Origin of the sequence: Candidatus Darwinibacter acetoxidans (genome assembly GCF_041936445.1) — a bacterium.
Taxonomy (GTDB): Bacteria; Bacillota; Limnochordia; order Darwinibacteriales; family Darwinibacteriaceae; genus DTU010.
Window position 1 is genome coordinate 1 of record NZ_JBHGXH010000322.1, and the last position, 92,321, is coordinate 92,321.

A 92,321-nucleotide genomic window follows, 5' to 3' on the forward strand; every position below is an offset into this window, starting at 1 on the left:
CAACCAGGGCCAAGATCTCACCCCTGGCCAGGCTCAAAGAGACATCCCTGAGGGCATTGAGATACTGGGTTGGGGCTGCAAAGCGCCTGATGGGGAAGTACACCGATACATTCTTAAGCTCCAGCAGCTGCTCCCCTGTCATCGGGGCTCCCCTCCTCTGCGTAGAGATGGCAGGCCACCTGATGGTCTGGGGCCACGTGCCTGAGCTTGATGGGCCGAGTGCATCTAGCCATACGCTGCCCGCAGCGCTCGTAAAACAGGCAGCCCGGCTCGGGGTTCAGCAAGCTCGGGGGTTTACCCGGGATGCCCCCGTAATCCTTTCCCTCCCCCAAGAGGGCCGGAAAGGAACTTAAAAGACCCTGGGTGTAGGGGTGATGGGGCCTGGCGTACAGATCCCGCGCCGGGGCCACCTCCGCCAGCCTACCCCCGTACATCACCGCGATCCGATCCGCCACTTCCAGGAGCAGCGAGAGATCATGGGTGATGAAAATGACGGCAAAGCCCAAGCGCCTGCGGAGCTCCTCGATCTTCTCCATAATGGTCCTTTGCACCACAACGTCCAAGGCAGTTGTGGGCTCATCCATAATCACCACCTGGGGCTGCAGGAGCAGAGCCATGGCGATCATCACCCGCTGCCGCATACCCCCCGACAGCTGATGGGGGTAGTCCCTCAGCCGATCCGGAGGGAGATCCACCAGTTCCATCAGCTCCCTTACCCTTTCCCGGGCCGCACGTTTGGGTATACCCCGCCTGTGGGCGAAAATTCCGTCCAGGAGCTGTTCCTCGATGGTGAGCACTGGATTTAAGGCACTCATGGCCGATTGGAAAACCATGGAGATTTTACTCCAGCGGATCCGGCGCAGCTCCTCCTCGGGCAGGTAGGCGAGGTTCTGCCCCTCCAGGATGATCTCCCCGGCGAAGATCTTGCCGCGGCCCTTGAGCAGGTTCATGAGGGCAAAGGCCAGAGTGGATTTGCCGCAGCCGGATTCCCCCGCCAGCCCCAAAAACTCTCCCCGGCGCAGGTTGAAACTGACCCGGTCCACGGCCCGCACCCGGCCCAGCCTGGTCTCATAGCCCGCTTCCAGCTCTTTGACCTGCAAAACAACATCGTTCAAGCGGTTCACCTACCTCTGGCGCAGTTTGGGGTTGGAGATTTCATCGATGGCGAAATTCAAAAGGGCCAGGGCCGTCCCGAGTAAGCCGATGGCCAGGCCCGGGGGCAGGAACCACCACCAGGCACCGTAGAGCAGGGCTGCGCTGTTGCGGGCCCAGTACAGCAAGGTGCCCCAGGAGACCACAGTCAGGTCCCCCAGGCCCAAAAAAGAGAGGGAGGCCTCCCCCAGCACCGCGGCCACGGTGGAGGACAGGAAAGTAGCCATGACCAGCGGGATGATGTTGGGCAGGATCTCCCGGAACACGATGGCCAGGGGGCGTTCCCCCAAGACCTCCGCGGCCTGCACGTATTCCCGCTGGCGCACCGAGAGCACCTGGGCCCGGATCACCCTAGCGCCCCAGGCCCAGCCGGTAAGGGCCAGGACCAGCACGATGGGGAGGATCCCCTCCAGTCTGATGTAGGTGGCGATGACAATGATCAGCACCAGGGTGGGGATGACCAAAAAGACGTTGATCACAAAGGAAACGACCTCGTCCACCCAACCGCCGAAGTAACCAGCGGCAAGCCCCACCGCAACCGAGATGAAACTGGTGAGCAGCCCCGTACTGAGCCCGATAAACAAGCTGGTGCGGGTGCCGTAGATAAACTGGGAGAAAATATCGTGGCTGGTCTGGGTGGTGCCCAGAAGATGCTCCCTGCTGGGGGGAGCCAGCATCTGGAACCGGCGCCCGTCCTCCCCCCGGTTTTGGTGGGGGCCGTAGGGAGCAAGCAGGGGCGCGAGCAGCGCCACCAGCACAAACAGACCCAGGAACACCAAACCGGCCAGAGCCTTCCTGTTGCTGAGGAAGAGGCCGGCGAAATCCCGCATCATTCGGCGCTACCCCCCCTCACCCGGGGATCCAGGGCCAAAATGGCCAGGTCCGCCAGGAAATTGGCCACCAAAACGGCCAGGGAAACAAACAGGAATACGCCCTGGATCAGCGGGTAGTCCCTCTGCTGGGTGGCCTGGTAGAACATGAAGCCCACCCCTGGGTAGGAAAACACCATTTCCGTCATAAGGCTGCCCCCCACAACGAAACCGAGCTGCATGGCAAAGCCGGTGATGGAGGGCAAAACGGCGTTGCGGGCCGCGTAGTGGTACTTGATCCGGGCCGTAGAGAGCCCCTTGGCCTCGGCGGCGGTGATGTAGTCTTCCGCCAGCACGTTGAACATGTTGTTGCGCATGAGCAAAAGCCAATACCCCAGGGAGGTGAGGGCCACGGTGGCCGCGGGAAGAAAGCCATGCTTAACCACGGAACGGACAAACTCCCAGGAAGTCCGGTCCAGGATATTGGGATCCGCCCCGCCTCCCAAAGGAAAAATGGGGTTGCGGAAGGCAAAGAAGTAGACCAAAACCAAGCCCAGCCAGAAAAAGGGAAAGGAGCGGACAAAGAGGAAAACACCTAGAACCGCCGAGGAAAGGGAATGCTCCCTCCTCCAGGCGATCTCCGTCCCGAGAAGAGTGCCCAGGACAAAGCTGATCACAGTGGCCAGACCCACCAGACCCACCGTCCAGGGAACTGACTTCCCCAGCACGGTGAGGACCGGCGCGGGATAGTGGCTCACCGACAAGCCCAGATCTCCCCGGAGCAGGTTGGTGAAGTAGAGCCAAAACTGCTGCAGGAGACTCATGTCGCTCTGTCCCCCGAAGGCGGCCCGGATGGCCGATTCCGCCGCGGGATCGAGATTGCCCAGCTGGTGGATGAGCACCGTGGCCGGATCCCCCGGCATCAGGCGGGGCAGCACGAAGTTGACCACGATGGCGGAGAAAACCGCCAGGAGCAACCAGGTCAATTTGCGCAGGAAGTACTTCATCTGCTGTTCACCTTACCTTGGAGGGGCATCCCCCAGCGGAGCTGGGGGATTGCCCTGTTACTGCACGGGCTGGAGGTTGAGGAAGATAAGCATCTTGCCCATGCCCGCAAAGTGCGGATCTACATAGGGATTCTCCTCATTGGGCCAGCCGGTGAAGTTGCGGGTGCTGTACTGGAACCAGATGGGGTTAAAGAAGAGGGGCACAAAGGGCACGTCCCTCATGAACTCGGTGATCACCGTTCCCATCAGCTGCGCCTGCTCGTTGGGATCGGCGGTGCGCCTAAAGGCCTCCAGGGCCTCATCCACCACCGGGTTTTGGTAGCGCACACCGGAATGGGTGTCCGCGGCCTGCCCGATGGGCGCGTAGTGCCGGGAATGGAGGATGTTGTCAAACTGGAAGAAGGCCGAGGAGCCCGAGGTGGCGTAGCCCATGGACATCTGGTAGTCGCCGTTGATCAAGTTATCCATGAAGGGGGAAGGCCAGGCCAGCTGGACCACCCGGGCCTGGATGCCTACCGCGGCCAGCTGTTCGCTGATCACTTCGCAGGCGATAATCCAGTCGCTCCAGCCGGTGGGCACATAGAGCTCAAAGGAGAGGGGAACTCCGTCCTTTTCCATGATCCCAGAGCTGCCTATGCGATAGCCTTCCTCCCCCAAAAGCGCGACTGCCCCGGCTGGGTCAAACTCCGCGGCAAAGGCCCTGGCCTCCTCGGGCACCCAGGGCAGGAAGGCCTTCTTCACCCCGGAGCGGTCCGCCGGCAGGGCCCCGGAAGCCATGATGGTGGTGATCTCCACCGGATCAATGGCCATGGCCACCGCCCTGCGCACCTTGGGGTTGTTGAAGGGCGCAGCTTCGTTGTTCAAACTCAGGTAGACGATGTTGCCTTCCGGCAGCCAGTAGTGGTTGTGCTCCGGGTCACGGGCCACATAGACCTGGTCGATGTTGGCGATGAAATAGCCGCCCCAGTCCACTTCCCCGTTGATGATCTTCATGGCCGCCTGCTCATTGCCGGTAGCCCCGATATACTGCACCCCGTCGATGTACGGGAGCGGCAATCCATCCTCGCCCATCCGCCAGTAATTGGGGTTGCGGGTGAGGCTGTAGGAGAACTCGGTGAAGCTCCCTTCAACGAACATAAAGGGACCTGTGCCCACGGGATTCTCGTTCCCCGTCCACTCCCCGGGGTTTTCCACGTCCTTCCAGATATGCTCGGGGACGATATACACCTCTGCCACCCTGGTGAGGATGGGGATGTTCACACCGTCGAAGATCAGCTGCAGGGTGTAGTCATCCACCTTGACCACATCCACAAGGCCCTGCTGCCAGATGCCCGCCCGATCCAGGGCGGCGTTCTCCCGGCCCAGGTTAAACGTGAAGAGGACATCATCCGCGCTGAACTTCACTCCATCGTTCCAGTAGACATGGTCGTGGAGATAGAGCGTTAAGGTGGTCAGGTCCTCCGACCACTGGTAGGACTTGGCCAGCCAGGGGATGATCTCCCCGGTGTAGTTGTTGCTCACCAGCAGGGGCTCATAAAAATGCCCCAGGGTGGACTGGAGGGCGGTTGGCGAGAAGGGGTTGAAGTTTTTGACCAGCACACCCTGCCTGCCCTCGGTTATTCTAACGATGCCGCCGCGCCTTACTTCGGCGCTGACCAGGGCAGGTAGGACCAAAACCACCGCCAACAGGATAGACCAAAACACAAACCAGCGTGACTTGCTCATGGTTTACCTCCTCCTGCTGAATTAGCTTTGTTCGGTTTGGCCAGCAACTGTTCCTGCCCCGCTCTCACCTCCTCTGCCCATAATAGCTAGGATGGCACCGCCTCGCGGTGTCCATCGCTTGGTGGATAGCAGATCTTGCCCAAAACCCCGGGCCTGCCCCCGGTTGCTCCCGGCACGTTGTTCGTCCTCCGCTCCAGGGCCGCCTTGGCCAGGAAGGCAAAGGCCACCGCTTCCTTGGCTTTGCCCGGAAGGCCCACCGCCTCATGGGTGAGTACTGGGATGGGGAGAAGATCCTGGAGCATCCCCATGAGCGTGGGGTTGTAGCTGCCCCCTCCCCCCACAATGACCAGCTGGGGAGCGGCGTGGGGAAAAATGAACCGCTCGTACTGCTGGGCGATGCTGTGGGCGGTAAAGGCGGTGACGGTGGCCACCAGATCCTCCCCCGACAGGCCCGAGCTTGCCACCAACTCCCGGGCGAACTCCCTGCCGAAAAGCTCCCGCCCGGTGGTCTTGGGCGGGGCCTGGTGGAAATAGGGGTGGGAAAGAAGGCGCGCTAAAAGCCTTTGGTCCACCCTCCCTCGGGCCGCGATCTGCCCATCCCTGTCGAAGCTCTCTTGACCTTCCGTGATCATCTCCACCACCGCATCGATCACCATGTTCCCGGGGCCGGTGTCAAAACCCAGCACCGGAGCCACAGCACCTTCCTCGAGCACCAAGGTCACATTACCGATCCCCCCGATATTCTGCACAGCAGCGGGGGCCAGGTGGCGGAAGGCGATCTGGTCGAAATAGGGGACCAGGGGCGCCCCCTGTCCCCCTAAAGCAATGTCTGCCGGCCGGAAATCCCCCACGGTGACAACCCCCGTGCGGTTGGCAATCACCGCCGGTTCACCGATCTGCAGTGTAGCCCGGCCGGGAATATGGTAGATGGTCTGGCCGTGGGAACCGATCAAGTCGATCTGATGGAGAGCCATCCCCGCCCGCTCCGCCACCGCGAACACCGCCTGGGCGAAAAGCTCACCCAGCTCCATGTTGGCCCGGCAGATGGCCTCCACATGGGAAGTAGCAGGGTCGCACAGGGAAAGCAGCCAAGCCCGCTGCGCCGGGGTATAGGGCTGCGTCAAAAATTCCACAAGCTCAAAGCGATCATCATCGTAGATACGCACCAAAGCGGCGTCGATTCCATCCAGAGAGGTGCCTGACATCAGGCCCACAGCTAGGCGCGCAGCCATCCTGCTCACCCCCGAAGCTTAAGCTCCAGTAGCAAAGGGATCAAAGGCATCACGCAGGGCATCGCCCATGAAGTTGAAGGCCAAAACGGAGACCACGATGAAAATCCCCGGGATCATCAGCCAGGGCTGCATGCGCATCACATCCATGCTCTGGGCATCCCGCAAAAGCAGCCCCCAGCTGGTCATGGGCTCCTTGATCCCCAGGCCCAAGAAGCTGATGGTGCTCTCCCCCATGATCATACCCGGGAAGGACAAGGTGGCGGTGACCACCAGGTAGCTGACGATGTTGGGCAGGATATGGCGGAAGATGATGCTGCGGTCCCCCGCGCCCAGGGCCCGGGCCGCTTCCACAAACTCCTTTTCCCGCAGGTTCAAAAACTGCCCCCGCACCACCCGGGCCAGGCTGGTCCAGTCCAAAAAGGCCAGGATGGTCACTACGCCAAAATACACTTTCACCGAAGACCAGTTAGGCGGCAGCATCACCGAGAGGGCCAGCCACAGGGGAATCCGGGGAAAGGAGCGCAAAAGCTCGATGAAGCGCTGGATGGCGTTATCCACCCGGCCGCCGTAGTAGCCGGAAATGCTGCCCATGGCTGTGCCGATGAGGAAGCTCAAAAGGATTCCGAACACGCCCACGCTGAGGGTGACCCGCCCGCCGTACAGGGTGCGGGCGAAAAGGTCCCTGCCGAAGCGGTCGGTGCCGAAGAGGAAGAGCTGGCCGCCGGAGTCGGCGTCCACGCCGAACAGATGCAGATCGCACTGGAAGCCTAAGAACTTGTAGCTGTGCCCCCGCACCAAGAAATAAACGGGGTACTTCCTGCTGGTATCCTCCTCCCAGCGCACCTCCAGGGTAATGGGATCCCGGCTCCGCTGCATACCGTACACAAAGGGCCGCAGGCTGAAGCGGCCGTCGGCATCCCGCCAGTGCAGCTTGGTGGGGGGACAGTTGGTGTAGTCCCGTCGCTGGACCAAATAGTCAGTTGGCGCGATGAAGGGAGCAAAGATAACCAAAAGGTAGAGGAAGGCCAGCACGAAAAAGCCCAGCATGCCCAGGCGATGAGCCTTAAAGCGGCGGAGCATCAGCTGTGATTGGGACAGCACTTTCCACTCTTGAGCCATACCCTCTCCCCCCTTCACTCAAATCTGATGCGCGGGTCGGACCAAGCCAGGAGGATATCCGCGATCAGGTTCCCCAGGAGCATCAAAAAGGCAGAAAACATCAAAAAGGTCATCACCAGGTACTGATCCCCGTTGATCAGGGCATCGTAGAAAAAGGGGCCCATGGTGGGTAGATTGAGCACGATGGAGGTGACAATGGTTCCGCTGATCAGCTCCGGCAGCTGCATGCCGAGAAGGGAGATCAAGGGGTTGATGGCGTTGCGCACCGCGTGCTTGTAGATCACCACCCGCTCGCTGAGCCCCTTGGCCCGGGCGGTGACCACATACTGGGCCTGGAGCACATCCAGGAGGTTGGCCCGCATGAGGCGGATCAAACCAGCAGTCCCGCTTAGGCCGATGGCGATCAGGGGGATCCACAGGTGTTTGAGCAAATCGACAAACTTGGCCCAGGTCCAGGGCGCGCCGATGTACTGCTGGGAGAAGAGGCCCCCCACGGCAGTGCCACCCAGGCGCAGGCTCAGGTACATGAGCACCAGGGCCAGGAAGAAGCTGGGTATGCTCACCCCGATAAACCCGATAAAAGTCAGGAAGTAATCCAGGAATGAATACTTGTGGGTTGCAGAATAAATTCCGATGGGAATGGCCACAACCCAGGAAAAGAGCATGGTGGCCCCGGCCACCACCACTGTCCAGCCCAGCCGCTCCCAGATCAGCTCCTGGACAGGGCGCTTGTAGGCAAAGGAGTAACCAAAATCACCCCGGGTGAGGATTCCCTTCACCCAGGTCCAGTACTGCAGCGGCGCGGGCTGGTCCAGCCCCAGACGGGCGCGGATCTGCGCCACCATCTCGGGGGTAACCCGGGGATCGGTTAGGTACTGGGTGGTGAAATCCCCAGGCTGCAGCTTGATCACCGCGAAACAGAGGATGGAAATGAGCACCATCATGGGCACCATGATGGCCAGCCTGCGCAGGATGTAGCGGGCCATAGGATCATCCTTCCAATGACGGGAGTGGGGCCAAAGGCACCGCCTGGGCGGTACCTTTGGCCGGTTTCCTTTTCCAGAAGTTGAGCCGCCTGTTTACTGCTTAATGAACGCCGTGTAATTGGTGCCGATGATCTGGCCGTTTTCCTGGATGAAAACGTTGCCCACAGCGTTGCTCACCGCGGCCAGCTCCATCCCCTTGGCGATGAAGATCACCGGTACCTTGTCGGCGTAGATCTCCTGCCACTCGTCGTAGTAGGCTTTGCGCTGAGCCACATCCATTTCCACTTCGCCTAGTTCAAAGAGGTCAAAGACCCGGCGCTCCCAATCCACCATGTTCTCCAGCACCGGCTGCTGGTTTTCGTCCATGGTGCTGCGGTGCCAGTAGTACAGGGCCCTTCCCGGCTGCCAGATGGCCTTGCGCAGCTGCGGATCGGGCTGGTTACCGAAGGCTTCGATCATCACTTCGAACTCACCGGCACTGCGCCGCTCGCCCACCAGGGCGGAGCTGATCAGCTGGAGGTGGGTGGGGATGCCCAGCTGGTCCCATTCGTTTTTGAGGATCACCGCGATATCGTTGTGGGCCTGGACATTCACCGCCGTGGTTAGGGTCAGCTCAAAGGGCCGGCCGCTGGGCAGCTCCCGGATGCCGTCGCCATCGCGGTCCACAATGCCCAGCTCCTCCAGGAGCTCCTTGGCTTTGTCCAGGTCATAGGGCCGCATGATCTTTTCGATCTCGGGGTTGTAAAACGCCTTGTTGGCCGGCAGGACCGGTACTCCCGGGATGATGGCCAGGGTGTTGTAGACATCCTCGATGATCCGGTGGCGGTCGATGGTGTATTCCATCGCCTGGCGGAACTTGTCGTTGCGGAAGATCTCCCGCTTTTCAGCATCATCCACATCCCAGTTGAAGGACAGGTGCGGCGGGCTGGGGGTGGGGCTCACAGGTGAGCCGGTGAGCACCCGGTAATTGGCGCCAGCCAGCTCTTCCCGCTTCAGGGCCGGGTAGTTCTGTCCGGTGATGGTGATGCGGTGGATCTCCCCCGCCCGGAACTGGGCCAGCATCACTTCGGGATCCTGCACGATCAGATAAACCAAGCGGTCCACATAGGGCAGCTGATTACCCTCGGGGTCCACCCGCCAGCTGTAGGGATTTCGCTTGAGGGTGATCTTCTGATCCACGATGTACTCGCTGAGTACGAAGGGCCCCGTGCCCACGATATCTTCCACAGGTGTATCCGTCGTCCAGGCCTGGTTGATGGTCCCCGGCTCCACCCCCCGGTTCAAGGCGGCGATATAGGGTTCCAGTTTGTGTTTGGGTACCATCAGGGCATGGGAAAGCACCCTGGTGAAGGCGCCGTAGGGCGAAGGCAGGATGGCCTTGACCGTGCGGTCATCCACTTTTTCCCAGAGCACCGGCTGGCCGCCCAGGGTAAAGCGGTCCACGGAGTTCCCCTCCGCATTGGGATTCATCACCACATGCACCATGGTGAAGACCACATCATCCGCGGTGAAGGGCGTTCCATCTGACCAGAGCACATCCCTTAAGTAGAAGGTGACCTGGGTGCCCGTTTCATCCACTTCCCAGCGCTCCGCCAGGGCCGGGATGAGCTCCCCGGTTGCGGGGTTTTCAGCGACTAAGGGATCCAGGATGTTGTAGAGGACCGTGTAGGCGTTGTTGTCAATCACTCCGTAGAAGTTGAAGGAGCGGGGTGCAGCGGACAGGCCCAGCACCAGTTCGCCGCCGTAGGTCCCGATCTCCTCGAAGAGAGCCGGGTCAACCACCGCCGGATTGGGGGGAAGTTGAGCGGCGGCAGGAAGCGCCAAGGCCAACAACAAAAGCAAAACCAGCGCAACTCTCTTCACAGTTATTACCTCCTTGCGATTTGTCTCGGACAGCGCCATTCCTATCAGTTCTTAACGGCAACCACCTCCCCCCAAGGTTTTCAGTCAGGGACAAAACCGTGGGCCGAAGTATCAAGTGAGGCCCGGAATGCTCACCGGCAGCCGGCCCCCGGCCTGGGCCTTGCCCAAGAGCACCTCCGCCACCACATCCCAGACCAAGGGCCTGCTGCCGTAGGCGGCGATGTAGGTGGGCACTTCCGGGAAGGCCTGGAGCTCGTAGGGCGTGCGGGATCCTACCACGATCACCCGCCCGTGCTCAGCCAGCAAAGCCCCAACCAGCCCCACCTGGGCGGGGTTGCGGTGGGCATCGGAGGTGACCACCAGGACCTTCGCCGCCTGCCTGGCCTGGGCCAAAACCGCGGCCAGCTCCTGGTCAGAGCCTGAGCTGCCCACCGCGGCGGCTTGGAGCTTGGCTGAACCCTTTTCCTGCAAGGCCCGGGCCAGGGTGCCCACGCCCAGGAGGACATCCTCCGCCTGGGTGGCGGCCTGCTCCTGGAACTCCACCACCAAGATGGGTTCACCGCCCAGGGGCAGATTGCCCCCATCCCGCACAAGTGTGATGCTCCGGCGGATGGCCTCCCGCATAATCTCCACATGCTCCGGCCCCCCTGGCTTGAGATCCAGCTGCCGGGCCAGGTGCCGCTTAAGCTTCAAAATCCGCTGCAGCGACTGGTCAATGCGTTCTTCGGGGATCCTCCCCTCCCGCACCGCCGCTACCAGGGCCTGCAGGGCCTGGGCCTGGAGATCTTCGCTGTGGCTGATGATGGCCAGATCCGCCCCCGCGGCGATGGCCTGCACCGCGCCTTCCACCGTCCCCACCGTCTGTTTGATGGCTGCCATTTCCATACAGTCGGTGATGATTAAGCCTTCATAGCCCAGCTCCTCCCGGAGCAGGCCCGTGAGTACCCTAGGGGAGAGGCTCGCAGGAAGCTTCTCCCGGGACTCCAGGGCGGGAAAGACCACATGGGCCGCCATAATCCCCGCCACCCCTGCGGCCACCGCAGCCCGGAAGGGCACAAGCTCGATCTCCTCCAGACGCTGCCGGCCGTGGCTTAGGACCGGCAGGTGGTGATGGGGGTCCAAATCCACATCCCCGTGCCCCGGGAAGTGCTTAGCCACCGCGGCCAAGTACCTCTGGTAACCCCGGATGGCGGCAGCCCCCAGGCTAGCCACCAGGTGGGGATCCTCGCCGAAGGAGCGCACACCGATCACCGGGTTGTGGGGGTTGCTGTTCACATCCACCACGGGGGCCAGGTTCATGTTGATCCCCACGGCCCTCAGGTCGCAGGCGGCGGCGGCACAGACCTGTTTGGTAAGTTCAGGGCTGCCCGCGGCGCCCAGGGCCATGGCGCTGGGGGCTACCGCCAGCCCCTGGGTGAGCCGGGCGATGGTACCACCTTCCTGGTCCACCGCGCTGAAAAGCGGCGCCCCGCTGGGAGATCGGCCGGCCAGCTCCTGGAGCTCGGCGTTGAGCTCCGCGAAGCGGCGCAGCTCACCCACGTTGCGGGCGAAATGGATCACGCCTCCCAAGTTGTATTCGCTGATCAGGTTGCGCAGAAAGGGGGTGATTTCCCTTCGGGGATAGCCCACCATGAGCAGCTGTCCCACTTTTGCTTCCAAAGCAAGATCCATCCCTATCTACCTCTGCTCCTTTGCCAGCCTGATGGCTCCGGCCACAAAGCCCTCCGCCGCGGCTAGAAGCTCCTTGGCCCGGGGCAGATCGCAGCCTGCCTCCAGCATGACGATGGCCGCTTTGATACTCCCTTCCGCCTGCTTGAGGGCGTCTTGGGCGGCCCTTTGGTCCACCCCCGCCGCTTCCATCACAATCCGCTCCGCCCGGCGGCGCAGCTTTTCATTGGTGGCCTGCATATCCACCATCAGGTTCTGGTACACCTTCCCCAGGCGGATCATGGTCACGGTGCTTAGAATATTCAAAACCAGCTTCTGGGCGGTCCCCGCCTTCATCCTGGTAGAACCGGCGATCACCTCGGGGCCCACCACCGGGGCGATGACGATCTCCGCCAGTTTGTGCAGGGGAGTATCCCGGTTGCAGGTGAGGCCGATGGTCCCCATACCGATTTCCCGGGCCTTCTCCAGCGCGCCCAGCACATACGGCGTGCGGCCGCTGGCGGTGATTCCCACCAAGACATCCCGGGGCTGGGGGTTTTCCGCCAAAAGGTCTAGGGCCCCCGCCGTCCAGTTATCCTCCGCCTCTTCCACCGGGTGGAACATGGCCCGCTCTCCCCCGGCCATGATCGCTTTAAAGGCATCCTCCCCCACGCCAAAGGTGGGCAGCAGCTCCGCAGCATCCAAAACTCCCACCCGGCCGCTGGTGCCAGAGCCCATGTAAAAGACCCGGCCGCCGCCTTTCAATGCGGCCACCATCACTTCCACCGCCTTGACCATGCTCGGAGTCTCCTCCTCCACCGCCTGCACCGCCCGGCGGTCTTCGGCGCAGATCAGGCTGATCGCCTCCCCGATGGGCAGCTCATCAATGTGCATGGTGGCTTGATTGCGCGTTTCCGTAAGTAAATCTTCCAGCTGCGGATCCTTCACCGTCATCGCTCCTTCGCTCAGCTGTGCTCTTCTGCTTGTTCCAGGTGCTGGACGAAATGGCGGGTCAGATAGTCGGGCATGGTAATGGCAGTGCCCACCACCACCGCCAGAGCTCCCCTGCGCAGGGCCTCCACAGCCTGCTGCGGGGTGCGGTACCTACCCTCCGCCAGGACCGGGATGCCCCTCCGGGCGATCGCGGCCACCAGCTCCAGGTCCGGCCCCTCCTGCTGCGGACTGTGGGGGGTATAACCCGAGAGGGTTGTGGCCACAAGATCTGCCCCCGCGGCCGCGGCGGCCTCCGCCTCTCGTAAAGTGGAGATGTCGGCGATGACCGCAAGGCCCAGTTCCCTCTGGATCCTGGAGATCAGTTCCGGCAGGGGCGTGCAGCTGCCCAGCCGCGGACTTGTGGCCTGTACGGCGATGAGATCAGCCCCCGCCTCCGCCAGCTCCCGGGCCTGCTCGAAAAGGGGCGTGATGTAGGTCTCCTCCCGGTTCGCCCTTTTGTGCAAACCGATAATGGGCAGTTTCACCACCCGTCGCATGGCGGCGATGTTGGCCGCGCCCGCAGCCCTCAGGGCCGCCGCGCCGCCCTGCTCCACCGCCTGGGCCATGGCCGCCAGGATCAGGGGGTGATCCAGGGGCGTACCGGGCCGGGCCTGGCAGGAGACGATCAGCTTGCCCCGGACGATCTCCTTGAACCTTTGGGCATCCACAGGCCTCACCTGCCGCCCCGCCCATCCATGGAGCGCTGGTACACAGTCTGCTGCACCCGTCCGAAGCGGTCTAGGATCTCTTCTTTGCGGCTGGCCGCGATCCCCAGGGCGATCAGGTCCACCACCGCCAGTTGGCAGAGGCGGGAAACCATGGAACCGCTCCTAAAGGGAAGCTCGTTGGAGAGGGCCAAAAGGAAGACATGGGAAGCTAGGGCCAGGCGGGAGCGGGGACTGCCCACAATGCTCACCACCTGGGCACCGTTATCCTTGGCCACCTGCATGGATTCCAGGATATCCATGGTTTCGCCGGAATGGGAAATGCAGAGCACAAGATCCCCTGCCCCTAGACCGTTGGCGAAGAAGATCTGCTCATGGGGATCCACAAAGGACCAGGCCCGCACACCCACCCGCAGCAGCTTCTGCTGGGCATCGTTGGCCACGAGCCCAGAAGCCCCTACGCCAAAGCAGCCCACCCGGGAACTGCGGCCGATCAATTCTACCGCCGCCTCCAGGCGATCCACTTCCAAAAACCTGAGGGTATCCTTGAAAGACTGGATGCAGTCGTGGAAGTACCTGCCGGCCACCGCGGCCAAGCTGTCTTCCGGTTCCAGGGCCTCAAAGAGGTTGCTCTGGCGCTGGGGCAGCTCTGTGGCAATGGCCAGCTTCAGCTCACCGAAACCCTGGAAACCCAAGGCCTTAGCCATCCTGGTGATGGTGGTTTCACTGCAGTTGGCCGCAGCCGCCATCTCCGCGATGGTCATGGTGGTCACCCCCCGGGGATCCGCGAGGATCAGATCCGCCGCGGCCCTTTCCGCGGGGCGTAAGGAACTGCGCAGCATGCGCAGCTTGGCCAGTACCTCCTGGTCCTGAGCGCTGATGGGATAGTGCATGACATCCCTCCGCCTTGTGTTTTTCAAATTCATAGATGCATGCCTTTATGTTTCTAAGATTCAACGGGAGCACAAAAAATCCTCCCGAAAACTTGGGAGGATCTTTACAAATTTAACTTGGTGAGCTGTTCCGCAAGAGGAGGGAAGATCCGGGGATCAACGCCTCCTTCTGCCCGTTCCAGGGCCAAAAGCGCGGCACCAACCGCGGGGGGAAACTTGGGCGGTACAAGCTCAAAGCTCTTCTTGGGGTCTTCCGCGAGGCTTTCCTTTAGGGGCTCCAAAATGAGGCCTTGGGCCCTAAAGACGCCGCCCACAGGTGACCAGGTAATGGTCTTCCCGGGCCAGCGGAGCCTTCTGCCCACCGCCTGCACCAGCAGGGCCAAAGACCGGCCCGCCTCCTGGAAGAGCTCCCGGGCCGCGGCATCTCCCTCCCCGGCCAGCTTAGCGATCTCGGCAGTGATGGCCGCCAGGGCATCCCGGGAAACTTCCCCGGCGTAAAAGTCCCGGGCGAGCTCTTCAGGGCTCCTGCGGAAAAACCGCGTGTACAGGGCGGCTAAGGACCCCTCCGGCTCCCCCGCATCTTGGCTGGCCAAAACCCGCCTTAAGCCGTCCCGGGCGATGCCAAAGCCCCCGCCCTCATCGCCGAAGAGGTAGCCCCAGCCCCCGGCCCGGGCCCTCTGCCGCTTCTCGTTCACCCCCAGGGCGATGGAACCGCTGCCGGCTATGAGCACGATCCCCGGCTGCAGCTGCAGGGCCCCCGCCCAGGCAGCCACCGCGTCCATATCGATCTCCAAAACTTCCGCAGTGAAAAGGTCGGCGCAGACCTCCCGCACCGCCTGTTCCAGCTCGCCACCTGGGACCACGCCGGAGAGGCCCAGAAAGGCACCTTGGAACTTGTACTCCTCTAGCCCCGTCCCCTCCAGGGTGGAGAGCAGCGTCCTGCGCAGCCGGTCCCTGCCCCCGGGCGCCAGCACGAAGTCCACCCGTTCGCCCCGGCCGCGGCCTACGATCTCGCCTTCTTTGGTAATGACCACGCAGCGGGTCCCGCTGCGCCCCCCATCAACACCAAGGTACAGCCCGTTTTCCATCCTTTCACCCCTCCGCCGGACAGCTTGGCAGGTAATCCCCTTCCCGGCGAGAATAATTCAGGGAAACACTGGGAAGGAGCTGTTGATCTATGCCCGATCTTTTGGTCAAACTCTATGAACTCCCTGAGCTGGAGCCCCTCAGGCGCTCCCTGGCGGAGCAGGGCTTCACTCTGCGCCGGGGCATCCCTCCGGAAAGGCACATTGTGCTTGACTGGATCCAAAAGCACTTCAACAACCACTGGGCGGACGAAGCCGCGGTGGCCTTTGCCAACAAGCCCAGCACCATCGTGCTGGTTGTGGACGAAAACACTAAGGGCGTGGCGGGCTTTGCCTGCTACGAGGCCACCTACAAAGCCTTCTTCGGGCCCATCGGCGTGCACCCCGACTACCGGGGCAAAGAGATCGGCCGGGCCCTCACCCTAGCCGCCCTCCACGGCCTGGCTGAGCTGGGCTATGCCTACGGCATCATCGGGGGAGCGGGCCCCGTGGAATTCTACCGCAAAACCGTAGAGGTACTGGAAATTCCAGGCTCGGCTCCGGGGATCTACCGGGGCATGCTGCGCTCGTAAAGGTAAAAGGGCTGGCACCGGCGGCGGAACTCCCCAGCCTCAGCATCCCACTGGGCCAGAAGCTCCGTGAGGGGCCGGCCCTCCTCCACCGCCAGGCGGACCTGATCCGTGCCCGCCAAAAGGTCAAAGAAGCAGGGGCCATCCCCCGCGGGCTTAAGGAAGGTAAACTCCGGATGGAGCTGGGCTGCCGCTTCCACCAAAAGAAGCCCCGTGCGCACCGGGCGAAACGCCCGCCGATCCGTGACATGGATCTGCACCCCCTGGCAGAGCTCCCCCGCGTACTTCGAAGCCGCGGGCACGAAGCTCGTGGGGCGGAAAGCGACCCCCGGCAGTTCCAGCTCATTGAGGCGGACGGCCAAGCGCCGGCCGTCAAGGAAGGGGGCCCCCACCACCTCAAAGGGCAGGGCCGTACCACGGCCCTCGGAGAGATTGGTCCCCTCTAGAAGGCAGGTCCCTGGATAGACCACGGCCGTATCCACCTTGGGAATATTGGGCGAGGGCGGCACCCAGGGAAGGAAAAGCTCATCGCCGAACCGCTCCGGGTCCCAGCCCTCCAGGGGAACCACCGCAAGCCGAGCACCGATCCCCAAGGCGGAGTTGAAATAGCGGGCCAACTCCCCGATGGTCAAACCGTAGCGGATGGGGATGGGCGAGCCCACAAAGGAGCGGAACTGCGCCTCAAGCAGACCGCCCTCAACGAAAACACCGCCCAAGGGATTCGGGCGGTCCAGGACAATGATCTCCCGCGCCAGCTCCGCGGCGGCCTCCAGGGCGTAAAGGAGCGTCTGCACGTAAGTGTAAAACCGGCAGCCCACATCCTGGAGATCGAAGATGAGTACATCCACCCCGTCCAGCATCTCCGGGGTGGGCTTTTTTGTGGAACCGTACAGGCTGTAAACGGGAAGGCCCGTCTGGGCGTCCCGGTGGAAAGCCACCGGCTCACCAGCTTGGATGTGGGCCCCCACTCCGTGCTCCGGCGCGAAGAGCGCGACCAGCTGACCAGCAGCCTGCAGCAGGTCGCTTGTGGTGCGCAACCTCTGATCCACACCGCTGGGGTTGGTGATCAGGCCCAAACGCTTCCGGCCCACATACTTCGCCAAGTTGTTGCAGAACTTTTCTACACCGAGCTGTAAAGCCACTGCCCCTCGTCCCCCGCCGCCTCAGCTTGCCGAAAAGCCTTCCAGCTCTTCTTCCGGCACCCGGCGGATAATCCCAAAGGGCGTCTGCTCCGTGGACTGCCCCAGGGGATTATCCCTGAGCAGCTCCAGCAGCAGGGCCTGATCCACTCCGCTGGAGGCCCCCAGGATGTTCACCCCCAGATCGTTGGCATCGATCACCGCTGCTTCGCAGCCGAGGGCCTCCTTCAGCTGCTCCGCCACCTTCTCCGGGTTTTCCGGAGCCAGCACGATGCAGCGCTGGTAAGGCGGGATCGTCCCCTCCCAGGCGCCATCTACCGAGCGGGCTTTCGTGCCGCAGATCCGGTAAAAGAGGCCACGGATGCCAAAGAGCTTACCCAGTCCCCCGATGAGGGCAGCCACCAAGACCCGCAGCCAGCCCACTTCCCTGATGGTGAGCTCCATGGCCTTGGGGCAGCGCAGATTGGCCCCGTGGGGCGAGTTGTACACGAATTTACTCAAAAGGCGCGCCAGCCAGGAGGGCTTGATTTCATCCACATGGTAGAAGCGTCCCTGGGTGATGGCCACCGCCTTCTCGCTCACCACCACCACATCGGCGGGCTGCAGCAAGCCCCCTATGTACTCCTTGGCCACCTCCGCGATCTCGTCGGTGGCCGAGACCACCTTGGTGCGGACGGGTATGCGCATGTAGATGTTCTCCCCGATCCTCATCTCCAGGCGCTTACCCGGATTAGCCTTCATGACCAAACCTTCCATCACCATTCCCCTCTTCCCGCCTGGCAAAAAACCTCCACAACTCATCTTCCACATGGGCCTTAATGGGCACCTGTTCTCCGCCTGTGCGGATCAGCACGGGATGGCTGCCCGCGGTAATCTTCCCCACCAAAAAGGCCGCAATGCCGGCCTCCGCGAGGCGCTCTACCAGCTCCGCTCCCTTAGGCGCCGCCATGAGCATAGCGCCTGAAGAAAGCAGCGCCAAAGGATCCAGCCCCAGATGCCGGCAGATGCGCCGGGTCAATTCCGGGACAAAGACCTGCTCTTCCCAGATCTCCGCCCCCACCCCCGCGGCCAGGCAGATCTCCCGGGCCGCGCCTAAAAGCCCGCCTTCCGTCACATCGTGCATGGCATGGACGCCGCAGTCCGCAGCCAAAAGCCCCTCGGGCACCACAGACAGCTGCCCGGTAAAGGCTGCGATCTCTTCCGGAGCAACCTCAAAGGGCAGGAGATGCCCGAAATCCCTGGCCAAAATGGCGGTGGCTTCAATGCCCACACCCTTGGTGAGCACCAGATCATCGCCGGGCTTGGCCCCGTGGGAGGTGACATACCTGCCCTTAGGGGCTCTACCGATGGCGGTGATGGACACCACACAGTCCCGCACCCGGCTGGTTACCTCCGTGTGGCCGCCGATCACTTCCACCTCAAGTTTGGCCGCGGTGGCGTGGATATCCTCCATAACCTGGCGGATATACTCTGCCTTGGTGCCCTCGGGCACAAGCAGCACAACTTGGACACCCACGGGGGTGCCGCCGTTGGCCGCCAAGTCGTTACAGGCCACGTGCACCGCGAGTTCCCCTAAACCCTGCACCGCCCCGGTGATGGGGTCGCTGGTGATCAGGCACACTTCTTCGCCGAAATCAATTACTGCACAGTCCTCCCCTAAACCTGCATGGACCAGCACATCATCCCGCTGAAAGCGGATGGCGGAGAGGACCATGCGCTCCAACAACTCACCTGACAGTTTTCCCGCTTTCAAAGGTCCACCTACCATCTCTCTTATGAAGTGCTTAGTCCACCTTCAAAACCCGCAGCATGTTGGTGCTGCCGGCGGTGCCCCCGGCCAACCCGGTGATCACCGTGACGATATCCCCCGAGGAGACCAAACCGCGGCGCTGCGCCTCCGCGATGGACTGCTGCACCAGAGCCTCAACTTCCGGGGGCCGTTTCAGGTGCGCCGCACACACTCCCCAGGTCAGGGCCAGCTGCCTGACCACATGCTCGTTAGGGGATGTGGCGAAGATGACCGCCTTGGGCCGTTTCTGAGAGAGAAAACGTGCCGTGGCTCCCGAGAAGGTGGAGCAGATCATCACCTGCACGCCCAGATCATGGCTCACCTGGCAGGCGGCTAAGGACACCGCTTGAACAATGGAGGTGCGTCCTTCCCCCGCCTTCTCCCGCAGGATAGCTCCGTAGTCCATCACTTCCTCCACCCGACGGGCGATCTTGTCCATGATCTGCACCGCCCTGGCGGGATACTTGCCCACCGCCGTTTCGCCGGAGAGCATCACCGCATCGGTGCCTTCCAAGATGGCATTGGCCACATCCGTCACTTCCGCCCTGGTGGGGGTGGGGTTGCGGACCATGGAATCCAGCATCTGGGTGGCTGTAATCACCGGCACCCCCGCCAGATTGCATTTGCGGATCAGCATCTTCTGAACCAGGGGAACCTCCTCCACCGGGATTTCCACCCCCAGATCGCCCCGGGCCACCATAATGCCATCGGATGCGCCGATGATCTCGTCGATATGGCGCAGACCTTCATTGCTTTCGATTTTGGAGACAATTTGCTGGGTGCCGCCGGCCTCCCGGATCACCCGGCGCACCGCCTCCACATGCTCTGCCCGGCGCACAAAGGAGGCAGCGATGAAGTCCACCCCGTGGCGCACCCCGAAGCGGATGTGCTCCACATCTTCTTTGGTCAGGGGCGGCAGATCCACATCCACACCGGGCAGGGACACTCCCTTGCGGGAGCTGAGCTGCCCGCCGATGATCACCTGGCAGATCACATCGGGTCCTTTAATCTCCTTCACCTTCAGCTCTAAAAGCCCATCGTCTATGTAAATCACTGCACCGGGCCGCAGGTCCCTGTTCAGGTGGGGGTAATCCACATGGACCCGTTGCTCATCGCCCTCACAGGGCTCAACGGTCAATATGTACTCTTCTCCGGAAATGAGTTCAACGGGCCCTTCCTTCAGGTGCCCCAAGCGGATCTTGGGCCCTTGGATGTCCAGCAGCAGGGCCAAGTTCACGCCCAGTTCCTTAGCGGCCTCCCGCAGATTGTGGATGCGCCGCAGGTGCTCGTCCAGGGTACCGTGGGAGAAATTGAGCCTGGCCACATCCATGCCGGCCCTCAAGAGGGCCCGGATCATCTCCGGACTTTCGCTGGCGGGCCCGATGGTACAGACGATCTTCGTTTTGCGCATGGTCAACCTCCTTTTCCCCTAGAGCGACGCCAGCACAGCCGCCAAACGGCGGTAGTCTGGGTTAAGCTGCTTCTCCTGGGCCAGGGCATAGTCCAGGTCAAAAGCTTTGACCACCTGATCCACCTCGCCCACCATCTTGCCGCCCACGCCCCGGAAAATGAGCTCGATGGCATGGTAAGCCAGGCGGCTGGCGAGCAGGCGATCCCGCACCGTGGGGACCCCTCCCCGCTGGATATGGCCGAGGATGGTGATGCGGGTCTCAATGCCCGCCTTTTCTTCGATATACCGGCCGATCTGCATGGCGGGGCTGGTGGTGCCATTGCCGCCGCCGATCCGGCGGACACCTTCCGCCACCACGATGATGTTGTAGGTCTTGCCCGCCTGCGCGGCCTTTTGGATCTGCTGGCACACCTGATCCAGATCGTAGGGAACCTCAGGGATCAGGATCACATCGGCGCCGCAGGCCAGCCCCGAGTAGAGGGCAATATGGCCCGAATGGCGCCCCATCACTTCCACCAGGTACACCCGGTCATGGCTGCTGGCCGTATCCCGGATCTTGTTCACCGCATCCATCACGGTGTTCACGGCTGTATCGAAACCGATGGAATAGTCGGTGCAGGGAATATCGTTATCGATGGTGGCGGGAATGCCAACCACGGTGATACCCTCCTGCTGCAGGCTCAAGGCCCCCCGCAGGGAACCATCGCCGCCGATCACCAAAAGGGAATCGATCTCGTGCCTGCGCAGCATGTCCACGGCCTGGGCGCGCCCTTCAGGCGTTTTGAAGTGTTCAGAGCGGGCGCTTTTTAAAATGGTGCCCCCCCGCTGAATAATGCCGGAGACAGCCCGGCTGTCCATGGGCTCAAGCTCTCCGTTGATCAAACCGTGATAGCCGCGGTAGATGCCCCACGGTTCCAGGTTAAAATGCAGTGCACTGCGCACCGCGGTTCTGATGGCAGCATTCATGCCCGGGGCATCGCCGCCGCTGGTTAGAATTCCTACTCGTTTAGCCAACATACATCCCTCTCACAGCTGAATTTCCAAAGGAGGAAGCGCCTGAATTTCGCCTCAGCCGAAGGAAGCGGCGATGATCTCACTGGCTTCTTCTGCTTCCGATTCTGGTACCAATATTTCTACACTGGCGGAATCCCCCAGATGCGGTGCACCGATGGGACGCAGCATGGTGAGGATTCCGCTGTCCCGCAGCAGCCCCTGCAGCATCTCGGCGATGGGTCGATTGGGGGCGATGTACACCACTTTCCACATGGTCAACGGTCCTCCTTTACTCACTCTGACTCCGCGACACCCAGGTTTGTGAACACCCTTGCTTTCCCCCTTATTTTAATCGCAGAAGTGTGTTCTGTAAACTGGGCTAGGAGAATCTCGCCTTTGTCCAACTTCTCCGTATGGTGAAACTTGGTGCTCGCTCCCCTGGTCAAACCGATCACGGTCACCCCGTCCTCCAGGGCCTGGATCATGATATAAGCATCTGCTGCGCTCACATTCAGCACCTCCCCACACGCTGCAATCTTTCGCATCCGGCAGGCATTCCCCTGCCGCTATGCATTTTCTTTCCACGGATCAAACCAGGTGTACACAATTCCCCCCGCTTGCAGGGACTCGTTGACCCGGCTGGCGCTGCGCACCCAAAACTTGGGGGGCAGCAGGTGGTAAGCTTGACCCACGAGGAGGATGGCGGGCCTGGTGCCCCCCTCTTCCCCCAAGATCCCCTTGATGGTTTCCAGCTGGTGGGGCTGGGGCGTAATGAGCAGAACGGGGCCCAGGGGCAAAAACCACTCCAGGAGGAGCTCGCCCCCTTTGAGCCTGCCAAATAGGGCCGCCCGGCTGCCGGGCTTGAGGGGGCCGCTCACCGGATCCGGCTCGCCCCTAAAGGCCAGGAGCCCTTGGGGCGTATCCAAAACCCCCTGCCAGCTCCGGCCCTGCCGCTTCACCTCAACCACTTCCCCCACCGCCGCCTCCAGCTCTCCCCGGAGTTTGGCAGCCAGGGGCCCAAAGGGGCCGCAGGGATGCCCGCTCACATAGGCGCCTAGAAGCTCCTTTTCCTGCTGCAGGAGCTCCAAAGCGGGCCGGGGGCTGAGCCCCAGTTCCGCCAAGAGCCTACTGCGCTCCCCCAGCTCATCCAGGGCGCCCATGAGCACCAAGGTTTCCAGCAGCTGGGGTTCCAGGCGCACCGCGGCCTTGAACTCCTTCAGGCTGGACCAACGCCGGCGCCGCTCCACAATGACCTGGGCTGCCTGGGGCGGCAGCCTGTTCCCCGCCAGAAGGCCGAGCCTGATGGCTCTACCCTCCAGGGCCGTTTTGGGCTGGGAGTGGAGCACGCTGGGGGGCAGGATCTCCACACCCAAGGATTTGGCCTCCAGGAGGAGAGCTCCCTGGGTTTTGGCCGCCGCCTCCCTGAGGAGCACGGCGTAAAACACCTCCGGATAGTGGGCCTTGAGATAGGCGGCCCGCCAGGCGATCAGGGCGTAGCTCACCGAATGGGCTTTGTTGAAGGCGTAGCCGCTGAACTGGACGATGCTCCCGAACAGCTCCTGCGCGGCCTTGCGGCTCAGGCCCCGGCTTTGGGCTCCCTGGAGGAAGCGCTCCTGCCAGAGGCTGGCCCCCTGGGCATCGCCCTTGGCCAGATCCCGGCGCAGCAGATCCGCCTCGCCCAAGGAGAGCCCCCCCAAGCGGTGGGCAATGGCCATCACCTGTTCCTGGTAGAGGATCAGTCCGTAGGTTTCCCCCAGGATCTCCCTGAGTTCTGGATGGAGGTAGCTCACCTTACCAGGCTCGGCCCGCCTTTGGACAAACTCCCGGAACATACTCAAAGGCCCCGGCCGGCCCAGGGCCAAAAGGGCGACGATATCCCCGAAGGTCTGGGGCTGGAGGCTGCGCAGCAGCTCCTGGAAAAGCTCGCTTTCCAGCTGGAAGATGCCTAAACTCCGGCCGGAGCCCAGAAGCTCAAAGGTCGGGGCATCCTCCAGGGGGAGCCCCTCCAGAGTGAAGTGGGGATCCCGCCTTTGCACTTCCTCTTCCATGCGGCGCAGGAGGGTCAAGGTCCTCAGGCCCAACACATCTACTTTTAAGGCGCCCAGTTCCTCCAGGGCATACATGTCCAGATGGGTCACGGGCAGGGCGCGGTCCCGGTAGACCGCGCTGATCTCCTGGATGGGCCGCTGGCTGATGATCATCCCCGCGGCATGGATGGAGCGCAGCCTCTTCAAATGCTGGATCTCCGAGGCCATGCGGGGGTCATCCCGTCCCAAGATGCGCCGCACCTCCTGGGCCGCGCCCTTGGGTCCAAAGGTTCCGTAGGTGCCGATCTGGGCCACATACTCTTCCCCGAAGCGGCGCGCGGCGTAAGCCAGCACTTCCCCCCGCCGTTCGTAGCAGAAGTCCACATCGATATCGGGTTTGCTCTGGCGCTCGGGATTGAGGAAGCGCTCAAAGACCAGGCCCCAGGCCAGGGGATTCACTTCCGTAATGCCCAGCACATAGGCGGTGAGGCTACCCGCGGCACTTCCCCGGCCTGGGCCCACCGGTATGCCCGCCTCCTTGGCAAAGCGCACCAGATCCGCGACGATGAGAAAATAGTGGGCAAAGCCCAGTCGGCGGATGACCTGAAGCTCGTAATCCAGCCGTGCCTGCACCTCGTCCGTCAGCTCCGGGAAGCGCCGGCGGGCCCCTTCCCAGGCCAGCCTCTCCAGCTCAGCTCCCCCCGTCCCGCCGCTTAAGCTCTGCTCCCGGGGGAGCTCTACTGAGCAGCGCTGGGCAAGCTCCAGGGCGCCGGCGGCCATCTCCGGGGAGCAGCCGGCCTTTTCCAGAAGCTCCGCCCAGGGCAGGAGTGGATAGGGCGGGATGCAGGCATCAACGCCCTTAACCGCGGCCAAAACCCGCAACGTCTCCACGGAAGCGGGCTCGGCGTAGCGCACATCCTGGCAGGGAACAAAGCGGCCCTGGGGAAAGGTGGAAAGAAGGGCGCTGTCCCGCCCCGCTTCCTGCCGCAGGTAGAAATTGGGGCCAAACTCCCCTTCGTACCAGCTGTAGAGGGCTTGGGCTTCAGCGAGCCTTCCCGCGCTGAGCAGGGCGCTGAGCTGCCCCCTGCTTCCCCCTTCCAGCACGGCCAGGCCTTCCTTGAAGAGGGGCAGATCTTCCCTGGGTACCGGCGGCTGGAGGGAAGCCAGGCGCAAGAGGCTGCGGTAGCCGGCGTTATCTAAGGCGAGGAAAACCACCTGTCGGGGCTTCGCGCCGGGTTCATAGGTCACATCCAGCTCCAGGCCAAACAGGGGTTTGATGCCCGCCTGGGCGCAGCAGCGCTGGAATTCCCAGTGCCCGCCGGTTGTGTTGTGGTCGGTCAGGGCCAGGGCGGTGTAGCCCAGCGCGGCTGCCCGCTTGACCAGCTCCTCCACTGTGAGCGTTGATTCCAGCAGGGAATAATCGCTGTGGGTGTAGAGCTGCACTGTCAAAGAGCTCACCCCCTCACCTCAACTCTTCGGTCCCCCCCGGCAAAATCCTGTACTGCGGCGACAAAAAAGGGCCTTACGGCCCTGAGCCCCTATTTGATTACCAGCTCCCGCGGGTTGGTCAGCTGCTCCCGGTAGATATTCGCCCCCAGGCTGCGCAGTTTTTCCTCGAAGAACTCATAACCGCGATCGATAATCTCTGCTCCGTACAGTTCCGTGCGGCCCTGCGCCGCCAGGGCGGCAATGGCCAGCGCTGCGCCGGCCCGCAGATCGGTAACCTCCACAGGCGCCCCGGTCAGCTGCGGTACCCCCCGCACGATGGCCGTGTTCTGCTCTGTTTTGATGTCCGCGCCCATCCTGCGCAGCTCATCCACGTAGCGGAAGCGGTCAAAGATGGTCTCCCGCACTACGCTGGTGCCATCCGCGAGGCACATCGCGGCCACGAAGGGCTGCTGCAAATCGGTGGGGAATCCGGGATAGGGCAGCGTTTCCACATCCACCGCCTTAAGGCGCCTCGGCGCCACCACCCTCAGTTCGGTGCCGCTGCGGGTAACCCGCACCCCCGCCTCTTCCATCTTCACAATGGGCACCCTCAGGTGCTCCGCGACCACATTGCGCAGGACCACATCCCCGCCGGTGATGGCGGTGGCCAGCATGAACGTACCCGCTTCAATGCGGTCCGGGATGATGGAATACTCGATGCCCCTGAGTTTTTCCACGCCTTCGATGCGGATGCTCTCTGTACCCGCGCCCCGGATCTTCGCCCCCATGCCGTTGAGGAAGATGGCCAGATCCACCACCTCCGGCTCCTTGGCCGCGTTTTCCAGCACCGTGGTGCCCTCAGCTAGGGAGGCCGCGATCATGAGGTTGATGGTGGTGCCCACACTGGAGCGGTTGATGTAGATATGGGCGCCTTTAAGTCTTGTGGCTTCCGCCTTCATGTAGCCGTGTTCAATGACCACTTCCGCCCCCAGCTGGGCAAAGCCCTTGATGTGGAAATCCACTGGGCGGGAGCCGATGGCACAGCCCCCCGGCAGGGGCACCTCCGCCTTGCCCAGGCGGGCCAAGAGCAGTCCCGCGCTGTAGAAGGAAGCCCGCATCCTGCGCACCAGTTCGTAGGAGGCCTTATGCTTGCTCAACGTCTCCCCCCGGACATGCAGGCGCCGCTGGTCATCATACCACACCTCCACCCCCAGATCCTGGAGGATCTGGCAGATGGTGTTCACATCGCTCCCCTGGGGGATGTTATCCAAAACACACTCGCCCTCCGTGGCCAGGGCTGCCGCCACCACAATGGCCAGGGCGCTGTTTTTGGCCCCGCTGATATCCACCGACCCGCGGAGGGGCCTACCGCCTTCAATGATCAAAACTGACATGGGAACCCCTCCTTAAGCTAGGTTTTTGAAGTAATCGGCCACGATCTCTTCCAGCAGATCGGTACGTTCCAAATTCTGGATGAGCCTGCGGGCATCGCCGTGGGCAGTTATGTACGATGGGTCGCCCGAGACCAGGTAGCCTACGATCTGGTCCAGGGGTTCATAGCCCTTTTCCTCCAGGGCAGCCCATACTCGCGTTAGAATATCCCGGGTATCCACGGGTTCTTTATCAATGGCTGCAAACATTCTTGTTTGGTCGTCCATCCCAAGTCCTCCCTCTTCTTTTGGTGGGACCGTCTAGAGTATTCGCCAAACCGGCCCCCTCCCTGACCGCCCCGCTATTTGGCAAAGGCGATGTCCGCCACTGCTTCGGCGATGTTGGTGGCATGGTCCGCGACCCGCTCCAGATTGCTCAGGGCATCCAGGAACAGCACGCCGATTTCTGGATTGCATACGCCCATGTTAATGCGCTCGATGTGATTGGCCCGGTAGAGTTTTTCCAGATCGTCCACCACATCGTCTAGGCCAATTATACCCTGGGCCTGCTCGGCATTATCCTGGGAGAGCGCTTCAATCACGCCCCGGTACATCTTCATCACTTCAGAGTAGAGCTGCTGTAGATCCCTTTGGGCAGCTTCGCTGAGCTCCAGATGCTCGCTGACCCTCAGTTCAGCCAGCTCGGAGATGTTGATGGCGTGGTCGCCAATCCTCTCCACATCGTTGACGACGTGCATCAGGTTGACCACGCGCCTTGCTTCCTGCACATCCATGGACTGCTGGTTAGCCTTGGCCAAAAAGCCCGTAATGGCCTTTTCCAAGATATTAACCACTTCTTCCCGCTGCTCGATCTGGCGCAGCAGGGAAAGATCGCCCTGCACAAAGGCGGAAACCGCCTGATCCACCATGCTCGCGGCCAGCTCAGCCATGCGCAGCACTTCCTGCTGCGCGCTCAGGAGGGCACCTGGGGTTCCCACCATGCGCTCATCCAAAAACTGGGGCTTCATCTCGATAACCTCATCTTCACCGGGCACCAGGGAGGTGACCAGCTTGACGAAGTAGCTCAAAAACGGAAAGGCAATCAGGGTGGTGCCCACGTTGAACAAGGTATGGGCGTTGGCCAGCTGCCTGGCCACAGATGCCCCGGTCGCCTGTACCAGGCCCGTAAAGGGACTGCGGAAGATCAGAAACAAAACAGTGCCAAACACGTTGAAAAGCAGATGGCCAATGGCCGCCCGGCGGGCCGCGGTGCCCGCGGTGAGGCCTGCCAAAAGGGCGGTCACGCAGGTCCCGATGTTGGCCCCAACCGCGATGGCCAAACCCGCGGACAGATCCACAATGCCCTGCCAAGCCAGGGCGATGACCAAACCCGTGGTCGCGCTGGAGCTTTGGATGATGGCGGTAAAGACAGCACCTGCCAGGACACCCAGCAGGGGCTTTTGGCCCAGCAGCACCAATAGATCCAAGAAGGGCTGATAGCTCCTGAGGGGATTCACTGCGCTGCTCATGGTGGATAGACCCAAGAGCAGGACCCCAAAGCCTAAAACGCTCTTACCCACATAGCGGGGGAGCTTCCTTTTGGAGAAAAAGTACAAAAAGGCTCCCACCCCGGCAAAGGGGAAGGCCAGGGCATAGATGTCAAAGGAGACGATCTGCGCTGTGATGGTGGTACCGATATTGGCGCCCATGATGGTGCCCAGGGCCTGCCGGAGGTTCATCAGACCGGAGTTGACAAAGCCCACGATCATGACGGTCACTGTGGAGCTGGACTGCAGCACCGCGGTCACCCCAGCTCCGGTCAAAACCGCCGTGAGGGGCCGGGAGGTGAACAGCTCCAGGATGCGCCGCATGCGGGCGCCGGCAGCCTTCTGCAGGCCGTCGGACATGAGCTGCATCCCCAGGAAAAAGATGCCTAAGCCACCGAAGAGGTGAAACACGACCTTTACGCCAGAACCCATAAAAGCACCCCTTATGCGAAGATTAGTACCCTTTACCCGTGAACGCATAGATTAAGTAGAAGTGGAACTTGGGGGGATTATGCTTGAAGGTCTTGCTGTTATCGGATTTCTTTTTGAGCGGCCAAACCACCCACGTTCTTGAACTGGCCAAACAGCTGAAGAGACTGAAGATCGAACCCCAGATCGCCTTTGGAACCATCCATACCAGGTTGTTCTGGAGTGATTACGTTCCCTACCTCCTCCAACACAAGCTGCCCTTCTGCCACGGGCTCAGCCTCGGTGCCCTCACCATCCAGAGCCGCCTCTGGCAGCCGGATTTGATCCACGTCCAGAGCTCCACCCTCTTCCACAGCGCCCAAATACTCGCTTACCGCTTGGGCATCCCCTTCGTCGTCACCTGCCACGGCCTGGGCTTCTCCCAGGCCCGCTTCCGCCGCTACCTCGCGGCAGCCAGCGCCATCATCGCCATCGGGCCTAGAGTGGCTGAGGAACTGCAGGAGTTCAGACAGAAAACCCAGATCATTCCCAACGGCGTTGATACCGAGGTGTTTACCCCTCCCGAGAAGCAGACCGGCCCCCGCCGCGCCCTTTTGTATGTGGGCCGCCTGGAGAAGAAGCGCCTGGAGCCCCTGCGCTACCTGGCGGAGGCAAATTCCCTCCTGGTGGGCACACCCCTGAAGATCATTTCTAACTTCGACCCGCAGATCCCTGGCACCACTTACCTGCCGTGGCAGGTGAACTTAGTGCCCCACCTGCAGAAGTCCGGCATCGTGGCCGCCTGCGGCCGTACGGCCAGGGAAGCCCTGAGCTGCGGCAATGCCGTGCTCCTCATGCAGAGGGCCTACGACGGCGTAATCTCACCGCCTTTGGTGAAGCTGCCTGACTTCGACTTCAGCGGCAATCTGGGGCGCTTTGACCTCGCGGATTTGAAATACGACCTGCATGCCCTGCTGCACCGCCCCCACCGCCTGAAAAAACTGCAGAGTTTCGGAAGGAGCTACGCGGAAAAGCATCTTTCCAGCGCCGACATGGCCGCCAAGACCGCCGCGCTCTACGAGTTGGTGCTGAAAAGCCCCAAAAAAACCCCACCGCCGGGATGGGGCTCGACAACGCAAAGCGGCTGGTAAACCAGTAACCTGATGGCATAGAACTGAAAACAGCCAAAAAGGACACGTTTCAGCTTATTATCTCCGCCACAGCCAGCGATTATCGCTACCTGCTTCTACTCAGCTTGAACCCACGACCATGATAGTGAATTCGCTGACAACTGGAAATGTCCTGCAAAAAAGAAACCATGCCCACAAGCGGCCGCGCAAGCAGCTCCACGGGCCCGGACGCCGCTGCGGCGCCGCACACAAAAAGGACCGCACAGCGCGGTCCTCTCTCTTTTACAGAAAAATGGCTGGGGGACTAGGATTCGAACCTAGACTAGAGGAGTCAGAGTCCTCCGTCCTGCCGTTAGACGATCCCCCAGCGTTCTGCTATACACTATACCACACCACCGGGAAAAGTCAAGGGCCTTTCTACAATTTCCCGCCGCCAACCAGCACATCGCCGTGACCGGCCCGGTGGTTGACCAAGCGCGCAGCGCAAAAAAGGTAATCACTGAGTCGGTTCAAAAAGGGCAGGATCAAGCCGCCCAGGGGATAGTCCGCCTGGTTCAGCCGGCTTATGGCCCGCTCGGCCCGGCGGGCAACGCTGCGGGCGCAGTGCAGCAAGGCCGCCCCCTGCACCCCTCCCGGGAGCAGGAAACCCTGGAGGGGCGGCAGTTCCTGAACCATGGCATCGATGCGCCTTTCCAGCTTTTCTATATCGGCCGGAGTGATCTCCCCCACACCGCCGCTGCGGCCGGGGAAGGCCAAAATGGCACCCACGGTATGCAGTTTTTCCTGCACCCAGGTGAGATCCTGAATCAGATCCCCATCTTCCAGGGCGGTGTGGGCCAGGCCGAGAAAGCTGGAGAGCTCATCTACAGTGCCGTAGGCTTCCACCCTGGGATCGCCCTTGGGCACAGCGGCGCCGGTGCCCAGTTTGGTCTGGCCCCCATCTCCCTGCTTGGTATAGATCCCCATCTTGCACCCCTATTCTTTGATTTCCACCTTCCACTGGATGTCCGCGGTTTTGCCCACCATGCCCGCGACGGAGCAGTACTTGTCCAGCGAGAGGCGGACCGCATCTTCCAGGGGCTTCATGGTCAGGCCTTCACCCTCAAACACAAAGGTCATCTGGACCTTGGTGAAAACCTTCGGGTAATCCTCGGCCCGCTCCCCTTCCAAAATGATCTGGAAATCCCTTACGTTCAAGCGCTTCTTCCGCAAAATCTCCGCCACATCCACACCGGAGCAGCCCCCTAAGGCCATGAGGACCAATTCCATGGGGCTGGGGGCCGTGCCATCGCCGCCGCTTTCGGGGCGGACATCCATCACCACCGCGTGGTTGGAACCGGAAACGCCCACAAAGCCCATCTTGCCGTTCCAGCGCAGTTTCGCCTCAACCATAGGTGTCAACTCCTCTCCTTGAGCATCTTGATGGTCCGCTCGATCCGCTCGAGCACCCTCTCCCGGCCCAACAGGGCCAGCACTTCGTAAATGCCGGGACTGACGTTGGTTCCCGTGACAGCCACCCGCAGGGGCTGCATCAGATCGCCCATTTTCACGCCGAACTTCTCCATACCCTGCTTAAAGAGGGGTTTGAGCTCCTCCTCCTGGAGCTCCTGGGCACCGGCCACCACTTCCGCCAGGTACTGGAGGATCTCCTCCGTCCGGGGTTTTGTGAGGACCTTGGCCACCGCCTCCTGGTTGTACTGGTAATCGTCGGTGAAGAAATAGCGGGCGAGCTCCACCGCTTCCGCTAGAAGTTTCATGCGGGGCTGCAGCTCTTTGAGGATGCGCAGGCAGTAACCCTTAAGCTCGGGAGTTATTTCCCCAGGCACAAAGCCGGCCTTCTGCCAGAAGGGGAGCACTTCTGCAAGAAGCTCCTCCAGGGTAAGCTCGCGGATGTACACTCCGTTCATCCACTCCAGCTTCTGCATATCAAACACGGCTGGGTTTTTGGAGACCTTCTCCAGGCTGAACTTCTCCACAAGTTCAGGGATGGAGAAGATGGTTTGGGCATCATCGTAGCTCCAGCCCAAGAGAGCCAGGTAGTTGACCATGGCCGCGGGCAGATACCCATCCTCCTTGAACTGCATAACCGAAGTGGCACCGTGGCGTTTGCTGAGCAGGGCCCGGTCTGAGCCCAGGATCATGGGAATATGGGCAAACTGCGGCACTGGAAAGCCCAGGGCCTGGTAAATCTGGATCTGCTTGGGGGTGTTGGAGAGGTGATCCTCCCCCCGGATCACATGGGTGATGCCCATCAGGGCATCGTCCACCACCACCGCGAAGTTGTAGGTGGGCATGCCATCTGATTTCACAATGACAAAGTCATCAACCTGCGCTGTGTTATCAAAGCGCACCTTCCCCCGGATCAGGTCATCCACTTCGGTCACACCCTCATCCAGAGCCTTGAAGCGGATGGCGTAGCTGCGTCCCTCCGCTTCGTATTGAGCCCGCTCCTCCGGGGAAAGATGCAGGCAGTGCCGATCGTAGTGGGTGGCTTCGCCCCGCTTGATCTGCTCTTCCCGCCTTTGATCCAGCTCTTCGGGGGTGCAGTAGCATTTATAGGCGCGGCCCTGCTCCATCAACTTCTCCACATACTGCCTGTAAAGATGCAGGCGCTCGCTTTGGAAATAGGGGCCGAAGCTGCCCCCTTTCCTGGGGCCTTCGTCCCAATCCAGGCCCAGGTATTCCAGGGAGTCCAAGATAGCCTGGGTGGCCTCTTCCGTGGAGCGGGCCAGGTCAGTATCCTCGATGCGCAGGACAAATACTCCTCGGTGCTGGCGGGCAAACAGCCAGTTAAATAAGGCGGTCCGTGCTCCGCCCACATGGAGATAACCCGTTGGACTTGGTGCAAAACGCACGCGGACTGTGTTCATCACTACTCCTCCAATGCCTCTTCTATTTCTTCCTCACCAGTTCCCTGGCCAACTCCCGATAGGCTTCAGCTCCGGGCACTGGGTATTTTGCCTCGTAGATCGGCTCCTGCTTGGCCGCGGACTCGGCAAAGCGGATGCTGCGGGCCACCACATGGGGATAGAGGTGGATCTGGGGAAACTCCTGGGCCAAACGGGCCAGGGTTTCCCGGCCGTGCCTGGTGCGGTTGTCAAACAGCGTCGGCAGGATCCCGGCAATCTGCAGCTTGCTGTTGAGGGAACCCTTCACCTTGGCAATCAGACGCAGCAGGGCCCTGGTTCCCCTGATGCTCAAATACTCGCAGGAAACGGGGACAATCACCGCCTCCGCGGCGGCCAGGGCGTTGATGGTCAAAAGCCCCAGGGAAGGCTGGCAGTCGATCAAGATAAAATCATAATCCTCCCTGAGCTCGTTGACAATGCGGGTAATGCGCCGCTCCCGGGCTGGGGCGGTGACCAGCTGAAACTCGGCCAGGGAAAGGTCGATGTTGGCCGGCAGCAGGTCCACGCCGTATTCATTGGTGAGCATGACCTCCCGGGGGGAGGTACTGCGCACCAAACAGTGATAGATAGTCTTCCCCAGCTCTTCTGGTTCAAACCCGGAGTAATAGGTGAGTCCGCCCTGGGGATCGAGATCCATGAGCAGCACCCTCTGCCCCACTTCCGCCAGGGCCACGCCCAGATTGTACGTGGAAGTGGTCTTCCCCACTCCCCCCTTTTGGTTGGCAAGGGCAATGACAGCGGCCACCCATACTCCCTCCCTTAACTTAGAGGTAAGTTCAACAACCTGCGGCGAAACCCTGCCGGCTGTTTTGAACTCTTTGTGAACTGAAAAGGATCTCCGGTCCAGGGCAAGAATAATACGGTGAGAGGAGTGTGGCTATGTACAGCGTCTTTGTAACAAGAAAGCTGCCCGGCCAGGGTCTAGAGCGGCTGCGTGACCTGTGTGAGGTCACCGTCTTTCCGGAAGACCGCAACATGACCAAGGAAGAGCTTCTGGAGATCATCCCCGGGCAGGATGCAGTCATCACCATGCTGGCCAATCCGATCGACTCCGAAGTGATCGGGGCGGGCCAGAAACTCAAGGTAATCGCCAACTACGCCGTGGGCTTTAACAACATCGACCTCGCTGCCGCCACCGCCCGGGGGATTGCCGTGGTGAACACACCGGATGTGCTCACCGCGGCCAGCGCTGACTTCGCCTGGGCACTCCTTTTGGCCACCGCCAGGCGGGTGGTGGAAGGTGATGCCCTGGTGCGGGCGGGGCGCTTCGCCGGTTGGGCCCCGGAACTGCTCCTGGGGGTTGAGGTCCACGGTAAGACCTTAGGCATCGTGGGCGCAGGACGCATCGGCCAAGCGGTGGCCAAAAGGGCCCGGGGCTTTGCCATGCGCATCCTCTATCACAATCGAACGAGGCTCCCGGAGGATGTGGAAAGGGAGCTGGGTCTAGAATATGCTGATTTGGACGCCCTGCTTAAGGAAGCAGATTTCGTCTCCCTGCACTGCCCCCTCACCCCCGAAACCAGGCATCTCATTGGGGAGCGGGAACTTGGGCTCATGAAGCCCACCGCGGTCTTGATCAACACCGCCCGGGGTCCGGTGGTGGATGAAGGGGCCCTGGTCCAGGCGCTGAGGGAGGGGCGGATCTACGGCGCCGGTTTGGACGTGTTTGAAAATGAGCCGGCCCTCCACCCGGGTCTCGCCGAGCTGCCCAATGTGGTTTTAGCCCCCCATATCGCCAGTGCCGGCAGGGAAACCCGTTTGCAGATGGTTGATCTGGTGGTCAGCGATGTGCTGGCCGTCTTAAAGGGCCAACGCCCCCGCAATCTGGTCAATCCAGAAATCTGGAAGAGGGAGGACAGCTATGAGTAAACGGATTTACCGTTCGTCCAGGGACAGAAAAATCGGCGGTGTCTGCGGCGGGATCGCAGAGTATTTCAACATCGATCCCACCATCGTCCGCCTGATCTGGGCTATCCTAGCCATCGTGTATGGAACGGGCATTTTGGCCTACATCGTCGCCTGGATCATCATCCCGGAGGACCCCTACCGTTAGCCGCCAGGCCCCCGGACTTATCCAGCCCTCAATAAGTGGCGAAAGCGACTAGGCTGCACCTAGTCGCTTTCATGCTGGCTCCTCGGGCTGGACTCGAACCAGCAACCCTTCGGTTAACAGCCGAATGCTCTGCCATTGAGCTACCGAGGAACGCTACCCTTACTTTAGCACAGCTTTTTCCCCGTGTCAAGAGGCACACATCCTCCTTTCCACTCATATCCTGGTATGAACCGCAAACGAGGACCTAAAGCCTTTCCGTCCTCGCGGTATTCATGTGTAAAGGAGGATTTACGTTGGAAGACCAAGAAAAGCTCGCCGCTGAGCAGGCGCAAGCTGAAGCCCAGGGCAGCTCCGAGGCGGGGCGCGTCTGCGGACCCAACACCACTCCCTACATCGTCCGCCCTGGGGACAGCATGTTCTCCATTGCCCGTCAGTTCGGAGTGAGCCTCGACGCCTTGATCGCGGCCAATCCCCAGATCCCCGATCCCAGCCAGATCCGCCCCGGACAGATCGTCTGCATCCCGCGGCAGCAGGTGACCTGCCCACCCGGCACCTTCAGCTACACCGTACAGCCAGGGGACACCATGTTCTCCATTGCCCGGAGATTCAACGTCCCCCTAGATGAACTGATTGCGGCTAATCCCCAGATTCCCAACCCTAACCTGATCTTCCCGGGGCAGATCGTCTGCGTGCCGGAGTTTGCCTGCCCGCCCAACACGTTCCCCTACACGGTGCAGCCGGGCGATTCCATGTTCTCCATCGCCCAGAGGTTCGGTGTATCCCTCAATGCCTTGATCGCCGCCAACCCCCAGATCACCAATCCCAACCTGATCTTCCCGGGACAGATCGTCTGCGTGCCCAGAACCGATGGCCGCTGCCCGCCGGGGACCTTCGCCTATACAGTGCAGCCCGGTGACAGCATGTTCCTCATCGCCCAAAGGTTTGGGGTATCCCTCAATGCCTTAATCGCCGCCAATCCCCAGATCACCAATCCCAATTTGATTTTCCCGGGGCAGATCGTCTGCGTACCCATCGTCTCCCAGCCCCCAGGGGGCTGTCCTCCCGGGACCTTTGCCTACACCGTGCGACCTGGGGATACCATGTTCAACATCGCCCGCCGCTTTGGGGTCTCCCTGGATGCCCTGATCAGGGCCAACCCACAGATCCCCAATCCCAACCAGATCCGGCCCGGGCAGATCGTGTGCGTCCCCACCGGCTAAAGGAGTGAAGCCTGCACCTTCTGGCCATACTACCCACAGGAGGTGTAGGCCTTTTTATGATCAGAGCACAGGTTTCCCTTTACCCCGTGGACCAGGAGGGGCTGGAAAGCCTCATGGGACTGCCCACCCAGTTTCTGGAGGAACACGGCCTCGACTACGATTTTCGCCAGAGCAGCACCTCGCTTGATACGATAATCACAGGCAGCCCAGATGAAGTTTGGCGGGCTTTGCGCCACCTTTTTCAGGAAAACTGTAGGCAGGGACAGGACATCGTCATGGTCACCACATTGACGCAGTACGGCTGAACGGCCAGGAAAGCAGGTCAAATGTGCGAAAAAAGGTGTTGGTTTTTCATATAAAAATTTTGATTAAACACCTTGACTACCTCCACCTAATTTGTTAATCTAAACATGGGCCCAGTTGGTGAAAGAATTCACTATGACAAATCAAAAATGGAGGTTTGAGCACATGAGAAAGCTTTCGCTGCTCCTTGCTGTCGTCTTGGTCCTATCCTTCAGCGTACTCTCCTACGCCCAGTACATCGATGGAACCTATGAAGCCTGGTCCGATGCCAGCGACAAGAGCATCCAGTACGCCAAAGTGTTCATTGAGGATGGCAAAATCGTTGCGGTAATTCTCCGTGAGTTTACCGACAAAATGGTGGAGAAAGATTGGACAACCTATCCCTGGCCCGAGGCCGGCGAAGCCGCCCGCACCCTGGGACTGCAGTTTGTGGAGAACCAAGCTGCTGTAGCCGACATCGTCACCGGTGCAACCGGCAGCTCCACGGGCTTCATCCAGGCTGTGGAGAGGGCCCTGATTAAGGCCAGCCCCGACAAGCCCACCGACAAGAAGTACTTCGACGGTGTGTTTATGGGCCGTTCCGATGTGGCCAGCCGCGGCTACTACAAGGTAGTATGGATCACCATCAAGGACGACAAGATCGTTGACTTCAAAGCGCAGCGCGTACTTGCCGACGGCAGCATCCAGGATCCGGCCGAGTATGGTTGGCCCCTGGAGATGGCTCGGGAAGCTTACAAAGAAGCAGCCCTCCAGTCCGAACCCGGTTTCGTTGACACCATCAGCGGAGCCACCGGTCTGACCCAGATGTCCAACATCGCAGTACGCGATGCTTTAGATAGAGCTCGCATCGACAAGTAGTTCACCAACCAGCCCAAAAAAGCACCTGGCCAACGGTCAGGTGCTTTTTCTATGCCGCTTTTTTCGGTCCTTTACTACTCGAGGCGCTGCTCCCGTTCGTGAAGGCGGAAAGCCAAACGGAGCAGGCTGTCGGTGAGGTGGATATTTTCCACAATCACGCCCTCTGCCACATTGAGCTGGGCCGGCGAGAAGTTCCAGATGCCCTTGACGCCGCCTGCCACCAGCACATCGCAGACCGCCTGGGCAGCTTCCTTTGGTGTGGCGATCACACCGATATCCGCGGAGTGCTCTTGGAGATAGTCCTTCAGTTCATCCACGTGGCGGATGGCGCAGCCCCCGTGGATATTGCCGATCAAGTGGGGATCGATATCGAAGATGGCTTCGATGATAAACCCTTCGGCGCGAAACCACCCGTAGCTGCCGATGGCTTTACCGATATTCCCCGCCCCCACCAAGACCAGGGAATGGCGTTTGTTCAACCCCAAGATCTGCCGAACCTGCTGCAGCAGTTCCGCAACGTTATAACCATAACCCTGCTGGCCGAAGGAACCGAAGTAGCTCAGATCGGAGCGGATCTGGGCTGCGGTAAAATCCAGGGCTTCCCCCAGTTGAGCCGAGGAAACCTTGTCCACGCCCAAGGAGTGCAGCTCGGTGAGGTAGCGGAAATAGACGGGTAAGCGGCCCACAACCCCTTGGGGGATGGCTGCGCGCTTTTTTCTCCCTCTTGCTGTCATCATATTCCCCCTTGAAAAATGGAATGCTCGCTAATTATTCTACAAATACCGCTTGTATCCCTTTTCACAAGGCAAATTAGTAAACAGCAACTTCCCGCCTCTCCTCCAAAGCCGTACCAGCAAGGAGATCGTGGATGGTGATCACCGCCACATAGGTTCCCCGCGGCGCCCACCAGGGAATATCGACATAGATGTAGAACCATGTATCGCCGGGAGGTTCCAGGTACCATTCTTCCAGGTCGTAGATGTCCCTGCGGGAAAAGAGCCGGATGCCCCCCTTGGTTTCCAGGGCCACATCTACGCTTAAGTGCAGGAAGTAGTATTCGCCGTCCTGGCCGACATCGAATCCTTCCACCACTATGTAAGCGTAACCCCGCTCCCCCCGCTTGAAGCGCCCTTCCGGATTGGGATCGTAATCATCCATCCCCCGCACCTCGTGGGCCCACTCCCCCTGCACGAGGCGGAGGGAACTGGCTTCCTCCGGGCTGGCCCAGGCGGGAAGCGGGCAGAGCAGGGACAAAAAGATACAGATCGTTAACAACAGCAACACAACCATCTCCCAATCTGACTAGGATTTAGCCCACCGATGTGTAATACTTACTAGTGGGAAAGGATGAGAACATGCTGAAAGAGCTGAATCGAGGCAAATGGAGTCGCCCCACCGACAAGAGCGCCGTTTACCTCGAGATCGCCCCAGGCGATAAGTGGGGGATTCGCGTCACCCTCATCGAAGACTACGCAAAGGTAGAAGCGGTTGACGGTCCGCATGCAGCCTGGTATCAGGCTCCCGAGCGCTATTGCTCCATCATCCGCCCACCCAGGTTCTGGGAAAGGCTCAGAGGCGTAACTTTGGAAAGCAAAATCATGTCAGCCGTGCAGGAAAAGCGCCGCGTAGCCCAAGAAGAAAACGCCCGTCTCCGCGGAGAATTGGAGTAGACGCCCGTTTCCCAAAAAGCGGGGCAGTCTTGACAGCTCTCTGACTGAGGTGATTTGGTTGGGAGGTTCTAGCTTGAAGTTTCTAATTGTCGGGGATACGGTGGACCCACGGCTGTATGATCATTTCCGGCGTGAGCGCTTTCCAGAGTCCATTGACGCCATCCTCTCCGTTGGTGATCTACCCCCCTGGTATCTATCATACCTCATGTCCGTTTTCAATGCTCCCCTCTACTATGTCCGCGGCAACCACGATGACAATTATGCCCAGAATCCCCCCGACGGTGGTGAAAACATTCACGGAAAGGTGGTTTACTTCAAAGGCTTAACCATCATCGGTTTTGAAGGATCCATGTTCTACCACCACCCTTCCGCTATCCAGTATACCGAGCGGCAGATGCGATCCATCTGGCGCCGCATGGCCTGGCGCTTTCGCTTTGGGCGCAAGATCGACATTGTGCTGACCCACGCACCCCCCTTTGGCATCCATGACGCCGAAGACCAGTGCCACAGGGGTTTTCTCACCTTCTCCCACATCATTCACAAGTACAAACCACGCTATTTCATCCACGGCCACACCCATCTCAACTACGGACTGAAGCAAAACCGCATTGATGTTGTGAACGACACCACAGTAATCAACGGCTATGGCTTTCACATTTTGGACATAGATCCACCGGTGGAGTGAGTGCTTCATGCGAGGACATGCCAAAGCGTTTGACACGGCCAAGGAAAAGCTGGGCCTCACCGATTCTCTGTACTTAGGCCTGCGCACCGTGCCCGTGGACAGCATCGTGGGCTCGGTGAACCGCTGGCGGGATTTTGATGCCCGCTTTCGCATTAAAAACCGCCACACCATGTACCGCTATCAGCAGATCAAAAAGGCGGTGGAACGGGGCAGTACCCTGCCGCCGGTTTCTTTGTATAAAGTTCGCGACAAGTACTATGTAGTTGACGGCAACCACCGGGTGGCCGCCGCCAAGGAAGTGGGGCAGGCCTTCATCGACGCCGAAGTAGTGGAATTTTTCCCTCCCCCAGACAGCGAGCCCAACCTGATCTGGCGGGAGCGCTCCATTTTCGAGCACAAAACTGGCCTAAGCGGCATCGAGCTCACGGAACTGGGTGCCTACGACAAACTGCTCATGCAGATCGAACAGTACCGCCAAGAAGAATCGGAGGCTTTGGGGGTGGATCTTTCCCTGCAGAACGCCGCGGCCAGCTGGGAGCAGGAGATCTACAAACCCGTGGTGGCCCTGATCCGGGAGCAGCGGCTGTTGGACGAGTTCCCCGGCCGCACCGAAGGGGATCTCTTCCTCTACGCCTCCTACCATAAAGTAGCCAAGAGCCGCCTAACCAAGCAGAACGTCAGCTACAAAGAAGCCCTGGCCGATTTCAAGGTGCCCAGGCCGGACAAATCCTTTGCCGAACAGCTGAAGGATCTGATCACCAGCCTGTTCAGCCCAGATCCCGGCGATACCTGCCCTTACGGCTTGATCATCGATGAAGACGGCTTAGTGCGGGTGGCCCGGGACTGCCGGGGCTGCCCACACTGCCGGGACTGCGCCGCGGACCCAAGCAAGCTGCCCACGGAGGATGAACTCTTTGACTACTAAAGCGACCTTGGCAATCCTTAAGATCCTGGAAAACCTGTATCCCAATCCCAAGACCGCCCTGAAGCACAACGGTCCATTCCAGCTTTTGGTGGCTACCATCCTTTCTGCCCAGTGCACAGATGAGCGGGTGAACCAGATCACCGAAACGCTCTTCCCCGCCTTTCCCACGGCCCACCACTTAGCCGCGGCCAGCTTTGAGGAGGTGGCCGCCCACATCCGCAGCGCGGGACTGTGGCGGAACAAAGCCCAGAACCTGATTAAGACCGCGCAGATTCTGGTGGAAAAGCACGGCGGCCAGGTTCCCAACACCCGGGAAGAGCTGGAGGCGCTGCCGGGGGTAGGCAGGAAAACAGCCAATGTGGTGCTGGCCAATGCCTTCGGTATTCCCGCCATCGCCGTGGACACCCACGTCTTCAGGGTGGCCAACCGCCTGGGCTTGTCCAGCGCGGCCACGCCCCAGGAGACGGAGCGCCAGCTGATGGAGGCCATCCCTAAGGAAAAGTGGATCGACGCGCATCACTGGCTGATCCGCCACGGCCGGGCCCTCTGCAAAGCCCGCAGCCCCCTCTGCGACCAGTGCCCCCTCCAGGAGCACTGCCGCTATTTCCAAGAAAAGCAAACAAGCTCGGGATAGAACCTGTTTTCTCCGCGCCCTCCCCCACCTCCTCCCTGCCACTTGCCGCTTCTTCCCGGTTAGGCCCCGTAAGGACTGGGCTGATCCGCTGCGGCCTCCACTTCCTCCCCCGATTCCAGATCCGTGTAGATGTACACCAAAGAGCCCACATCCACCTCGGCCTTTGGCGCGGGAACCTGGCCAATGACCCGGGTGCCCGGGCCCACCACCTCCACCCGGAACTGCTGCCTCCGGAGCAGAGCTGCCGCCTCTTCAACGTCCAGGCCCCCCACATCGGGTACGATCACCTGCCGGACTTGGCTGACCCGGGAGGTGGCCTTGCGCTCCACCCCCAGGTAGGTGAGGACCTTTTCCGCCAGGCGGGCGAAAACAGGTGAAGCGATGATTCCCCCGTAAAAGGCGCCCTGGGGCTCCCACAGAACCAGCAGCGCCGCCATCTTGGGGTCATCTTTCGGCGCGAAGCCGGCGAAGGAAGTGACCATTTTGGAGTGGGAATAGCGGCCGTGTTCCACCAGCTGGGCCGTTCCCGTCTTCCCCGCCACATCGTAACCGGGCACCTCCGCCCGCTTGCCCGAACCCCGCTCCACCGCCATGCGCAGCACGTAGGCGGTGGTCTCCGCAATTTCCGCCGCAATCACCTGCCGGGCCTCGGGGATATCCGGCGGGAAGCTCCCCTCTTCCGTCACCAATTCCTTGACGTAGTGCAGGGGCGTGTAGATGCCCTTGTTGGCAATCGCTCCAAAGCAAGCCAAAAGCTGCACAGGGGTAACCGTAAGCCCCTGACCGAAGCCCATGTTGGCCCAGGTGACCAGGGGTATGCTGGGGGAAGGCGCCCGGAGGATACCCGCCATTTCCCCCGGGAAGTCAATACCCGTCTTGTGTCCCAGGTTGAAGCGGACCAGCCCGTCGTAGAACCTCTCGGGGCCTAAGTCAATGGCCAGCTTGGCGTAATAGGGGTTACAGGAGTTTTGCATGGTCTCCACAAAGGACTGGGGCCCGTGCCCACCCCGGTTCCAGCAGCGCACATTCCAGCCGGATACCCGGATGTACCCGGGGTCGAAGAAGCCCGACTGCAGCGTGGCCACCCCTTCCTCCAGGGCCAGGGCCGCGGTGACCGCCTTGAAGGTGGAACCGGGCTCGTAGGTGTCGGTGACCGCGATGTTCTTGCGGTTAGCCGCGGGGTAGTCCGCGAAGTTCTCCAGGTCAAAGGATGGATAAATGGCCGTGGCCAGGATTTCGCCGGTTTGGGGATCGCTCACCAGGATCAGACCCAAACGGGAGCCCGTCTCCAGGGTGGCCCGGCGCACCTCTTCTTCGGCGATGCGCTGGATGAAGATATCGATGGTCAGGATCAGATCGCCGCCCCGTTGGCCCGGCAGGTACCCCCGCACCCCATCCTCCAGGGCCCGGCCCTGGGCATCCCGCTCGAAGATGGTCTCGCCTGGGGTGCCCCGCAAAAAATCGTCATAGTAGAGCTCCAAACCCTCCAGGCCCTGGTTGTCGATGCCCACAAACCCCAAAACCTGCGGGGCCACGGAGCCGTAGGGGTAGATGCGGGTGGAAGAAGGAACTACTCCGATCCCCGGCAGCCGCGCGGTGATCACCGCCCGGGCGTCTTCATCGGTGATCTTTTTCTTGAGCCATTCCACCGCGGAGTGCTTCTGCAGGCGCTGGAGGATGAACTCTTCGTCCAAGGATAGGATGGCGGCAAGCTTCTGCGCCGTGGCTTCTGCATCTTCCACCTCCGCGGGGATGGCATAGACGGTGTGGGCACTGACGCTCACCGCCAGGGGCACCCCGTTGCGGTCGTAGATCCCGCCCCGCAGTCCTTCAATGGGAATGCGCTGCAGGCGCTGCTCCAGGGCCTTAGCCTGGTAGAACTCGTTTTGCCAGAGCTGGAGGTAAGCCAGCCGCCCCCCTAGGAGCACCACCGCCCCCAGGAGCATGAGCAGCAAAAAGAGAATGCGCCTCTGCACCATGCTCATCCACCCATCCTCCCGAAAAACAGCCGCAGACGGTTAAAAAGACGCCTGAGCCAACTGGCCAGCCCCGTGCTCTGGCGGGCCAAGAGGTCCAGCCGCACCGTCACTCCATCTGCCCGCCGCACCAGCAGCTCCCCCACCTTATCTCCAGCATCAATGGGCGCCCTGAGCCTGGGCAGAAGCTCCACCTCGGTGCTGAATTCCAGATCGCTTTCATCCCTGACCACCACGGAATACTCCTGGGCCAGCACGGCATCGATCTGGTGCTGGACGCCGTCTGGGACCACCAGGCGCGCCTGCACCTCCTCCTTGGAGATCAAGGTGCGCAGATTAGCAAAGGCCCACTCCAGGAGGGCTTCGTTTTCCGCGTTTCTGATCTCCCGGGTGCGGGCCCCCAAGACCACCGCGATCAGCCTCCTACCGTGGCGGACGCAGGAAGTGATCAGGGTATGGCCCGCGGGAGTGGTGGCCCCGGTTTTGCCCCCCTCCACCCCTGGGGAATCCAGGAGGGGATGGGAATTGGTGATCTTCCGGTTTTGGCTGGGGAGGAAGAAGTCTGGGGCCCGGAGGATCGTCCGCATGAGCTCATGCTGCAGCGCGGCCTTGAGCAGCCTGGCCTGGTCGTAGGCGGTGGAATAGTTGTTGCTGCCCATGGACAGGAGCCCGGTGCAGTCCACATAGTGGGTATCCTGCAGCCCCAGCTCCTGGGCCTTGGCGTTCATCAGTTTGGCGAACTCCGCCTCGGAACCGGCCACGTATTCAGCCAAGGCCACCGCGGCGTCATTGGCCGATTGGAGGGCGGAGGCGTAGAGCAGCTCCTCCACGGTCAAACGATCGCCGGCCTTGAGGTTGATCTGGGTGCCCTCCCGGCTGGCCGCCCTGGCGCTCACCACCACTTCATCCCCTAGGCCGATCTTGCCCGCCTCCACCAGCTCCACCGCGAGGAGCAGAGTCATCACTTTGGTGATGCTGGCGATGGAACGGCGCTGGTAGGCGTTTTTCTCCAGGATCAAAAAGTCATAGTCGGCATCGTACACCGCGTAGGCAATGGAGCTGAGCTCCGGAGGGGCTGTGCTCTTCGCCGCAGCCTTGAGGGGTATCAGCCCCAGGAGCGCGGCCAGCACCAGCACAGCTGCCACCTGAACGCGCCGCATTTGCTTCCCCCTTCCCTGTTCCTAAGAATAATTACGCGGCGCCGGGAGTAATTAGTACATATACTATGGTGGTGCGGAAGGAGGAGGGCTGTGGAAACCAGGCTCTTCGTGGATCGGCCAGCCCTGTTTGACCAGTACGTTGCGGCCCACCCCAGAGGCGATGTGCTGCAGACCACAGCCTGGGGCAGGGTCAAGGAAACCACAGGCTGGCAGGCTCACCCCTTGGGGGTCCTAAGCCGAGGTGTGCTCAGGGCAGCGGCTCTGATTTTGACCAAGCGGCTACCCTACCTTCCCGCCCAGATCGCCTATTCCCCCCGGGGCCCCCTCTACTCTTCGCAGGAAGCCCTGGCGGCGCTGCTGCGGGATGGCGCGGGTTTTCTCAAGGCCCGGGGGGCCTTGGTCTGGAAGATGGATCCGGCGATTCCAGAAGGGGATCCAACCTGGCTGGAGGCGGTGAGAACCTTCCGCCTCAGGCAGGTGGAAACCGGCCTTGACTTCGAAAGCGTCCAGCCCCGGCATGTCATGGTGCTGGAGCTAGGTCGCTCCCTGGACACCCTGCTCAGCCAGATGAAGAGCAAAACCCGCTACAACATCCGTTACGCCCAGCGCAAACAGGTGCAAGTGCAGCAGGTCAAGGATAAAGATGAGCTTAAAGTGTTCTACGCCCTGCTCCAGGAGACGGCCCACAGGGACCGCTTCACCATCCGCAGCTTCAGCTACTTCGAAGCCCTCTGGGACCACTTAATTCAAAACGGCTTGGGCAAGGTCTTCCTGGCTTACCAGGCAGGCACTCCCCTGGCCGGGGCCATCTGTTTTCGCCTGGGTTCCCGGGTATGGTACACCTACGGTGCCTCCAGCGGCCAGCGGCGCAACCTGCAGGCCCCGCACCTGATCCAGTGGGAGATGATCAAATGGGCCAAGGGGGCGGGCTGCACCATCTATGATTTCCGGGGCGTAGCGGGGGATCTGCGCCCGGAACACCCCCTTTACGGCCTCTACCGCTTTAAGGAGGGGTTTGGGGCCCAGCTCCAGACCTACGTGGGCGAATTCGATCTCCCCCTTCGGCAAGGAGGCTATGCCCTGTGGTGCGGGGGACTGCAACTCCACAACTGGCTGCGCCAGCGCAAAAAGGTCCGCTAGACTTCTCCGCCTGGGTGGAGGTGGACCTTTCCGCCCTGGAGCACAACCTGCGCTCAGCCCAAAGGCGCACCCGTGCTCAGGTTGTACCGATCCTCAAGGGCGATGCCTACGGCCACGGGGCGCCGGTGGTGGCGGCCTTTCTCCAGGCCCGGGGCTGCACCACCCTGGGGGTGAGCACCGTGGAAGAGGCCCTGGATATTCTGGCCTGGACTAAAGCCCGGATCATGCTCCTTGCCCCACCCCTCCCGGGGCAGCTGCCCGCGGTGGTGAAGCACAACCTGATCCCGGCCCTCACCTCGCCTGAGCTGGTGCCGGAACTGAACCGTTTGGCGGCGCTGAGGCCCGGAGGGCTTACTGTCCAGATCAAAGTGGACACCGGCTTCGGACGGCTGGGTACCGCCCCCGAGGATTTCCCCGCTCTGCTGGCTGAGATCAAACAAGCCTCCCATCTCCATCTGGGAGGCGTTTTCACGCACTTTTCCGCGGCCGCGGGGGATAAAAAGTTCACCCGGGGGCAGCTCCAGCGCCTGCTGGCCCTACGGGAGGCTGCACCGGCGGGCCTTCTCTGGCATGCCGCGGGCAGCAGCGCCTTTCTCACCCTGCCCGAAAGCCACCTCGATCTGGTGCGGCTGGGCACCCTGCTCTACGGCCAGGCTCCCCTGCCCCTGGACAGCTCCTGGCAGCTCCAGGAAACCTGGCGCTGCCAAGCCCGGATCATCCAAACCCGCTGGCTCCCCCCGGGCCACAGCGTAGGCTACAGCCGGGCCTTTCGCACCCAGCGGCCTCTGCGCCTAGGGGTGATTCCCGTGGGCTACGGACACGGCCTGGAGCTGGAACCTGCGCCTTCTCCCTGGCGCCAATTTAAGCACGCGGCTTTCAGGGCCCTCTTTCCCAAACATGCCGTCTTCCACGGAAGGGAACCCCTCCCCATTGTGGGCCGGGTGAGCATGGGCCTCACCTGCCTGGATCTCACCAAAAGCGATCTCCAGGTGGGAGATACGGTGAGCGTGGGGATGCGGCGCACCGTGGTGAGCAGACAAATCCCCCGGCTGTACTATTTCCGGGGGAAGCTCAAGTGCATCTTCTGGAACCACCAGCTGTTTGATACCCGGGGCCGGAAGATCAGTTTAAGAGGTCTTTTCTGATCAGGATTTCCTCCTCGGTGGCGCTTTGGGCCTGGACCACATGGCCGTTTTGGTCGATGATGCTGGACTGGCCCTCGAATTCGATGTCCCAGAGCCGGCCCACCAGCATGGGGTTCACCGCCAGCTCGAACTCTTTGTTTTCCGCCACGGCCGCAAAGGAGCTGCGCAGCCAGTCCTGCTGCTGCCAGTCATCCCAGGGGTGGTTGTTGGCGGAGGGCTGGATGAACACCTTTGCCCCCAGCCCCTGCAGGCGCTGGCGCACCTCCGGGTGAAAAGCATCCAGGCAGACGGCAACCCCCAAGGGGCCGAAGGGGCTCTGCACCGCGCTGACATAGTTCAAGGGGGCGGGCTCCAGATCCAGGCCCCCTTTCTGCTCCATGTCCACCAGATTCACCTTGTGCTGGCGGTAGATCACCTGACCCGTGGGGGTGATCACCGGCGCGGTGTTGAAAACGCGGCTGGTCTGCCCCCAGCGCAGGGCTGCGGAGCCGGCCACAATCCACGCTTCGTACTTCCGGGCAGCGGCAACAAAGGGCGAGAGATAGATGCGCTCCAGCTCCTGGGAGCGGGCCAGCAGGAGGGCCCGCACCGGCGAGACCCTGTGCACCACCATCTGATGGAGCACCGCCGCCCCATGGTGCAAAAGCAGTGCTTTACTGGCCTGGGCAAAACTTCCCTTGGCCCAAACACGTTCCGGGGCGTTGCTGAGGATGCAGAATGTGCCGATATGCTCAGGAAAGGCCACCAAAAGCCTCCCCTCGCCCGCTTCAACGCGGATGCGCTCCATGATGCCCATGATGCGCGCGGCAAAGCTTTCCTCGGTGCGGTAGTCTTCTGCTCTTAGCTTCATCTGCACACAGGCGATCATTTCCCTCACCTCACCTTTATGGTTCGCCTTCGAAGTGCTTTTCCCTGCGCCCACCGGGTTTGACACCGGCTTGATTTGCAGGTAAGATCAAAAAGAAAGGGGGAACGCCCGTGACTACAGTGAACCAAGAGAGCGTGCTGCGGCGCCTGGCGCGCATCGAGGGGCAGATCCGCGGCCTGCAGAGAATGGTCGCGGAAGGGCAGCCCTGCAGCGAAATCCTCACCCAAGTGGCCGCCGCCCGGGCGGCGCTGGCGGGAGTTGCCACCATGATCTTCGAAGTGTACTCCAAATCCTGCATTGAGCAGGCCGTAAGGCAGGAAGAAGGGTGCTCCGAGGCACTGGAGGATATGCTGCGCTCCCTGAGCCGCTTGTTGAAATAGGTGAATTAAGGAAGCCACTGCAGGGGGTCCACAGTCTGGTCCCCTATTTTGATCCGAAAATCCAGGTGGGGCCCGGTGGTCAGTCCGCTGCGGCCCACCAAGGCGATGGTCTGGCCCTGCTTGACCAGATCGCCGGCGCGCACCAGCAGCTTGGAGTTATGCCCATACCAGGTGGTCACCCCGCCGCTGTGCTCGATCACCACGCCCAAACCGTAATTGCCCATGCTGCCGGCCTTGATTACCCGGCCCGCCTCCGCGGCTTTTACGGGGGTCCCTTCCGGTGCGGCGATGTCGATGCCCCCGTGGAAGTGGCGCACCTGCAGCACGGGGTGGATCCGGCTGCCGTAGCCGGAGCTGATGGTCCCCTGCACGGGCCACTGGAAGTTCAGCCTGGAGGCGGGGCCCGTCACGGCCACGGCTTTGGTGGGGATATACAGGACCTGGCCGGCCAGGAGCCGATCCGGATTGGCCAGGCTGTTGTAGCTGGAAATCCTGCTGACGGTGGTCTTGTACTGCTGGGCCAGTTTGGTCAGGTTATCCCCCCGCTGCACCGTGTAAGCCACCACCAACTCCCCCAGGGCGTCTAGGGCCGCGCTGGTTAAGGGTCCCACAATCCCGTCGGGGTCCAGACCCAGGACCTCCTGGAGCTTTTTGACCGCCCCTTCCGTTTCGGGGCCGAAGATGCCATCTACAGCCAGCTCAAAACCCAGCTCCACCAGGCGTTCCTGGAGGGCAGCCACCTCGACGCCTCGCATGCCGCGCCGAAGCAGAGGGCTTTCCCCCGCGGCCTGCGGGGAAAGCAGCGTGCAGAGGATTAGTGCAGCAAGAAAAGTCCCGCTGGCACCCTTGCGCAGGGGATGCATGAAAATCCCTCCCACAGCCTTTTGACCTAGTATAGGCTGGGGAGGGAGAAAATATTCTAAGTAATATTTAGAGGTTTTCCAGATAGTGATAGGCCTGCATGGCCGCGATGGCGCCATCGCCGGCCGCGGAAACGATCTGCCGCAGCGGCGTGTTGCGCACATCCCCCGCCGCGAACACCCCTGGAATAGAGGTCTTCATATCGGCCCCGGTAACCACATAGCCCCACTCGTCCAGAATCCCCGTACCCTTGAGGAAATCGGTGTTGGGGAAGAAGCCCACATAGATAAACACTCCCGCGCAGGGGATCACCTGCTCGGACCCATCCTGGTTGTTGCGGACCAAAACGCCGGTTACCCGTCCTTCGCCCTGGATTTCCTGCACTTCTGAGTTGAAGATGAACTTCATCTTGGGGTTCTTAAAGGCCCGTTCCTGCAAAATGGCCTGGGCCCGCAGCACATCCCGGCGGTGGATGACCGTAACGGAGCTGCAGTAGCGGGTGAGAAACAAGCCCTCTTCCACCGCGGAATCGCCGCCGCCCACCACTACCACGTCCAGATCCTCGTAGAAGGCACCGTCACAGGTGGCACAATAGGATACGCCCCTACCTGCCAGTTCCTTTTCCCCGGGGACATTGAGTTTGCGGGGCTGGGCACCGCTGGCGATGATCACGGCCCGGGCCTCAATCACTTCGCCCCCCACCTCCAAGGTTTTGGGCTGGCCCTCCAGGTTCACCTTGGTCACTTCCCCGTACTTCCACTCGCAGCCCACTGTCAGCGCTTGGTTGTACATGTGCTCCGACAGATCGGCACCGCCGATGTTTTTAAAGCCAGGGTAGTTTTCGATCTCCAACGTGTTCTGCATCTGGCCGCCGTAGAGGCCCTTTTCAATAATGATGGTCTTGAGGTTGGCCCGTCCTCCATACAGGCCAGCGGTGAGGCCTGCGGGTCCTCCGCCGATAATTGCCAAATCGTACATACAATCTCTCCTTCCGCTAGCGAGTTGTCACTGCCTGTGCCAAACCTGGGGAAATCCAGGTCGCGGTATCACTGACCACAATGGCTTCCACGCCGGGCAGGCGCTCCACCAGAGCCCTGCCCCCTTCCCACCCCAGGACAAAGACCGCGGTGGAAATGGCATCCCCCACCGCGGGGTCAGCACCCACAATGGTGACGCTGCGCAGCCCCCGGGCGGGATAGCCTGTGCGGGGATCGAGGATATGGTGATAGCGCACACCGTCAACGGTAAAAAAGCGCTGGTAGTCGCCGGAGGTGACCACGCTCTGGTCATCCAGGGGCAGGATAAAGCGGATGTTTGTGGGCTCGTCCGGATCCTGCACGCCCACCCGCCAGGGATTGCCATCTGGCCGGCGGCCCACCACGGCAATATCTCCCCCGGCATTCACCAGGGCCCGTTCCACCCCGGCCTCCCGCAGGATCTCCACTGCCCGGCCCACGATGAACCCCTTGGCGATGCCGCCTAGATCCAGCACCGTCCCCTGGGGGATGCGCACCGCGCCAGCCTCCCGATCCACTTCCACCTTGGTGTAATCCACGGTAGCCAGGGCCTCCGCCAGCTCTTCTTCCCCGGGGACGCGCCGGATGTCGCCGCCGAAACCCCAAAGATCCAGGACAGCGCCGATGGTGATATCAAAGGCCCCTTCGGTCAAACGGCCCATTTCCAAACCCAGTTCGATGAGCTCCAGGGTGAGGGGACTGACCTTGACCCAGTCCCCCGCCCCCCGGTTGATCGCGCTCACTTCGCTTTCGGGCACAAAACGGGAGAACAAGGCCTCCAGCTCAGCCATGCGCTCAAAGGCCTGCTCCACCAGGGCCTGGGAGTTGCGTCCATCTACCCGCACATCCACCACCGTGTCCATGAGGATGGTGGAGCGCTGGGTGGTGGTTTCCTGGGCGTTGGCCTGGGGCAGCCAGCCCTGGAAGTAGCAAAGGAGCAGTGCTCCGCCTAGAATCACAAGGATCAACCCCAGAAGCAGAGCATGCTTCTTTTTTCTATCCATAACAACGTCCACCTTTTCTCAGCTCACTGCCGCCTTTTCCAAAACCAGGGGCTTGCCATCCTGCCAATCGATGGTCTTCATGGGGCACACGGCCACACATTCACGGCAGTTCGTACACAGATCGTAGTTGATCCGCGCCAAGTTGTCCTGCATGTAGATGGCCCCGGTTGGGCAGGCTTTCACGCAGCGCTGGCAGGCAATGCAGCCCACGCTGCACACCTGGCGTACTTCCCGGCCCTTGGCCAGGGAGCGGCAGCGGATGTGCACGCCCTGCTCTTCGGGGACCAGGATGATGATATCCCGGGGACAGGCTTCCACGCACTTACCGCAGGCGGTGCAGTTTTCTTCGATGACAACGGGTAAGCCATTCTCGCTCATATACATGGCGTCGAAGGCACAGGCCTTCACGCAGGATCCGTAGCCCAAGCAGCCGTAAGAGCAGGCCTTATCCCCGCCCTGGGTGGCGTGGGCCAAGCGGCAGTCCGCGGGCCCATCATAGGTTCCCCGCTGCTTGGCTTCGGCCAAGCCGCCCTTGCAGAGCACCTGGGCCACCTTGCGCACCGGCTCCTCCGCTTCCACGCCCAGTACAGCCGCGACCATTTTGGCCACGGTGGCGCCGCCCACGGGGCAGCCGTTGGTGGGTGCCTGGCCGGAGGCCACCGCCTCCGCAAAGGCCCGGCAGCCGGCAAAGCCGCAGCCGCCGCAGTTCACCCCGGGCAGCACCTCTTCTATGGCATCGATCTTCGGATCGGTTTCCACCGCCAACTTCTTGCTGGCCACCGCCAAACCGGCGGCAAAGAGGGCAGCCAGCGAGCCCATACTCACGAGGGACACGAGTACATTGTTCAAAATTCAACCCCTCCTACAAAAACTCAGATCAGACCGGCAAACCCGCTGAAAGCCAGGGATAGCAAGCCGGCACAGATAAAGGCAATGGGGGCGCCCAAAAGCGGCTCGGGAATATCGGCAAAGCGCAGCTCCTCCCGGATGCCCGCCATGAGCACCAGGGCCAGGGTAAAGCCCAAGCCCGCGCCCAGAGCAAAGATGACAGATTGGATGAAGGTATAGGCATTCTGCACCGCCATGATGGCCAGACCTAAAATGGCGCAGTTGGTGGTGATCAGCGGCAGAAAGATGCCCATGGCCTTGTACAAACCCGGGCTGGTCTTGTGGATAAACATCTCCACCAGCTGAACCAAGGCGGCAATCACCAAGATGAACGCCATGGTCTGGAGAAACGGAAGACCCAGGGGCGCCAGGATGAAGTGTTCAATCAGCCAGGTTACCGCTGCGGCCACCACCATGACGAAGGTTGTGGCCACGCCCATGCCAAAGGCCGAATCAACATCTTTGGAAACCCCCATGAAGGGGCAGATGCCCAGAAAACGGACCAGCACAAAGTTGTTGACCAACAGAGCACTGAGGAAAAGTAAGAATAGATTCATGCCCGTCCCCCCTAACTAGCCCTTCTCTTCTGCCGCGCCGCGATCATGTTCATCAGCGCCATCAAAATCCCCAAGGTGATGAAGGCGCCGGGCGGCAGGGACATCACGCCGATGGTGGTGGCACCATCAGCCGCCAGCTTCCAGCCGAAGATGGAGCCGGAACCCAACAGCTCTCTAACCGCCGCCAGCACCGTCAAGGCCCAGGTGAAACCCAAACCCATGCCCAAACCGTCCAAAATGGACGAGACAACCGAGTTCTTGCTGGCAAAGGCTTCAGCCCGTCCCAAAACGATGCAGTTCACCACAATCAGGGGGATAAACAGGCCGAGCACCTGGTGCAGATCCGGCAGATAGGCGTTCATAAACAAGTCCACAATGGTCACGAACGTGGCGATAACCACGATGTAAGCGGGAATGCGGACCTTCTCGGGAATCACCTTCCTCAAAAGGCTCACCAAGGCGCTGGAGCAAACCAGCACGAAGGTGGTGGCCAAGCCCATACCGATGCCGTTGATGGCCTCGGTGGTTACGGCCAAGACCGGACAGAGGCCGATCATAATGCGGAAGGTGGGGTTTTCATTCCACAATCCGTTCACGAAATTCTTCCATAAACGCGCCATGCTTACTCCCCTCCCCTGTAGATTCTCACCGTGTCCTGCAGGCCCTCGCGCACCGCATCCGCCACCGCCCGTGAAGAGATGGTTGCTCCAGAGATGATCTGGATGTCCTGGTTCACGGTGATGGGATCATCCACGGTTTTCCCCGCGAACTGGCTGCGGAAGCCCTCTTCCTCAATCCGGGAACCCAGACCGGGAGTTTCCGCATGGTTCAAGATCTTCACGTTGAGAACCTGATCGGTGGCCTCATCCACGCCAACCAACACCCGCACCACGCCGCCGTAGCCATTGCCTTCACCCACGAAGGCATAGCCCACGATCTGGCCCTGCTCATCCACGCCCTGGTAGATAATGGTGGTTTCCTGGCCTTTTTCCCGCATCTCCTGGGGATCATCCACCCCCAGCTCATCGGGGCTCCGGCGGATCATATTCACCGTGGCGGTACCAGGCAAAACCTCCAAAACCGAACTTTCCAGAGCCCGCGCGGCATTCTCTTCTATTATAACACTCGTCTTCCCGTACACCAACGATAGAACCGCCGCGGAAACCATGGCAATTACTGATAGCACTACAACCATGCGCACAGACTCATTCACTTGCTTTCACCCCTTGCCCGTAGATGCGGGGGCGCGTCCACCTATTGAGCAGCGGAGTTACGGCATTCATGAGCAGAATGGCGAAGGTAACTCCCTCGGGATAGCCACCCCACAATCTAATCACCATGATAATTACACCGATGCCTATGCCAAAGATCCAGCGGCCGGCCTTGGTCACCGGCGAAGTGACCATATCGGTGGCCATATACACAGCACCAAAGAGCACACTGCCCGCCAGCAGATGGAAGATGGGATTCTCCCCGGCCAGGAGGGCAAAGACGGTCACCGTGGCACCGATACCCACCGGGATGCGGTAATCGATAACCCCTTTGTAAAAGAGGTAGATCCCGCCCAGCAAAATGGCTAAAGCGGAAGTCTCGCCGATTGATCCCGCCACCTGTCCGAAGAAGAGGTCGGGGATGCGGCTCACCGCGGCCCCCAGGGCCAGCGGCGTCGCGGCAGTGACCCCGTCTAGGGGTGCGGTCCAGGTGGTCATGGCCCGGCCAAAGGAAGCGGTCAAGAAGGCCCGGCCCACCAGTGCGGGGTTGAAGGGGTTGTGCCCCAACCCGCCAAACACCTGCTTACCGATGGCAATGGCGAAGGCGGAGCCCACAACCACCATCCAGCTGGGCAGGGTCGGCGGTACGCTCAGTCCCAAAAGCAAGCCAGTGATCAGTGCACTGCCATCGCCAATGCGGATGGGCTGACCCCGCAGGCGCTGCCAGATGGCTTCCGTGGCCACCGCTGCCGCCGAGGATAAGAGCAGGATGCGCACGGCCGGCCAGCGGAAAAAGTAGATGGCCGCGGCCACCACAGGCAGCAGACCGATGAGCACCGCAAACATGATTTTTTCAGTTGTATCCGTATCCCGTACATGGGGAGATGGAGATACCAGCAATTTCAGTTCATCCACTGTCTACCCTCCTTCAGCTTGACTGCCGCTCGCGGGCAATGATTTCTGCTTTGGCAAAACGGATGTAGTGCAACAGCGGCCGCTTCGAGGGGCAGATGTAGGTGCAGCAGCCGCACTCGATGCAATCCAGCGCCCCGTATTCCCTGGCGTTGTCCCACTGCTCGTTCATGCCGTAGGCCTCCAGCTTAAGGGGAAGCAGGTTCGCCGGGCAGACATCCACGCAGCGGGCACACTTGATGCAGGGCTGGGAATCGGGGGTTTTGCTCTCATCCACGCCGAAGCAGAGAATACCGCCGGTCACCTTGGTCACAGGCACATCCAAGCCAAACTGTGCTCCGCCGGTCATGGGTCCCCCGGCCACCACTTTACCCGGGGTCTGGCTGAAGCCACCTGCGGCCTCGATCACCGCCTGGAAGCCTGTACCCACAGGCACCAAGAAGTTCTTGGGTTCCGCCACCGCGGAGCCGGTAACCGTGACCACTCTGGAGATCAAAGGTTCCCCGTCCCGCACGGCCTTGGCCACCGCCCAGGCGGTGCCCACGTTTTGCACAATGCAGCCCACCTGGAACGGCAGACCGCGGCTGGGCACTTCCCGGCCGGTGAGGGCTTGGATCAGCTGTTTTTCCCCTCCCTGGGGATACCTGGTGGGCAGGGCCACCACTTCGATATTCCCAGCCTTCTCCCTGAGGGCGGCAATGGCATCGGGCTTGTTGTCTTCCACCCCAATGATGATCCTGCGGGCCCCACAGGCCTTGGCCATGAGCTTGGCCCCGAGGATGATCTCCTCAGGGTACTCCACCATCAAGCGGTGGTCTGCCGTGAGATAGGGCTCGCATTCACAACCATTAAGCAGTAGATAATCAATAATGACTCCCTTGGGCGGGGTTAGCTTGGGCGCGGTGGGAAAACCTGCGCCGCCCATGCCCACAATGCCAGCCTCCTCGATGCGCTCCAGGATGCTCTGGGCATCCAGCTGCACCGGATCGGGATGGGTCTGCCTTTCTACCCACCTCTCCTGGCCGTCGTTCTCAATAACAATGCAGGTGAGCTCCCGCCCCGAAGCGCTGGGCCTCGGTTCGATGGCGGCCACCTTTCCTGATACTGGCGCATGCACTCGGGCGCTGATCCTGCCATCGGCCTCGGCGATGGGCTGGCCCTTGAGCACCTCATCCCCCTTGGCCACCAGCGGTTTGGCTTCCCGCCCGGCGTGCTGCAGCAGGGGCACTACCACAACTTCCGGAGCAGATAGCACCTGGATAGGAGTGCTGTTGGTGCTCTCTTTGTTCTCCTTGGGATGAATGCCCCCAAAAAAAGCGCGAACGCGTCGCATGTATCAAGTCACCTCACAATCACTTATTTAGACCACACCGACTAGATATTCTGGTCTGGGGCGGCAAATCCTGCCTAGGGCAAATTTTTGGCACCGGCGAACCCCAGCTGCCGCCAGGCTTCATAAACCACTATGGCTACAGTATTAGCCAAATTCAAAGATCTTACATCCCGCTGGGGCAGGGTCACCACCCGCTCTGGATAGGCCTGCAGCAGCTCCCCACCGAGGCCTTTGGTCTCGCTCCCGAAGATCAAGTAGTCCCCAGGCTGGTAGCTCACCTGGGAGTACAGCTTGCGGCCCCCCGTTTCCAGGAAATACATGCCCTTCGGCTCCTCCGCGGCTAGAAAGTCGGCGAAGGAATCATGGACCTTCAGCTGCAGGTACTGCCAGTAATCCAGGCCCGCCCGCCTTAGGCGGGGATCGCTTAAAAAGAAGCCCAAAGGCCTGACTAGATGGAGGGTTGCCCCCACCGCCACACACAGCCGGGCGATATTACCCGTATTGGCCGGAATCTCCGGCTCCACCAAAACCACATGCACCGCTCTCACTTCCCTTTACGCAAGAAAAGAGGGCCTTTGGCGACCCTCAACCCAGTCTGGAAAAATCAGAACCAGTAGCGGATGAACACCTGCGCCTGCTCCTGGGTGAGCCCGGCTCCCAAGGTGAGGGGGTGCTCCGACAGCGAGACCAAAACGTGCATGCTCAGCCCCTCACTCACCAGCGCAATATCCAGCTTCACCCTCTCCCGAGGTTCCTGGTAGGACAGGCCAAACCCGAAGGAACTGCCCAGTGAGACGGAAAAACGCCACACCCCCTGCCGGGTAAACTGCACATAGGGGATGATGCTGTACTCGAACTCGCCCACTTCCGATACGGAAAGCTGTGCCTGGCCCGCCAGGCCATGGCCCACCGACCCGTACATGCGGCTGAACTCCCCGTAGGCACCCACATGGGGCTGTGTACCGCTGGGAAAGGTGGAGAGAATGGGCCGCCCAGTAGTGCCGCCGAAGAGCTCCAGGCTGTAGCCGATGTTGCCCAGAATCACCTGCTTGTGGCCGCTGAACCAGCTGAGGGCCTGTTCCTGCCCTTCCGCCTGGGTCAAAAACCCGCCGATGCCCGTTTTCTCATACCCCAAGAGCCCCATGGGCTTCACCGTCTCCTGGCTTAAGCCCAAACCTGTCTGCCAGCCCTGGGGTCCAAAACTAAAGGGGAGATCCTCCGCCTCAAAGGCCAGTGCCACCTGGCTTGCGGCTAGAAAGACAAACCCGATCAGGCCGAGCACTAACAGATTGCGCAACCAGGGCTGCAATGATTACCCCTCCCTAACGTGACAAGCTCACATCTTCTCAATCTTAGCATCGGGCAGGCAGGTGATCTCCTCCACGCTCAGCCCGGGATCCAGCTCCACATTGGACAGGCGCATGGTTCCCTGGAGAACCTCTCCTTCGTACACGGAAATCTCGTGGGGAAACCAGCTGTCATCCCGCACCCGCACGTACCAAATCTCCTCCTCGGGGGCATCCACCTGCAAGAGGTAGTCCGTGACCCCGCCTTCCAGCTCCACCTTCTCCAAAATATCCACGTTGTACTGGGAGAAGTCGAAATAGGAGGTAAGCTGGGTTAAATCCTGGCCTATGCTCAGGGCAACCAGGGCCTCCTTGCTGGCATCCTCCAGGCCCCGCACCACGATCACATTGGTTACGGGCTGGAAGATGTGTACCTGCATCTCGGCCTGATTTGCCACCAGGATCATACCCCGCACCGCGCTGGGCTCGTTAAACTCGATGCGGGCCAGTTTATGCTCAATGCTCACCATTAGGTGGAGGACCACTTCCTCATTGCGCCGCTCGCGGATCTCCGTGATGTTGATATCCACAGCCAGATCCTTCAGATCCTCAACGGCGGCTTTGATCTGATCCACCACCGCGGCCGCTTCTTCCGAGATGGTGATCTCCTGCATCACCTGCTGATACTTCTCTGAGAAGTTGTCGGGCTCCTCCTCTACTTGGGGCTGGTTCAGGTTCAGCTGAATGGTTTTCGTGGGCGAGTCCTCAGCAGATGCCAAGGCAGAACAAGAGATAAGTGCGGTAAGCAACACAATGAGTGCGGCAGATAAACCTAAGCGGTACTTCATTCCCAACGACTCCTCGCCTCGATTTCTAGCTCTTCCGGCATCCTAAACCTGGTTGCACAGAAGGCGAACAAGTTGTACAATATCTTTTGGATGCCTGAAAGGAGGGATGCCAGATATGCCTATCTATGAGTACAACTGTCCCAACTGCGGCCGCTTCGAACTGAAGCAGAGCATGAAAGACAGCAAACTCGAGAGTTGTCCCACATGCAGCGCTCCAGTTCAGCGCCTGATTTCCAAGAATGTCGGCATTATCTTCAAAGGGCCTGGTTTTTACATCAACGACAGCCGGAACGACTCCAAAAACGGTGCTGCCAGCAGTCCTGCAGCGGAGAGTTCCGCCTCATAAAGCACCCGTCGCACCTTCCCCGGAAGGTGCTTTTTTTCTCCCTGCCCCCGCTACGGCGGTGTCAGCTCCGGCCGGGTGAGCCGGAAGGTGTTCCCTTCCCGGATCAGGGTGGGTGTGAGCACCCGCTGGCGCTGCAGCACAACGGGAACGGGCTCGGCCACCTGCACAGGCCTCATCTGCGGCGGCCGGGTGCTGTACCAGCTCTCACCGTGGCGGAAATAGAGGGCCCCATCCAGCCAGAGGGCCTCCTGGGCCTCCAGGCCCCTGCTCACCAGGGCCAAGGCCTCCATCTGCACGTGGAGGGCTGCCACCGCTCTTCCCGCCGGGCCCTCCACTTCCAGGGCCAGCAGGCTGCCCTGGGGCGCCCAGGAAAAGGCCGTGACCGTCCCCTGGGGTACCTGCAGTCTCTTCACCACAGCACCCCAGCGGTTCAAAATCCACACTTCCCGCTGAACCTTTCCTTCCACCAGGAGGGCCAGGTGTTCCCCCTGGGGAGACCAGGCCGCATTCCGCACCAGGGCCTCTTCTACCCAGGTGACATGGCCTTGGATCTGCTGGTCAAAAAGCCTGACCCCCAGGGACGGCTCCCCAAGTTCTTCCAGCACATACCTGCCTTTGGGATCACTTCGCCCACCTGTGTGGGAATTCCTGCCCTGTTTTAATCTTTCTAGGACCTCCCAAGAGGTGACCTCAACCGGTTCTGACCAAAAGAGGGCCAGCTTCTCTTCTAGGATCTTCCGGCGCTGGCCTGGCTCGGGATGGGTGCGGAACAGATGCATGGGCTGATCAGCGCTATCCGCCTGGGCTAAAGCGTCCAGCAGGGCAATGCCCCCCGCGGGGTCGAAGCCGGCCCGGGCCGCGAGCTCCTGCCCCAGGGCATCTGCCTCCAGCTCCGCTTCCCGACCCCAGCCCGCCTGGAGCATCTGCACCAGGGTAAGGCCGGCCAGGCGCAGCAGCTCAGCGGACAGAAAGTCGATGGCCGCCACCCCCACCTCCGCCAGGACGGAAAGGCCCATCTGCCTCAGCACCGCATTCACGCCGTGCTTCTTTTCCACATGGGCGATCTCATGGCCCAGCACCGCCGCGAGCTGGGCCTCATCACTGCCGATCAGGCTCAGAAGTCCCCGGGTGATAAAGATAAACCCCCCGGGGAGTGAAAAGGCATTGGCTTCTTTGGAGTTGAGCACCGTAAGGGTGTACTCCACATCCTCCCGCTCGCTTTGGGCCGCCACGCGGCGGAAAACCTCCTCCACCCACAGCCGCTGCTGGATGGGGAGAATGTACTCCCCTCCGTACTCCTTGATCAAGGTGGGCGCGGTGCCCGCGCCTAAGGTGCGCTCAAAGCGCGCCGCCAGGCCCGCCGCGCAGGCGCCAGCCGGGGCCCCTAAAAGCAGCAGGAGCACCAAAACCAAGGTTAGAGACCGACGAACCCCTTTTGTCCTCAAAACAACCACCGCCAGTGCCGCAGAATCTCCTCCAGCGGAGGATCCTCCGCCGCCTCAGGTTTGCTGTCGCTAAAGGCTATGGAAAAGCCCTCCCCGCCAGGCAGTACCAGAAAGATCCGGTACTCCCACAGGCGGTTGCCCTGCCCGTCCTGGTAGGCATAGGCACAGGAGATGCCCCAAACTCCCGCCACCTCGATTTCCCTGAAATCCTGGACCAGTTCAAACTGCTCCAACCCCCCCGGCCCGCTGTAAAGCTCCACGGAGCGCTGGGCAAAGGCCAAGGCGGAAGGGTAGGAAACCGGCCCTAAGCGCTGGAAATAGAGGAGCTCGAAGTCCCCTTCCCCGTAGAACACCATCAAATCAGGGCTGCTGTGGTGCGCTTGGTAAACCCAGTGATCCCCGATGAGCGTGCTGTACAGCCCCGTGGGATCGGTAAGTGTGGAAGCTTCCGCCGGCCCCGGGGCGCAGAGGGCGGCGGCCAGGAGCAGGACGATCAACCAGCGGCTTGCAGCCATTATCCCACCCCCTCAAGCGGAACTCCGCACCACCAGCTCAGCCTGGAGCATCTGCTGGTCCGGAAAGGTTCCTGAACCGTAAATCTGCGCCGTGAGCATCTGCACGGCGATCTGGCCCAACTCGTAGATGGGCACGTGCACCGAAGTTAAAGCGGGCTGGACGTAAGCCCCCAGGATGGTGTTGTTAAAGCCCACCACCGCCACATCTTCCCCCACGGTAAAACCCCGTTCCTGTAGGGCGCGCATGGCGCCAATGGCGATGAGATCATCCACGGCAAAGATGGCGGTGAACTGCCCGCCCTTCTCCAAAAGGCGGAGGGTAGCCTGGTAGCCGCCGTCCACCGAGAACTCCGAGTGTTCCACCAGCCTCTGGTCCCAGGGCAGGCCCTCTTCAGCCAGGGCCAGCTCATAGCCGCGCAGGCGGTCGGCGCTCACCACATAGCGGGGATCCCCATCCAGGCAGGCGATGCGCCGGTGGCCCTTGCCCAGAAGGTACTCCACCGCGGCTTTGGCATCGGCCACATTGTCGTTATTCACCCAGTTGATCGCTTCGGGCCCCTCGTGGCGCCCGATGAGCACAAAGGGATAGCCCTCCTCCGTAAGCCGCGGGATGAGCTGGTCCTGACGGTGGGAAGCTAGGAGAATCACCCCATCCACCCGGCGCTGCCTGAGCAGGTTCAGGCATTCTTCATCCTCTTGGGTAAAACTGCTGCTGGTGGATAACACTAAATGCAGCCCGTACCTGTGGGCGATGGAGGAGATGCCTTGAATGACCGCGGGAAAGAAGGGGTTGGCAAAGTCCCCCTGGGTGAGGCGGGAGCGGATCACCCCGATGCTGCTGCTGGTCTGGTTAACCAGACTGCGGGCGATGGCGTTGGGGTAATAGCCCAGCTCCGCCATGACCAGGCGCACCCGTTCCTTGGTGTTGGGGCTGATGCGGGGATGGTCCGCAATCACTCGGCTCACCGTGGAGGGTGATACGCCGGCCCTCCGGGCCACATCCTTGATGGTCACTTTACTCAATCGAACCACATCCATCTAGCTCTTCACAAGGCATCTGTTAGTTAATACTACAAAGGCCAGATGATCCCTTCCCTTAAACTCCGGAGGTGATGTTTTGTCCAGCACTACATCGAAACTATTCGCAGGCGCGCTGGGCGTTATGGGCGGTCTTGTGGCCCTGCGCTTCCTCAGCGGGCAGCTGGTCCGCCAGGGCGTGAAGGTGCTCATGACCGACCCCTATATGGAAAACCTGGCGGAACTGCTCTCGGCCACCAAGCGCACCGGGGTGCAGACCATCCTGGAAACCAACCTCCGGGCCCAGAAGGCCCAGGTGCTCAAGCGGCCCTTGGGCAGCCCCCGCCGCTTTTTGGACTTCGATGGGCTCATGTTTGTCTCCGCGCATCTGGACCGGCCGCCCCTCCCCCACACCAGGGAGGTGCACACCGCGACCACCATCGGTCCCGGGGCCAAAAAGCCCCTAACCTTAGCCACCCCCCTTTTGGTTTCCGGCATGGCCTACAAAAAGGCCCTCTCCGACCGGGCCAAATACGCCCTGGCTTTAGGCAGCCGCCTGGCGGGCACGGCCTCCAATACGGGGGAGGGGCCTTTTTTGCCCAAGGAGCGGGAATTGGCGGAGCGGCTGATTATCCAATACCCCCGCATGCCCCTGCACCGCACCGTGGAAATCCTAGCCCAGGCCGATGCCCTAGAGATCCAGCTGGGCCAGGGGGCCAGCGCCGGCGGGGCCCAGGCCCCCTTCCCCCACCTGGTCCGCCCGGAGCTTCCCGCCCTGCGTCAGCGGGAAGATCTGCCGAAGATCGTAAGCTTTCTGCGGCAGGTGGGCGGAGGCGTGCCTGTGGGGGTGAAACTTTCCTTCACCAACAACCTGGAGCGGGAGATCGACCTCTGCCTGGAGGCGGGTGTGGATTTTCTCGCCATGGAAGGGGCCAAGGCGGTCACGGTGGCCGCCCCCCCCATCCTGGAGGATGACTTCGGCCTGCCCACCATCATCGGGCTCTGCCGGGCGGTGGAGCACCTCAAGGCCCGGGGGGTGCACCGCCAAGTGAGCCTGATCGTTTCCGGGGGCTTTTTCTCCCCCGGCCAGTGCCTCAAGGCCCTGGCCCTGGGGGCAGATGCCATCTACCTGGGCACCATGGCCCTCTATTCCATCAGCCACACCCAAACCGCCAAATCCATTCCCTGGGAACCCCCCACCCAGCTGGTGGTGGACGGCGGCAAGCAGGCGGGGCGGTTCAACTGGAAGCTGGGGGCGCGGCATCTGGCCAACTACCTCATCTCCTGCACCGAGGAGATCAAAGAAGGAGTGCGGGCCTTGGGTAAGCACGCACTCCTGCAGGTAGACGCCTCTGACCTGGTCTCCCTGGACGAGGTGACCAGCCAGATCACTGGTACCCCCCTGGCCTACTCCAGGCGCACGGTGCGGGCCCGCATCCCGTCAGAGGTATAGTAAAACAAAACGATCTGGGTTCCTTCTTTGAAGGGCAGCTCCTCCACGATGGTCCAGCGCTCCAGCTCCCGGGGGGACAGGCCCGCGGCCTCGGGGATCAGCTCTCCGAGGCGGCCGGAGTTGATCAGCTCCGACTTCGGCTTGGGATTCCGGGGGCCCCCCAGCCAGTGGGGGGTGGCCTGCCTGCGCTCATGGCAGCGGAAGTCATAGAGCAGCCAGGGCCTCAGGTCAGGGTTCCCCTCGCCGAAAAACTCCAGGAGAATCCGGTAGCGGCTGAGCAGGGAATGCTCGCTCCAGTGGTAGCCCGCCTCTTCCCACTTGGCCGCGAACTCGTTGAAAAAGGCAAAGGGCGAGCGTCCCTCCCGCAAAAGGTAAGCTAGGGAATGCTCAAAGCGGGGGTTATAGTATTTCTCCACCAAATCCTCGATGATCTTGAGGCGCTGGAGTTCCCCGAAGGAGAGATCCTTGGTGTAAAGCACCTCGTAGGGCGCCTCGTCGGTAAACACGCAGCCAAAACTCTCCGCCTCTTCCCGCAGGCGGGAGCCCCGCAGAAGCTTGAGAAAGCCCAGATGAATCCGGTCCGGCTTGAGGTTATAAACAAAGTCAAAGGACTTGCCAAAACGCCAAAACCCCTCTTCCGGGAGGCCGGCGATGAGGTCCAAAAGCACGATTACGGTCGTCTTTTCCTTTAAGAAGCGCACCGCCTCGGCCAAACGCCCCAAGTCGCTGCGGCGGGAGATGGCCTCCAAGGTGGCGGGATTGGTGGACTGGACCCCGATTTCAAACTGAAAGCGGTTCTCCGGCGCCCTGGTCAAAAGCTCCAAGATGGGCTCGGTGAGCAGGTCGCCCCCCACCTCCAGCTGGAAGCGGGTGGTGGTATCCAGCCCGATCATGAACTCCAGGAGCTCATAGGCCCGCCGGGCATCGTAGTTGAAGGTCCTGTCCACAAAGCGCACCTGCTGCACACCGGCCGCGGCCAGGGCGGCCAGCTCCTCTTTGGCCCGGTCGAGGGGAAAGGCCCGCACCGGGCCCATCACCGAGGAGAGGCAGTAGGCACAGCGAAAGGGACAGCCCCGGGTGGTTTCGAAATACACGATTTTGTCCTGGAGATCAGCCAGGTCCCCCTGGTAGATGGGGGGAAGCGCGGCCAGATCCAGGGGCTGGGCAGGGTTTTGGACAACCGCCCCGCCGCCCGTGCGGTAGGCCAGACCCGGCACCGAAGCCAGGTTTTCTGCCCCGAGCCTTCCCCCGCACCGCGCGTATTCCTCCAAAAAGCGGCGCAGGGCCTCCTCCCCTTCCCCGGCGATGATGTAGTCGATGGCCTCATGCTCCGTGAGCCAATACTCCACATCAAAGGAGACCTCCGGCCCGCCCAGGATGATGGTGGTTCCCGGAAGCACCTTGCGCAGCTGGCGCAGCAGGGGCAGGATCAGCTCAATGTTCCAGATGTAGCAGGAAAAGCCCAAAACATCTGGCTTTCTTTTGGCCAGCTCCCCCAGGATCAACCGGGGGCTTTGGTTGATGTTGAATTCCACTGTTTCCAGATCTGGAAACTGCCGTTCACAGTAGCGCCTCAGGTAACGCAGGGCCAAGCTGGAATGGCTGTACCTGGCATTCAGCGCCGCCAGTACAACTTGCATAGGCTTCCTCCCTCAGTCAAAGCAGGAGCCCCCGATGAATTCCTGCAGGATGGAGTTGCAGGGAATCACTGACCAGTCATCCACTTCCACGAAGTAGTCCAAAAAGCGCAGCAGGCGCCTGGCCTCAGAGTACTGGGGATCCTCCGGTGTAATCTGCTTCAGCAGCGGTGTGGCCAAAGGCTTCAGCACCGCCAGTTCGTAAATCAAGGTGGAGTTGAACATCACATCGGCGCTCTCCTGGAAGGGGAAGATGTGGCGGCGCTCTCCCCTGGTCACCGAAGGCCAGCGTTCAATGGTGGCCTTGGCATCATGGCCCCTGAACTGGTTATCCCTGATGATCCGCCTGAGCAGGCGCACATCGGTGGTGGAGATCCGGGTGTGATTGTCCAAATTCAAATTGGTGAGCGCGGAGACGTAAATCCTGAACTTGCGCCCCTTGGGAATGGACACGGTGAGCTGATCGTTGAGCCCGTGGATGCCCTCAATGATGATGGGCTGATCCGGGCGCACCTTGAGCTTGGTCCCCGTCCACTGCCTGCGGCCCGTGGGGAAATGGAAGGTGGGCACCTCCACTTCCTCTCCCTGGATCAGCTTGGTGAGGTGCTCGTTGAACAGCTCCAGATCGATGGCCTCCAGGGCCTCAAAATCGGGCTTCCCGTCCTCATCCAGGGGAGTTAAGTGGCGGTCCACGAAGTAGTCATCCAAACCGATAGCCACAGGTTCCAGACCGCACACCCGCAGCTGCACCGTGAGGCGCTTGGCGAAGGTGGTCTTCCCTGAACTGGAGGGCCCGGCGATCAGGATCAAGCGCAGCCGGTCCCGGTCTTTGGCGATCTGCTGGGCAATATCCCTGATCTGGTTTTCGTGGTACGCTTCGGACACCTGCACCAGTTCGCCAAACCCTCCCCGACGGATGCAGTCGTTGAGGGAAGCGGCATCGGGAATGCGCAAATTGTCCTGCCAGCGCTCCGCCTTAAAGAACTCGTTAAAGAGTTTTCCCTGCTCCACATATTCGGGAATCTGAGTGGGATTGGCCCGCCGGGGGTATTCCAAAATGAAGCCAGGTAGGTAATAGCGCAGCTTAAAGTATTTTAAATAACCGCTGCTGGGTACCAAAATGGCCCGCAGGGAGTCGTGGAACCAGCCGAAGCTGTAGAGCACCACTTCCTCTTCGTCCTGCTGCTCCAAAAGCCGGACTTTATCATCAAACCCCTGCTCGGCATAGATCCGCTTGGCCTCTTCCATGGGCACAAGGCGCCTGGTGAAGGGGATATCCTCCGCCACCAGGGCCCGCATGCGCTCCTCGATGGCCCGGATGTCCTTTTCGATCACCGGCTGGCTATGGTCAAATTCGCCGTACAGCCCGTTGTTCAGGGCGTGCTTGATGTGCACCGTACAGCCGGGAATCACCTCCAGGGCAGCCCGGACAAAGAGAAAGACGAGGCTGGCCCGGTAGGCCCGCATGCCGTCCTCGGTGCTGGTGTCCAGAAACTCGATGCGGCAGTCCTCGGTGAGGGGGAACTGGTAGCCGAAGATGTCGTTGTTCACCCTGGCCACCACTGTCCCCTCCGCTTCGGGTACCATGGCCGCAACTTCACCCACCAGGGTGCCCGCTGGGACTTCCAGCGTCCGCTCTCCCACTGTCACCACAATCTGCTTGCTCACAACAACTACCTCCCCATCCTCTTCGTGCGGGAAAAGTTCCTAAACAGGGAACTGGTGATGATAATTCCCGCCGCAATGGCGCCCGCCAAAAAGAGCGTGGTCACCAACAAGACTACACCTTGGGTATAATCCTTCTGCACAAAACTGAGCATGGTCAAATAAGCTTTGCTCCCCGGCACCAGGGGAATGATGCCCGGCGTCAAAAACACGATCACGGGCTGGTGGTGCCGGCGGGCCAAGATTTCACTGAGCACAGCCACGGTGGTGGCCGCCAAAAACACCGCCCCCACCTCGCCCCAGCTCTGCTCGGCCACGAGGAAGACGGTCCAGCCGAGCCCCCCAACCACGCCGCAGCGGACGGTCTGGCTGGCCGGAACCCGGAAGATGTAACCAAAGGTGAGGGCCGCTAGAAAGCCCATGCCAACCTGCACCAGCATTTCAGCTCCCCCCCAGGCTGAGCACTACCGCCACCCCTGCGGCGATGGCCACCGCGATCACCAGCGCCTCGGCGCTGCGGCTTAAGCCCGAAACCAGCTCGCCGCTGAGCAGATCCCGGATGGCCGTGGTGATCACCATACCCGGCGCCAAAACCATCACCGCACCCAGGATGGTCACGTTGCTGTTGAGGGCAAGAAAACGCCCCAGGCCCCGGATCACCCCCGCGGCCACCACGGAGCCCACCGCAGCCTGCAGCACCTTGGGAAAGGGGCCCTCCAGACGGGACACCACAAGCAGCACCAAGGTGCCCACCAGCCCCGCCACCAAGCCCTCCAGCCAGGTTCCACCCATCATCACGGCAAAGGCCAAGGCCCCGCCGCCGCCAATGAGGGGCCGGGTGAGGCTGTCCCCCGTGCCCGCCTGCTGCAGGCGCTCCAGCTCCCGCCGGACCTCCTGGGCCGTGATCTCCCCCGCGGAAAAGGCCCGGCTGAGGGAGTTTACCTCGGCGATGAGGGCGATATTGCTCTGACCGCCCCGGATGCGCTTCACCCGGGTATATACTTTACCTTGGGGATCGTGCAGGGAAACAAAGAGCCCCGTGGGGGTGGCGTAGCTTTCCACCTGCACAAACCCCGCGGCGCGGCCCATCCGCTCAATGGTCTCTTCCACCCGGGCCATCTCCGCCCCGCAGGTGAGCAAGAGCTCCCCGGCGGTTAGAATCAGCCCAACAAGTTCTTCCATGGGAATCATTCCATTCACTGCAGACTGCTGGCAGGAAATACTAGTACCGTGTTGAACAACCAAAGGCAAAGGGAGGTCGAGGCAATGCCAATGCAAATCAACAAACAGCGTTTACTGGATGAATTTCTGGAACTGGTGCAGATCGACAGTGCCTCCAAAGATGAACGGCTCATGGCCGATGCCCTCAAGCCCAAATTGGAAGCCCTGGGCTTTACCGTCACCGAAGACGATGCCGGGGCCAAGATCGGCGGCAGCGCGGGCAATCTCATCGCCGTGCTGGAAGGCAGCAAAGAGGCACCTACCCTGCTCTTCTGCGCGCATATGGACCGGGTTGAGCCTGGACGGGGCATCAAACCCATAATCGAAGACGGCATGATCAAAAGCGATGGCACCACCATCTTAGCCGCGGACGATGTGGCCGGCATCGCCGCCATCCTAGAAGCGGTCCGCTCCGCCCAGGAACAGGACATTCCCCACGGCAGGCTGGAACTCCTCTTTACCGTGGCGGAAGAAGGGGGCCTGTTTGGGGCCAAATCCCTGGATGCCAGCAGGCTTTCGGCTGAGGCCGGCTTTTTCCTGGACAGCGGCGGGCCGGTGGGCACCATCGTAGTGCAGGCCCCGGCCCAGAAGAACATCAGCGCGACCATCCACGGCCGGGCAGCCCACGCCGGGGTGGCACCGGAAAACGGCATCAGCGCCATTTTGGTAGCTGCGGAGGCCCTGACCAAGATGAAGCTGGGCCGCATCGATGCGGAAACCACCGCCAACATCGGCCTGATCCAGGGGGGCGTAGCCACCAACATCATCCCCGATCGGGTGGAGATGAAGGGCGAAGCCCGCTCCCGGGACCCCGAAAAGCTCGAACGCCAGGCGCAGCACATGGTGGAAGTGATCCAAAGCACCTGCGCCGCCCACGGCGTGGAAGCGGAAGTGGTGGTGGGCGACAGCTACAATTCCTTCCGCCTCACGGAAGAGGACTATGTGGTGCAGCTGGCGCTGCGGGCGGCCAAGGCCTTGGGCCTGGAGCCCCGCATCGAGAGCACCGGCGGGGGCAGCGATGCCAACATCATCAACGGCCGCGGCATCCCCTCGGTGATCCTGGGCCTGGGCTACACCAATGTGCACACCACCGACGAGGCCATCCCCATCCAGCAGCTGGAGGCAGCCGCCCAGTACGTGCTGCAGATTATCAAAGAAAACTAAACAGGAGCCGGTGCCCGTCCAGCTGGCGAGCCGAACGGGCACTTCCTTATCATTATAGTATATTATCCCTCAGGATTTTGGTCAACTCGTCCACCGAGGGCGGCCCCAGGGAATCCGCGGTATTGCGGGTCTGGGCCGCCTTCTGCGCGTAGGCCCTGATCTCTTCCTCAGGCACATGCAGCTGGCCTACCCACGGTGCGAAAAGCTCATCCATGAGCTCCCGGAAGGCTTCCAGGGACGGCAGATCCAAAAGCTCCAAGATGTTCTCCACCCGCTCTGGAGCGTGCCTGTGGTTGTACTCCAGGTAGGAAGCCATCAAAATCCCGTTGGCCCGCCCGTGGGGGTAGTTGTGGAAATAGGTGAGGGGATAGCCCAGGGCGTGCAGGAACGTGGTCCCGGTCTGGGCGTTGGTGATCCCGCCCAGCATGGAGGCGAGGAGCAGATCTTCCCGATCCTGCAAAGACAGCTCGCCGCTGCGCAGGGCAGGCAGGGCCGCTCCCCACACCGCGATCCCCTGCAGAGCCGCCAGGTCGCTCGCGGGCGTGGCCTTGCTGGAAAGATAGCTTTCCACCAGGTGGGAAAGGGCGTCCACCGCGGTATCCACGGTCACCTGCCGGGGCAGGGACGCCGTGTACTTGGGATCTAAATAAGCCACCACGGGGAAGAGATCCGGACCCCGCAGGCTCCTTTTCGTCTCATTTTCATGGATGGTCAACACCGCATAGGGCGTAACCTCGCTCCCCGTCCCCGCGGTGGTGGGAATGGCCACAAGGGGCAGGGGTTTGGCCTCCCAGCCCTGGAAAAGCTCCAGGGGATCCCGGTCATCCACCGCCATGAGGGCCATGGCCTTAGCCGCATCCAGGGGCGAACCGCCGCCGATGGCAATGATGTAGTCACAGCCCTGTTCCCTGGCCAGCTGGGCACCTGCCCGGCAGGTTTGGGGGGTGGGGTTGTTTTCCACCTGGTCGAAGAGGACGTAATCACCCTTGAGCACCGCCAGCACATCATCTAAAGCTCCGCTGGCCCGCCCCGAAGAGGGCCCCGTGACGATCAAGGCCTTGGCACCCAAGGAGAGGCTCGGGGCCTGCTTTTTCACCACATCCTCACCGAAAAAGATCTTCGTGGGCATAAAGAAACTAAACTCCCGCACTTTCTCAGCTCCTTCCTAAACCTTAACGAATTTCCACTCTCCCCTGTTGAAGCGCCACTGAATCAGGAGGCTGCGCAGGAAAAGATCAGCAACCATCCCGATCCATGCTCCAATGAGGCCCATTCCCAGGCGCAGGGCCAAAACGTAAGCCAAAACCACCCGCACTCCCAAGAAGGAGACCAGGACCATTTTCATGATGGCCCGGGTATCCCCTGCTCCCCTCAGGCCACCCGCCAGGATCATCCACACCGCCAGGGAGGGCTGGGCAATGGCCACCAGGCGCAGGCAGATCACGGCCAAGGAAACCACCTCGGGATCCTGGGAGAAGATGCGCACGATGGGCCCGGGTATGAGGAAGAAAACCAAGCCCATGCTGGCCATGACCAAAATCCCTAAGTTGCGGCTGATCCTGCCGGCCCTTTCCGCATCCTCGGGGCGCCCCGCGCCTAAGTTTTGCCCCACCAAGGTGGTCGCGGCAACGGCAAAGCCGGCCCCCGGCATAAAGGACAAGGATTCCGCGTTGAGGGCCACCTGGTGGGCGGCATAGCTCACCGTGCCCAAAGAGGAAACAATCATGGTGTAAAAGAGCTGCCCGATGCGGAGCGTCCCCTGCTCCACCCCTGCCGGCACGCCGATTTTGGCGATGCGGTGGATGATCTCCAGATCAGGCCTGAAGGAATCGCCCCAGCGCACCTGGAGAACATCGCTTCTAAAGAGCACCCGCAGGGCCATTACCCCTCCTAAGGCTTGGGCAATGGCTGTGCCCAGGGCGGCGCCGGCTACCCCCAAGGCGGGCACCGGACCTAAACCGTAGATGAACACGGCATTGCCGATTACGTTGATCAGGTTCACCAAGGCGGTGATCTGCATGGGGGTTTTGGTATCACCCGCACCCCGCAGCGCTGCGTTGATCACGATCAGGAAGTAGTTGAGGATCATGGCCAGGGCCACAATGCGCACATAGAGCGCCGCGGAGTCTAAAACTACCGTTTCCGCCCGGCGGAAGAGAAAGCCCAAAAGGGCCCGGGCCGCAGTCAGGAAAGTAAGCATAACAGTGCCGGAAACAAAAAGACCGAGAACTAAGGATTGCCTGGCCACATCCCGGGCCCGCTCAGGCTGTTCAGCCCCGATGTACCTGGCAACTAAGGCGGTACTGCCCGTGGCCAGGGCAGAAAAGACGGTCAAGCCCAGGTGGTTGATTTGGTTCCCCAATCCCACGGCGGCCAAGGCAGCCGCCCCTAAGCGCCCCACCATAGCTGTGTCCACAATGCCCACCATGGTATGCAGCAGGTTTTCCACAATGGCGGGCCAAGCCAGGCGCAGGATGCGCGCCCTGAGATCCAGCGGCTTGGCCGCGAGTTCAGGTTCCAAAGACATCTCTCCCTTCTTGCGGGCTGCAGGATTCCCTGCCTGCCGGGCGAACTATAGACCATTATACATCACTGGAGGGATTCCCTGTGCAGCGCTCAGTCTACCAGTCCCCACTGGGCCCTTTTTATCTCTGGTTTTATCAAGACAAGCTGGTCTGTGCCACCTTTGACGAAAGATACGGAGAAAAGTTCACTGCCCGCTTCTTCCGGGCCCGCTTCGATCCGCAGCTGCTGCCTGCAAAGTGCACCCGGGACCTGGACGCCTACTTCCGCGGCCAGCGGGTGGAGTTTGACTGGCCCCTTCAGCTGGAGGGCACGCCCTTCCAGCGGGAAGTGTGGGCGGAGATCAGACGCATTTCTTACGGCTCCTTCACCACCTACAAACAGATCGCCCACAACCTGGGCATCAAGGCCTACCGAGCCGTGGGCCGGGCGGTGGGCGCCAATCCGGTGAGCATTATCGTCCCCTGCCACCGGGTGCTGGGCACCCATGGCCTGGGCGGCTATGGAGGGGGACTGGCCCGCAAGCGCTTGCTTTTGGCGCTGGAAAATGTTAATCTAGCACCAAACCTTTTAGGCTAGGGGAGGTGCCAGCAATCAGGCAGTTCATTTTCGGCTTTGACATAGATGGCGTGCTCACCAATGACGATGATGGCCAGAACAACATCTGGCTGGAGACCGCCAGCACCTATTTCGGCGAGCCCATCCAAAAGGCGGCCTACCACGTGGAAGAGGCCTTCAACAAGACCAGGGAAGAAGTTGAAGAGTTCTTCCAGGCCTGCATCGAAGAGATCTTCACCAGCGTCCCGGTGAGGGATTACGCCCCGGAAACGCTGCGGGCTTTGGCTGAGCGTGGCGGCATCATCCACCTGATCACCCATCGGGACACCAGGCACCGCCAGATCACAGAGACTTGGCTGCGGCGCCACGGGATCCCCTACCACAGCCTGACCATGTGCCCCACGGGGTACGGCTACTCAAAAAAAGAGCGCTGCCTGGAGCTGGGCGTGCAGTTCTTTGTGGATGACAAATTGGAAAACGCCGAAGAGGTGGCGGCAGCGGGCATCTACACCCTGCTCTTCCACGCCTCCCACAACGCCGGGCGCCCCACCAAGGTGCCCCTGGTCAAGGACTGGCGGGAGGTGGCCCGGCATATCGACTTCTTCCTAGATCAGCGGCAGCGCCAAGCCCGCTAGTTAGGAAACGCTCTGCTCCAGCTCGTCCCGGCAGAGCTCGTAAAAATTGCACCACGGACACTGTTCCCTGGCCTCGGTGAGGGCGAACCTCTCCTTCGGCTGGGGAATATTGCGTTCAGGATCCGTTAAGAACCCTTTCATCTCTTCCATGCTGGCGGCGGCCTGCCGCTCCACCGCCTGGAGGTCCTGGGGCGTAAAGCGCATCTCCACTGTGGAGGGACCGTTCAGGTACTCCAGGCGGGCGGTGATCCTCTCCACCGCCACAGCGTATTTTTCCCGCACAAACAGGACATAAAGGGCCACCTGATCCCGGTATTCCTCCGCTTCCTCCCCGCTCTTCCAGTCCACAACCACCCAATCGCCCCCGGGCTGGGCATAGATCAAGTCGGGCACGGCAAAAACCGGTGTACCGGCGATGGTTATGGTGTCAAACTGCTCGCAGCTCACCACCTGGGCCCCTGGCTGGGCCAGCTCCCGCCAGACAGAGCTGGCCACCAGGGCCCGGGCCACCTGGCCCAGGCGCTGGTTGATGCTGTCCAGCACCGCTTCGCTCACACCTGTGCCGTAGTAGAACTCCCGGAGCATGTCCACCCGCTTGGGACGGAGCAGAAACTCTTCCCGGTTTTGTTGGGAAGAGCGCCACACCCTCCTAAGATGCCGGCGGATTTCTTCCTCCACAACCTCCGCACTCGCGAGCTCCCGCCCGGCCTTTACCCTGTGCACCAGGGACTGGGCGGCGCGGTGCACCCCATCGCCCAGGGCGGTGTAAATACTGCCCAGCTGCTTGAGGCGGTAAGCCAAAGCAGCTTCCGCAGGGGCGTCCCGCTCCCAGCCGTTGTGGGAAGCGTAGTAGTTGTAGTAATAGCGCCGCAGGCAGCTGGCGAAAATCTGCTGGCGGGAATGGGACCAGGACCACTGGGGGTACTCAGTTCTCACGTAGGCCAATTGCAACCTCCCTTTCTGCCACGGCCCGGGCCAGATCGTGGCCGCTGGGGTTTTGGAATACGCGCAGATCGAATTCGGGGATGATGGCAAGAACATGGTCAAAGATGTCCGCAGCCACAGATTCGTGGCTCACCCAGGCCGTATCCTTGGTGAAGGCGTAGATCTCCATGGGCAGTCCGTTGGTGGTGGGCGGCAGCTGGCGCACGAGCAGAATCAGATCCTGGTTGATCTGGGGGTGGTTCTGCAGGTAAGCCAGGAGATAAGCCCGGAAGGTGCCTAAGTTGGTCAGATGGCGCCCGTTCACCAAAGAGCTTTCATCGATGTTGTGGCGGCGGTTGTACTCGGCGATCTCCTCGGTTTTGCGGGCCAGGTAGTCCTGGAGGAGCTGGATCTTGCTTAAGCGCTCCAGGAGCTCCTCATCGAGGAAGCGGACGCTGGTCTGGTCAATGAGCACCGAGCGCTTGATGCGCCGGCCGCCCCCTTCAAACATCCCCCGCCAGTTCACAAAGGAATCCCCCGTGAGCTTGTGGGTGGGGATGGTGGTGATGGAACGATCCCAGTTGCGCACCTTCACGTAGTGCAGGGCCACCTCCACCACTGAACCGTCCGCGTTGTACTTGGGCACTTCGATCCAGTCCCCCACCCGCACCTGATCGTTGAGGGTGAGCTGCAGCCCGGCGAAAAAGGCCAGGATTGTATCTTGAAACACCACCAGGAGCACCGCGCTCACCGCGCCCAGACCGCTCAAGAAGATCCAGGGGGACTGGCCCAAGAGCTGGGAAAAGATGATGGTGCCGGCAAAGGCCCAGAGGGCAATCTGGAGGATCTGCACCACGCCCTTAATGGGCAGGCGCACGGAGATGGGAAAGGTGTTGTAGATGACCAGACCCGCCCGGAGCAGGCGGTCCAGGCCCACCGCGACCACCGTCACCGCCACCACCTTCAGAAGCTGCATGGCCCCTCCCTGCAGCACGGTCAAAAACGGGGTGACCCGGAACATGACCACCAAGGGGATAAGCAAAGCCGCGGCGCCGAACACCCCCTGTTCGAAGAGGACATCGTCCCATTTGATGCGGGTTTTCCGCAGCAGCTTCTGCAGCCGGGGCAGCAGATGGATGCGCACCAGGTAGTGCGCGAGGACGCCCAGGGCTAGTCCAAAAACCAGCAGCAAGAGATCGCGAACAATTGGTTTTTCCAGAAAGCCCATACTACCCTCCCTTTAGATCCGCGCCCACAGCTGAGGCGCCCAGCGCCGGATCAAAACCCTCACCAGGGCCCCCAAAGCCAGGGCTGCCGCCAAGAGCTCCAGGGGAATGAGCCACAAGGTGCCGGTCTGTACGTTGCCATAGAGTAAAAAGCCCAGGGCGAACCCGAAGGCCAGGCCCAGGATCATGCCCACCAAGGCGTTGAGGTTGGATTTCACCGCCTTCAAGGGGTTCACCCAATCCAGCATGGGCTTGCGCAGGTCAAAGAGGACCAAAAAGCCCGCCAGCGCACTGGCCAGGAGCACGCCCAGCACAGCCCCGAGCACAACTTCCCCCACTCCCCAGCCCATGAGATAGGCCACGGGGATGATACCCACCAGGCAGCCGATGGTGTTCACCCCCTGGGAGCCCAGCACCTTGGCCCCGATGATCTGTTCTATATCCAGCGGCAGGCTGCGGATGATCCACAGGTACCTCCCCTCCCGGGAAAAGGTGGTGGCGGGGATCATGGACATGCCCGTCATGAACAGGAAATAAAGGGCCAGGCCCCCGGCCACCACTAGCGGGTGCAGCTGGTCTAGGGCCAGAAGCTCAAAGGGGTTGTTCTGCAGTTTCTGGCCGAACAGGGGCAAAAGGGCCATGGCGGGCAGGAGCACATAGCCGATGAGGCCGTTTAAAGCAAAGCCCGGGTCCCGCACAAAGAGCTTCCACTCCAGGCTGGCCACGGTCATAAGCGGCGCCCGGGCCCGCTCTTCTGCCAGCTCCACCTGGCGGGCCCTTCCGGTTCCCCGGCTTCCTTCCAGCCCGGCTAAGAGTCCCTGGAGGAAGACCTTCTCACCCAGAAGGTAGAGGAGGAAAAGGGCCAAGGCGCTCAGGGCGGCCACGTAGAGGAGATTAAGCCAGCCCTGCCAGGTGTGGGCATAGGCCATGGCCTGGGCCGCCCAGACGCTGGGCGGGAAAACCCGTCCCGCCGCTTTGATGATCCCATCGGCCCGGCCCAGGAGCTGCTCCATGACCAGTTCGGGATCGTCCCCGCCTAGGCTGCTTTGCAGCCAGAACTGAAAGCCTACCAGCACAATCACGAGCAGGAAGCCCCCCACCAGGGCCAGTCTGTCTTTGTGGCGGCTGATGTTCACCAGCCGCATGAGCAAAACCGCCAGGATGCTGGCTAAAACCAAGGGCACCACAGGTAGGGCCAGAAAGACCACCACGGCGCTGACTATATAGCCCAGGCCCACCCCGGCCAGCAGCCCGTAGCGGAGCCACAGCGGCAGCAGGATCAGGAGATTGATGGCATACTGCCCTGTGAGCACCACCGCGAACTTCGCGGTGAGAATCTCCCAGGATTTCAGGGGTAGGGGCAGCAAAACCTCCAGGTCGGTGCTGAAGTAAAAAGCGGAGAGCACCGAGAAAAACCCGAAGAAAAGCCCCGCCAAAGAGACCAAAAGGGCGCCGTTGAGCAGCGCCAGATGGGGCTGGCCGAAGGCGAGCCCCCCGATGAACAGCTGCTCCGTGAGGTTCCAGATGAACACGATACCCATGACCACAGCGGGGGTGAGCCCAGCCACGATCACCAAGGGCTCCCAAGTGCGCTGCCGCTTTTTGATGTAGTAGAACTTGGCGGCAGAGAAGCCGTAGTGGTTGTTGAGCAGTGTGCGGTAAAGGGTCCACAGCCTATTCTTCATCTATACCACCCGCATCCGTAAGCTCCAGGAACAGCTTCTCCAGGTTGGAACCGGCCTGGCCCGAAGCCTGGCGCAGTTCATCCATGGTCCCACAGGCGATGAGCTGCCCCTTGTTGATAATCCCCACCCGGTGGCAGAGGTTTTCCGCCACCTCCAGGATGTGGGTGGAGAAAAACACGGTGTTCCCCTGGTTCACATGCTCCTGCATCACCCGCTTAAAGAGGTGCGCGGATCTGGGGTCCAGACCCACCATGGGTTCATCCAAAATGAAGAGGGGCGGCTGGTGCAAAAGGGCGCCGGTTAGGGCCAGTTTCTGCTGCATGCCCCGGGAATAGCTCTGGATCAGATCCCCCACGGCCGAGGTGAGTTCGAACATCTGCAGATAGTAATCCAGGCGCCTTTTGCGGGTGGCGCCATCCACACCGTACACATCCCCGATCAGATTGAGGTACTCCAGGCCCGTCAGCCGCGGGTACAAATTGGGATTATCAGGCACAAAACCGATGGAACGCTTAGCCCCCAGGGGATCGGCTGCCAGATCGCGGCCGTTGACCACGATCTTGCCCCGGTCCGCGGCCAAAAGGCCCACCACCATCTTGATGGTGGTCGTTTTGCCGGCCCCGTTGGGCCCTAGAAAGCCGAAGATCTCCCCGGGACGCACCTCCAGATGGAGGTTATCCACCGCGTTGACACTGGCACCTTTGTAGCGCTTGGTAACGCCCTCGAGCTTAAGCATGGCTCCACCCCTTTTTAGCAGAACATCTCTGCTCCTTTATTCTCCTTTAGCCACCCGTTCCCTGCCTAAAATCCAGTTATCCCCCAGGAGGTTAAAGCCGATCACAGCTAGGGCAATGAAGAGGCCCGGAGCTAAAACCAGCCAGGGGGCCAGGGAACCGTAGGGCTGGGCCTCCCGCAGCATGCGCCCCCAGGAAGGATCCGGCGGCTGGATACCCACTCCCAAGTAGCTCAGGGAGGCCTCGGCCAAAATGGCCCCCGCCAGGCTCACGGAAAGCTGCACCAAGAGGGCCCCCCGGAGGTTGGGGAGAATGTGGCGCAGCATGATGCGCAGATCCCCTGCCCCCAGCGCCCGGGCCGCTTCCACATAGGGGCGCTGTTTGATGCTGAGCACCTGGTTTCTGGTGACCCTGAGGAAACTGGGGATGTTTCCCAGGGCGATGCCCCAGACCACAACGGGCACACCGGGCGACCAGATGGCGGCAAAGAGCAGGGCCAGAAGGATGCTGGGCAGGGCCTGCAGGCTGGTGCTCAGGCGCATGAGCAGTTCATCCCACCAGCCGCCAAAAAAACCGGCGGCCAGCCCCAGGGCCACTCCCGCAGCCGCCCCCAGGCAGACCGCGGCCACCCCCACCGCCAGGGAAATGCGCGCGCCCCAGAGGATGCGGCTGAGCACATCCCGTCCGAAGTGATCCGTCCCCAGGGGATGCTCCCCACTGGGGGGCTGAAAACGCTTGGCAATGCTGATTTGATTGGGATCATGGGGGGTATAAACCCAACCTAGGATAGTGAACGCAAGCATAAAGCCCACTAAGATCCTACCCCAGCTGCGGGAATTCATGGTCGTTTTCACCTTCATTCATAGCGGATGCGGGGATCCAAAAGCCCCAGACAGAGATCGAAGGCCAGATCAAAGAGGAGGATAAGCAGAACCACCAGGGTCACCACCGCCTGCACCAGGGGCAGATCCCGCTGGAACACGCCGTTTAGGAGGAGCTGGCCCACACCGGGCAGGCCGAAGACCTGTTCCACCACGATGGTGCCCGCCAAGAGCTGGGCGAACTGCACTCCCGCGGCGGTGAGGGGGCCCAAGGCCGCGTTGCGCAGGGCGTGTTTGAACAAAACGCTCCCTTGGGGCAGCCCCTTGGCCCGGGCGGTGCGCACATAATCCTCAGCCAGAGCCTCCAGCATGCCGGCGCGCAAAAAGCGGCTGAGCACCGCCATCCTGGGCAGGGCCAAAGTCAGGGTGGGCAGAAGAAAACTGACCCAGCCCTCGGCTCCCCCCGGGGGCAGCAGCCGCAGCTGCACCGCGAAGAGCTGGATGAGCAGAATGCCCACCCAAAACTGGGGCAAACCCAGCCCCAGCTGGGTGCCGAGGGAAAGCAGGCGGCTGCCGAAACTGCGGGGCCGCAGGGCCATGTACAGGCCCACCGGCAGAGCCGCGCCCGCCGCGGCCCCCACCGCCAGGAGGGCCAGGCCCAAGGAAAGGGGAAAGGCCCGGCTCACCAACTCCCGTACAGGCAGGGAATAGCGCCAGGAGTTCCCCCACTGGCCCCCGATGAAGCGTAGCAGCCACTGGCCATAGCGCGGCAGCACCGGCTTATCCAGGCTGAGCTCCCGGCGCAGGGCGGCATAGGCCTCGGGGCTGCCCTCGGTGCCCAGCATGAGCAGGGCCGGATCACCAGGCAGCACCTGCAGGATGAAAAAGGTGGCAAAGTTCACCAAGAGCGCGGTGAGGAGAAATCCCCCGGCTCTGCGCCACAGATAACGCTTCATACTCCCTGCCTTCCCCCTACTGATACAAACTGGCCAGGTCCACCACGTACACCGGGTAGCTGCGCCAGCCTTGCACTTCTTCCCGCATGGCCGCAAGCTGCTGCGGATCCATGATGAAAATGCCAGGCAGCTCCCGGGCTAAAATCTCCTGGGCCTCCAGGTAAATGGCCCGCCGCTCTTCCCCCTCGGCCCGCAGCCCCAGCTCGATCAGCTCATCGTAGCGGGCGTTGGAGAAGTTGAAGAAGTTGCGGCTGCTGTCTGTGGTGTAGCGGACCAAGATGGCATGGGGATCGAGACGCCCCGCCAAACCGATGATGGAAACATCGTAGTCCCTCTGGGTGTAAACCCGCTCCAGCCAGGTCCCCCACTCCACAATCTCCAGATCCACCTCCAGGCCCAGGGCTTGCCACTGCTGGGCCGCGATTTCCCCGGCCTGCACGTGGAAGGGGTAGTTGGCGGGTAGGGTCAAGGTAAAGCGCAGGTTTTCCTGCCCCGCCTCCCGGAGCAGCTCCTTGGCCCGCTGCGGATCGTAGGGGTTGATCTCCCCCAGACCGTCGTGGTAAAAGCCTGCCATGGCCGGGCTTAGGGCGCTGTCCAGAAGAAAGCCGTTCCCCCAGGCTGCCCCCAGCAAGATCTCTTCCCGGTTCAGACCCAGGGCCAAAGCCCTGCGGACCCGCAGGTCATCAAAGGGGGGCCGGGCGTTGTTGATGGCAAACAGCTGGACCAGGTTCATGGGCGAGGCCAGGACCTTGATCCCGGGGCTGTTTTCCACCTGGTGCAAAACGGACACCTCCAGGCGGGGGATGAGCTGGATCCGCCCCGCTTTGAGGTTGAGCACCATACTGTTTTCATCGGGCATGATCAAAAAGTTGACCTGGGCAAAATAGGGGCGCTGCCCCGACCAGTGGTGCTCAAAGCGGCGCAGCTCCAGACGCTGGTTGGGGCCCCAGTCCGCGAGGTAATAGGGGCCGGTGCCGATGGGCTTCCGGCTGAGATCCCCCGCCCCCTTGGGGTAGATGGAGGCATACACCTCCGTGAGCAGGTAGAGAAAGGCCCCGTGGGGCTCGTGGAGTTCAATTTGCACCGCGTTCTCCAGGGCAGTGATCTCTTTGATCACCGCAAGCTCCCCGGCGCGCACCGCCAGCTCCGGATCCCGGGCCCGGTTCAAACTGTGGACCACATCCTCCACCGTGACGGGACTGCCGTCATGGAAGTAGGCCTCCCGCAGGTAAAAGGTGTACAAGGTGCCTCCCTGGTCCACAGTCCAGTGGCTGGCCAGGGCCGGGGCAACTCCCCCCTCCGGCGTGGCCTTGACCAGACCTTCATAGATGTTGAAGGCCACCTCGCTGGTGGCTGCGGCCACCGTGCGGGTGGGATCGAAGCTATCCGGATCCTGGGGAATGGCCACATTTAAGACTTGGGCGCTGGCAAACCCGCCCCAAGTCAAGAGCAGCAAAGCTATGATCAGCTGCAAGCCCATGCGTTTCCACATCTTGTCTCGCCCCCTGTTTCCTTAGTCCCGTGCCTGTAGTCCATATTTCAAAACATCCAAGACCTGCTGCAAAAACTCGTCATTACAGCCCTGGTGAAAATGATCGATCAGTTCTTTGCCCACCGCGTGGTACACAAAAAAGACCGCTTCCGGATCCAGCTGGGGATTGACCTTCCCTGCGGCCATGGCCTCGGCCAAGACCCGGGCAAAATCCCTGGACCGGCTCAGGCGGCCCTTCTCCAGCTCGGCCCGGAGGGCTTCGGAGCGGGAATCCCAGAACTTGTTGGCCACCTGGTGCAGCAGGGGATGGTCCAGGGCAAACTGGTAGGACAAGCGGTAATACTCGCTCAAAACCGCGAAGATGTCCCCCTCCAAGCTGAAGGCCCTGCCCACATAGGCCTTTTTCTGTTCGTAGGCCAGATCCACGATGTACAGGTAGAGATCCAGCTTGTCTTCGAAATACTGGTACATGCTGCCCTTGGCGATGCCGCAGCTTTCCACGATCTTGGTCAGGGAAGCCTGCTCAAAGGGGTGCTCGGCAAACTCCCGCACCGCGGCGGCGATGATTCCCTGGCGCTTTTCCGGCTCCAGGTTGAAAAACGTCTGCTTGGGCACCTTCCTCCCCCCTTATGTGACCACCCAGTCATACCGACATCAAAAGTATACCACGAAGGTGGCCCCTTGGCTAGACCTCCGTGGCATTTTTCCCCAAATCCTTCAGCGGAAGAGCAGCAGGCCCAAAACCGCCGCAATCATGAGCACCTTGATGGGATTCCACTTCTTCACTCCCACCCCGTAGAAGCAGCCGGCGGCGATGAGCCCCGTCCAAAGCTTCCCAGGGAACCCCTGTACATACCGGAAGGTGGCCAAGGCAATGAGCACTGCAGCCGCGGCCACCAGGCCAGCCGCCACAGGGCGGATGCCCGCGAACATGAACTGCACCAGGCGGGCTTCCTTGTACCTGTTCCACATGCGGCTCACCACGCTCACGCAGAGCAGCGAGGGCAGCACCACGGCAAAGGAAGCGAGCAGAGCCCCGGGAATGCCCCCGGTGCGGAACCCCACAAAGGTTGCGGAGTTAATGGCGATGGGTCCAGGGGTAACCTCGGCGATGCCCACCACATCCACGAACTCCTGGGGCGTCATCCAGCCCAACCGGACGATTTCCTGCTGGATGAGGGCCAGCATGGCGTACCCGCCGCCGATGGTGAAAAGTCCGATCTTAAAGAACGAAGCAAAGAGCTGCCAGAAGATCACTTGGCCACTCCCCCTTCCCGGCGGCTGAAGTAGATGATCCCGCTGATACCCCCTAAAATGATAATCCAAACGATGGGCAGCAGATCAAAGACGCTCAAAACCAGGGCGACCAATGAGGCGGCCAATGCGTAGGGGCTGGTGACCACCTGCCGGCCCACCCGCCAGGCTGCCGCGGCCACCAGGCCGATCACCGCGGCCTTGACCCCGGAGAAAGCCCGCATCACATAGGGATTGGATTGAAACTGTGTAAAGAAATGTGCTATGATGAGGATAATTACAACGGAGGGGGTCATCACGCCCAGGAGCGCCGCCAGAGCCCCCGCCAGCCCCCGCAGGCGGAGGCCGATGAAGATGGCGCTGTTCACGGCGATGGCTCCGGGCACGGATTGGGAGAGGGCCACAATATCCAAGATCTCCTCCTGCTCCACCCAGCCCTGGACCTCCACCACTTCCCGTTCGATGAGGGGCAGCATGGCCAGGCCCCCGCCGAAGGTGAAGGCGCCGATGCGGAAAAAGACGCTGAAAAGGTTCCAAAGACTAGCACGTTTTTGCTGCATTCAAGCCACTCCTTTTAGAACATACGGGTATTCTTATTCCCCTTCCGGCGGAGATATCCTTTTTCCATCCGCGTGACTCTTGGCGAGGAGTGAAACCCATGGCACAGTTTGAAGCAGACCTAATCTCCACCATGCGCAGTTTGAGCAGGGCCGGGGACATCAACAAGCAGGTTTTCCTGGACCACGCTGAACGGGTGGCCCATATCGCCTACCACCTCGGTAGGAAGCTGGACTGGACGGAAGCGGAGCTCAATGAGCTGGTGCTCAGCGCCCTCCTCCACGATGTGGGCATCCTCACCTCCGACGAGCAGCTGGCGCTGGCGGATTTGGAGCCGGTGCGGGAGCGGGTTTCCGCCCACTGCCTGCGGGGCTACCGCCTGGTTAGGTCCATCAGCCTGTTCAGCGGCCTGGCCCGCAACGTCCTGGAACATCACGATCATTACTCCCCTAACCTGCGCCCCATCCCCGCCGTCCTGCATGTCGCGGACCGGGTGGATATCATCCTCAAGAAGGACACCTACTACCTCTGGCAGGTGGAGGACATCCTCGCCTATTTCACCCACAGACAGGGGGACGTCTTCTCCCCGGAGGTGGTGGAAGCCTTAAGGCGCGTGGCCCAAACGCCCAGCTTCTGGCTTGATCTTCAGCACCGCAACTACCAGTACGCCGCTGGGCGGTCCAGCTTCCGGCGGAAGTTGACCATCGATGAGCTGGAGGAACTGGGCGAGCTGGTGGCCACCATCGTGGACGCCAAATCACCCTGGACCGGAGATCACTCCAAGGGCGTGGCCGATGTGGCGGAGTTTTTGGCCCGGAAACTGGACATGCCCGAGACCAAGGTGCGCACCATCAAGGTGGCCGGCCTCCTCCACGACCTGGGCAAGCTGGCGGTCCCCGACGAGATCCTCATGCATCCCGGGGGGCTCAGCCGGGAGCAGCGGGCCGTGATGCAGCAGCACACCTATCACACCTACCATCTGATCAGGGAGTTCGGACCCGGTGCCGAAGAGCTCGCGGGCTGGGCCGCCTTCCACCACGAGCGGCTGGATGGCACCGGCTACCCCTTCGGCCTGCGGGCCGAGCAGCTGGGCCTGGAGGCCCGTTTGATGGCTGTGGCGGATATCACCCAGTCTCTCCTGGAACACCGGCCCTATCGGCCGGCCATGTCCAAGGACAAGGTCACCGCCCTCCTGCGCAACAATGTCCAGGCGGGGCACATCGACCCGGAACTCACGGAGCTGGCCATCGCCCACCTGGATGAGATCATGGCCATCGTGGACAAGCACCGCTGAGCTTCCCCGGTCTCCAAAAGCAAACACCGCTGGCCCCAAGGCGGCAGACAGCGGTGTTTTTGCTACCCCGAAAAGGGAGGGCTGCTTAGCTTTCCGCCAGGCCCTGCACAATCAGCTGGTGGCAGGCGGCTTTGAGCTTGAAAAGCCGCTCCTCCGCCTCCCCGCGGCTGCGGCCCTGCACCTCCAGGTAGAGTTTCATCTTGGGCTCGGTGCCTGAGGGGCGCAGGGATACCTTGCTGCCCTTTTCGGTTATCCACTGCAGCACATCTTCCCGGGGAAGGTCAAGGGGAGCTTCCCTGCCCGTCGCCAGCTCCCAGCGCACGCCCCGGCCGTAGTCCCTAATTTCCAGCACCGCCTCCCCGGCCAGTGTCGTTAGGGGCTTTTCCCGCAGCCGCTGGACAAAAAGGCGCGCCCGCTCCGCCTCTAGGCTGGTGGCGAAGGAATACGAAGCGACATCCTGGAGGTAACAGCCGTATGCGGTGAAGAGCTCCTCTAGACGCTGGGCGAGGCTCAAACCCCTTTGGGCGTAGAAGGCCGCGGCCTGGGCGGCCAGGAGGCTGGCCACCACCGCATCCTTATCCCGGGCGTAGGTGCCCGCCAGATAGCCGTAGCTTTCCTCAAAACCGAAGATGAACTGCTTACCCGCGGGCGGCAGGCGATCCATGAGCGCGCCGATGTACTTAAACCCGGTCAAGGTGTTGAGCACCTCCACCCCCCAGCGGCGGGCCAGCGGCAGGATCATCTCCGTGGTGACGATGGTCTTGACCACAACGCCCCCCTGCAGCTTGGGGGGCTCCAGGCGGGAGAGGAGATAGTCCGCGAGGAGCACGCCCATCTGGTTGCCGTTCAGCAGCACCCAGCTCTCCCCCTGGCGCACCGCCACCCCCATGCGATCCGCATCGGGGTCGGTGGCAATGATCAGATCACAGCCTTTCCCCGCGGCCTGCTGAAAGGCCAGGGCAAAGGCTTCCCCATCCTCTGGATTGGGCGAAGTCACGGTGGGAAAATCCCCATCGGGCTTAAGCTGCTCCGGTACAACAGCGACCCGCCGAAAGCCCGCCCGCCGCAGCACTTCCGGCACATAACGTCCCCCGGTGCCGTGGAGGGGAGTGTACAAAACGCCCAGCTCACCGCTGTGCTCCAGGGGAGGGACGCTGGAGAGTACCGCGTGGTAATAGGCTTCCACCACCTCATCCCCCACCAGGCTCAAGAGGGGATGTTCCAGGGGATCCGGGGCAAACTGCACCTCCTCCAGGCGCAGCCTAGCCAGGCGGGAGCTGATCTTTGCGGCCTCGGCGCTTAAGATCTGCCCCCCGGCCTCGTTATACACCTTGTACCCGTTGTACTCGGGCGGATTGTGGCTGGCGGTGATCACCAGGCCCGCCGCGGCCTCAAGGTGGCGCACGGCAAAGGAAAGGAGCGGCGTGGGGGCCACCTCCGGGAACAAGTACACCGGCAGGCCGTTGGCCACCAAGACCCCCGCGGCCGCCTGGGCAAACTCACGGGACCTGCGCCTGGAGTCGTAGGCGATCACCACGCCCTTGTCCCTCCCCTCCGCCTTGAGGACAGCGGCCAGGGCTTGGGTGGCCAGGCGGATGGTGTAGATATTCACCCTGTTGGTGCCGGCACCCATGGTACCCCTCAAACCCCCGGTGCCAAACTCCAGCCATTTATAAAACCGATCCTCTATTTCCCGGGGATTTTCTGCCAAGCCCCGCAGTTCGGTTTTGGTGTCCTCGTCAATCAGAGGATTATTCAGCCAGGCTTGGTAGCTTGCCATCGCATCCATGCGCAGCGCCTCCTCAATTCAGCGTAGACATACAAGCGAATAATTCTCGACTTTTCACTGCCCTCCTGCCTGGGTGGGGGAACTCTTCCCCCTCCCCAGCTTCCTCGCGCGCCACTCCACCCAAATCCAGATCAGAACGGGCAAAACCGCCTGGAAAAAGGTGGCGCTGGTGGGGTAGGTTTTGATCACAGACAGCTCCACATCCAAGAGGGTACTGATGAACCACTGGGAACCGGGGATCACCCCCAAGGCCAGGGGAGTAACCAGGAAGCGGTAGTCAGCGAAGCCGAAGGAGTAGGCCAGAGAGCGGCTGGCCGCCAGCAGGCAGGCGGCCATCTTTACGAAACTGCCTATGGCGAAGGTCACACCGATAATGGCCTCCAGCCGGGTCAGGAAGGTGGAGATGTTGATCCGGGCCACCGCCGCCCAGACGGGGAAGTAAAACTGGGCATAGCGCTCTGCCCCCACGACAGCCAAACTGGTGCTGGCCATCACCAGCAGGATCAGGGACGCGGCCACAAAGCCGGGGAGGAAGACTCTGTAGGGGGACTTCTTGCTGCGAAAGCAGTCAAAGACCCAAAAGAGCACCACAACCTCCAGGAAGGGGAACTCCAAGAGCTGGAAAGCACCCAGCCAAACGGGTTTCACCCCGTTATACATCACCGGCTGGAACTCCCCGAGCTCCACTTGGCTCAGGAGCATGAGAAAAGTGACGAAGAGGACGTTGAAAACCACCTTGCTCATTATCGCCGCAAAGCGGGCCAAAACCTCCACCCCTTCCTTGGCGGCCCAGAGCATGAGCAGGGCAAACAGTGTAGCGGTGACCACCTGCGGCGTGGTGGGCAGCGCAACGGCCTGGATGAAGTTGGTCACATCACTCACCACATAGCAGGCCAGCCGCCAAGCATAACCGGCATAGGCAAAGGCCAAGGCCCGCGACGGCCACTTGCCCAAAAGCTGTTCCAAGCCGCAGGCCAGGGAGGCGCCCCCCATCAGGCTGCGCACCCGGGCCATAAGCAAGATCATGGGGATGGCCAGGACGGTGGCCAAGAGAAAAGCCAGCCAGATGTCGGGACCAGCCACGCCCCCCAGGGCGAAGACCAGGGTGTTGCCCACCACAAACAGCATCACCAGCACCAGGCCCTGATGGTCAGGCACCAGCTCCTTCACTTGCCCCCGCCTCCCTCCCACAGCCGTTTGATCAGCCTGGTCACAAACCCCACAGGTTCAGGCACTTTCAGGTCGCTATCCCTAAGCAGCAGGGCAGCCAGCACTGCCCCGGCGGCGATGAGCACCAGGTAGAGCAAAACCTTCTGCCAGGGACGCTCCGCCCACAGCCAGATCTCCAGGGCCGCCACCGCGGCGTAGGCTAAGATCACGACGACCACCACGCCTATTCCCTCACCAGCAGCGGCTCAGAGGAGGTCCCGGTGAAGACTATCTTGCACTGAACGTCCAGCTCCACTTGGAGATCCCGCAGCTGGGCGTCCCAGTCCTCCCCCAAGCGGCGCCACACCTCTGGCTTTTTGCGCCTAAACAGCTGACCGAAACCTAGGATATCCGCGTTGTACTCCCTCTGGATTTTCCAAAGGAACCCCCGCACTTCCCGGGTAACAAAGGTGGCCAGCTGCGCCTCCACGCTTCTGACCAGTTTTTCGTCGCGGAAGCTGAGGGGAGCTGCCCCGATCTCCTCCACCCCCAACTCCAGGGTCAGGGAAATGGCCACGGCAATACTGCCATCCTTTCTCACCAGGGGCTTCAGCTCCACACGGTTCCCCACCAGCTCATAGGTGATGGGGAAATAGCCGTGATCGGTCACCTTGGTGTCCACCACGTAATAGCTCCGCTGGTCAAGACCCTTCAGCAGGCAGAGTATGTCGCTTTCCTGCCCGTCCAGCCAGCCCACCATGCGGTCCCGTTTGAACACCGCGGTCCCCTCCACGATGGGCACCAGCTCACCCCGTTGGTGGACCAGCTTCACCGTGGGCAGTATGGCCGCCACCCCTTCCGCGGCAAAGGCCTGATTGAGCTGCCACACCTGCAGGGGAAGGAAACCGGAGATAGCGTCCTGCATGAGCACGATGGAGTTGAGATGTTCGCTCACGGAATTGGCCACCGGCGGTTTGCTTTTGAACACCTCTTCCGCTGTGCACTCCTTGGTGATGAACACCCACACCGTGCTGCGCAGGTGGCGGCTGCGGACAATGTGCTCCATGGCAGGGATGATACCTTCCTGGGCCACTTGTTCAGAAATCAAAAAGACGTAAGCATGCGACCAGAAGGTCCTCAGGCCCGCCGGGTTAGACAAGGCCCGGGCTGCGGTGGCTGCGCTCTGGCTCTTGGTGGAGAGCACTTTGGGTTCCACCATGGTCTGCTGCCCACCTCCGCTGGTCTTGGCCATCTCCAAAACCACCACAACCTCCGGTTTTACCTGATCCACGCCCAGGCCGAAGACAAACTCCAAGGACTCGATTTCCATGTAATCCCAGCACCCCGTAAGGAGCAGGGACACAAGGAGCAGGCTGAGCATGGGGAAAAGGCGCCGCCTCATGAGCCCCGGCCTCCCCGCCCCTGCAGGCGCTGGCGGTCTTTGGAGGCCAGATACCTGGGGCGCAGGGTCATCTGCCACCAGGGCACCCGCAGCAGGGTATCTTTGATGTCTTGGGGAACCAGCGTGGTCATGGTGGAAAGGTAAGGTACCCCGAAGGATTCCATGGAGGAGAGGAGCAGCACCACTGCGATCACTCCCAAAACATAGCCATAGAGGCCCAAGACCGAGGCCAGCACAACAAAGAGCAGCCGGAAGAGCACGGCAATGTCATTCAGCCAGGGGTTAACAAAGCCGGCCACGCCCGTGAGGCCCACCACGATGATCATGGGGGCGCTGACCAAGCTGGCACTTACGGCGGCTTCGCCTAAGACAATGGCCCCCACGATGCTCACCGCCTGCCCGATGGGCCGGGGCAGGCGCACACCCCCTTCCCGGAGGATCTCGAAAACCAAACCCATGATGATCACTTCCACAATGCCCGGGAAGGGCACATTTTTCCGGGCCGCGGAGATGCTCACCACCAAGTTGGTGGGAATGAGCTGGGGATGATAGCTGATCAGGGCGATGTAGATCGCGGGGGTGCTGGTGGTGATGAAGAAGCTGATGTAGCGGATCAGCCGGTGAAAGCTGGCCACCATCCAGTGGTTGTAGTAGTCTTCGTTGGCCTGAAAGGCCTCCACCAAAAGGTAGGGCATGGTTAGCGCGAAGGGCGAGCCGTCCACCAGCACCGCCACCCGCCCCTCCAGGATCTTGGCCGCGGCCGCATCGGGCCGCTCCGTGTGGCCGATTGTGGGAAAGGGGGAATAGGGCGCATCCCTGATGTATTCCTGGATGTAGCCGGAATCCAACACGGCGTCGATTGTAATCTCCTCAATGCGCCGCTGCACTTCATCCACCAAATCCAGGGAGGTGACATTGTCCAGGTACAAAATGGCCACCCTGGTTTTGGTCTGCTCACCCACCTGCACGAATCTGGTTTTGAAGTTGGGACTGGCGATCTGCAGGCGCACTAAACTGATGTTCACCCCCAGGTCTTCGCTGAAGCCCAGGCGGGGTCCCCGCACCACACTTTCTGAAGGGGGCTCCGTTACCGTCCGTTTGGCCCAGCCCTGGGCATCCACCACCAGACCCAGGGGACAGCCATCCACGAGGAGCACGCCCACCCCGCCCATGATCTTGTCGCCAATCTGGCTGTAGCCGGTGATGCACTCGGAACTGTCCGCCTCAATCACCTGTTCCGCGAGGTACCTGGCCAGTTCCTCACCCCGCAGCCCCTTGGGAAGCTCCGCTTTGAGCAGGGGTCGGAGCACAAACTGGCTCAAGTACTCGTGTTTCACCATGTTATCCGCGTAGACCAGCACGCAGTCCCGGGGCTTGGGCCCGCTGGTCTTGATGCGCCGGTAGACAATGGTCTCGTCACTGGCGAAGAGATCTGTCTGCAGCCAGTGCAGGTTGGTCTCCAGGGACGAACTGAGGCGGTCCAGGCCCCTGGGATCTGGTCCCTTTTTTTTCGTGCGCTGCCAGAAGAACATGCCTGCTCCCTCCCGCTCTCCCTAGTATATCCACTGCACCCCAGGTTGTATGAGCACAGCTCCAGGCGAGCTAGGAGGGAGCTAGCAAACCCACCATTTTCCCGCGCCGCGGCGCAGGATTTCCCTGCCCCGTGCGGAACATTATTAAAAAGCACAAGGGGGATTGCTCATGAACACCATGTTCGAAAGCGGTCAGTTCTTTGTCCGGATCCAAAACAAAAGCGGAAGGCTGAAAATCACCATCTGGAACAACAGGGGTGATAAGATCTTCAGCGATATTTTAGGCCCCGAACCCGCGATCCAGTTTTGGCAAGCCGTAGAATCCCTCACCAGCAGCGCCGTGGCGGAGGAAATCAGGGAAAAGGCCCTGGCGGCCCGCACATAGCAGCACAAAAAAAGGCGTCCTTCAGCTCATGCCAAGGACGCCTCTTCATTTCCTGCTTGGTTTAGGCAGAACCGGGGATCATCTCCAGCCGCTTGAGGGCACCGTAAATCGCGGTCAAAATCGAGGCCACGGAAGCCGCCTCCAGCTCTTCCGTGCGGGCGAAGGCATCGCCCTTAAAGGACGTGGTGTAGCGGGGCGGCAGCTCATTGAGGACCTCCGCCATTAAGCGGCTGAGCTCCTCTCTCCCCAGGGCCAGTTTCTCCCTGGTCAAAACCTCCCCCAGGGCACCCAGGACCATGGCCTCCGTGCAGTTCTGCATGGGGGCCCGCTCATGCCCGTGGCGGGGGTTGTGCCGCACCACAAAGACGGCATGCTCGGCGGCGGCCATCACCTCCGCCCGCGCCTTTGCCCCCAAGTCCTCCAGGGTCCAAGGCTCTTTGCTGATGCCCGGCAGCAGGGGTACATACTGGGGTTTGAGCTGGTTGAGCAGCAGGCACTGCATATCTTCCCGGCACATCTGGCAGGTGCACCCTTCTGTCCTTGCGGCCAAAACCTGCTCCACGGCCTCTTGGGCTGCAGCCTCCATGCGGTTGTAAAGAGCATAATCGCTTGTACTGATCTTCATGGACATTCCTCCTAGCCCCGGCGCTTACAGGCAACCATCAGGCAGGTTTCCCCACCGGCGTAGGGTTCCAGGGCGAAGCTGCCGTAGACCCCTGCCACTTCAAAGCCAGCCTGAACCACTAGGTCCGCCATATGCTCAGGCTGAACCACCGCTTCCCTGCTGGCAAACACCGTAACCTGCGCCGGTTTCGGTTCTTTGGGTAGGATATAGTTGATCTGGTTGAGAAGTCTCAGGTCCCTCGCCAGCCCCTTGATCTGCACCACGCTCACCAGGAGCTCTTCCGTGAAGGGGTGGATGCCCTGCAGGGCCAGGGAAGGAACTCCCTCACCCACTTCCACAGCGCCCGCCAGAAAGTCAAAGGCCAGCCAGCCACCTTCCCGAAGGTGCTGGCTGCACCTTTGGAACACCGCGAGGCGGTCAGCATCGCTGTGCATGTAGATCAGGGAACAGTAGGGGATGAGGATGGTGTCAAAGGGCTGCCCGAAGGAAAACCCGCGCATATCCCCCAAAACCAGTTCCACCTGGCCAGCCCTTTCCCCCAGCCTCCGCCTGGCCCGCTCCAGCATGGCCGGGGCAAGGTCTAAACCGGCTACCTCCAGCCCTGCATCCAGCAGCTGCGGCAGGAGCCGCCCCGAACCGCAGGCCAGATCCAAGACCCGGCCGCCCCGCTCCTTGGCGAACTCTACATAGAATTCATCGCCGCCCACCTGCAGGTTGAGCAGATCGTAAAGCTCTGCCTGGGCGTAGGGGTCGGCGATCTGGGCCCTCCCCTTTGCCAGGAGCTCTCTGGCTAAACCGAAATAATCGTCCATAGGTCCTTCCAACCGCCTCAGCGTTTTGTGTCGATAAAAGCCCCTTCCGGGCTAGGCCGGGAAAAATAGGCGCGCTGGGACTGCCGGCCATCTTGAATCTTCCGGGTCTGTTCCCGCAGCTGAGCCAGGCTCTTTTGGAACACTTCCTCCAGGCGGGCATTTTGCTCTTGAATCTGCAGCAGTTCCGCCCGGAGCGCCTCTTTGTGGGCCTCCGCGGCCTTGGCGATCCCCTGGGCCAGCTCCCGGTCGAGCTGGTCGATGCTCGCCATGAGTCCCTCCCGCTCCGCCAAAAGCTGGAGCACCCGCTCATGGGCGTGGTCATCCTGGACCAGCTCTTCCGGGGTAAAGGCCAGGGCCTGATCGGTGAGCTCCTTGAGCTGCCGCAGCAGAGCTAGTTTCCGTTCGTAAAGTTCCTTTGCCACTTAGATCATCCCTGCATGGCCAGGAGCTGCTGGTAGAGCCAGTCACTTTGGGCATAGAGCTGGCCTAGAGCTTTTTCCATGGCCGTAAACTTTCTCCACTGTGCTTCCTCGAAGCGCCGCAGGCGCTCTTCCATGGCCTCCAGGCGGGATTCATATTCCCGGATGCGGTTGCCTAAATAGCTCTGGTCGTAGGGAATGGTGGCTTTGCCTGCGGTGTCGGTGATGCGCTGCATCCCCCGATCCAAAACTTCCGTGAGCCTGCGGGCTATACCCGCGGTCTTCCCTTCGCCACCCTGCTGAGTGAAGAGCTCCCGCACAGCATCGGGATCTTCCGTGAGGGCGCTCCTGAGCTTGTTTTCATCGAGATAGAGGCGCCCGTATTCATACCAGGCCCCGGTGGTGATGCCCATCTGCCTAAGGCTCACTGCGCCACCTGACCGCTCCACCGCGGCACCAAGGGCCATGCGCATCTCGCTCAAGATCGAGCTGAGCAGGGAATCGGAACGCAAGAGGCCGCTTTTGGCCTTCTCTTCCCAGAGCTCGATCTCCTTGTCCGACATGGCATCCTTTTGCTCCTGGGTCAGGGGCGGAAAGTCGCGGTACACTTCCTCCCGCAGCAGCCGGTTCAGCTCACCCACCAGTTCGTTGTAGAGGTTCACAAACTCTTTGACCTTCTCCACCACCGAGTCCACATCCGGCTTGACCTCAACAGTGACCGCGGCACCTGCTTCCGCGTTGAGCAGGTTTACCGTAATGCCGTTGAACTGGAAGGTGTTGCTTCCGTAGGTCGCCTCGATGCCGTTGATCACTACTTCGGCATCGGAGCCGCGGACAGCCTGGCCCTCCACGGTCCAGACACCGACCATGGGGGGCTCTCCGTCTTCACCGGGTACTTGGGCCAGCGCCCCCAGCTCCCCGCCGAAGAGCTCGGTAAAGGCCTGATCCACATAGATCGCAGCGTCCTGACCGGTGGCGGTGGTGGTGAAAGAGATCTGGCCGTCGTGGGCAAAGGCGTTGATGCCCACTTGGGCCTTGTTGATCTTGGCCGCGATCTGCTCCAGGCCATCGCCATCCTCAATCGTGATGGTGGCCAGCTTCTCCGGGGAAGTCCCGATAACAAAGGAAAAGCCCCCAGGCAGATCTTCCGGCAGCTCGCTGACCTGCCGCGCTGCGGAAGCCAGCTTCTTTACCACGATCTCCCAGGTCCCCTCGGTCGCTGCGCCGGAAGCAGTGGCGGTGAGCAGATCCGGGCGCGAAGAAGCGGCGCTTTTCTTGAGGAACGTCCCCTCCAGCGTCAGATCGAAGACCAAGTTCCGAAAGCGCAGCAGTTTGCTGTTGACCTCCCGGTAGGCATCGCGCTTCCACTCGGTCTTTACTTTTTGCTGGTAGACCCGATCCAGGGGAATGCGCTGCGCCCTCACCAAATCGCTGACAATCTGTTCTATATCCAATCCTGAATTCAATCCAGAGATCCTCATCTTGCCACCTCATCCCTAAGGTACTCCACCTTAACTATCGGCATCCCAACCAAACACCTTTAACCAAGCACCCCGAAACTTCCCAAGCAAAAAAAGCCACCTCACCCACACATTTTCTTCGCCCCCGCTCTGCTTCCTGCATCAGGCCCTCTACCTCCTGTTTCCCGCCTCCGATCTGGGCCGCTTCGCATCTTCCTTCCAGCTTCCTGCCTCTTGAAACTCGAAATAGTTTGACAGCCGCTTGCGCCTGTGGTATGCTGAAGTCGGTTAGGCGATTAAATGAAGCGAACACGTAAGGCCTCGAGTTCCAACCTGAAGTTGAGCAAGGGCTGCAAGATGTTTGCGTAGTTTAAGCCTTGCCCAGCATTAAATTTTCAGGAGGCCTCTGCATGACTGGTAGAGTAAAATGGTTTAGCGCGGAAAAGGGCTATGGTTTCATCGAATGTGAAGACGGCGAAGACGTATTCGTACACTTCACAGCCATCCAAGGCAGCGGGTTCAGAACCCTCAACGAAGGCGAAGAAGTAAGCTTCGAAATCGTCCAGGGCGACCGCGGTCCGCAAGCAGCTAACGTAGTTCGCCTGTAGTTCGTAACCTAGGTAAAAAGGGGCTGTTGCAGAATGAACGTTGATTCGTTCATCCTGCACGGCCCTTTTTTGTCTAATAACGAGAATACGGGCTCGCGAAGGAGCCCGTACCCTGGTATAATTTAGTTATGCAAACAAAACTATACACCAAAGATTATACCGTGCTTTGCTCTGGTTATCAACTACGT

95 protein-coding genes and 2 tRNA genes are annotated in these 92,321 nt (G+C 61.2%); 22 read left to right on the forward strand and 75 right to left on the reverse strand.

Going from position 1 to position 92,321, the window contains the following annotated elements:
* Positions 1-113: 113 nt before the first annotated feature.
* The 13 genes from ACE4YL_RS13150 to ACE4YL_RS13210 all read right to left on the reverse strand — a co-directional run bounded on the left by ACE4YL_RS13150 (position 114) and on the right by ACE4YL_RS13210 (position 15,179).
* The gene (locus ACE4YL_RS13150; RefSeq protein WP_461359924.1) at positions 114-1,124 is read right to left on the reverse strand and encodes an ABC transporter ATP-binding protein; all 1,011 of its coding nucleotides are present in this window, start codon (positions 1,122-1,124) and stop codon (positions 114-116) included.
* Entirely contained in the window at positions 1,125-1,985 is an 861-nt protein-coding gene (locus tag ACE4YL_RS13155) for an ABC transporter permease (protein ID WP_461359923.1), read from the reverse strand.
* Positions 1,982-2,968, reverse strand: coding sequence for an ABC transporter permease (locus ACE4YL_RS13160; RefSeq protein ID WP_461359922.1), 987 nt, complete (start codon positions 2,966-2,968; stop codon positions 1,982-1,984). Before ACE4YL_RS13160 ends, ACE4YL_RS13155 begins: the two co-directional genes overlap by 4 nt.
* Positions 2,969-3,025: 57 nt before the next feature.
* Positions 3,026-4,693, reverse strand: a complete 1,668-nt coding sequence (locus ACE4YL_RS13165) for an ABC transporter substrate-binding protein (RefSeq protein ID WP_461359921.1) — start codon at positions 4,691-4,693, stop codon at positions 3,026-3,028.
* Between the two features lie 86 nt (positions 4,694-4,779).
* Entirely contained in the window at positions 4,780-5,925 is a 1,146-nt protein-coding gene (locus ACE4YL_RS13170) for an anhydro-N-acetylmuramic acid kinase (RefSeq protein ID WP_461359920.1), read from the reverse strand.
* 18 nt (positions 5,926-5,943) lie between these two features.
* Positions 5,944-7,044, reverse strand: coding sequence for an ABC transporter permease (locus tag ACE4YL_RS13175; protein ID WP_461359706.1), 1,101 nt, complete (start codon positions 7,042-7,044; stop codon positions 5,944-5,946).
* Positions 7,045-7,058: 14 nt separating this feature from the next.
* The gene (locus ACE4YL_RS13180) at positions 7,059-8,030 is read right to left on the reverse strand and encodes an ABC transporter permease (protein WP_461359707.1); all 972 of its coding nucleotides are present in this window, start codon (positions 8,028-8,030) and stop codon (positions 7,059-7,061) included.
* 93 nt (positions 8,031-8,123) lie between these two features.
* On the reverse strand, positions 8,124-9,893 hold the full coding sequence (locus ACE4YL_RS13185; protein WP_461359708.1) for an ABC transporter substrate-binding protein: 1,770 nt from the start codon (positions 9,891-9,893) through the stop codon (positions 8,124-8,126).
* Between the two features lie 111 nt (positions 9,894-10,004).
* Positions 10,005-11,564 (reverse strand): glycoside hydrolase family 3 protein, encoded by a 1,560-nt coding sequence (locus ACE4YL_RS13190; protein ID WP_461359709.1) that lies wholly within the window; start codon positions 11,562-11,564, stop codon positions 10,005-10,007.
* A 6-nt stretch (positions 11,565-11,570) separates the two neighbouring features.
* Positions 11,571-12,494 carry an N-acetylmuramic acid 6-phosphate etherase gene (gene murQ / locus ACE4YL_RS13195; protein ID WP_461359710.1) on the reverse strand — a complete coding sequence of 308 codons (924 nt, stop codon included), beginning with the start codon at positions 12,492-12,494 and terminating at the stop codon, positions 11,571-11,573.
* Positions 12,495-12,505: 11 nt separating this feature from the next.
* Positions 12,506-13,210: an N-acetylmannosamine-6-phosphate 2-epimerase gene (locus ACE4YL_RS13200; RefSeq protein WP_461359711.1), complete on the reverse strand. Its 705-nt coding sequence runs from the start codon at positions 13,208-13,210 to the stop codon at positions 12,506-12,508.
* Positions 13,207-14,091 (reverse strand): MurR/RpiR family transcriptional regulator, encoded by an 885-nt coding sequence (locus ACE4YL_RS13205; RefSeq protein ID WP_461359712.1) that lies wholly within the window; start codon positions 14,089-14,091, stop codon positions 13,207-13,209. The genes ACE4YL_RS13200 and ACE4YL_RS13205 overlap by 4 nt, the downstream gene beginning before the upstream one ends.
* Before the next feature lie 104 nt (positions 14,092-14,195).
* Positions 14,196-15,179 (reverse strand): N-acetylglucosamine kinase, encoded by a 984-nt coding sequence (locus ACE4YL_RS13210; RefSeq protein WP_461359919.1) that lies wholly within the window; start codon positions 15,177-15,179, stop codon positions 14,196-14,198.
* Positions 15,180-15,268: 89 nt separating this feature from the next.
* Between ACE4YL_RS13210 and ACE4YL_RS13215 the strand changes: the two genes are divergently transcribed.
* Positions 15,269-15,748 (forward strand): GNAT family N-acetyltransferase, encoded by a 480-nt coding sequence (locus ACE4YL_RS13215; protein WP_461358289.1) that lies wholly within the window; start codon positions 15,269-15,271, stop codon positions 15,746-15,748.
* On the opposite strand, the gene ACE4YL_RS13220 is transcribed toward ACE4YL_RS13215, so the two are convergent.
* The 11 genes from ACE4YL_RS13220 to ACE4YL_RS13270 form a co-directional block, all read right to left on the reverse strand.
* Positions 15,724-16,887, reverse strand: a complete 1,164-nt coding sequence (locus tag ACE4YL_RS13220) for an exo-beta-N-acetylmuramidase NamZ family protein (protein ID WP_461358290.1) — start codon at positions 16,885-16,887, stop codon at positions 15,724-15,726. The genes ACE4YL_RS13215 and ACE4YL_RS13220 overlap by 25 nt on opposite strands.
* 21 nt (positions 16,888-16,908) lie before the next feature.
* Positions 16,909-17,625 carry a coenzyme F420-0:L-glutamate ligase gene (locus ACE4YL_RS13225; RefSeq protein WP_461359918.1) on the reverse strand — a complete coding sequence of 239 codons (717 nt, stop codon included), beginning with the start codon at positions 17,623-17,625 and terminating at the stop codon, positions 16,909-16,911.
* Entirely contained in the window at positions 17,615-18,637 is a 1,023-nt protein-coding gene (locus tag ACE4YL_RS13230; RefSeq protein ID WP_461358292.1) for an AIR synthase family protein, read from the reverse strand. Before ACE4YL_RS13230 ends, ACE4YL_RS13225 begins: the two co-directional genes overlap by 11 nt.
* Before the next feature lie 31 nt (positions 18,638-18,668).
* On the reverse strand, positions 18,669-20,084 hold the full coding sequence (gene pyk / locus ACE4YL_RS13235) for a pyruvate kinase (RefSeq protein ID WP_461359917.1): 1,416 nt from the start codon (positions 20,082-20,084) through the stop codon (positions 18,669-18,671).
* Positions 20,085-20,102: 18 nt separating this feature from the next.
* Positions 20,103-21,098 carry a 6-phosphofructokinase gene (gene pfkA / locus ACE4YL_RS13240; RefSeq protein WP_461359916.1) on the reverse strand — a complete coding sequence of 332 codons (996 nt, stop codon included), beginning with the start codon at positions 21,096-21,098 and terminating at the stop codon, positions 20,103-20,105.
* Between the two features lie 54 nt (positions 21,099-21,152).
* Entirely contained in the window at positions 21,153-21,350 is a 198-nt protein-coding gene (locus ACE4YL_RS13245) for a putative signal transducing protein (protein ID WP_461359228.1), read from the reverse strand.
* 20 nt (positions 21,351-21,370) lie between these two features.
* Positions 21,371-21,622, reverse strand: a complete 252-nt coding sequence (gene mtrB, locus ACE4YL_RS13250; RefSeq protein ID WP_461359915.1) for a trp RNA-binding attenuation protein MtrB — start codon at positions 21,620-21,622, stop codon at positions 21,371-21,373.
* Positions 21,623-21,643: 21 nt separating this feature from the next.
* Positions 21,644-24,547: a PHP domain-containing protein gene (locus ACE4YL_RS13255; protein WP_461359231.1), complete on the reverse strand. Its 2,904-nt coding sequence runs from the start codon at positions 24,545-24,547 to the stop codon at positions 21,644-21,646.
* Positions 24,548-24,642: 95 nt separating this feature from the next.
* Complete coding sequence (gene murA / locus ACE4YL_RS13260; protein WP_461359914.1) at positions 24,643-25,926, reverse strand: UDP-N-acetylglucosamine 1-carboxyvinyltransferase; 1,284 nt, start codon at positions 25,924-25,926, stop codon at positions 24,643-24,645.
* Positions 25,927-25,938: 12 nt separating this feature from the next.
* Positions 25,939-26,190 (reverse strand): IreB family regulatory phosphoprotein, encoded by a 252-nt coding sequence (locus ACE4YL_RS13265; RefSeq protein WP_461357902.1) that lies wholly within the window; start codon positions 26,188-26,190, stop codon positions 25,939-25,941.
* 74 nt (positions 26,191-26,264) lie between these two features.
* Positions 26,265-27,881: a Na/Pi cotransporter family protein gene (locus ACE4YL_RS13270; RefSeq protein ID WP_461359913.1), complete on the reverse strand. Its 1,617-nt coding sequence runs from the start codon at positions 27,879-27,881 to the stop codon at positions 26,265-26,267.
* A gap of 83 nt (positions 27,882-27,964) precedes the next feature.
* Here ACE4YL_RS13270 and ACE4YL_RS13275 point away from each other — a divergent pair, with 83 nt between their 5' ends.
* Entirely contained in the window at positions 27,965-29,008 is a 1,044-nt protein-coding gene (locus tag ACE4YL_RS13275; RefSeq protein WP_461357904.1) for a glycosyltransferase family 4 protein, read from the forward strand.
* Between the two features lie 272 nt (positions 29,009-29,280).
* Here ACE4YL_RS13275 and ACE4YL_RS13280 read toward each other — a convergent pair.
* The 5 genes from ACE4YL_RS13280 to ACE4YL_RS13300 form a co-directional block, all read right to left on the reverse strand.
* Positions 29,281-29,354: transfer RNA gene (locus ACE4YL_RS13280), tRNA-Gln, on the reverse strand.
* A gap of 50 nt (positions 29,355-29,404) precedes the next feature.
* A complete protein-coding gene (locus ACE4YL_RS13285; protein WP_461357905.1) occupies positions 29,405-29,953 on the reverse strand; it encodes a cob(I)yrinic acid a,c-diamide adenosyltransferase in 549 nt (182 codons plus the stop codon).
* Positions 29,954-29,962: 9 nt separating this feature from the next.
* A complete protein-coding gene (locus ACE4YL_RS13290; protein ID WP_461360208.1) occupies positions 29,963-30,379 on the reverse strand; it encodes an OsmC family protein in 417 nt (138 codons plus the stop codon).
* Positions 30,380-30,384: 5 nt separating this feature from the next.
* Positions 30,385-31,857, reverse strand: a complete 1,473-nt coding sequence (gene gltX / locus ACE4YL_RS13295; protein WP_461357907.1) for a glutamate--tRNA ligase — start codon at positions 31,855-31,857, stop codon at positions 30,385-30,387.
* A gap of 22 nt (positions 31,858-31,879) precedes the next feature.
* The gene (locus tag ACE4YL_RS13300; protein ID WP_461365366.1) at positions 31,880-32,641 is read right to left on the reverse strand and encodes a ParA family protein; all 762 of its coding nucleotides are present in this window, start codon (positions 32,639-32,641) and stop codon (positions 31,880-31,882) included.
* A 134-nt stretch (positions 32,642-32,775) separates the two neighbouring features.
* On the opposite strand from ACE4YL_RS13300, the gene ACE4YL_RS13305 reads away from it, so the two are divergent.
* The gene (locus ACE4YL_RS13305) at positions 32,776-33,765 is read left to right on the forward strand and encodes a 2-hydroxyacid dehydrogenase (RefSeq protein ID WP_461357909.1); all 990 of its coding nucleotides are present in this window, start codon (positions 32,776-32,778) and stop codon (positions 33,763-33,765) included.
* Positions 33,758-33,949 (forward strand): PspC domain-containing protein, encoded by a 192-nt coding sequence (locus ACE4YL_RS13310; RefSeq protein WP_461357910.1) that lies wholly within the window; start codon positions 33,758-33,760, stop codon positions 33,947-33,949. The genes ACE4YL_RS13305 and ACE4YL_RS13310 overlap by 8 nt, the downstream gene beginning before the upstream one ends.
* A gap of 75 nt (positions 33,950-34,024) precedes the next feature.
* On the opposite strand, the gene ACE4YL_RS13315 is transcribed toward ACE4YL_RS13310, so the two are convergent.
* Positions 34,025-34,099 (reverse strand) — tRNA-Asn (locus ACE4YL_RS13315).
* Between the two features lie 143 nt (positions 34,100-34,242).
* Here ACE4YL_RS13315 and ACE4YL_RS13320 point away from each other — a divergent pair.
* The 3 genes from ACE4YL_RS13320 (at position 34,243) to ACE4YL_RS13330 (ending at position 36,330) form a co-directional block, all read left to right on the forward strand.
* The gene (locus tag ACE4YL_RS13320; RefSeq protein WP_461357911.1) at positions 34,243-35,169 is read left to right on the forward strand and encodes a LysM peptidoglycan-binding domain-containing protein; all 927 of its coding nucleotides are present in this window, start codon (positions 34,243-34,245) and stop codon (positions 35,167-35,169) included.
* A gap of 56 nt (positions 35,170-35,225) precedes the next feature.
* The gene (locus ACE4YL_RS13325) at positions 35,226-35,474 is read left to right on the forward strand and encodes a hypothetical protein (RefSeq protein WP_461357912.1); all 249 of its coding nucleotides are present in this window, start codon (positions 35,226-35,228) and stop codon (positions 35,472-35,474) included.
* A gap of 163 nt (positions 35,475-35,637) precedes the next feature.
* On the forward strand, positions 35,638-36,330 hold the full coding sequence (locus ACE4YL_RS13330) for an FMN-binding protein (protein WP_461357913.1): 693 nt from the start codon (positions 35,638-35,640) through the stop codon (positions 36,328-36,330).
* Between the two features lie 74 nt (positions 36,331-36,404).
* Here ACE4YL_RS13330 and ACE4YL_RS13335 read toward each other — a convergent pair whose 3' ends face one another.
* Positions 36,405-37,064 (reverse strand): redox-sensing transcriptional repressor Rex, encoded by a 660-nt coding sequence (locus tag ACE4YL_RS13335; protein WP_461357914.1) that lies wholly within the window; start codon positions 37,062-37,064, stop codon positions 36,405-36,407.
* A gap of 76 nt (positions 37,065-37,140) precedes the next feature.
* A complete protein-coding gene (locus ACE4YL_RS13340; protein ID WP_461369719.1) occupies positions 37,141-37,614 on the reverse strand; it encodes a hypothetical protein in 474 nt (157 codons plus the stop codon).
* 71 nt (positions 37,615-37,685) lie between these two features.
* Between ACE4YL_RS13340 and ACE4YL_RS13345 the strand changes: the two genes are divergently transcribed.
* From ACE4YL_RS13345 to nth, 4 genes are all read left to right on the forward strand, one after another.
* Positions 37,686-38,000: a hypothetical protein gene (locus tag ACE4YL_RS13345; RefSeq protein WP_461357916.1), complete on the forward strand. Its 315-nt coding sequence runs from the start codon at positions 37,686-37,688 to the stop codon at positions 37,998-38,000.
* 73 nt (positions 38,001-38,073) lie between these two features.
* Positions 38,074-38,685, forward strand: coding sequence for a metallophosphoesterase family protein (locus ACE4YL_RS13350; protein WP_461357917.1), 612 nt, complete (start codon positions 38,074-38,076; stop codon positions 38,683-38,685).
* A gap of 7 nt (positions 38,686-38,692) precedes the next feature.
* Positions 38,693-39,610 carry a DUF4032 domain-containing protein gene (locus tag ACE4YL_RS13355; protein WP_461357918.1) on the forward strand — a complete coding sequence of 306 codons (918 nt, stop codon included), beginning with the start codon at positions 38,693-38,695 and terminating at the stop codon, positions 39,608-39,610.
* Entirely contained in the window at positions 39,600-40,244 is a 645-nt protein-coding gene (gene nth, locus ACE4YL_RS13360) for an endonuclease III (RefSeq protein ID WP_461357919.1), read from the forward strand. Before ACE4YL_RS13355 ends, nth begins: the two co-directional genes overlap by 11 nt.
* Before the next feature lie 59 nt (positions 40,245-40,303).
* Here the strand turns inward: nth and ACE4YL_RS13365 are convergent, their stop codons facing one another.
* Positions 40,304-42,229: a penicillin-binding transpeptidase domain-containing protein gene (locus tag ACE4YL_RS13365; protein ID WP_461357920.1), complete on the reverse strand. Its 1,926-nt coding sequence runs from the start codon at positions 42,227-42,229 to the stop codon at positions 40,304-40,306.
* Complete coding sequence (locus tag ACE4YL_RS13370; RefSeq protein WP_461357921.1) at positions 42,226-43,380, reverse strand: D-alanyl-D-alanine carboxypeptidase family protein; 1,155 nt, start codon at positions 43,378-43,380, stop codon at positions 42,226-42,228. Before ACE4YL_RS13370 ends, ACE4YL_RS13365 begins: the two co-directional genes overlap by 4 nt.
* A gap of 90 nt (positions 43,381-43,470) precedes the next feature.
* On the opposite strand from ACE4YL_RS13370, the gene ACE4YL_RS13375 reads away from it, so the two are divergent.
* Both ACE4YL_RS13375 and alr read left to right on the forward strand, forming a co-directional pair.
* A complete protein-coding gene (locus tag ACE4YL_RS13375) occupies positions 43,471-44,520 on the forward strand; it encodes a lipid II:glycine glycyltransferase FemX (RefSeq protein ID WP_461360211.1) in 1,050 nt (349 codons plus the stop codon).
* On the forward strand, positions 44,463-45,665 hold the full coding sequence (alr, locus tag ACE4YL_RS13380; RefSeq protein WP_461359480.1) for an alanine racemase: 1,203 nt from the start codon (positions 44,463-44,465) through the stop codon (positions 45,663-45,665). Before ACE4YL_RS13375 ends, alr begins: the two co-directional genes overlap by 58 nt.
* Here the strand turns inward: alr and ACE4YL_RS13385 are convergent.
* Positions 45,643-46,533 carry a carbon-nitrogen hydrolase family protein gene (locus ACE4YL_RS13385; RefSeq protein WP_461360213.1) on the reverse strand — a complete coding sequence of 297 codons (891 nt, stop codon included), beginning with the start codon at positions 46,531-46,533 and terminating at the stop codon, positions 45,643-45,645. The two genes, alr and ACE4YL_RS13385, sit on opposite strands and share 23 nt — an antisense overlap.
* A gap of 110 nt (positions 46,534-46,643) precedes the next feature.
* On the opposite strand from ACE4YL_RS13385, the gene ACE4YL_RS13390 reads away from it, so the two are divergent.
* Complete coding sequence (locus ACE4YL_RS13390; protein ID WP_461359208.1) at positions 46,644-46,913, forward strand: metal-sensitive transcriptional regulator; 270 nt, start codon at positions 46,644-46,646, stop codon at positions 46,911-46,913.
* A gap of 5 nt (positions 46,914-46,918) precedes the next feature.
* Here the strand turns inward: ACE4YL_RS13390 and ACE4YL_RS13395 are convergent, their stop codons facing one another.
* From ACE4YL_RS13395 to ACE4YL_RS13450, 12 genes are all read right to left on the reverse strand, one after another.
* The gene (locus ACE4YL_RS13395) at positions 46,919-47,776 is read right to left on the reverse strand and encodes a peptidoglycan DD-metalloendopeptidase family protein (protein WP_461360214.1); all 858 of its coding nucleotides are present in this window, start codon (positions 47,774-47,776) and stop codon (positions 46,919-46,921) included.
* Between the two features lie 67 nt (positions 47,777-47,843).
* Positions 47,844-48,752 carry a thioredoxin-disulfide reductase gene (gene trxB / locus ACE4YL_RS13400; protein WP_461359210.1) on the reverse strand — a complete coding sequence of 303 codons (909 nt, stop codon included), beginning with the start codon at positions 48,750-48,752 and terminating at the stop codon, positions 47,844-47,846.
* Positions 48,753-48,768: 16 nt separating this feature from the next.
* Positions 48,769-49,794: an FAD:protein FMN transferase gene (locus ACE4YL_RS13405; RefSeq protein WP_461359211.1), complete on the reverse strand. Its 1,026-nt coding sequence runs from the start codon at positions 49,792-49,794 to the stop codon at positions 48,769-48,771.
* 18 nt (positions 49,795-49,812) lie between these two features.
* Entirely contained in the window at positions 49,813-50,643 is an 831-nt protein-coding gene (locus ACE4YL_RS13410) for an RnfABCDGE type electron transport complex subunit B (protein WP_461359212.1), read from the reverse strand.
* Positions 50,644-50,666: 23 nt separating this feature from the next.
* A complete protein-coding gene (rsxA, locus tag ACE4YL_RS13415; protein WP_461359213.1) occupies positions 50,667-51,239 on the reverse strand; it encodes an electron transport complex subunit RsxA in 573 nt (190 codons plus the stop codon).
* A gap of 11 nt (positions 51,240-51,250) precedes the next feature.
* Positions 51,251-51,859 (reverse strand): electron transport complex subunit RsxE, encoded by a 609-nt coding sequence (gene rsxE / locus ACE4YL_RS13420; protein ID WP_461359214.1) that lies wholly within the window; start codon positions 51,857-51,859, stop codon positions 51,251-51,253.
* A 2-nt stretch (positions 51,860-51,861) separates the two neighbouring features.
* Entirely contained in the window at positions 51,862-52,452 is a 591-nt protein-coding gene (locus ACE4YL_RS13425; RefSeq protein ID WP_461359215.1) for an RnfABCDGE type electron transport complex subunit G, read from the reverse strand.
* Positions 52,445-53,365: an RnfABCDGE type electron transport complex subunit D gene (locus ACE4YL_RS13430; protein WP_461360215.1), complete on the reverse strand. Its 921-nt coding sequence runs from the start codon at positions 53,363-53,365 to the stop codon at positions 52,445-52,447. The genes ACE4YL_RS13425 and ACE4YL_RS13430 overlap by 8 nt, the downstream gene beginning before the upstream one ends.
* A gap of 13 nt (positions 53,366-53,378) precedes the next feature.
* Complete coding sequence (gene rsxC / locus ACE4YL_RS13435) at positions 53,379-54,695, reverse strand: electron transport complex subunit RsxC (RefSeq protein WP_461357786.1); 1,317 nt, start codon at positions 54,693-54,695, stop codon at positions 53,379-53,381.
* A gap of 74 nt (positions 54,696-54,769) precedes the next feature.
* Positions 54,770-55,234, reverse strand: a complete 465-nt coding sequence (locus ACE4YL_RS13440; protein WP_461357787.1) for a tRNA (cytidine(34)-2'-O)-methyltransferase — start codon at positions 55,232-55,234, stop codon at positions 54,770-54,772.
* Positions 55,235-55,299: 65 nt separating this feature from the next.
* Positions 55,300-56,004, reverse strand: coding sequence for a hypothetical protein (locus tag ACE4YL_RS13445; RefSeq protein ID WP_461357788.1), 705 nt, complete (start codon positions 56,002-56,004; stop codon positions 55,300-55,302).
* Between the two features lie 27 nt (positions 56,005-56,031).
* A complete protein-coding gene (locus tag ACE4YL_RS13450; protein WP_461360216.1) occupies positions 56,032-56,829 on the reverse strand; it encodes a LolA-like protein in 798 nt (265 codons plus the stop codon).
* A 115-nt stretch (positions 56,830-56,944) separates the two neighbouring features.
* Here ACE4YL_RS13450 and ACE4YL_RS13455 point away from each other — a divergent pair, with 115 nt between their 5' ends.
* The gene (locus tag ACE4YL_RS13455) at positions 56,945-57,175 is read left to right on the forward strand and encodes an FmdB family zinc ribbon protein (protein WP_461357790.1); all 231 of its coding nucleotides are present in this window, start codon (positions 56,945-56,947) and stop codon (positions 57,173-57,175) included.
* Between the two features lie 50 nt (positions 57,176-57,225).
* Here the strand turns inward: ACE4YL_RS13455 and ACE4YL_RS13460 are convergent, their stop codons facing one another.
* Genes ACE4YL_RS13460 through ACE4YL_RS13470 form a run of 3 tightly spaced genes read right to left on the reverse strand, consistent with a single transcriptional unit; the run spans position 57,226 to position 60,149 of the window.
* The gene (locus tag ACE4YL_RS13460) at positions 57,226-58,620 is read right to left on the reverse strand and encodes a M48 family metalloprotease (RefSeq protein ID WP_461357791.1); all 1,395 of its coding nucleotides are present in this window, start codon (positions 58,618-58,620) and stop codon (positions 57,226-57,228) included.
* Positions 58,617-59,135, reverse strand: a complete 519-nt coding sequence (locus ACE4YL_RS13465; protein ID WP_461357792.1) for a hypothetical protein — start codon at positions 59,133-59,135, stop codon at positions 58,617-58,619. The genes ACE4YL_RS13460 and ACE4YL_RS13465 overlap by 4 nt, the downstream gene beginning before the upstream one ends.
* A gap of 12 nt (positions 59,136-59,147) precedes the next feature.
* A complete protein-coding gene (locus tag ACE4YL_RS13470; protein ID WP_461368573.1) occupies positions 59,148-60,149 on the reverse strand; it encodes a LacI family DNA-binding transcriptional regulator in 1,002 nt (333 codons plus the stop codon).
* 103 nt (positions 60,150-60,252) lie between these two features.
* Here ACE4YL_RS13470 and ACE4YL_RS13475 point away from each other — a divergent pair, with 103 nt between their 5' ends.
* Positions 60,253-61,605: an FMN-binding glutamate synthase family protein gene (locus ACE4YL_RS13475; RefSeq protein ID WP_461369720.1), complete on the forward strand. Its 1,353-nt coding sequence runs from the start codon at positions 60,253-60,255 to the stop codon at positions 61,603-61,605.
* Here ACE4YL_RS13475 and ACE4YL_RS13480 read toward each other — a convergent pair.
* From ACE4YL_RS13480 to ACE4YL_RS13495, 4 genes are read right to left on the reverse strand one after another with little or no spacing between them, the layout of a single operon-like run.
* Entirely contained in the window at positions 61,560-63,245 is a 1,686-nt protein-coding gene (locus tag ACE4YL_RS13480) for a B12-binding domain-containing radical SAM protein (protein WP_461359725.1), read from the reverse strand. The two genes, ACE4YL_RS13475 and ACE4YL_RS13480, sit on opposite strands and share 46 nt — an antisense overlap.
* A gap of 12 nt (positions 63,246-63,257) precedes the next feature.
* Positions 63,258-64,910: a uridine kinase family protein gene (locus tag ACE4YL_RS13485; protein ID WP_461359726.1), complete on the reverse strand. Its 1,653-nt coding sequence runs from the start codon at positions 64,908-64,910 to the stop codon at positions 63,258-63,260.
* A gap of 5 nt (positions 64,911-64,915) precedes the next feature.
* Complete coding sequence (locus ACE4YL_RS13490; RefSeq protein ID WP_461359727.1) at positions 64,916-65,347, reverse strand: threonine/serine exporter family protein; 432 nt, start codon at positions 65,345-65,347, stop codon at positions 64,916-64,918.
* Position 65,348: 1 nt separating this feature from the next.
* Positions 65,349-66,089, reverse strand: coding sequence for a threonine/serine exporter family protein (locus ACE4YL_RS13495; RefSeq protein WP_461360218.1), 741 nt, complete (start codon positions 66,087-66,089; stop codon positions 65,349-65,351).
* Between the two features lie 84 nt (positions 66,090-66,173).
* Between ACE4YL_RS13495 and ACE4YL_RS13500 the strand changes: the two genes are divergently transcribed.
* A complete protein-coding gene (locus ACE4YL_RS13500) occupies positions 66,174-67,292 on the forward strand; it encodes a M20/M25/M40 family metallo-hydrolase (RefSeq protein ID WP_461358779.1) in 1,119 nt (372 codons plus the stop codon).
* Positions 67,293-67,344: 52 nt separating this feature from the next.
* Here the strand turns inward: ACE4YL_RS13500 and ACE4YL_RS13505 are convergent, their stop codons facing one another.
* Together ACE4YL_RS13505 and ACE4YL_RS13510 are read right to left on the reverse strand one after the other, a co-directional pair.
* Positions 67,345-68,442, reverse strand: coding sequence for an iron-containing alcohol dehydrogenase family protein (locus ACE4YL_RS13505; RefSeq protein ID WP_461358780.1), 1,098 nt, complete (start codon positions 68,440-68,442; stop codon positions 67,345-67,347).
* 15 nt (positions 68,443-68,457) lie between these two features.
* Positions 68,458-69,813 carry an MATE family efflux transporter gene (locus tag ACE4YL_RS13510; protein ID WP_461358781.1) on the reverse strand — a complete coding sequence of 452 codons (1,356 nt, stop codon included), beginning with the start codon at positions 69,811-69,813 and terminating at the stop codon, positions 68,458-68,460.
* An 86-nt stretch (positions 69,814-69,899) separates the two neighbouring features.
* Here ACE4YL_RS13510 and ACE4YL_RS13515 point away from each other — a divergent pair, with 86 nt between their 5' ends.
* Together ACE4YL_RS13515 and ACE4YL_RS13520 are read left to right on the forward strand one after the other, a co-directional pair.
* Positions 69,900-70,394 (forward strand): methylated-DNA--[protein]-cysteine S-methyltransferase, encoded by a 495-nt coding sequence (locus tag ACE4YL_RS13515; protein ID WP_461360219.1) that lies wholly within the window; start codon positions 69,900-69,902, stop codon positions 70,392-70,394.
* Between the two features lie 5 nt (positions 70,395-70,399).
* A complete protein-coding gene (locus ACE4YL_RS13520; protein ID WP_461357695.1) occupies positions 70,400-71,008 on the forward strand; it encodes a 5' nucleotidase, NT5C type in 609 nt (202 codons plus the stop codon).
* On the opposite strand, the gene ACE4YL_RS13525 is transcribed toward ACE4YL_RS13520, so the two are convergent.
* The 10 genes from ACE4YL_RS13525 to ACE4YL_RS13570 all read right to left on the reverse strand — a co-directional run bounded on the left by ACE4YL_RS13525 (position 71,009) and on the right by ACE4YL_RS13570 (position 80,660).
* Positions 71,009-71,944 carry a PD-(D/E)XK nuclease family protein gene (locus ACE4YL_RS13525; RefSeq protein WP_461357699.1) on the reverse strand — a complete coding sequence of 312 codons (936 nt, stop codon included), beginning with the start codon at positions 71,942-71,944 and terminating at the stop codon, positions 71,009-71,011.
* Positions 71,934-73,160 carry a mechanosensitive ion channel family protein gene (locus tag ACE4YL_RS13530; protein ID WP_461357696.1) on the reverse strand — a complete coding sequence of 409 codons (1,227 nt, stop codon included), beginning with the start codon at positions 73,158-73,160 and terminating at the stop codon, positions 71,934-71,936. Before ACE4YL_RS13530 ends, ACE4YL_RS13525 begins: the two co-directional genes overlap by 11 nt.
* A 12-nt stretch (positions 73,161-73,172) precedes the next feature.
* A complete protein-coding gene (locus ACE4YL_RS13535; protein ID WP_461357697.1) occupies positions 73,173-74,843 on the reverse strand; it encodes a putative ABC transporter permease subunit in 1,671 nt (556 codons plus the stop codon).
* Positions 74,833-75,579, reverse strand: a complete 747-nt coding sequence (locus ACE4YL_RS13540; protein WP_461365566.1) for an ABC transporter ATP-binding protein — start codon at positions 75,577-75,579, stop codon at positions 74,833-74,835. Before ACE4YL_RS13540 ends, ACE4YL_RS13535 begins: the two co-directional genes overlap by 11 nt.
* A gap of 36 nt (positions 75,580-75,615) precedes the next feature.
* Positions 75,616-76,419 (reverse strand): ABC transporter permease, encoded by an 804-nt coding sequence (locus ACE4YL_RS13545; RefSeq protein WP_461358993.1) that lies wholly within the window; start codon positions 76,417-76,419, stop codon positions 75,616-75,618.
* Positions 76,420-76,433: 14 nt separating this feature from the next.
* Positions 76,434-77,354: an ABC transporter permease gene (locus ACE4YL_RS13550; protein WP_461358994.1), complete on the reverse strand. Its 921-nt coding sequence runs from the start codon at positions 77,352-77,354 to the stop codon at positions 76,434-76,436.
* Positions 77,355-77,370: 16 nt separating this feature from the next.
* On the reverse strand, positions 77,371-78,846 hold the full coding sequence (locus ACE4YL_RS13555) for an ABC transporter substrate-binding protein (protein WP_461358995.1): 1,476 nt from the start codon (positions 78,844-78,846) through the stop codon (positions 77,371-77,373).
* Between the two features lie 21 nt (positions 78,847-78,867).
* Positions 78,868-79,461, reverse strand: a complete 594-nt coding sequence (locus tag ACE4YL_RS13560; protein ID WP_461358996.1) for a TetR/AcrR family transcriptional regulator — start codon at positions 79,459-79,461, stop codon at positions 78,868-78,870.
* Positions 79,462-79,563: 102 nt separating this feature from the next.
* Positions 79,564-80,103 (reverse strand): chromate transporter, encoded by a 540-nt coding sequence (locus ACE4YL_RS13565; protein WP_461358997.1) that lies wholly within the window; start codon positions 80,101-80,103, stop codon positions 79,564-79,566.
* Positions 80,100-80,660 (reverse strand): chromate transporter, encoded by a 561-nt coding sequence (locus tag ACE4YL_RS13570; protein WP_461358998.1) that lies wholly within the window; start codon positions 80,658-80,660, stop codon positions 80,100-80,102. Before ACE4YL_RS13570 ends, ACE4YL_RS13565 begins: the two co-directional genes overlap by 4 nt.
* A gap of 98 nt (positions 80,661-80,758) precedes the next feature.
* On the opposite strand from ACE4YL_RS13570, the gene ACE4YL_RS13575 reads away from it, so the two are divergent.
* The gene (locus ACE4YL_RS13575) at positions 80,759-81,952 is read left to right on the forward strand and encodes an HD domain-containing phosphohydrolase (protein ID WP_461369721.1); all 1,194 of its coding nucleotides are present in this window, start codon (positions 80,759-80,761) and stop codon (positions 81,950-81,952) included.
* A gap of 85 nt (positions 81,953-82,037) precedes the next feature.
* On the opposite strand, the gene ACE4YL_RS13580 is transcribed toward ACE4YL_RS13575, so the two are convergent.
* From ACE4YL_RS13580 to ACE4YL_RS13600, 5 genes are read right to left on the reverse strand one after another with little or no spacing between them, the layout of a single operon-like run.
* The gene (locus ACE4YL_RS13580) at positions 82,038-83,741 is read right to left on the reverse strand and encodes a phospho-sugar mutase (protein WP_461360223.1); all 1,704 of its coding nucleotides are present in this window, start codon (positions 83,739-83,741) and stop codon (positions 82,038-82,040) included.
* A 54-nt stretch (positions 83,742-83,795) separates the two neighbouring features.
* The gene (locus ACE4YL_RS13585; protein WP_461358310.1) at positions 83,796-84,911 is read right to left on the reverse strand and encodes a GerAB/ArcD/ProY family transporter; all 1,116 of its coding nucleotides are present in this window, start codon (positions 84,909-84,911) and stop codon (positions 83,796-83,798) included.
* Positions 84,908-85,132: a hypothetical protein gene (locus ACE4YL_RS13590; protein ID WP_461358311.1), complete on the reverse strand. Its 225-nt coding sequence runs from the start codon at positions 85,130-85,132 to the stop codon at positions 84,908-84,910. Before ACE4YL_RS13590 ends, ACE4YL_RS13585 begins: the two co-directional genes overlap by 4 nt.
* 2 nt (positions 85,133-85,134) lie before the next feature.
* A complete protein-coding gene (locus tag ACE4YL_RS13595; protein ID WP_461358312.1) occupies positions 85,135-86,292 on the reverse strand; it encodes a Ger(x)C family spore germination protein in 1,158 nt (385 codons plus the stop codon).
* Positions 86,289-87,824: a spore germination protein gene (locus ACE4YL_RS13600; RefSeq protein WP_461360224.1), complete on the reverse strand. Its 1,536-nt coding sequence runs from the start codon at positions 87,822-87,824 to the stop codon at positions 86,289-86,291. Before ACE4YL_RS13600 ends, ACE4YL_RS13595 begins: the two co-directional genes overlap by 4 nt.
* A gap of 169 nt (positions 87,825-87,993) precedes the next feature.
* Between ACE4YL_RS13600 and ACE4YL_RS13605 the strand changes: the two genes are divergently transcribed.
* Positions 87,994-88,209: a hypothetical protein gene (locus ACE4YL_RS13605; RefSeq protein ID WP_461360225.1), complete on the forward strand. Its 216-nt coding sequence runs from the start codon at positions 87,994-87,996 to the stop codon at positions 88,207-88,209.
* Between the two features lie 61 nt (positions 88,210-88,270).
* Here the strand turns inward: ACE4YL_RS13605 and ACE4YL_RS13610 are convergent, their stop codons facing one another.
* From ACE4YL_RS13610 to fliD, 4 genes are read right to left on the reverse strand one after another with little or no spacing between them, the layout of a single operon-like run.
* Positions 88,271-88,834, reverse strand: coding sequence for a late competence development ComFB family protein (locus tag ACE4YL_RS13610; RefSeq protein ID WP_461360226.1), 564 nt, complete (start codon positions 88,832-88,834; stop codon positions 88,271-88,273).
* Positions 88,835-88,845: 11 nt separating this feature from the next.
* On the reverse strand, positions 88,846-89,646 hold the full coding sequence (locus ACE4YL_RS13615) for a class I SAM-dependent methyltransferase (RefSeq protein ID WP_461360227.1): 801 nt from the start codon (positions 89,644-89,646) through the stop codon (positions 88,846-88,848).
* Positions 89,647-89,663: 17 nt separating this feature from the next.
* On the reverse strand, positions 89,664-90,068 hold the full coding sequence (locus ACE4YL_RS13620; RefSeq protein ID WP_461360228.1) for a hypothetical protein: 405 nt from the start codon (positions 90,066-90,068) through the stop codon (positions 89,664-89,666).
* A 5-nt stretch (positions 90,069-90,073) separates the two neighbouring features.
* On the reverse strand, positions 90,074-91,546 hold the full coding sequence (gene fliD / locus ACE4YL_RS13625) for a flagellar filament capping protein FliD (protein WP_461360229.1): 1,473 nt from the start codon (positions 91,544-91,546) through the stop codon (positions 90,074-90,076).
* Between the two features lie 389 nt (positions 91,547-91,935).
* Between fliD and ACE4YL_RS13630 the strand changes: the two genes are divergently transcribed.
* Entirely contained in the window at positions 91,936-92,133 is a 198-nt protein-coding gene (locus ACE4YL_RS13630) for a cold shock domain-containing protein (protein WP_461360230.1), read from the forward strand.
* Positions 92,134-92,321: the final 188 nt, after the last annotated feature.

Excerpts from the sequence above, each read along its gene's own strand:
- ACE4YL_RS13575 (WP_461369721.1), top strand. The coding sequence starts at position 80,759 with ATGGCACAGTTTGAAGCAGACCTAATCTCCACCATGCGCAGTTTGAGC.
- ACE4YL_RS13290 (WP_461360208.1), bottom strand. The coding sequence starts at position 30,379 with ATGGTTGAGGCGAAACTGCGCTGGAACGGCAAGATGGGCTTTGTGGGC.
- ACE4YL_RS13455 (WP_461357790.1), top strand. The coding sequence starts at position 56,945 with ATGCCTATCTATGAGTACAACTGTCCCAACTGCGGCCGCTTCGAACTG.
- ACE4YL_RS13345 (WP_461357916.1), top strand. The coding sequence starts at position 37,686 with ATGCTGAAAGAGCTGAATCGAGGCAAATGGAGTCGCCCCACCGACAAG.
- ACE4YL_RS13450 (WP_461360216.1), bottom strand. The coding sequence starts at position 56,829 with ATGAAGTACCGCTTAGGTTTATCTGCCGCACTCATTGTGTTGCTTACC.
- ACE4YL_RS13555 (WP_461358995.1), bottom strand. The coding sequence starts at position 78,846 with ATGTGGAAACGCATGGGCTTGCAGCTGATCATAGCTTTGCTGCTCTTG.
- rsxC (WP_461357786.1), bottom strand. The coding sequence starts at position 54,695 with ATGCGACGCGTTCGCGCTTTTTTTGGGGGCATTCATCCCAAGGAGAAC.
- ACE4YL_RS13365 (WP_461357920.1), bottom strand. The coding sequence starts at position 42,229 with ATGAGCATGGTGCAGAGGCGCATTCTCTTTTTGCTGCTCATGCTCCTG.
- rsxE (WP_461359214.1), bottom strand. The coding sequence starts at position 51,859 with ATGGCGCGTTTATGGAAGAATTTCGTGAACGGATTGTGGAATGAAAAC.
- ACE4YL_RS13500 (WP_461358779.1), top strand. The coding sequence starts at position 66,174 with ATGCCAATGCAAATCAACAAACAGCGTTTACTGGATGAATTTCTGGAA.
- ACE4YL_RS13535 (WP_461357697.1), bottom strand. The coding sequence starts at position 74,843 with ATGAAGAATAGGCTGTGGACCCTTTACCGCACACTGCTCAACAACCAC.
- ACE4YL_RS13165 (WP_461359921.1), bottom strand. The coding sequence starts at position 4,693 with ATGAGCAAGTCACGCTGGTTTGTGTTTTGGTCTATCCTGTTGGCGGTG.
- ACE4YL_RS13550 (WP_461358994.1), bottom strand. The coding sequence starts at position 77,354 with ATGAAGCGTTATCTGTGGCGCAGAGCCGGGGGATTTCTCCTCACCGCG.
- ACE4YL_RS13495 (WP_461360218.1), bottom strand. The coding sequence starts at position 66,089 with ATGGAAGAACTTGTTGGGCTGATTCTAACCGCCGGGGAGCTCTTGCTC.
- ACE4YL_RS13540 (WP_461365566.1), bottom strand. The coding sequence starts at position 75,579 with ATGCTTAAGCTCGAGGGCGTTACCAAGCGCTACAAAGGTGCCAGTGTC.
- ACE4YL_RS13370 (WP_461357921.1), bottom strand. The coding sequence starts at position 43,380 with ATGCGGCGCGTTCAGGTGGCAGCTGTGCTGGTGCTGGCCGCGCTCCTG.
- ACE4YL_RS13270 (WP_461359913.1), bottom strand. The coding sequence starts at position 27,881 with ATGGGTTCTGGCGTAAAGGTCGTGTTTCACCTCTTCGGTGGCTTAGGC.
- ACE4YL_RS13190 (WP_461359709.1), bottom strand. The coding sequence starts at position 11,564 with ATGGATCTTGCTTTGGAAGCAAAAGTGGGACAGCTGCTCATGGTGGGC.
- rsxA (WP_461359213.1), bottom strand. The coding sequence starts at position 51,239 with ATGAATCTATTCTTACTTTTCCTCAGTGCTCTGTTGGTCAACAACTTT.
- ACE4YL_RS13600 (WP_461360224.1), bottom strand. The coding sequence starts at position 87,824 with ATGTTCTTCTGGCAGCGCACGAAAAAAAAGGGACCAGATCCCAGGGGC.
- ACE4YL_RS13405 (WP_461359211.1), bottom strand. The coding sequence starts at position 49,794 with ATGGATAGAAAAAAGAAGCATGCTCTGCTTCTGGGGTTGATCCTTGTG.
- ACE4YL_RS13530 (WP_461357696.1), bottom strand. The coding sequence starts at position 73,160 with ATGGGCTTTCTGGAAAAACCAATTGTTCGCGATCTCTTGCTGCTGGTT.
- ACE4YL_RS13310 (WP_461357910.1), top strand. The coding sequence starts at position 33,758 with ATGAGTAAACGGATTTACCGTTCGTCCAGGGACAGAAAAATCGGCGGT.
- ACE4YL_RS13180 (WP_461359707.1), bottom strand. The coding sequence starts at position 8,030 with ATGGCCCGCTACATCCTGCGCAGGCTGGCCATCATGGTGCCCATGATG.
- ACE4YL_RS13545 (WP_461358993.1), bottom strand. The coding sequence starts at position 76,419 with ATGAATTCCCGCAGCTGGGGTAGGATCTTAGTGGGCTTTATGCTTGCG.
- ACE4YL_RS13175 (WP_461359706.1), bottom strand. The coding sequence starts at position 7,044 with ATGGCTCAAGAGTGGAAAGTGCTGTCCCAATCACAGCTGATGCTCCGC.
- ACE4YL_RS13580 (WP_461360223.1), bottom strand. The coding sequence starts at position 83,741 with ATGGATGCGATGGCAAGCTACCAAGCCTGGCTGAATAATCCTCTGATT.
- fliD (WP_461360229.1), bottom strand. The coding sequence starts at position 91,546 with ATGAGGATCTCTGGATTGAATTCAGGATTGGATATAGAACAGATTGTC.
- ACE4YL_RS13605 (WP_461360225.1), top strand. The coding sequence starts at position 87,994 with ATGAACACCATGTTCGAAAGCGGTCAGTTCTTTGTCCGGATCCAAAAC.
- ACE4YL_RS13205 (WP_461359712.1), bottom strand. The coding sequence starts at position 14,091 with ATGCACTATCCCATCAGCGCTCAGGACCAGGAGGTACTGGCCAAGCTG.
- ACE4YL_RS13160 (WP_461359922.1), bottom strand. The coding sequence starts at position 2,968 with ATGAAGTACTTCCTGCGCAAATTGACCTGGTTGCTCCTGGCGGTTTTC.
- ACE4YL_RS13245 (WP_461359228.1), bottom strand. The coding sequence starts at position 21,350 with ATGTGGAAAGTGGTGTACATCGCCCCCAATCGACCCATCGCCGAGATG.
- gltX (WP_461357907.1), bottom strand. The coding sequence starts at position 31,857 with ATGAACACAGTCCGCGTGCGTTTTGCACCAAGTCCAACGGGTTATCTC.
- murA (WP_461359914.1), bottom strand. The coding sequence starts at position 25,926 with ATGTCAGTTTTGATCATTGAAGGCGGTAGGCCCCTCCGCGGGTCGGTG.
- ACE4YL_RS13210 (WP_461359919.1), bottom strand. The coding sequence starts at position 15,179 with ATGGAAAACGGGCTGTACCTTGGTGTTGATGGGGGGCGCAGCGGGACC.
- ACE4YL_RS13595 (WP_461358312.1), bottom strand. The coding sequence starts at position 86,292 with ATGAGGCGGCGCCTTTTCCCCATGCTCAGCCTGCTCCTTGTGTCCCTG.
- murQ (WP_461359710.1), bottom strand. The coding sequence starts at position 12,494 with ATGACGGTGAAGGATCCGCAGCTGGAAGATTTACTTACGGAAACGCGC.
- ACE4YL_RS13325 (WP_461357912.1), top strand. The coding sequence starts at position 35,226 with ATGATCAGAGCACAGGTTTCCCTTTACCCCGTGGACCAGGAGGGGCTG.
- ACE4YL_RS13225 (WP_461359918.1), bottom strand. The coding sequence starts at position 17,625 with ATGAAGGCTAATCCGGGTAAGCGCCTGGAGATGAGGATCGGGGAGAAC.
- ACE4YL_RS13615 (WP_461360227.1), bottom strand. The coding sequence starts at position 89,646 with ATGGACGATTATTTCGGTTTAGCCAGAGAGCTCCTGGCAAAGGGGAGG.
- ACE4YL_RS13335 (WP_461357914.1), bottom strand. The coding sequence starts at position 37,064 with ATGACAGCAAGAGGGAGAAAAAAGCGCGCAGCCATCCCCCAAGGGGTT.
- ACE4YL_RS13490 (WP_461359727.1), bottom strand. The coding sequence starts at position 65,347 with ATGCTGGTGCAGGTTGGCATGGGCTTTCTAGCGGCCCTCACCTTTGGT.
- ACE4YL_RS13385 (WP_461360213.1), bottom strand. The coding sequence starts at position 46,533 with ATGATCGCCTGTGTGCAGATGAAGCTAAGAGCAGAAGACTACCGCACC.
- ACE4YL_RS13465 (WP_461357792.1), bottom strand. The coding sequence starts at position 59,135 with ATGGCTGCAAGCCGCTGGTTGATCGTCCTGCTCCTGGCCGCCGCCCTC.
- ACE4YL_RS13265 (WP_461357902.1), bottom strand. The coding sequence starts at position 26,190 with ATGGACGACCAAACAAGAATGTTTGCAGCCATTGATAAAGAACCCGTG.
- ACE4YL_RS13155 (WP_461359923.1), bottom strand. The coding sequence starts at position 1,985 with ATGATGCGGGATTTCGCCGGCCTCTTCCTCAGCAACAGGAAGGCTCTG.
- ACE4YL_RS13610 (WP_461360226.1), bottom strand. The coding sequence starts at position 88,834 with ATGAAGATCAGTACAAGCGATTATGCTCTTTACAACCGCATGGAGGCT.
- ACE4YL_RS13215 (WP_461358289.1), top strand. The coding sequence starts at position 15,269 with ATGCCCGATCTTTTGGTCAAACTCTATGAACTCCCTGAGCTGGAGCCC.
- pyk (WP_461359917.1), bottom strand. The coding sequence starts at position 20,084 with ATGCGCAAAACGAAGATCGTCTGTACCATCGGGCCCGCCAGCGAAAGT.
- ACE4YL_RS13355 (WP_461357918.1), top strand. The coding sequence starts at position 38,693 with ATGCGAGGACATGCCAAAGCGTTTGACACGGCCAAGGAAAAGCTGGGC.
- ACE4YL_RS13170 (WP_461359920.1), bottom strand. The coding sequence starts at position 5,925 with ATGGCTGCGCGCCTAGCTGTGGGCCTGATGTCAGGCACCTCTCTGGAT.
- trxB (WP_461359210.1), bottom strand. The coding sequence starts at position 48,752 with ATGTACGATTTGGCAATTATCGGCGGAGGACCCGCAGGCCTCACCGCT.
- ACE4YL_RS13285 (WP_461357905.1), bottom strand. The coding sequence starts at position 29,953 with ATGGGGATCTATACCAAGCAGGGAGATGGGGGCCAGACCAAACTGGGC.
- ACE4YL_RS13630 (WP_461360230.1), top strand. The coding sequence starts at position 91,936 with ATGACTGGTAGAGTAAAATGGTTTAGCGCGGAAAAGGGCTATGGTTTC.
- mtrB (WP_461359915.1), bottom strand. The coding sequence starts at position 21,622 with ATGCGAAAGATTGCAGCGTGTGGGGAGGTGCTGAATGTGAGCGCAGCA.
- ACE4YL_RS13305 (WP_461357909.1), top strand. The coding sequence starts at position 32,776 with ATGTACAGCGTCTTTGTAACAAGAAAGCTGCCCGGCCAGGGTCTAGAG.
- ACE4YL_RS13480 (WP_461359725.1), bottom strand. The coding sequence starts at position 63,245 with ATGCAAGTTGTACTGGCGGCGCTGAATGCCAGGTACAGCCATTCCAGC.
- ACE4YL_RS13395 (WP_461360214.1), bottom strand. The coding sequence starts at position 47,776 with ATGCATCCCCTGCGCAAGGGTGCCAGCGGGACTTTTCTTGCTGCACTA.
- ACE4YL_RS13330 (WP_461357913.1), top strand. The coding sequence starts at position 35,638 with ATGAGAAAGCTTTCGCTGCTCCTTGCTGTCGTCTTGGTCCTATCCTTC.
- ACE4YL_RS13570 (WP_461358998.1), bottom strand. The coding sequence starts at position 80,660 with ATGCAGCAAAAACGTGCTAGTCTTTGGAACCTTTTCAGCGTCTTTTTC.